This window comes from Phyllobacterium sp. 01N428, from assembly GCF_056399405.1.
This window is the reverse complement of record NZ_JBFTRH010000002.1, coordinates 57672-169769: the sequence shown is the minus strand read 5'-3', so window position 1 is coordinate 169769 and position 112098 is coordinate 57672. Positions and strand designations below refer to the sequence as shown.

Here is a 112098-nt window from a genome sequence, read left to right as displayed (position 1 = left end):
CCGTAGCCGACGAGCACCGCATGATCCGTCAGCGTAGTGGGTTGCACTTCCTCCACGGCCTCTGCCTCGACAGCGGAAGGTTCTGTCGCATCCGCAACAGGCTCGGTTGCCGCCGCGCGCTTTTCCAGCCTGGGTTTGAGATATGTCACGGCGGCAAATGCCAGCGGATTGACGAGGATCGAGAGGATGGCGCCGCCAAGGATGAGGTCGCGTCCCTCCTGCGGCAGCATGCCAAGATCGACGCCAAGCTCGGCGAGAATGAAGGAGAATTCGCCGATCTGCGCCAGACTTGCCGAAATGATGAGCGCCGTGCCGGACGGATAGCCGAAGGCGCGCACGATGAAGAAAGCAGCGAGCGACTTGCCGATGACGATGATCGCCAGCGTCGCCAGTAGCGGCAGCGGATCCTGGACGATCGTCATCGGATCGAAAAGCATGCCGACCGAAACGAAGAACAGTACCGCGAAAGCATCGCGCAGCGGCAGCGATTCTTCGGCGGCACGGTGGCTGAGCTCGGATTCGCTCATGATCATGCCGGCAAAGAAGGCGCCGAGCGCCAGCGATACGCCGAAGAGCTTTGCCGCACCGAAGGCGACGCCGAGCGCGATGGCGAGTACGGCGAGGCGAAACAGTTCGCGGGACCCCGTATGCGCAATGGCGTGCAGCGTCCAGGGAATGACGCGTCGACCGACGATGAGCATGACGGCCACAAAGGCGGCCACCTTGCCGAGGGTCAAAAGAATGACGCCGAGGACGCCGAGGTTGAAATAGTTGACGATCGGATCACTAAGAGCCCGCATGGCTTGCTCGCCGTCACCACCGCTGTTGAGCGCGCCGGCAATTGCCGGCAGCAGGACGAGCGCGAGGACCATGGCAAGGTCTTCGACGATCAGCCAGCCGACGGCGATGCGTCCGCGCTCGGTCTCGATAAGGCGGCGCTCCTGCATGGCGCGAAGCAACACGACCGTACTTGCTACGGACAGGGCCAGACCGAAGACAAGGCCTGCCTGCAGACCCCAGCCAAGGATCCAGGCGAGACCGGCGCCGAGGATCGTGGCCGCGACGATCTGTACGACGGCGCCAGGAATGGCGATCGCGCGGACGGAGAGAAGGTCCTTCAGGGAAAAATGCAGGCCAACGCCAAACATCAGCAGGATCACACCGATTTCGGCAAGCTCCGCCGCGAGCTTCTGGTCGGCGACGAAACCGGGGGTATGGGAGCCGGCGAGCACGCCGGCGAGGAGATATCCGACAAGGGGAGGAACTCGCAACCGATTGGCAATCGCACCAAAGATAAAGGCCAGAACCAGACCAATGACGATTGTCGCAATCAGCGGCGTTTCATGAGGCATATGTCGGCATCTCCTCCGTGAGATCGTTGAAAAATGAAATTGATGAACCTGCGAACAGGGTCCTGTCGCAGCAGTATTGCGTACCGGGGAAGTCTTGCAAACCGCTTTCGTCAATTCTGCGGCACATAGAAGGCATTTTTTCCATGTGCCGCAAATATTTAGGCTTTGTGCTGGTCGCGCGGCATCAACTTTGCGCGACCGGCTTTTCACCGATGCGGTGCTGGTGGTTCTTCTCCCACCACGTTCCAAGCAAGAGCAGGATGGGTGCCGCGATAAAGAGCGAGGAACTTGTCGCGATAATCACGCCGAAAAGCATCGGCAGCGCAAAGTTCTCGACCGCCTTGCCGCCCCAGATCGCCATCGGAAGCATGGCGAGGAAGACGGTCAATGAGGTGTAGATACAGCGCGCCAGCGTCTGGTTGATGCTGAGATCGATGATCTGGCGCAGCGGCATCTTCTTGTGGATGCGCAGGTTCTCGCGCATGCGGTCATAGACCACGACCTTGTCGTTGACCGAGTAGCCGATGATCGTCAGCAATGCGGCAATGGCGGTCAGGTTGAAGTCGAGGCCCATCAGTGCAAAGAATCCGACGGTCTTTGTGGTATCGAGAATGAGCGTCGCAATGGCGCCCAGCGCGAAGTGCCACTCGAACCGCCACCAGATGTAGAACAGCATGGCAAGGCTGGCGAGGACGACGGCAAGAATGCCGGACCGCGCAAGCTCGCCGCTGACCTTGGGCCCGACGACTTCCGAGCTTTCGAACTTGACGGCGGGGTCAAGCTTTTGCACGGCATCCTTGACCTTGGTGACAGCCACGGTCTGCGCCTCTTCGCCGCCTTCCTGACGCTGGACGCGGATGAGGACGCGATTGTCGCCGCCGCCCTGCTGCAGGGCGACTTCGCCAAGGCCGAGACCTTCGAGCGTCGAGCGCATGGTGGCCAGATCCGCCGGCTGCGATGTCGTCACGTCGACCTGGATACCACCCTTGAAATCGATGCCGTAGTTGAGGCCCGGATGGATGAACAGGATCACCGATGCGATCGACAGGAAGATCGACACGCCGATACCGAAGAAGCGGGCATTCATGAACGAGATGTTCGTGTTCTCCGGAACGAGCTTGAACAGGTGCTCGATGCGGATGGTCTTCATCTTACGGCGACGCACGATCGCCATCATGATGATGCGAACGACGGTCACGGCGGTGAACATCGAGACGAGGGCGCCGATGATCATGGTGATCGCGAAGCCGCGTACCGGGCCTGTGCCGAAAAGGAACAGCAGGAACGTCGCGATCAGGTGCGTGGCGTTGGCGTCGACAATGGTCGAATAGGCAAGCCTGAAACCACGATCGACCGCGGCCATCGCGCCGATACCCTTGCGCGCTTCTTCCCGGATACGCTCGTTGATGAGAATGTTCGCGTCGACCGCAAAGCCGATGCCGAGAATGATGGCGGCGATGCCCGGCAGTGTCAGCGTCGCCCCGAGCAAACTCAATATGCCGAAGGTCAGGGCAACGTTGAGAGCAAGGGCAAGGTTCGCAATGAGACCCCAGCCGCTATAGAGGATAAAGATAAAGGCAACGACGAGGGCGAAGCCGATGAAGCCGGTCAACAGGCCCATCTTGATGACGTCGCCGCCAAGATCAGGACCGACCGTCCGCTCTTCGATGACGGTAAGCGGAGCCGGCAGCGCGCCGGCGCGCAGCAGCGCGGCCGTCGTCACCGTATCCTGTACGGTGAAATTGCCGGTGATCTGGCCTGAGCCGCCGGTGATCGGCACCTGGATGACCGGTGCGGTCAAAACCTTGCCGTCGAGCACGATGGCGAACGGCCGTCCGACATTCTGGCTGGTGATGTCCGCGAACTGACGTGCGCCGACATTATCGAAGCGGAAGGTGATGATCGGCTGGTTGGTCTGCTGGTCGAAGGCGGCGCGGGCGTCGGTCAGCCGTTCGCCGCTGATCGCAACGCGATCCTCGACCGGGAATGTGACGCCGGGAGTCTTGGCGTCGGGAAGGATCGAGACGCCGGGAGGCGGGTTGGTGCCGGCATCATGGTCGGCGACCATATGGAACGTCATTTTTGCCGTGCTGCCGAGCAGGGCACGCAGTTGGCTCGGATCCTGGAGCCCGGGCAGCTGGACCACGATGCGGTCGGAACCGACGCGCTGGATCGATGGTTCGGCGACACCGACCTGGTCGACGCGGCGGCGGACGATTTCAAGACTCTGCTGCAAGGCATTGTCGAGCTTGTCCTTCATGCCTGCCTCGGTCAGCGTCAGCCTGATCTGATTGTCGGTCGACGTAATGTCTATATCGCTGACAGGGGCGGCGAAACCGACCTGAGCGACCTGCGAGGACAATTCGCGCAAGGCAGCCACCGCGGCATCGCGCTGCGACGGATCGGAAAGCGTCACGATAACGGAATCGCCGGCAACACGCACCGACTGCGGCTGGATCTTCGCCGTGCGCAGATGGCCGCGCGCGTCATCGAGAATCGAGCGGATACGGTCCTTCTTCAGGGCCGCGGCATCAACTTCGAGAACGAGATAGGAACCGCCGCGCAGGTCGAGGCCGAGCGCAACCTGCTTCTTGGGGAACCAGCCCGGCATCGCATCAAGCTGTGCCTTGGTGAAAAGATTGGGTAGCGCGAGCGTAATACCCGCCAGAATGATGAAAATATAGGTCCAAAGGACCCACCTCGAAGTACGCATGGTCGTTTTCCGTTATGAGATGGGGGCACTGCCGGGAACTGCTTACGCGTCTGCCTGGCGAGCGCCGAAGTTGTTCGTCATTTCCTGCCGGAAATGGTGATATCAGCCAAGGGCGCGCGGCGGCGCGCGGGCGCTGAAAAGCGGATCGTGGCCGAGAAGCAATGTGGCGCTCGGCGCAAATATTCGGATACCGGTCTGGTCGGCGAGCGTAAGCCGCGATCCGCCCGGAAGCAACGCATCCTGGGGACCGCTGTCGGCGCCGAGCCCGCTCTTGATTTTCAGATGCAGCGCTTCAAGCGCGATGACGCGCATGGGCCGCTCGACGGGAGTCGAGTGGTTGTCGGTTTCGTGGGCGACACGTGTTTCGTGCGACTTGGCCGCGCCGATCGCCCGTTCAGCCAGATTGCGGTCTGGCCCCGACATGTAAGAGGCGCCAAGGGCCGCGCCGATCGTGGAGACAAGCCAGAAAATAGAGATCAGGAGCGGAGCAGCGCTGCGCTTTCCTGTCCTGCTATTTCCATGCTTGTCCATGCCGCTACCCAATATCAATCTCCCGCGGCGCAAAGCGCCTCGTTGGTTCCTGTATTATGAAGTCTTGTCGGCTGAGTCACTTAAAATCGACGTGTTTGGCCGGCTCGGCCAAGAAAAAGCACCGCCGCGCAGGAAACGGGTGGAACCCAGTCAAGCTAAGCGCACTCTAAGCCCGATAGGAAATTGCATGGAGGCCATGACATGACTGACAGCGTTACGCCACTTGCCACCACGCGGTGGAACGACATTGCGGCAAGTCTCGACGATATCGGCTATGCGATCTTGAAAGGGGTGCTGTCGCGACAGGCGTGCGAACAGCTGGCAGCGGGTTATGGGGACGACGACCAGTTCCGCAAGCGGATCGTCATGGCCAAGCATGGCTTCGGGCGCGGCGAATACAAATATTTGAGCTATCCCCTGCCGCCGCTGGTGAACGATCTTCGCCAATCGCTCTACGAGCCGCTCGCCGGCATCGCCAATCGGTTGAATGAGTTGATGGGCATCGATGTGCGCTATCCGGACGAGCACGCAGCGTTCATCGAACGCTGCCATGTGGCCGGCCAGAACCGGCCGACGCCGCTGCTGCTCGAATACAAGGAAGGCGACTACAATTGCCTGCACCAGGATATCTATGGCGAGCATGTTTTCCCGCTGCAGGCCGCCTTTCTCCTGTCGCGTCCGGGCGAGGACTTCAGCGGCGGCGAATTTGTTCTCACCGAGCAGCGGCCCCGCATGCAGTCGCGCGCCGAAGTTGTGCCGCTGAAGCAAGGCGATGCCGTGATCTTTCCGGTAAGCAATCGTCCGGTCAAAGGTTCGCGAGGCCATTACCGGGTCAATATGCGCCACGGTGTCAGCCGCCTGCGCAGCGGCAAGCGTCACACGCTCGGCATTATCTTTCACGATTCGAAATAGTTGCATCGACCCGCGAACGACCGCATTGTAGCAGGGCAATCTCGTGGGGCGTCGATGGATTATCTCATTTTCTGGGAATGGCTGAGCTTCGCCGCACGCTGGCTGCATGTCATCACCGCAATCGCCTGGATCGGATCGTCCTTCTATTTTATCGCGCTCGATCTCGGGCTCCGCCGCCACGCCGCTCTGCCCGCAGGCGTCAACGGCGAGGAGTGGCAGGTGCATGGCGGCGGCTTCTACCACATACAGAAATATATGGTTGCGCCGGCGCACATGCCCGAGCACCTCATCTGGTTCAAGTGGGAATCCTATGCGACCTGGCTCTCCGGCTTTGCGCTGCTTTGCATCGTCTACTATGCTGGCGCCGACCTTTATCTCATCGACCGCAATGTGCTCGATGTCTCGACTTGGGTCGCGATCCTCATTTCACTCGCCTCCATCTCGATCGGCTGGCTGATCTACGACCTCCTGTGCAAATCATCGCTCGCGGCGAATGACACGGCGCTGATGCTCATCCTCTATGGTGTCATCGTCTTCATGGCCTGGGGCTACACGCATCTCTTCACGGGCCGCGCCGCCTTCCTGCATCTCGGTGCATTCACGGCGACCATCATGTCGGCGAATGTGTTTCTGCTGATTATTCCCAACCAGAAGAAAGTCGTCGCCGACCTCATCGCCGGAAAATCGCCCGATCCCAAGCTCGGCAAGCAGGCAAAACAACGCTCAACGCATAATAATTACCTGACTTTGCCTGTCATTTTCCTGATGTTGTCGAACCATTATCCGCTGGCAACGTCCACGGCGTTCAACTGGATCATCGCGTCACTCGTGTTCATCATCGGTGTTTTGATCCGCCACTATTTCAATTCGCGCCACGCTGGAACGGGCAATCCGCACTGGACCTGGCTTGCGAGCGCCATACTGTTCATCGTCATCATTTGGCTCTCGACGGTCCCCAGGGTTTTGACCGGGGAGGCAAAGGTTTCGCGGGCAGCCGAACCATTCCTGACCGCGGCACATTTCGAACAGGTGCGCGACACGGTGTTGGGGCGCTGCTCGATGTGCCATTCTGCCGAGCCGTCGTGGGAGGGTATCATGCTGCCGCCGAAGGGCGTCAGGCTCGACACGGATGGCCTGATCGCCGCGCATGCCAGCGAGATCTATATCCAGGCCGGCGCCAGTCATGCGATGCCGCCGGGCAATGTCACGCAAGTGACCGACGCCGAACGCGCCTTGCTCGTCGCCTGGTATCGCAGCGCTGGAAAGCCGGTGCAATGACCGAAGTTCTGCTGCGCGGCCGCCTTCTGACCTTCCATGATGAGCCGATGGCAGGCGAGGCGAGCGCCGGCGCCTTCACCTACATCGAGGACGGCGGCCTCTTGCTGCGCGACGGCGCGATTGCAGCAGTGGACGAGTTTTCGGCGCTGCGGGCGGGCGAGGGTCGCAACCTTGAGGTCATCGATCATCGCCCGCACCTGATTATGCCTGGGTTCATCGACACCCACATCCATTTTCCGCAGATGCAGGTCGTCGGCTCCTATGCGGGCGCGTTGCTCGAGTGGCTCAACAGATACACCTTCGTTGAGGAACAGAAATTCTCGAACCAGGGCCACCCGGAACGCATCGCCTCGGCATTTTTCGATGAACTGATCCGCCACGGAACCACGACCGCGGCCGCCTATTGTTCAGTGCACAAGGCATCGGTTCAGGCCTTTTTCGCCGAATCGCACCGGCGCAATACGCGGATGGTGGCGGGCAAGGTGATGATGGACCGCAATGCGCCGCCGGGTCTCCTCGATACGGCGCAGTCGGGCTATGACGATAGCAAGGCGCTCATCGCCGAATGGCATGGCAAGGGTCGGCAGCACTACGCCATCACGCCGCGCTTTGCGCCGACATCGACGCCAGAGCAACTGGAGATGAGCGGCGCGCTTGCCCGCGAACATCCGGACCTGCACATTCAGACGCATCTATGCGAAAACACTGCGGAAATCGCCTTCGTCGCCGAACTCTTTCCGTGGAGCCGCGACTATACGCACGTCTACGAACACTATGGGCTGCTGGGGCCGAAAACGCTTCTCGGGCATTGCATTCACCTGACGGACGCCGAAATCCGCTCTATTGCGGAGAGCCGTTCCGTTGCGGTTTTCTGCCCAACGTCAAATCTCTTCATCGGCAGCGGTTTGTTCGATCTTGCCCGGCTGCGCGCTTCGGAGCCCTCCGTCCGCAACGCCATTGCGACGGATATCGGCGGCGGGACATCCTACTCCATGCTACGCACGCTCGATGAAGGCTACAAGATCCTCAATATCCAGGGGCAGCGCTACCATCCGCTGCGCTCCTTCTATCAAGCGACGCTTGGCAATGCCCGGGCGCTGTCGCTGGAAGATCTCATCGGTTCGCTAAAAGTGGGGACAGAGGCGGATTGCATCGTTCTCGATGCGGGCGCCACGCCGGCCATGCGGCTTCGCATGGAAACGGTCGAGACGCTGGTCGAGGAACTCTTCCTTCTGCAGACCATGGGCGACGACCGGTCCATCGTCGAGGTCTATGTCGCGGGCCGTCCGGCCAAATCGACGCTGTAGGGGAACCGCAACAGCAGTCGCACCGTTTGGCAGCAGTCACTTCCTCGCACCTGCGAAAGCCTTATGATCACACAACATCGCGATTTGCGAACCGGCCAGCCGATCTGGCTCGCCCGACGGGCACCCCGTATAGAAACGCAACTTCTGGTCGAGGATATCCGAACGGATGTTGCGATCATCGGGGCGGGCATCAGCGGCGCGCTGATGGCCGAAAGCCTTACGGAGGCTGGTTACAGTGTCTGCGTCTTCGACCGGCGCAAACCGGTTACGGGGTCCACGCCTGCGAGTACGGCCCTTCTGCAATTTGAAGTTGACACGCCTCTGCATCAACTCGCGCGCAAGATCGGCATCAATGATGCCGAGCGTGCGTGGCGCCGATCGAAGCTTGCCGTCGATGCCCTGCGCGAACGGACGCGACGACTGCAGATAAATTGCGAAATGGAAAATCGCGATTCGCTTTATCTCGCGGGCGATCTCCTCGACAAGAATGGCCTGGAAAAGGAGCTTGCCGCGCGACGCCGCGCCGGTTTTGAAACGCAGTTGCTTGGCCGCGAAGAACTGAAGACGGTGTTCAATATCAACCGCGAAGCGGCATTAATGAGCTTCGACAATATAGAAGCAAATCCGCGCAAGCTTGCAGCAGGCTATTTGAAAACGGCGATAGGGCGCGGAGCGAAAGTCTTCGCGCCCGCCGACATCGTGGCTGTCGAACCGGCCGACCGCGGGGTTCGGGCCATGACTGCGACCGGACAGACGATCCGTTGCAAGCACCTGATCTTCGCGACCGGATACGAAATACCAAAGCAGGTGCCGCAAAAAGGGCATTCGATCATCTCGACCTGGGCCGTTGCGACGGTTCCGCAAAAGCAGACGCCGTGGCCGCAACGCTGCCTGATCTGGGAAGCCTCCGACCCTTACCTCTATATGCGCACGACGGCGGACGGGCGCATCATCGTCGGCGGCGAGGATGAGGAGTTCGAGGACGAGGACAAGCGCGACGGCAAGCTGCCGGCGAAAACGAAAGCGATACTCGCCAAGCTCCAGAAGTTGTTCCCCGACGTTAGCGCCGAGGCAGACTATGCATGGACCGGAAGCTTTGGTGCGAGTGTGACCGGTCTGCCGTCAATCGGTCCGGTACCCGGCATGAACCGCTGTTATGCCGTTCTCGGCTATGGCGGCAACGGAATTACGTTCTCGATGGTCGCCGCGCAGATTATTCGCGGACAGATCACCGGCACTGGTGATCCTGACGCGGATGTCTTCGCCTTCAAATAGCGATCATTCGACCTTGTACCCAACCTCTTCCGCCGCATGGCCGAGCGTTTTCCAGAACGACCGCGCAAAGGTGCGGAAGACGTAGAGGTCGAAGGTCTCGTCGTCGATACGCTGGATATTGGCGTGGATGTCGTGATGCAGAGTTGCCCGCCCATAGGCGATAGGGAAGGCGTGTTCCGAAAAATCGATGGCGAAGAGCTTGGACAGTACCCACTCGGCGTCAGGGCCACTGACCCGGATTACCGTGCGCCCGTGTGTGAGGTCGATGATCGTCGCAAGCTCGGCGGAAATGACGGAGCGCAGGCGCAACTCGAGCTCCGGCGTTGCGGCGACGACAAAATAGCGTCCGGGCGCAAAGCCGAACACTGACTTCTCACCGGCAACGCGGCCGAGCCCCGGCTTGTTTTGCAAGACAAGGCCCGTCGCGCTGCCTATGGCGGTCAGCACTTCGGGAATGGTGTCGCTCCAGGCGGTGATCTGGATAATCGAAAGTCCGGTCCGCTCGCGGATCGTCACGCCGACCCCGCCGGCGGCATTGCCATGATCGCCTGTCACGTAGGCGGAGCCGATTGGCGATTGAAGCTCAGCCATGCATGCGGCTCCCTTCTGGATCATACATATGGTGGCTGACGATCTCGACCGGGCAGTGCCTGCCGCGCAAAAGGTCGGTGGCGAAGGCGCGGTTGCCGATCATCGACGTTCCGTGTTTGACCAGCGCCAGCGCGATATATTTGCCGAGCGCCGGCGAATAGCAGGCGGCGGTGACATGGCCAAAGCTGTCGGCGGGCTCGCGCGGCCTTGCATCGGTGACGATGTGGCTGCCGCCCGTGATCGCCTGATTGTCGAGCGAGACTAGGCCGACGAGCGAAAGCCGGTTCTCGTCCTTGAGCCCCTCGCGGCCAAGCATGGCGGAGCCGATGAATGGCTTTTTCTTCGACAGCATCCAGTCGAGGTGAAGATCATGGGCGCTGGCGCGTCCGTCGATCTCGGCGCCGGTTACGTGTCCCTTCTCGATACGCAGCGTTCCAAGCGCCTCAAGGCCGTAGGGCATGACGTCAAACGGTTTACCGGCCGTGAGCAGGGCTTCCCAGACCCTCGTCCCGTAGCCCGAACCGCAATAGACTTCATAGGCGAGTTCGCCCGAGAATGAGAGGCGGCAGACCATCACTGGTACGCCCTCGATCTTGCCATGGACGATGCCCATGAACGGCAGGGTATCATTGTCGACCTTTGTGCCGGTGACGCAGGCTTCCAGCAGCGCGCGTGCCTTTGGTCCGGCAACGGCTGTACCGGCCCATACGTCGGTGACCGAGGTCAGATGGACGCGCAGTTCCGGCCAGATGCAGTCGAGGTAATATTCCAGATGCTGCATCACCGGGCCGGCATTCGCGGTGGTGGTCGTCATCAGGAATTGCGTCTCGCCGAGGCGCCAGGTGGTGCCGTCATCGAAGGCAAGCCCGTCCTCGCGCAACATCAGGCCGTAGCGCGCCTTGCCGACCGGCAGGGTCGAGAACATGTTGGTATAGACGCGGTCGAGAAGCTCCGCCGCATCCGGGCCTTGAATATCGATCTTGCCAAGTGTCGAAACATCGACAATGCCGACGCTCTGGCGCACGGCGCGCGCCTCGCGCACATAGGCCTGCTCGACCGTTTCACCATGGCTGCCATAGATCATCGGACGGTGCCAAAGACCGGCTTCGTACATCGTGGCGCCGTTGGCGAGGTGCCAGTCATGCATCGGCGTCAGCCGATGCGGACGCAGGTCGCCGTAGCGTTCGCCGGCAAGAGCGCCAAACGACACCGGCGTGAAGGGTGGGCGGAAGCGCGTCGTGCCAGCTTCGGGTATCGAGATGCCGCGGGCATCCGCCATGATCGCGAGGCCGGGGACATTCGAGGTTTTGCCCTGATCCGTCGCCATGCCGAGGGTCGTATAGCGCTTGAGATGCTCGACGGAATGGAAGCCTTCCCGATAGGCGAGGCGAACATCGTCGGCGGTCACATCATGCTGGAAATCGACGAATGCCTTTTGCGATTTTACCGAAGGTTCGATCTGGAACACAGGCGCAGGCGATGCGTCGAGCATCGGCGCTTCGACCGGCGGCAAGACCAGCCGGCTCTTGGCCGAACCCTTGGTCGCCGCATCGGAGAGCACGCTGATCGTATCCATGTAGCCGGCGGCAGCACCCGTCACCACCCAGTTCTGGTTCGGTTCGGGCGGCAGGAATGCTTGAAGGTCCTCGTCCCATTCCGGCTTGCCACCGGCCTGGCTCGCAAGGTGGATGGCCGGTGACCAGCCGCCGGAAACGCCAAGACAGTCGGTGCGGATTTCGCGGGGCGCGCCTGAGACCCGGCCGGTTTCGGCATTGAAATGCTGGACGGTGATCGAACTCAGCGTCTTGCCGGCATGCGTTCCGGTCACGGCGTGACCGGTTAGAACCTCGGCGTTTGCCGCAGTGGCGATATCGCGGCAGGCACCCGAGACATCGGCGCGAACATCGACGATGGCGACGATATTGACGCCTGCAAGGGAAAGCGCCCGCGCGGCTTCGTAGGCGCTGTCATTGTTGGTGAAGAGCGTGACGTTGCTGCCGGCGGCGACACCATATTCCACAGCAAAGCGGCGCACTGCGTCGGCGAGCATGACGCCTGGACAGTCATTGCCCGGGAAGACCATGGGCCGCTCGAGGGCGCCGGTTGCAAGAATGGTCTTGCCGGTACGAATGATCCAGTGGCGCTGGCGGGGCTGTCCCTTGGTGCGGTTGGGCTTGAAGTCGGATACGTGTTCGATGGCGGTCAGCACATTGCCGTCGTAATAGCCCCAAACCGACGTCCGGGTCAGAAAGCGCACATTCGGCATGGCTGCCAGAGCCGCCGCCGTTTCACGTGCCCAGACGGACGGGTCGCGGCCGTCGATCGTCTCGGCCGAGGCGAGCAGCGAACCGCCAGGAAGCGGCTTTTCTTCGGCAATGATAACGCGCGCGCCAGTGCCGGCCGCTGCTTCCGCCGCAATGAGGCCAGCAGGACCACTACCGACGACGAGCACGTCGCACCAGGCGTTCATGCGTTCGTAGCGATCCGGATCGGGCGCGGTGCCGGCCTTGCCGAGACCGGCTGCGCGGCGAATGAATTTTTCGCAGAACATCCAGAACCGCGTTCCACGCAGCGGGCCGATGGCCGGGCCCATGAACGTCTTGTAGTAAAATCCGGCGGAAAACAGCGGTCCGGCCAGCTGGTTGATGGCCATGAAATCATGGTCGAGCGAGGGAAAGCGGTTCTGGCTCTGGGTTACCAGCCCGTCATGGATCTCAAGCTCGGTTGCGCGCACGTTCGGTTCGCGGACGTCGCCGGAAAGCACGGTGACAAGCGCATTCGGCTCGTCGCTTCCCGCGGCAAACACGCCGCGCGGCCGGTGATACTTGAACGACCGGCCAAACAGGGTGATGCCGCTCGCAAGCAGCGCCGAAGCGAGCGTGTCGCCGGGATGACCGCTGTAAGCCTTGCCGTCGAAGGTGAAGCGAACCGATTTCGAGCGCTCGACGCGCCCACCCTTGGGAAGCCTTGAACTCGTCATGCCTGTCCACCGCTCGCAATGTCGCGCGCAAAAGCCACGGATGAAATGGCATGGGTGGTCATGTCGCGGGTGACGACCAGATGCTGCCGGCAGCCGCCGCTGTGCAGCCAGAACTCGCGGTGCAATCCCGATGGATTGCTGCGGTCGTAGACATAGGCGTTCCAGACGTCCGGATCATTGGACAAGGGCTCCGGGCGCTTTCGCGTCGCATCGCCCTGATAGGTAAATTCGATGACGTCGCGCGGGCCGCAATAGGGGCATTTGATGATCATGATCTCATTGTCTCGAAGGCGAATCGTTTGGACGTTGATGGCGGCGTTGGTATCGGGAAGCCCAATCCAGCAGAAACTCAAGGGACGGGTCAAGACGAGCCCGGTTGTATTCGGGCAAAATGCACGATCGAATTGTGCTCCGGCTCTTCATGGTATTCCCCAGATTATGCTACTGTCCGAAGCAAAGCTCGATCACCACGATTGCGGCGGGCACTGTCGCTGCGCCGACCATTCAGGCAATGAAATCAACAACAGCCTTGATTGTGCCGAGATCCGTATGCTTATGCGCAACGAAGACAGTTCACAGGTGGATATGAAATCGTGATTTTCCGCATGATCCGGCAGTTCGTATCGATGATTGTCGCGGTAATGCTCCTGGCAGCCGTGGTTCCATATGCAAGCGCGCAGCAGGCGCCGGATGCCGTACCGGACGTCGAGTCGGCAGTCGTCGCCGAACAGCGCCCTGCGATCGATGCCGTGAAGAAGCAAATCTCGAACTACGACCAGCAGAAGCTGAAGGCCGATACGGACGCCACGCTCGCCGACCTTCGCCTCAACCTTGAAGGCACATCGAAGAAACTCCTCGACATCGGCGTGTCGTTTCGCCCGCGCATCACCGAAATCAACGCTCGTCTCGATCAGCTCGGACCACCTCCGCCGCAGGGCCAGCCGCCTGAGGCCCAGATCGTCACCGACGAGCGCATACGGCTGACGACGGAGAAGGCGGAAATCAATGCGGTTCTCGGCGAGACCGAAGACCTGCTGATCCAGGTCAACCGGATGATCGATGCCATTGGCGAGGCGCGGCGCGAGCTCTTCACCAACACATTATCGCAGCGGGTCGATATCAACTATTCGCTCGGCAGCGAGATCGTCACCGCCTATGGCCAGGAACTGCAGACGATGAACCGGCTCGTCTCGTCCTGGTGGCGCTTTGTTGTCACGTTCAAATGGCAATCGATGCTGGCTGCCACCTTCTTTGCCGGTATTGCCGCATTGGTACTGCTGATCGGCGGCCGGCGTACGATCGGCCACCTCTATTTCCGCGATCCGGGCATCGAGGCGCCGTCCTATCTCAGCCGCCTCGCGGTTGCATTCTGGTCGACGCTGATGCGCTCGCTCACCGTGATCGTGTTCCTGGCGACGACTTACCTTTTCCTGGGCTATTTCAATGTGATGCGGCCGGACATTGCGTCGCTGATCTACATGCTCTTCTGCGTGATCGGCATCGTCTTCTTCGTGCATGCGCTGGCGCAGGCGGTGATTTGTCCCGGGGCGCCGAACTGGCGGCTGGTGCGGGTCGCGCCGCGGCCGGGCCGTATTCTCATGGTGCTGATTACGGCGACGGCGACGATCACCGGACTTGATTACATTGCCGATACGATCAACCAGATCGCCGCATCGGCGCTGTCGCTGACTGTGGCCAAGAGCCTCTTTGCCACGGTCCTCGTCGGCTTGCTGATCATTGCCATGGCCTTCCTGAAGCCGCTCGAGGACGCGGAGACAGGGGCGACCAAGCCGTGGCCGCGCGCCATGCGGATATTCCTTTTCACGATTGGCCTCGTTCCGATCATCGCGGCGTTCTTCGGCTATATCGGGCTTGCCCGCTTCGTTTCGCAGCAGATCATCATCAACGGCGCCGTGCTTGTGACGATGTATCTCGGCTTCCTGACGGCGCGGGCGGTGTCGGACGAAAATGCTCTGGCAGGCACCAAGCTCGGCCAGGCGATACAGAAGCGGTTCGGGCTTGACGAGACGACGATGGACCAGCTCGGTCTCGTTGCCAGCATCGTCATCAACGTCTTTGTCGTCATCCTCGGCATCCCTGTCATCCTGCTGCTCTGGGGCTTCCAGTGGAGCGAGATGTCGGCATGGTTCCTGACGATCGCCACCGGCTTCCAGATTGGCTCGTTCAACATTTCGCTGATCGCCATCGCCACTGGCGTCCTTCTGTTCGCTCTGTTCTATTTCTTCACGCGCTGGTTCCAGGGTTGGCTCGACACGCGCGTCATGGCACGCGGCAAGCTCGATTCCGGCGTGCGCAACTCGATCAGGACCGCAGTCGGTTATCTCGGACTTGGCGTTGCCGCTGTCATCGGCGTCTCCGCAGCGGGCATAAATCTCTCCAGCCTTGCGCTTGTTGCCGGTGGTCTCTCGCTCGGTATCGGTTTCGGCATGCAGGCAATCGTATCGAACTTCGTCTCGGGCCTCATTCTTCTCGCCGAACGGCCATTCAAGGTCGGCGACTGGATCGAGACCGGCGGCGTCGGCGGCATCGTCAAGAAGATCAGCGTGCGCGCAACGGAGGTCGAAACCTTCCAGCGACAGTCGCTCATCATTCCGAACTCGTCGTTCATCAACGGCAGCGTCGGCAACTGGACGCATCGCAACAAGCTTGGGCGCGTTGATATTGCCATCGGCGTTTCTCACAAGGTTGATCCTCGTCGCGTTCATGACCTGTTGATGGAGATCGCCCGCAGCCATCCTCTGGTGCTCAAGAACCCCGAACCCTTCGTGGCGTTCTCGGCAATCCTGGATTCGACCATGCAATTCGAAATAAGGGTTCACCTTGCCGACCTGTCCAGTTCCGGCACGGTTCAAAATGATGTCCGATTTGCCATCATCGATCGCTTCTCAGAAGAAGGAATTGAAATTCCCTATCCGCAGCGCGACGTGAACCTGCATTTGGAGGATGCGGATTCGATCGTCGAACTCCTGACCAAACGCGTGCGCGACGAACTTGCGGCAGATGGCAAGAAGTTCAAACAATAGTCGCTTGCGCCCGGGGTCCAGTGTTCAGTTGCCGTTCACGTTGATGCCGTTATAAATGTGGGTGACAAAGGGCCTGGCGGGGCCCTGCAACAGGGGCGGTGGCTGCCACCGGGTATGGAATGAAGAAGTTTGTGATTGCCGTTGCGGCGAGTGCGATTTCGATCGGATCAGCTTATGCGGCGAGCGTAAAGAACAATGATACGAATGCGCAGACGCTTGTCGTGACCGAAGGTTCGACCAAGACCCAATTGCAGGTTGGCGCCGGTGAGACGGTGGAGTTCTGCAGCGGCGGTTGCTTCGTCACCTTTCCGAACGGTGACCGCGAGGCGCTGACTGGTGGCGAGACCGTCGAAATGACCGGCGGCAAGATCTCGATCAAATAGCCTGGCGAAAAGCTTTAAGGAACGGTGGCTGGCTGGATTAATTTTCAGCCGGCCATTGGTTTTTCAGGCACCGGATGACCTAGCAAGTCCTTGACTGTTTGCCACGCGTCGCGGCGTGTTTTCGCCATGTCGCAAACAGGCCTTAGCGATGGACATGCTGGGCGGCATAGTGCAAAAAAACCGGCGCAAGCTTTTCGCCCATCGATCGATATCAAAGGATAAAGTGCAATGAAGACTGAGGCGCGTGTTGTCGTTATCGGCGGTGGTGTGGTGGGTGTCTCGACGCTCTATCATCTTGCCAAGAAAGGCTGGAGCGACGTTGTCCTGATCGAGCGCAAGGAACTCACTTCGGGCTCAACCTGGCATGCGGCCGGATTGCTGCCGCTGTTCAACATGAGCTACTCGGTCGGCCAGATCCATAAGTACTCGGTGAAGTTCTATCAGGAACTGCAGAAGGAAACCGGCATGAATGTCGGCTTCACCAACTGCTCCAATATTCGTCTCGCCCGCACCAAGGACCGCTGGGACGAGTACATGTATTATGCAGGCGTCGCTGAGACGATCGGCGTCCCGGTCAAGGTTCTGACGCCGCAGCAGGTCAAGGAGATTTGGCCGCTCGCCGAAATCGACGGCATTCTCGGCGCAATCCAGCATCCGGACGATGGCTATATCCAGCCGGCGGACCTCACTCAGGCGCTCGCCAAGGGCGCTCGCGATCGCGGCGCAACCATCTATCGCTACACGACCGTGCTCGGCATCGAGCAACTGCCCTCCGGCCAGTGGCTGGTGAAGACCGACAAGGGTGATATCACCGCTGAACACGTCGTATCGGCAACCGGCAACTTCGCCCGCAAGACCGGCAAGATGGTCGGCCTCGATGTTCCCGTCATTCCGGTGGAACACCAGTACATCGTCACCGAGCCGCATCCGGCGATCCTTGAGCGCAAGGCCAAGGGCCTGCCGGAAATGGGCGTGCTGCGCGAGAGCGATTCGTCCTGGTATATGCGCGAGGAAAATGGCGGCCTGCTGCTCGGACCTTACGAGAAAGGCGCGCCGGTCTGTTATGTCGATGGCCCGTCGGACGAGAGCGAGTACGAACTCTTCCAGGAGGATCTCGACCGGCTCGAACCGCACATCGAAACCGCGATTGCCCGCGTACCTGCCTTTGCGGAGGTCGGCATCAAGAAGGTTTATAACGGCGCGATCGCCTATACGCCTGACGGCTCGCCAATCATTGGACCTGCGCCGCGCCTGAAGAATTTCTGGCTCAACGAAGGTCACTCCTTCGGCGTGACAGCCGCCGGTGGCGCCGGCTGGCAGTTGGCCGAATGGATCGTCGAGGGCGAACCCTCAATCGATATGATGGGCGTCGATCCGCGCCGCTTCGGTCCCTATGCGACCGAAGGCTATCTCAAGGAGAAGAACGAGGAAGCCTACGCCGAGGTCTTTTCGGTCCACTACCCGGACGAAGAACGCGGCGCAGCGCGGCCGCTCAAGCGTTCGCCTTCCTATGACCGCCAGAAGAAGCTCGGCGCCGTGTTCGGAACCGTCTATGGCTGGGAGCGGGCCAACTGGTTTGCGCCCGAAGGTTATGGGCTCGACGTCGCCAAGCTGGAAAAGCCCGATGTTCTCATGAACCAGAACCATCCGAAGCCGGATGCCGAAGGCAAGGTGAAGGAACTCTGGTCGTTCCGCCGCTCCAACTATTTCGAGCATGTCGGCAACGAGATCAAGAATGTCACCAACAATGTCGGCCTGCTCGACATGTCGGCCTTCGCCAAAATGGAAGTTACCGGACCTGGCGCGCGCGCCTGGCTTGACTCGATCCTTGCCAATCGCATCCCGAAGAAGCAGGGCCGGATCGCCCTTTGCCATCTTCTGACGACGCGCGGCGGCGTGCGTTCGGAGTTCACCGTTTATGAATGGGCGCCCGGCAAGTTCTACCTTGTCTCGGCCGGCGCCTATGAAAACCACGACCACGATTATCTGCACAAGCTGCTGCCCGACGATGGCTCGGTGACGCTGCGCCCGATTACCCAGATGTATGGGGTCCTCGTACTTGCGGGTCCGAAGAGCCGGCAGGTTCTGGAAAAGCTCACCCGCGCCGATCTTTCCAACGAAGCTTTCCCCTGGCTTTCGGGCAAGGAGATCAGCGTCGGAACGGCAACAGCACATGCGCTGCGCGTCAACTTCGTTGGCGAGCTTGGCTGGGAACTGCACCATCCGATCGAGCAGCAGAATACGCTCTACGATCTCCTGCTCGAGGCCGGTGCCGAATTCGGTATCAAGCCGTTCGGCATTCGCGCGATGACGGCTATGGCCGTCGAGAAGTCGTATCGTCTGATCCCGCGCGAATTGTCGATCGAATACAATGCGTTCGAAAGCGGTCTTGATCGTTTCGTACACCCGAACAAGGGCGAGTTCATTGGCCGCGACGCGGTGGTGAAGGCTCGCGAAGACGGCTTGAAATGGAATTTTGTCACGCTTGAAGTGCATGTACCGGGTGTCTCCGACGTCGATGCCCGCGGCAGCGAACCGATCTATGTGAAAGGCGAGCTCGTCGGCCGCGCCACCCATGGCGGCTATGGCTGGCGCCTCGGCAAAAGCATTGCACTCGCCATGGTCAAGCCGGAATATTCGGCGCTTGGCACACAGCTCGAGATCAAGATCCTCGACAAGATGCACAAGGTTACCGTCATTCCGGAATCGCCGTTCGACACCGAGAACGAACGGCTAAAGGCGTAGCGCCTTCGCAACAGCGAACATGAAATGCTGGACGGCGCCGTGGAGGCGCCGTTTCTGCGTTTGAACCTGTGGTTGTTCAACAGAATGTGAACGCACTGGAAGTTGCTTTGCGTTGCATCGTTTTGCGCTACACTTTGCTTCATGTCATCGCGAAGGAAAGCTCTCTGCAGTTTTCTGTCACTGGCGGCACTGATCGCCAGCTTTGAAACGCGCGCGCTTGCCGCCGATCTCGATGTGGACGTCGAACTTGTTCTGGCCGTCGATGCTTCGCGCTCCATGGAGCCTTTCGAGCAGAAGATTCAGCGCGAAGGCTATATCGCCGCGTTTCGGCGCAAGGAAGTTATTGATGCCATTCGCGAAGGGGTGAACGGGCGCGTCGCGATCACCTATGTCGAATGGGCCGGCTCGACCGTGCAGCGGATCATCATTCCCTGGACACTGGTCGACAGTGCGGAAGCATCGCAGAAACTGGCGGATGCGTTGGATCAGCCGATACCTTCGACCCAAAGCCGCACATCAATTTCCGGCGCCATCGATTTTGGCAGTTCGCTGTTCGACAACAACGGCTTCAAGGGCATGCGCAAGGTGATCGATATTTCCGGCGACGGCGCCAACAATAATGGCCGTCCGGTAGCCGATGCACGCAATGAGGCGGTGGCCAAGGGCATCGTCGTCAATGGGTTGCCGCTGATGACGCGGGGCGATTTCTATTCAGACTGGGCCGTTGCCGATCTCGACATCTATTACAGCAACTGCGTGATCGGCGGTCCCGGCGCCTTCATGATCCCCGTCAATTCATGGGACCAGTTCCCCGAGGCGGTCCGCCGCAAGCTGGTGCTCGAACTCGCTGGCAAGACGCCGGCAGTTCAGAAGGCCGATTGGCGGGATGCAGGGAAACTGCCCGTTATCCTCGCTGAGGACAAGCCGATGTATGATTGCCTTTCCGGCGAGCGCATATGGCAGCGTCGCATGCAGGACTGGGAATCCCGGTAACTTAAGCCGCCATCAATTGCTTGCGGTCCGCGCGCTCCTGTTGCGGCGAGCGGCCGTAGAGTTCGCGGTAGCATTTGGAGAAATGCGAAGCCGAGACGAAACCGCAGGCAACGGCGACCTCGACAATCGGCATTGACGACTGGATCAGCAGGTGGCGCGCGCGGTCGAGGCGGATTTCAAGATAGTAGCGGGCAGGGGATCGACCCATTTCCTGGCGGAAGAGGCGCTCGATCTGCCGGCGCGACAGGCCGACATGATCGGCGATCTCGATCAGCGACAAGGGTTCGGAGAGGCGCGCTTCCATGAGTTCAATAATCGTCAGCACTTTTGAGTTCTGAACGCCGAGGCGCGCCCGCAGCGGCAGGCGCTGGCGGTCGTGCGGGCTGCGAACACGGTCGGTGAGGGCCTGCTCGCAGACGCGATTGACGATATTGTCGCCGAAATCGTCGCCGATGAGCTTGAGCATCATGTCGAGCGCCGCGGTGCCGCCGGCGCAGGTATAGATGTTGCCGTCAACCTCAAAGAGATCGGCATAGACGTCTGCCTTGGGGAATGCTTCGGCAAAGCCCGGGAGGTTTTCCCAATGGATGGCACAGCGCTTGCCCGAAAGCAGACCGGCCGCCGCCAGGATGTGCGCGCCGGTGCAAAGCCCGCCTACGGCGACGCCGCGGTTGAATTCTTCGCGGAGCCACGCGAACACGGATTTGTTCTGGAATTTCTCGACGTGGACGCCCGAGCAGACAAAGACCATGGACGGACGATCTCCGCCGGTGAGGTAGCGGCGTTCGTCTTCCAGGGATGAGGATGCGGCGCATTCGACGCCGTTGGATGCCGTCACGGGCTTGCCATCCACGGAAGCAAGGCGCCAGCGATAGGCTTCGTATCCAAGCATTCTATTGGCAATGCGCAGCGGCTCGATCGCTGTCGCAAATGCGATCATCGAAAAGTTGGGTACGAGGAAAAATACGAAAGACCGCTTGGTCAGACCAACATGATCCATTTGATTCTGTGTTCCCGCTATTGGCTTCAAGGCCATGTCGCAACTGAAGCAGTGGCTTCAGATTACTGCTGTGGTCTTTTGAGCTTTTTTGCAGATAGAAACATAGAATTATTCTAAATGGAAGGGTCTTGCCCTGTGTCGCAAAAGCGCAGGGATCACATATGATAAAAGGGAGCGGATACGCCGTTATCCGCTCCCTTTACAAGGCTGGTCTCATGATCTTAGCGCCGGGTAGGCCTGACTTCGTTGTAGTCCCTGATCTGTCGTTCATAGAGGTCCGGCCAGCCAATGTCGCAACGGATGCTATCGGGGAGCGAATCAAGGGCCAATTCCGTTTCGCGCAGGCGGCGGCGGCGAGCAATAAGCTGGCGAGCATAGTTCATGCCTTCAGCCCAGCGGTGCAGCTGATCGGTTGCAAATGAGGCGAGACGCTCGGCCACGCTTGCATTGCGATGATAGAGTTCGTCACAGGTAGACATTGTCTTCTCCTCTCTAGGGATACGGTGGCAATTTCAACGCCGTCCGTTTCTATGATCTTGACTATCTGCCCAAGTTGATGTTCAATCAAACGAAATTACGGAACACTATGCTTAAGAAAAATTGATGGAGGATTTGGCGATATGTCAGCACCAATGCATCATCCCATCCCGATCCTGGATCTCGACGTCCTGCGCACGTTCGCGATGATTGCGGAGACGGGTAGTTTTTCGAGTGCGGCGAATGCGGTGTTCCGCACGCCCTCTGCCGTTTCGATGCAGATCAAGAAGCTTGAGGAAACGCTTGGTCACGTATTGCTCGAACGCGATGCGCGTTCAGTAAAATTGACGCCAAGCGGCGAGGTCCTGCTCGGCTATGCGCGGCGCATGCTGGCGCTCAATCGCGAGACGGTGGCAAAGTTCATTGCGCCGACCGTGTCGGGAGTCGTCCGCCTCGGCGCGCCAGACGATATCGGCGAGCGGGTTCTTCCCTTCGTGTTGAAGCGATTCGCCGAAACCCATCCCGATGTCACGGTGGATGTTGTCATCGATCAGAGCAACGGCCTGCGCAAGCGGCTCGATGAGCAGCGCCTCGACGTAACGCTGGTCAATGTCAACGAAACGCTGGCCAAGGTCGAGGAGATCGAAATCCTCATGACCGAGGAGATTATCTGGGCCGGTGCCAAATGCGGCACCGCGCATGAGCGCAATCCGCTGCCGCTTTCCATGTGGGAAGAGGGGTGCATCTGGCGCGCCAACGCGATCAGTGCGCTCGAAAGCGCGGGCCGCGACTATCGCGTGGCCTATATGAGTGCGCATACGATGGGCCAGCGCGCCGCCATTCTCGCCGATCTGGCCGTTGCCCCGTTCTCGAAGTTCCTGCTGGACGACAATATGGTGCAGCTCGGATCCGAGCATGGCCTGCCGAGGCTCGGCGAATCGAAGCTTGGAATGCTGGTCGCCAAGAATGCGGGCGCACATGTGAAGGCTGTCGCCCAGCATCTCAGGGTTTATTTCGAAGGGTACGAGCGGACCGGCAGGCTCTGAGTCCTGGGCTTTTACGCCCGCAGGCAGAATTCCTTCAAGGCGCGCACGCGCTCGGCGCTCGTCATTTTCTGCGTCGGCGTCTCGAAACCGAGGCGCCGCGCGCCTTCGCTCAATGGCGGCGCATCTACAGACCCGGACGAGTGAACCTCAGTGAACGGGATACGCTTGAGCAACGTCTCGACATTGCCGATGTTGACACCCGAGCCGGGCATGACCTTGATCCGGCCGCCGGCGCGAGCAAACGTTCGTTCCAGATCGTCGATGCCCTCAATCCCGGTCAGGGCGCGGCCGGACGTCAATATGCGCTCGAAGCCGAGTTCGACCGCTGTTTCCACCGCTTCATCAAGGTCAGGGACAAGGTCGAAGGCGCGGTGCAAGGTGACGCCGAAACCATCGCATTGACGGATGAGGCGTTCGAGCGTCGCATGGTCCAGTGTCCCATCCGCATGGTTGGCGCCGAAGACGACGCCTGCCAGACCAACGCTGCGCATGGCATCGATCTCGCGCAACATGGCGTCGATGTCGGCTTCCCCATAGACGAAGTGTCCGGGCCGTGGGCGGATCATCGCATAGATCGGTATGGGTGCAACCGCGGCCTGCCCGATCAACCCCGGGGTTGGCGTAAGGCCGCCGACTTCGAGCGCCGAACAAAGTTCGATACGGTCCGCGCCTCCAGCGATAGCCGCCGCAAGTCCCTCGGGGCAGTCGACGCATATTTCGAGAAGAACACTCATTTGGCAGCTTCCATCAATCCCAGGACCCCAGCACCGATCAGGCCGGGCTCAATTTTCAATTCGCCCGGGATTACCAGCGGCTTGTCAGTCTTCCGCAGGATTCGCGCGCGCACCGCTTCATCGAGCCGGCGGATCAGATTTACCGAATTGGCGAGTCCGCCGCCGACCGGGACGATCGAAGCGCCGACGACATTGAGGGTCATCGCCAGAGGACCGCTGACAATATCGATATAGCAATCGATTGTGCGCTCCGCTGCCGCATCGCCTAAATCCCAGGCCGCGATGATATCGGTGCTCGGCAGGTTCACGCCATGAAGATGCGCATGGAGCTTTTCCATGCCCCGCGCCGCGCCGATGGCATCGACGCAGCCGATCTGGCCGCAGCCGCAGGCAAAACGCGGTATGGCGACCGGCGGATTGCCGGCAAGGGTCGCCGCGACGGGGCCGTGGCCCCATTCTCCGGCAAAACCGCCCGCGCCCTCATGGATCTTGCCGTCGATGACGATGCCGCCGCCGACGCCGGTGCCGAGGATGATGCCGAAGACGACGCGGTGACCGCGCCCGGCGCCGACGACAGCCTCCGACAGCGCGAAACAGTCGGCATCATTGGCAATGAGCACGCGCCGCTGCAGTTTCTCGCTCAGGTCGGCTTCGAGCCTGCGCTGGTGAACGCAAGGAATATTGGCGCAGGTGATCCGGCCCGTATCCGCATCGACTACCCCGGCAATGGAAATGGCGATGAGGCTTTGCGGATCCGCACCGCCATCCGTGGCGATCTTTTGGATTACGCCCGCAAACGCGTCGAAATCATGGAGCGGCGTCGCCACCTTGGGCACCGGTCTTATATCCTCGGGCGAATAGGCGATCGCACCCTTGATCGCAGATCCGCCAATATCGAAGCAGGCTATCATGGAAAATCATATCCGGAATCAAACATCATCGATGCTTGATAGCGGAAAACCGCGAGAAGGACAAAGCGGCTGAAGCCTATTCCCGGTTGCGCCTCGCCGCGCGATCCTCGCGCGAGCGGCGGCGCGGCGTGGCATCTCCGGCAACCCCGTCCTCACTGACATTCTTGCGAGGAGGCAAGGTCACGGCGTGGGAAAGTTTAGGGAAGGGATCGATCTTGTTCGGCATCGCCATGGCGTGGACGAAATGCTCCTGGAACTTCGGCTCGAGAGCGGTCTCGATCTTTTCGATCCGCGTCACTGTATCCTCGATCTCGCGCCGATAATTGCGGTTGAGGAGCGCCATGCGCGCGCCGGTGCCTGCGGCATTGCCGACCGCCTTGACCTTGTCGAGATCGCAATCGGGGATAAGGCCGAGTACCATCGCATATTTCGGATCGATGAAGGAGCCGAAGGCGCCGGCAAAGCTGATCTGGTCGACGTGGTCGATGCCAAGCTTGTCCATCAGGAGCTTGACGCCGGCATAGAGCGCGGCCTTGGCAAGCTGGATGGCGCGCACATCGTTCTGCGTGATCGTAATCGTCGGCGAGCCTTCGTGCAGGAGATATGAGAATGTCCGGCCATTGGCCCTGACACGCGGCGAACGGGCAGCGAGGCCGCCGTCAACGACGCCATCCTCGGAAATAATGCCCGAAAGGTACATTTCGGCAATGACCTCGATAATCGCCGAGCCGCAAATTCCGGTAATGCCGCTTGTCTGCACCGCTTCGTCGAAGCCCGGTTCGTCGGACCATTGTTCGGTGCCGATGACGCGGAAGCGCGGCTCGAGTGTCAACGGATCGATGCGCACGCGTTCGATAGCGCCCGGCGCCGCACGCTGACCACCGGAAATTTCCGCGCCTTCGAAGGCTGGCCCGGTGGGCGATGAGGCCGCGACCGTGCGATGCCTGTTGCCGAGCACGATTTCGGCGTTGGTGCCGACATCGACGAGCAGCATCATTTCGTCCTGGCGGTGTGGACCTTCAGCAAGCGTTGCGGCCGCAGCGTCAGCGCCGACGTGGCCGGCAATGCAAGGCAGCATATAGACGCGGGTTCCGGCATTCATCGGCAGGCCGATATCCGACGCCTTCAGATGCACGGCGCCGGAGACGGCGAGCGCGAACGGCGCGCCGCCAAGTTCCGTCGGGTCGATGCCGAGAAAGAGGTGGTGCATGATCGGATTTCCGACGAACACCGCATCGAGAATATCCTCGCGCGCGACCTCGCCCTCGGCGCAAACCTTGTCGATCAGCCCGTTGATCGCCTCGCGCACGGCCGCGGTCATCGCTTCACGCCCGTCGGGGTTCATCATGACGTAGGATACGCGGCTCATCAGATCTTCGCCGAATCTGATCTGCGGATTGGACGCGCCTGCCGAAGCAATGGTGCGCACCGAAAGCAGCGACGAAAGATGCATGGCGATCGTCGTCGAGCCGATATCGCAGGCGATGCCGTAGGCCTCGTTCTTGAGACCCGGCCAGAGACCGACCATGGCGGGACGCGAGGTTTCCTCGTCGTGATAGATGGCGGCGGTGACGCCCCAATTGCCCTTGCGCAGGATCTTCTGCACGTTCGGCAGGATGTGCGTATCAACCTCGAGGTTGCGAAGGCCCCATTCCTTTTCCAGCGCAGCCTTCAGGCGATCGAGATCGCCAAGCGGCTTGTGCATGTCCGGCTCTTCGACCTCGACATAGCACATGTGGATCGCAGGGTTGCGCTCGATGATGCGCGTATCGGCGGCCTTGCGCACGACCTGCGCATTGACCTGCACGTCCTGGGGGACATCGACGACGAGATCGCCGAGGATCGTGGCGGAGCAGGAAAGGCGGCGGCCTTCCTTGAGATCGCGCTTTTCGGCATAGCGCTGCTCCTTGGGGCCGAATTCCGAGATGTGGTCATTGGATGACGTAATGCCGTGCTTGGCGAAACGGCCTTCCTGAACTTCGACCTGGCAACGTCCGCAAATGCCACGGCCGCCGCAAACGCTCTCGACATATACGCCGAGCGTGCGGGCCGCTTCGAGTATTGGGGTTCCAACGGCAAATCGTCCGCGCTTTCCCGACGGCATGAAGAGAACCAGCGCTTCCTTTGCCGATGTCTCAGGTGCTTTGACGGGTGCGTTCAAGATCGATGCTCCAAAACTTGCGGGGCGAGGGGCAGCATCTGCCACCCACCGCCTTGTTAGACCGGGCTGTCTGGCTGAGGCAAATGCTCAGCCTGTGGCGCCGCGCCGCGCCTCGCGGCCGCCACGGCGGCGACCGCCACCGGCGCCATCGGCAGGAACCGAGGGCGTGGCTGCGGGCGCAGCTCCGGCCGCTGCCGGCTGATGGTCGCGATACTTCTTGATCCAGTAGGTGCAGTTCGGATCGGTGCCGTTGAGGACGTTGGCGGCGTGCACTGCCTCCATTTCCTGCGGGCGGCATGGGTTCATGATCGCGGAGGTCATGCCTGCACCGATCACCATCGGGATGAAGCCGGCATTGATGCCATGGCGATGCGGCAGGCCGAAGGAAATGTTGGAAAGGCCGCAGGTCGTGTTGACCTTGAGCTCCTCGCGCAGGCGGCGCAACAGCGCAAATACCTGGCGTCCCGCATCGCCGAGCGCACCGATCGGCATCACCAGCGGATCAACAACGATATCATGCGCCGGAATGCCGAAATCGGCAGCGCGTTCGACAATCTTCTTGGCGACGGCGAAGCGCACGTCCGGATCCATCGAGATGCCGGTCTCGTCATTCGAGATGGCGACAACAGGCACGTTGTACTTCTTGATGAGGGGGAGGATCGCCTCAAGCTTTTCTTCTTCGCCTGTCACCGAATTGACGAGCGGACGGCCCTTGGCGACCTTCAGAGCCGCCTCGATGGCGGCCGTTACGGAGCTGTCGATGGAGAGCGGCACGTCGACGAGGCCCTGGACGATCTCCAGCGTCTGCACAAGCAGGCCAGGCTCCGTGGCGTTAGGATCGACGGCAGTTACGCCGGCATTGACGTCGAGCATCGTGGCACCGGCCGCAACCTGCTCCAGTGCGTCCTTGATCACCGTGTCGAAGTTGCCTGCGACCATTTCGGCAGCGAGTTTCTTGCGGCCGGTCGGATTGATGCGCTCGCCGATCACGCAGAAAGGCTGGTCAAATCCGATGATGATTTCTTTGGTCGCCGAGGCAACGATCGTACGGGTCATGCAGGGAACCTCAGTTTGCGGCTGCGTTTGCGGAAGAGTACTGCGCGTTGTTTACGTTCCAGGAGCCACGTTCGACAAGCCACTCGGAGGTCTTTTTCAAGCCGCCAAACGGGAAGAGGTGGATCTGCTTGATCGCCGACATCGGATTGGCAATGACATGCTGCTCGATCGGGCCGACAACGCCTTCCGGCGAATGGCTGGTGGCGAGAGCGGTCAAGGAAAGCGCGTTCTTCTTCAGGAAGCTGATCGAATTGCCGACGCCGCACATGGCCGCATATTTAATGAGCGTCGTGATCTTGGCGGGACCGGCAACACCGAGATGGACCGGAAGGTCGATGCCATGCTCGCGCAGCGATTCTGCGTAGCGGATGAAGCGCTCGGCATCGAACCCGAACTGGGTAACGACGCGCAGCTTTGCGCCCGTGCGCTCGCCGAAGTTCTTCTTGAGGCGAAGCGCCTGGAGGGCGACCGCTTCGGAAAATTCTGGGCTGCCTTCGGGATGGCCGGCAACGCCCATTTCGTTGATGCCGTATTTGTCGAAGAAGCCGGTTTCGAGCACCTGCATGGTCGAGGAGAATTCGCCCGCCTGGCGCTCCAGCCCGCCGCCGATAACCAATATGTCAGTCACGCCTGCCTCTTCGGCAGCGCGGCGGATGCGCGTTTCAAGCGCAGCCTTCGTTGACAAGCGCCGCGAGGCGAAGTGCGGTACCGGCTTGTAGCCGAGATCATGAACGCGCTTGGCCGCGGCCGTCAGCGTATCGACGCTGTCGGTGCCCATGTCGGTAATGTAGACGCGGGTACCGGCTGGAAACAGACCAGGCAGGTCCTGCGATTCGATAGCCTGGCGTGCCGCCACTTCGATGGATGCTGCGATCTTTATCATTGGCTTCGCTTTCAATTCATGAATTGTCATGTCCACCTGCCTTTACAAGCGCCACAAGGCGTTCCCGATCATAATCATTTTCAATGCGGGCAAGGGCTGCGTCAGCCTCGCCGTCAAGATCATCACTTACCGGCACCGGAGTGCCGCGACGCCACTCCGCGAGATAGGCGTCGGAATCCCTCGCGCCTATGCGCATCGCGCACATGTCGATAGCCTCGGTAAATCGAAGGGAAAGCTCGCGCTTGGCTGCCTGGCGGCCCTTCTTGACGGTCACTTGAGCGGGAATGTCCCGCCAATAAACGACAATAAGATCAGCCATGCAATTCAACCTCCGATAACGACCCTTTTGCCGGAATATCAGGGGTTAAGCTTGCTATCTCACGACGCGGGACCACTCAAATGCGACGTCACTCATTTGCGCTTTTGCGACAGGCAAATCAGAAGGGCCAGAACGTCGCGGCGTAGCTGACTGCGCTTGCCGCAGCAAAGGCGACACCGAAGACAATGCTCATCGAGATAAGGCCAAGGGCGAGGCCGGCAACCATCAGCCTGCCGTCGCGCTCACACAGCGCAATGCCGATGATGACGGTGGCCAGCGCCGGCAGCCAGTTCGACAACGGCATGGGAATAACGACCGACATGCCGAGAATGGTGGTGAAGACGCCAAGCCAGCGGTCGCCCTGACGGCGGCCGAACGGCCAGTTGCGTGGCCGGATAAAGCGCTCCAGCCACTGCAACCAGGGAACGACCTTGTCGGAAACAAGCCGGAAACGCTCGGGCGAAATGGTCTTGTCGCGCATGAATGAAGGAAGCCACACGGATTCGCGGCCCATGACCATCTGCACCGAAAGAAGCACGAGCGGTATACCGGTAATGACGCCTGTTCCAGGTGGCAGCGGCAACAGGTTCAAGATGGCGAAGAAGGTGAGGAGCGCGGCGAAGCTGCGATCGGTGAAGGCGTCTTCCAGCTCGGCGAACGATACTGGCTCCGTTGCCGACCGCGCCAGGTCCTCGAAGACCTGGGACAGGGAGCGGGGATCGTTGTCGGCCGCATGCAAATCAGGCTTGTGCGGCTTTATTTCGTTGTTAGCGTCGATGGCGGCCATCTTATCGTCGAAGGTTCAAGTTTCGACGCATATGGCGCGGCAATGGTGACATTGCAATGACGAAAGTGTCTCAGCGCCTGAGTTCAATGATGTCCATGAGGGATTCGAGCGCGGGGGCTGGAAACTCGATGCGGAACTCGTTTTTGCCGGTACGATAGGCGTAGCCGACCTGATCGGTATCGGGCCCGGCGCCATAGCGTTTAGGCTTTTCGCCTGCAACATAGCCGACGCCGAGATAGGTCAGGCGCTTGTCGCTCTCTGTGTAGAAGCGGCCCTTGGTGCGCTGCGAACCGCTGGTTTTCTCAAGCATCCAGCCGGATCCGTCGTCCGTAACGCGGCATTTGAACCAACCATAGACGGTTAGCGGCGGTTGCTTGCCAAGCTTGATGGTGCGGCATTGCCAATTGCCCACCATATCGAAGCCTTCATTGAAGGCGAGCGTCGGCTTGACGAGAACCCCATCAAGTTGCGCCACATCGCCTGAAGTGCCGCCCTTCCTCGCCGCATCGACAGCAGCGGTTCGCGTCGCTTCATATTTATCGAGCCGCGCCTGGTCCGATTTGGTGATCAGCCGTGTGATCTCGCCATCTGCAAGCGCACTGGCAGGCAACAACAGGCAGAAGATCGTGGCGAGGGCGGCGCGACAGGTCATGAGGGCTCCTTGGAAGGCGTGGGGTTTGCGGTGCGCGTCTAAAGGGTTGCGGCTGCGGTCAGGGCCGGGATCAGATCGCCATAGCCGGTGAGGCGGCGCTCATAGGCAAGACCCAGAAAAGCTGCGGCGGCCTCGGCCTTGCGGCTGAGCGCCGGATCATCGGTTTGCGCCATGTAGATCATCTTGGTGTAATTGCTGAAATACATGTCGCGCAGTTCGGGGTGACGGTCGAGGCCAAGCGGCTTCACCATGAAGGCCTCGAAATGCCTTGCGAGGAAATCGGTCATGAAGAACGATGTCATGTCATCCTCCCACTGCGCACCGAAGGCTGCATTGCCGGCGTAGAAGGAAAAACAGTGCGGACCTTCGATCCGCTCGACACCATGCTTCTCACACACTCGGTCGAGAAGGCCTCCGGTGCCGCAATCCGCATAGCCAACGAAAATACGGTAAATGCCCGCCGCCTTCGCCTTGACTATGGCGCGATCCACAGCAGGAGCAATCTTGTCCGGGTAATGGTGATAGATCGCCGGCAGGCATTTCAAATCGATATGGTGAAGGCCGAATTGCTCCTGGATGGCAAGAATTTCGCGCGCAATCATGCCGCAGGCGATGACGCGCACGGTCTGTGTTGATTTCGTTGACTTTTGTTGAAGAGTCATGGAACCGATGATGCTCTATCGCGTTATCCGACCGTTGAATTTCATTTTAGCAGAACGGGAGACACAATCCATGAAACTATCACATATCGTTCCGATTGCCGCTGTACTTGCTGTTGTTGCACTTGCAGGTTGCGCAAATACCATACGCGGCGTGGGCGCCGATGCAGCCAACACCGTTAATGCCACACAGAACGCCGGCCATCGCGTCGCCAAGGCTGCCAACTAATCTGTTGATTCAGATTAATTTTATTACTTAGTAGTCTATTCTTTATAGATGTTCTGAAAACGGCCGCGCCTGTCGCGGCCGTTTTCATATTCGTCAAGCGGAAAGCTGGTTGTGCTTGCGCTTCATGTAGGATTTGGCTGTTTCAACCGCGACGGCCGCATCGCGGCAATAGGCGTCAGCGCCGACAGCCTTGCCGAATTCCTCATTGAGCGGCGCGCCGCCGACGAGAACGACATAGTCGTCGCGAATGCCTTTTTCCTTCATCGTGTCGATGACGACCTTCATATAGGGCATGGTCGTCGTCAGCAGGGCCGACATGCCGAGAATGTCTGGCTGATGCTCTTCGATGGCGGCGAGGTAGTTCTCGACGGGATTGTTGATGCCGAGGTCGATCACGTCAAAGCCGGCGCCTTCCATCATCATGCCGACGAGGTTCTTACCGATGTCGTGAATGTCGCCCTTGACGGTACCGATGACGAGCTTGCCCTGTTTCGGCGCTCCGGTCGCTGCAAGCAGCGGGCGCAGAATGAACATGCCGGCCTTCATCGCATTGGCCGAGAGCAGGACTTCGGGGACGAACAGGATGCCGTCGCGGAAATCCTCGCCGACGATGCGCATGCCTTCGACGAGCGCCTCCGTGAGGACCCTGTAGGGTACCCAGCCGCGCTCAAGCAGAATGTTGGTGCCTTCCTCGATCTCTTCCTTCAACCCGTCATACAGATCGTCATGCATTTGCTCGACGAGTTCATCGTCCGAAAGCTCCGAAAGAATGATTTCATCATCGGCCATGGGTCTGCTTCCTTTCAAGCGTTATGCACAGGTCCGTAGCACAGAGCGACACTGGATAATATGGGTGCTTTGTCGCCCGCTGGCATTCGTTTAACATATCGGGCAAGTTGCTGAAAACGCATTGCTTAAAAGCGACCTTGTAAATGACGAAAACGACCGGATGTTTGTCTCCGATGCGCCATCACGTGCCGCACACGGAAACGCCCCCGCAGGCATGACGGTTAGGATTTGGTCTGATTGATTGGAAGTCTGCGCTTCGTGCGCCTGGAGAAAGACAATGATTGAGGAAACACCCGTCGATGCACCCGCGGAAACCGACACCGGCGGCGGACGCCGCAGTCGTGGCGCCAGTGGTGGCGCTGCCGCTCGTCGTGCGGCACGTTCCGGCGGTGGTCCCGGCAAGTCGCTGACTTATATCACGCGCAAGATTCGCACCTACGAAGTGCTCGATGAAGAAGGACTGGCGCTGATCGAGGCCAATGCCGACACGGTGCTCGAAGAGACCGGCATCGAATTTCGCGACGACGCGGAAGCACTCGCGCTGTGGAAGGAAGCCGGCGCCGATATCAAGGGCGAGCGCGTCCATTTTCCCAAAGGGCTGCCGCGGTCGCTTTTGAAGACTGCGCCCTCTATCTACACGCAGCACGCGCGCAATCCCGAGCGTTCGGTCCAGATCGGCGGCGACGCGACGGTATTTGCGCCCGTCTACGGTCCGCCTTTCGTGCGCGACCTCGACGGCAATCGCCGCTACGCGACGATCGAGGATTTCAATAATTTCGTCAAACTCGCCTATATGGCGCCGTCGATCCATCATTCGGGCGGTACGGTGTGCGAACCGGTCGACGTGCCGGTCAACAAGCGCCATCTCGATATGATCTATGCCCATATCAAATATTCCGACAAGCCGTTCATGGGCTCGGTGACTGCGCCCGAGCGCGCCGAAGATACGATCGCCATGTGCAAGCTCGTATTCGGCGAGAACTATCTCGACGAAAATACGGTTTTGACCAGCCTGATCAATGCGAACTCGCCGATGGTGTTCGACGAGACGATGCTCGGTGCCCTGAAGGTCTATGCCCGCAACAACCAGGCGTGCATCGTTACGCCGTTCATCCTTGCCGGCGCGATGAGCCCGGTGACTGTTGCCGGCACGCTCACCCAGATCCTGGCCGAAGTGCTGGCCGGAGCGGCCCTGACGCAGCTCATCCGGCCGGGCGCGCCGGTCATTTTCGGCACGTTCGCTTCGTCGATTTCCATGCAGTCGGGCGCGCCGACCTTCGGCACTCCGGAGCCGTCGCTGGTCTCCTATGGTGCCGCACAGCTCGCTCGCCGCCTTGGCCTGCCATTCCGCACCGGCGGCTCGCTTTGCGCTTCCAAGGTTTCGGACGCGCAGGCCGCCTATGAAAGCGCCAATACGCTGAATTCGACCCTGCTCGCCGGCACGAACTTCGTCCTCCATTCGGCCGGCTGGCTCGAAGGCGGCCTGGTATCGTCCTATGAGAAGTTCATGATGGATATCGACCAGCTCGGCATGGCGCAGAAGTTTGCGGCCGGCGTCGATCTTTCGGAGAACGGCCAGGCGATGGACGCCATCCGCCAGGTCGGACCCGGAAGCCACTATCTCGGTTGCGACCATACGCAGGCGAATTTCCAGACGGCCTTCTACCGCTCGAACATTGCCGACAACAACTCTTACGAGCAGTGGCTGGCCGAGGGCGAAAAGCGCGCCGACCAGCGCGCCAACGAACTCGCACGGCGCTGGCTCGATTCCTATGAGGCCCCGTATCTCGATCCGGCAATCGATGAATCTCTGAACGAGTACATCGCCAAGAAGAAGGCCTCGATGCCCGACGCTTTCACTTGAAAGAAGCCCGAGGACGGCCGGGCTAAAGTGGCCAATCTGATCCATAAGGAAGTCTGGGCCTCCGCAATCAAGGGTTCGGGCGAGGGATGAGCTTACATTCATGGCAACGGGCGGTGACGCCGATGCTTGATACGATCGCCGCCGCGCTGGAACCCCACGGGCTTGTTCCACGCGGCGGCTTCGTATTCGGCGCAGCAGATGACACCCCGGTCCTGCCTGATGGCAGGCGAGCCCGAAGCGTCGTTCTTGTCGGTCATTTCGGCTCGTCGATCTGGCCAGCTTTCACTGCCTGGCGTCGGGACAATCCAGGGGCAGCCAATCCGCTCGATACGTGGTCGAAGCAGGTCCTCAACGCGATTGCCAGCGAATTTGGCGGGTATGCCGTCTTCCCCTCGGACCGACCTTATCTGCCGTTCCAGCAATGGGCGATGCGCGCGGAAGGGTTGCGGCCGTCACCGCTGGGCCTGTTGATCCACCCGCAATATGGTCTCTGGCAGGCATTTCGCGGTGCACTCCTGTTTCGGCAATCCATCGCTTTTGCACCGCTCCATGAGAACGGGCATCCATGCGACGTCTGTGCGTCAAAACCGTGTCTCAGCGCATGCCCCGTCGATGCTTTTGACGGCGAAACTTATGCCGTGAAGCGCTGCCGCGATTATCTCGCAACGGAGCCCGGCCAGACCTGCAGGGAAGGCGGCTGTCTTGCCCGGCTCGCGTGCCCGGTCGGACGGCAATACGCCTACCTTGGCGATCAGCAGCGCTTCCATATGACCGCCTTCGCGCGTTCGTAAGCATTATCTCAAACAGAAATTTCGTCCTAGCTTCAATATGTTGACTACGCTTACTGTCAAAAGATATATCTTTGACTTGAATAAAGATATATCGTTTGTTAGATATAACGCATTGAAGTACTAACTAGGAGAAATTCCCATGCATAATCATTGCAGACACAATCACGGCCATGACGGCGATCACTGGTCGCGGATGGACAGGATGGCAGGCTCTCACGAAGGCGGCGGACGTTTCGGCGGTCGTGGTCGCCGCGGGCCTTTCGGCCGGCATCGTGGCGGCCCCTTTGGCGGACGCGGTCCGCGCATGTTCGATCCGGGCGCACTGCGTCTCGTCGTTCTTGGCCTGATCGCGGAGGAGCCGCGTCACGGCTATGACGTCATCAAGGCTCTCGAGGCGCGGTTCGAGGGCGCCTATAGCCCAAGCCCGGGTGCGATCTATCCGATGCTGCAGATGATGGAGGAGGCGGATCTCGTTACCTCCAGCACCAACGGCAACAAGCGACTCTATACGATTACCGAGCAGGGCCTGGCTTATCTCGAAGAGAACCGCCCCGAACTCGACAAGATTAACGCGCAGCTCGACGACGCTTCCGGCGAAATACGCGGAGCGGCACTCGGAGAGGAGATGCACGCCTTACGCTTTGCGCTCCATTCAAAGCTGCGCAGTGGTTCGCTTAACGCGGAAAAGGCCGAGCAGCTACGCGAAATCCTCAAGAGGGTCCGTCGCGAGATCGAAGATCTCTGACACCTGTGAAAGCCAACAAAAAACCGGCAGCCTGCGCTGCCGGTTTTTTTTCTTCAAAGTGCGTTGACTATCCGCGGCGCCCGCGACGCTCACGCTTCGGCGTATCGTCCGCATGGGCAGCGAGCTTGTTGCGCATCGGTCCGATGGTCTCGATGATCGTCTCGACAGTCGGGCGCGGACCGCTGGTGTGGCTGTCGAGCGCCTTGCGCATGGCGGCGAGATGCTCGAACGAGGTTCCGCAGCAGCCGCCGACGATCTTGGCGCCGCCGTCAATTGCGAGGCGAGCATAGTTTGCCATCAGATCGGGCGTGCCCGAATAGAAGATTTCCGAGCCGCGGAATTCAGGGATGCCGCAATTGCCCTTGATGACGATCGTCGCTTCGGGATTTGCTTCGCTCATATCGAGAAGCGAGGCAAGGATATCGGATGCGCCGACGCCGCAATTGGCGCCGACCGCGACGGGCTTTGCTTCCAGGCCTTCGGCAACGCCGTGGATTTCCTTGGGCGGCAGGCCCATCATCGTCTTGCCGGCCGTGTCGAAAGAGCCGGTATAGACGTAAGGCAAGCCGACCTTGACCGCAGCTTCGGCAGCGGCGCGAATTTCGCCCGGCGCCGACATTGTTTCGATCCAGGCGACATCGACGCCGCCGGCCTTGAGGCCTTCCAGTTGCTCGGTAAAGGCTGCGACGGCATCTTCCTCGGTGAGCGCGCCAAGCGGGACAAGCAGTTCACCGGTCGGACCGACCGAGCCCGCGACAATGACCTTGCGGCCGGCATTGTCTGCGACTTCGCGCGCCAGTTCGGCCGCCTTCTTGTTGAGCTCGAAGACGCGGTCCTGGGCATGATGCAATTTCAGGCGATGCCGTGTCCCGCCGAAGGAATTGGTAAGGATGATATCGGCGCCGGCATCGACGAAGCCCTGGTGCAGGGCAGTGATCTTTTCAGGCTTGGCTTCGTTCCAGAGCTCCGGAGCTTCACCCGCTTCCAGGCCCGATGCAAACAGGTTCGTGCCTGTCGCGCCATCGGCAAGGAGAACACCCTTTTCGGCAATAAGGTCGGCAAGCGGATTGTGAATGGTCATGGGAACGTCCCTTAAAACAAGTTAGATAACCATATAAGGAAGTCTTTATATGTGGTCAATGCTTCTTTGCGACATCGGCGCTCGCGAGCGGTCGCAAACCGCAAAGCGCTAGGTGACCTTGAGCGACGAGATATAGGCCGCCACCTCATGGGCATTGACCTTGGCGACGCGGATCAGCCCATCAAAGTGTCGCTGCATGGTGAGCACGGCCTCGGTCGTATAGAGCACGAGGTACATCTCGCCGACGAAGATGGCGGCGCGGTAGGGGCCGAATACCGTATAGGGCACCGAATAGCGCTCGCGCCCATCGTACAGATAGAGGCGAAACGAGGGATAGAGTTCATCCACCAGCGACGCCATATGTTCGAGTTGCTCGACACGGACCTTGCGCGGCAGGTCACTCCAGAGACTGCAGCCCGCGGCGAAATCGTGCAAGGTCTGGAACGGCATGCATACTTCCATGTCCGTACCGGGTTGGCGGTTATAGTCGAGGCGGAACGCCGTTTCGCTCATCTGTATGGCGGGATCGCGATGGACCATCAGGGTTTCATAGGCGATCACCGCTTGCGTGCGCAGAAGATCGGGGATGCGGGCAGGCACATAACGTATCTTCGTGCCTGTGGCTTCGGCATGCCATTTGACCAGCAAGGTCTGGTTGTCGAACCCTTCCTCGATTTCAAGGCTTGGTCGCAGTTCGCCGGTAATACCCTCGTCCTGGCTGAGGCCAAGCAGCCAGTCAAGCGATACGGAATGCCGTTCGGCGATGTTGAGCAGCGTTTCCACGCGGGGCAGGCGGGTCGATTGCCCGGAGAGCAACTGGGAGAGCGCAGAGCGGTCTATGCCAACGGAAGCCGCGAACGCGGACTGGTTTTCACCGCTGCGGGCAAGAAGACTCTTGATCCGCTCCTGAAAAAGCCGTGCAAGGTCGCGCTTGTCCATGAAAACACCCGGTCGTTGATAATATACAACAAGTGCGCCATTTGGTGACCAAAATCAACACTTTCTCACAATAATCGCATTGCTGACAGTTCCTGACAATGAGACCATGAAAATCATGGAATCAGAAAGACATACCGAAATACCCGCCTCCCGATCTCAACACCCGCGAAAACACCCCGGCATTGAGTGGCCAACCATTGCGCTTCTCACAGCATGCTATGGAATGTGGTTCATAGGGGGATATTATCTCTATCCGAGCCTGCCAATCGTCGCGCTGGCGCTCATGGGGCTTGCCGTCGCGTTCCATTCTTCCTTGCAGCATGAAGCCCTTCATGGTCATCCGACGCGCAGTGGCATGATCAATGAACTCCTCGTTTCGCTGCCGCTCGGCCTTGTCTTTCCCTATCGCCGCTACAAGCATCTGCATCTCAAGCACCATGCGGACGAGCGCTTGACCGATCCCTACGATGATCCCGAAAGCTATTACCGTGCGCTCGGTGACTGGGAAAAACTGCCGGGCTTTGTCAAAGCATTGCTCAATTTCAACAATTCGCTGGTCGGCCGCGTTGTCATCGGCCCGTTTCTCATGGTTGTCGGTTTCGTCATCACCGAGATCAAGCTCATAAGGGGCGGCGACAAGAAAACGCAGACGGCATGGGTGCTACATGGCCTTGGCCTTGTGCCGATGCTCGCGATCGTATGGTTTGTCTTCGGAATTCCCGTTTGGCTCTACGCGTTGACGTCGGTCTATCTGGGCCTGGCGATCATCTCGATCCGCAGCTACTGCGAACATCAGTGGTCGGAACGCCCGGACGGGCGGACGGTTATCGTCGAAAAATCGCCCTTGGCATTGATCTTCCTTAACAACAATCTTCACTTCGTCCATCATAAGCGTCCGACTGTACCTTGGTACGATTTGCCGGGGCTCTACAGCGAACAGCGTGATGAATGGCTGAGGATGAATGGCGGCTATGTCTTCCGCAATTACTTCGAGATCTTACGTGCCTATGCATTCAGACAGAAGCAGGATGTTGTTCACCCGGTGCTGCGCCGCGAACCGGCTCCCGGCCGCGCTTTCCGGCCTCGGGCACATGGCATCAGCTTGCAGGGCGGTTCGACCGTTCCCATTCCAGCCGAGCCTCCCAAAGAGTAGCTGCGCATGACGTTGATTGCGGCCTTGCCGATGTATGACTGGCCGGAGATGCAATCGGAGCTTCATGCGCAATGGCAAAGAATGCGCGGCGTGCTGCTTGAAAATGGATATGACGCGCCGGAAAAGCTCGTTTCCCGCAATGGCGACCTTCCGGCGGTTCCAGGCGGAATTAGAGACCGGTCAGGCAATTTGATTGCGCCTGACCCAGCTACGCTGCCTCCCGACGAACTCGACCTGCCGACCTTGTGGCTCCACCCGGCATTGCTGATTACACAAACATGCTGGGGGCCGATGGAACTCGGGATCCAATCCCATGTTCATCTTGCAGGTCAGGATGACTATTCGGGCATTGAGGGCGGGGACGGCGCGCTTTACTCGAGTGCGCTCGTCATGCGGCGCGCCGAGGGGCGGGCGGCAGTCGCTGCCCCGGAAGATGGCAAGCCCCTACTGCCGCTGGAACTGCTTCGCGGCAAACGCTTCGCCTTCAACAGCCACGATTCGATGTCGGGCTACCTGGCGCTGCAACGCGACCTGGTGGCGTCCGGTGAATCACTTGCGATATTTGGCGGCGAACTCCAGACCGGCGGACACCGCGCCTCGGTGGCTGCTGTGGCGTCCGGCAAGGCGGACATAGCCGCCATCGACTGCAAATCCTGGGCAAGAAGCCAGCGCTTCGACGCGGCAGCAGCCACACTTGCCGTTGTCGGCTGGACCGGCAGGCGCAAGGGCCTGCCGTTTATTTCCGCACTTCCGCTACCCGCGCATCTTTTCGCCTGAGGGATCGAACGGTGGCTCGAGATTAATGCGGGCGGGGCGCCGAACACCGAGAATCTCTACCTCGAACAGGCCATTGGATTCGTTTGATGCGAGTTCCGCCGGCACGTAACCCTGCGCCATCGAATGCTGGACGAAATGGGCGTAGCCACCGGACGTGACCCAGCCGACAACGCGCCAGTCACCCTGCACGGCGCCCTTGTCACTGGCATCCGAGACGACAGCACCGGACGCGTCGAAGCGGGGAGCGCCGACGCCATGGCCCGCCTGGACCGTACCGTAATCCTTGGAGACCTTGGCCCAGATCGGCTCGTCGCCCATCACGTCGGCGGCGCCTTCGCCGTGCGGAACATCAATGAGGAAGGAAACCCGGCGTAGCTTCGTGCTGGTGCCGGCGTCAAACTCAGCCTTTTCCCTGGCGGCATGTTCGCGGCCGATGAATTCGTTCTTCGACAGCTTGATGAAGCGATCCATCGATCCCTCATAACCGCCATAGATGGGGCGAAGCTCGCGGAACCACGTGGGGAAGTTCTTTTCGAGCCGCATGGAGAGCAGGGCGCGCATGCCGAAATCGACAATGCCGAACGCCGCGCCCTCGTCCTTGATCGCCTTGTAGACGAGGCGCTGATAGGCGGGTTCCATCCAGATTTCGTAGCCTAGGTCACCCGTATAGGAAATGCGGTTGACCTTGCACGGCGCGCCGCCAACGGCCATTTCGCGGAAATCCATGAACCGGAAGGCGGCATTCGACACGTCTTCATCGACGAGTTTGGCAAGGAGGTCGCGCGACTTCGGCCCGGCAATCGCAAGACCGACGAGTGTCTGGTCGAAGCGATGGATATGCACTGAGCCATCCTTCGGCTGCTGCTTCTGGAACCAGCGCATGTGATAGCGCTGGGCGGCAGACGAACCCCAGATCAGGAAGCGGTCATCGGCCGCCTTGGCGATGGTGAAGTCGCCGATGAGCTTGCCCTCTTCGTTGAGCATGGGCGTCAGGACGAGCCGTCCAACTTTCGGCATCGTATTCGTCATCAGGCGCGACAGGAATGCTTCGGCGCCGCTGCCGGTTACTTCATACTTGGCAAAGTTGGCAATCTCGGTGACGCCGACGCCGGCGCGTGTCGCCCTTACCTCGTTACCGATATGCTCGAAATCGTTGGAGCGATGATAGGAGACGATGTCGCGTGCTTCAGTGCCCTTAGGCGCGAACCAGAGCGGGGTTTCAAGGCCCCAGGAATCGCCCATGATGGCATTCTGCGCCAGCATCGTGTCGTAGAGCGGCGTGGTTTGCTGCGGCCGTGCTGCGGGCAGTTCCTCGTTGGGGAAACGGATCGAGAAGCGCCGCGAATAGTTCTCGCGCACCTTGGCGTTGGTGTAGCGCAGCGTCGCCCATTCGCCGAAACGCGCCACGTCCATGCCCCAGACGTCGAAGCCTGGTTCGCCATGAACCATCCAGTTGGAGAGCGCGAGCCCGACGCCGCCGCCCTGGCTGAAGCCGGCCATGACGGCGCATGCCGTCCAGTAATTGGTAAGGCCGGGTACTGGGCCGACCAGAGGATTGCCATCCGGCGCAAAGGTGAAGGGGCCGTTGATGATCTGCTTGATACCTGCCTTCTCGATACCGGGGAAATGCTTGAAGCCGACTTCGAGGGAAGGGGCGATGCGGTCGAGATCGGGCGCCAGAAGCTCATGGCCGAAATCCCATGGCGTGTTGACCGGAGACCAAGGCTTTGCTGCCTTCTCATAGGTGCCGAGCAAGATGCCGTTCCGCTCCTGACGGGTATAGATCTCGCCCTTGAAATCCATGACGCCGATGAGTTCGCGGCCCGTGGATTTATTGAATTCCATAACCTCCGGAACGTCTTCGGTGAGAAGGTACATGTGCTCCATGGCAAGGACCGGCAGTTCCAGCCCGACCATGCGCCCGACTTCGCGGGCCCAGAGACCACCGCAGTTGACGACGTGCTCCGCCTTCACGGTGCCCTGTTCGGTGACGACGTTCCACGTGCCGTCGCTATCCTGCGTAAGTTCGACGACGCGGTTGCGCAGGGTGATTTCAGCACCGAGCTTGCGCGCGGCCTTGGCATAGGCATGGGTTGTACCGGAAGGGTCGAGATGGCCCTCGACCGGGTCCCACATGGCGCCGACGAAATTCGTCTCGTCCATCAGAGGGAACATGGCCTTGGCTTCCGATGGCGTGATCAGCTCCGTATCCATGCCGAGATAGCGGCCGCGCGCGTGGGCGAGCCGCAAGAAATCCATGCGCTCCGGCGAATCCGCCATCATGACGCCGCCCGTCAAATGCAGGCCGCAGGACTGTCCGGAAAGCTCCTCGATTTCCTTGTAGAGACTGACCGTATAGGCCTGAAGCTTGGCGACGTTGGGATCGCCGTTGAGCGTATGGAAACCGCCGGCGGCGTGCCAGGAGGAGCCGGACGTCAGTTCCGAGCGTTCGATCAGCATCACATCGGTCCAGCCGGCGCGCGCAAGGTGGTAAAGCACCGAACACCCAACGACGCCACCGCCGATGACAACTGCTTTAACGTGCGATTTCATACTCTTATGCCTCGTATGTGGAAAAGTGATTCAATGCGTTGAGACTTCGATTCAAGCGATCAGAAATCCGTTGGGGCGCCGCCTTCTGATTTGCGGCGGGCCACGAAGGCGTTGATGGCCTCTTCGACGGCAGGGTCGATTTCCGGCTTCTGGTAGGTTGCAAGGCGCTCCTTCCAGATGCGGTTGGCCTTCTCGATCGCAATCGGCGAGCCAGCCTCCTGCCAGGTTTCATAATTGCGCCAGTCGGAGATGATCGGTGCGTAGAAGGCGGTCTTGTAGCGCGACTGTGTATGGGCGGTGCCGAAGAAATGGCCGCCAGGGCCGACGTCGCGCATGGCATCGATGCCGAGCGCGTCTTCGGAAAGATCGAGCGGCGTCAAGAACTCGGCCACCATCTGCAGGAGGTCGAAATCGAGGATCATCTTCTCATAGGAGCAGCTAAGGCCGCCTTCGAGCCAGCCGGCGGAATGCAGCATGAAGTTGCCACCGCCCTGGATGGCGCCCCAGAGGGAGAAGACAGATTCGTAGGCGGCTTGCGCGTCCACGGTATTGGCGGCGCAGACATTGGAGGTGCGATAGGGAATACCGTAGCGGCGGGCAAGCTGGCCGCCGACCAATTGCGCCTTCATATATTCGGGCGTGCCGAAGGCCGGCGCGCCGGACTTCATGTCGACATTGGACGTAAAGCCGCCATAGCCGACGGGCGCGCCTTTCCTGACCATCTGCGTGAACGAAATGCCGGCAAGCGCTTCCGCGTTCTGCTGCACGAGGGCACCGGCAATCGTCACCGGAGCCATGGCGCCGGCGAGGGTAAAGGGCGTTACGATGACGATCTGGCCATTGCCCGACATCTGGATGATGCCTTCCATCATCGGTATGTCGAGCTTGAGCGGCGAATTGGTATTGATGATCGTATAGCAGGAAGGCTCCTGCAGAAGCTGTTCGTGGCTGACGCCGCGCGCGAGGCGGGCGATCTCGATGCCGTCCTGATTGCGCTCCTTGCCGAGCGAATAGATGTGGAACGCCTTGTCGCTGAGCGTCGCAAGGTCGCGGATGCATTCGAGATGCCGCACGGACGGGTGAATATCGATCGGTTCGACCGGATAGCCGCCGGTCGTGTTGATGATATTGTGCATCTGGGCGAGCTTGATGAAACTACGGAAGTCGGCCTGGTTGCCGGAGCGCCGGCCATTGTCGGTATCCGAGCAGTTCGGCGCCGAACCCATCTGCGCGAAGATGAGATTATTGCCGCCGAAGCGGACATTGTGGGCCGGGTTGCGGGCATGCAGCGTAAATTCGGATGGCGCATGGCCGACATATTCGAGAATCATGTCCTTGTCGAAGCGAACCCGCATCGAGCCGGGGCGAACGTCAGCGCCGGCGCTCTTCATGATTTCGCGCGCGCCGTCATGCAGAACCTCGACGCCGATTTCCTGCAGGACCCGCAGCGAAGCGTCGTGGATCGATTCGAGTTCGTCGTCCGAGACGATCTTGGTCGGGGTGAACGGAATTTTCAGCTGGCGAAACGGCGGCTGGTCGAAGGCTCCGCTTTCGGTGCTGCGCGGCCGCGCTCGTCCGCCCCGTCGTCCGTGATCCCGCGCTGACGTGTTGGTTTCGATCTCGATTGCCGGTTCGCTCATTGCCCATGCCCTTCGCTTGCACGTCTTGCGTGCGCTGTTGCCACTATCGCCAGAGCGGCATTGTGCGTGCGCGGCGTGAGCGACGCTGAGCGCAAAGGAAGCGACATGGTGTGGGGTGGGTCGCTGGGGCCAGAGTTGGGCCAATCAAGGGCGGTTCTTGGAGTTCGTCCACACCCCCTCTGTCCTGCCGGGCAAAGGGGGGTGAAACGACCCCACATATAGGAACTACAGTATGCCTACTCCGCAGCCGCCTTCGACGTCAGGTGGCTGATTGGCGTAACCATCGCCTGGATCAGATTGTTCATGCTGATGACGCCGGTCGGCTTGCCATTGTCATCGATGATCGTCGCATATTGCTGGTTGGCGTCGGTCATCGTCTTGGCGGCTTCCTCGAGGATCGTGCCGGTGCGCACGGTGACGCCGCCACTCGTGGCCGGAGCGCCCGCTGGCGTTGCGATCGTATCGACCATGATGACGCGGCCGCGATTCACTTCCTTGACGAAGTTGGAAATGTATTCGTCCGCGGGCTGCAACACGATGTCCTGGCCGGTGCCCTGCTGCACTACCTCGCCGTCGCGCAGGATGGCGATGCGATCGCCGAGGCGTAGCGCCTCATCGAGATCGTGAGTGATGAAGACGATCGTCTTGCGGATTTCCTTCTGGAGGTCGAGAAGCACCGACTGCATGTCCATGCGAATGAGCGGATCGAGCGCCGAGAAGGCTTCGTCCATCAGGAGGATCGGTGCGTCGTTGGTCAGCGCACGGGCAAGACCAACACGCTGCTGCATGCCGCCCGACAACTGGTTGGGGTAGTGGCCCTCAAATCCCTTGAGGCCGACACGCTCGATCCAGCGACGCGCCTGTGCTTCCTGCTTGTCGCGGGGAAGCCCCTGGATCTCGAGGCCGTAGACCGTGTTGTCGAGGACGGTGCGGTGGGGAAGCAGCGCGAACTTCTGGAACACCATCGCGGTCTTGTGGCGACGAAATTCGCGCAGATCGTTCTGGTTCATCTTGCAGACATCGGCGCCGTCGATGATCACCTCGCCGGAAGTCGGATCGATAAGGCGGTTGATGTGGCGGATAAGGGTCGATTTACCGGACCCTGAAAGCCCCATGACAACCTGTATGCAGCCCGCCGGCATGTCGATGTTGATGTCCCTGAGGCCGAGTACGTGCCCATGCTGTTCGTTAAGCTCGGTCTTGGACATGCCCTTCTTGACGGCTTCGACGTAACTGACGGGTCTCTGGCCAAAAATCTTGTAGAGATTCTTGATCTTGATGCCTGCACCCTGGACCGAACGATCAGCCATGGACCACCTCCTGATGCTTCTGAAGACGCTTGCCATAGGCCTGACTAACGCGGTCGAAAATGATGGCGATGCCGACAATGGCAAGACCGTTGAAAAGCCCGAGTGAGAAGAACTGCCCGTTGACTGAGCGCAGCACCGGCTGACCAAGGCCCTGGACGCCGATCATCGAAGCGATGACAACCATCGCCAGAGCCATCATGATGGTCTGGTTGATACCGGCCATGATTGTCGGGAGGGCAAGGGGGATCTGCACGTTCTTGAGGCGTTGCCAACTTGACGAACCGAACGCATCCGCGGCTTCGAGGACGTCCTTGTCGACGAGCCGGATACCGAGATTGGTGAGGCGGATCATTGGCGGGATGGCGTAGATCACCACCGCTATGAGGCCGGGGACCTTGCCGATGCCGAGAAGCATGACGACGGGGATAAGGTAGACGAAGCTCGGCATCGTCTGCATCACGTCGAGAATGGGATTGACCACGCGCTGGAAGCTGTCCGACCGGGCCATGATGATGCCGATCGGAATGCCGACGAAGATCGAAACGACGGTGCCGACGAAGATCATGGCGATGGTCTTCATCGCATCGCTCCACATGTCGAAATAGCCGATGAGGAGGAGCGTGATGATGGTGCCGGCAACGATCTTCCAGTTACGGCTGGCGATCCAGGCGATGCCTCCGATCAACAGCAGCATGATCGGCCACGGCGTCGTCGTCATGAAGCGCTCGGCTTCAATGAGGAAATACTGCAGCGGCTGAAAGAACGATTCGATGATGTCGCCATATTCGCGGGTGAAGGCCTTGAAGCCTTCATCCATGGCCTTCTTGAGGTTGCGCAGCGTGTCATCATTCATGTTCGGGAATGAATAGAACCAATCCATGTTGGTATCCCCTTCATTGGGCCATCGAGGCTCGTTCTCTCTAATGACCGAAGCGCTGGACGATTATACGTTCAGCCTGTTCCAGCGAGGTAATGGATTGCGGCAGGACCGGTGCCCTGCCGCAAAACATTATTATTGTACGGCAGCCTTGATCTTCTCGGCGGCTTCCGGAGAGACCCACTTGGACCAGGTCGCCTCGTTGTTTTTCAGATAGTACTTGGCGCCATCTTCGCCTGTCGCCTGATTGTCGACCATCCATGCAAGAAGCTTGTTGGCTTCCTCGGTCGAGATCTGGCGCTTCTTCAGATATTCGAAGGCATCGCCGGCGCTATCGGCAAACTTCTTGGTGACGATGGTATAGATATCAGCCTTTGGCCAGCCATTCGGCTTTGGATCCGGGCAATCGGCGATGGCGTTGCAGCGGTTCCATTCCTTTTCATCCCACGCCACGCCATTGTCGAGCTTGACCATCGGATACTTGCCGAGAATGGCAGTCGGACCCCAATAATAGCCGAGCCAGGGTTCCTTGCGCTCATAGGCCTTGGCGATCGAGCCATCGAGGCCCGCAGCCGAACCCGTATCGACAAGGGTGAAGCCGTGCTTGTCGCCCTCAAAAGCCTTGTAGAAGTTCGTCGTCGTGATCTGGCAAGCCCAGCCCGACGGGCAGTTGAAGACGGCGCCCTTCTTCGGATCTTCCGGAGCAGGGAACAGTTCTGGATGCTTCATGGCATCGGCAATGGTCTTGATATCGGGGTGGGCATCCGCGAAATATTTGGGGATCCACCAGCTTTCCGTGCCGCCTTCGGTGATCGCCGGTGCAGCGTAGACGAGCTTGTTTTCCTTGACCGCCTTTTCAAGCGGCTCGCGGACGGCATTGAGCCAGCCCTCGGGGGCGATGTCCGGTTGACCCTTTTCGATCATGGATGTGAAGGTTGGGACAGTATCGCCGGCTACGAGCTCGGCGTCGCATCCATAGCCTTCGCTCAGGATGATCTTATCGAGATTGGCAAGTGCCTCGGCCGATTGCCAGTTCATGTTGGCAATAGTAACGGTGCCGCATTCCGCAGCCGAAGCCGACGCGGAGTAGCCGAAAAACCCAGCGGCAATCAGAAAAGTTGAAGCAAGCAGCTTCTTCATGTTCTTTATCTCCCACTCTTTGACAGTTCACCCGGTAACGAATTCTAACTTGGTACTGCCTTACCTAGTCGTTCGCTTATGTGCCATTTGGCATTCTTATCCCGTCAGAATGCAATGGAATCATCGAATTAATGCGGTGTATCGCGACAAGCCCTGTCGATATAGCGACGCCGGGATAAAGGACGCGACACCAAACGGCACATGGCTCCATCAGGTATCGTAACAAGGGTTTAAACGAAAGATCAACGCTTTAGACGATCTGCCTGCACGATCGGCGGATTTGACTGCCTCGATCCGACCCCTACCGATATTTTCCGCACGGCATGAAACCATTTTGCCCGCCGAAGGTTTGCAATGGGCCTGCCAAAGAAAAGGAACTCCCGATAAAATCTGCGCTCAAGACCGGACGCCAAACCCGTGACCTGCAATTGGCATCGATGGTAATTGCCATGCGCGTGCCGATGATGATGCTGGAGGCGATGAGCGAGAAGGGTGGCGGCGCAGAAACGCACCGCGCCGTTTCAGAAAAAGTCGCGGCGTCCGTAGATGGAGTCGTTTCCGCGCAGATTTCTCTCATGAACTCCGCAGCGACGTTCTGGTTTGACGTCATGCGCGGCAGGTCGCCCGCAAGCCTCGTTTCCGAAGCCGCCAATAAGGCTGCCGCAGCGGCATTGCGGCCGGGTAGAAAGACGTTGCAGGCAAACTACAAACGACTTGTTCGCGGGAGCTGAACAGCTTCTCCGTTAGCGTCACGCTTGGTTTTCGACGGTGATTTTTTAAAACTTACCTTTCTGTAAGGGCGAGGTATGCGCTTCCGGCATGGTGACCATGCAAAAATGCAAGGGTTCCTGCTGTAAATGCGACATGCCATGGCGAAATTTCGTGATCAAACTTTGAGCAAAAAGCGCATTTGAGCGGCAACAACTCATTTCCTTTCGAGGTCGCCAAAATGCTCTACATTTTCAATCGCAATAACCGCGTGCACATTTCGTGGAATGCAACCGAAAAGCGCAACGCTCCGTCCAGCAATGCGAAGAGCGGTATCGGCTCGGCATTGTCCTTCATCTGGACCCGTTCGGCCGGCTAATCGATCGACGAGACGGCATGTGAACCGCTGCCTTTTAGGTGGCGGTTTTTCTTTGCTCGGAATTTCGAAGGGATGCAAAAAAACCGCCCCGTTCACGAGGAACAGCGCGGTTTTTGCCAATTTACGCATGGCAGTTCTGCCGAACTCAACGCGGGCAGAAAATTACAGCTCCGGTACGCGGTACCTGATCCGGAGCGGGGAACAGGTTTGACCCTGCTCGCCCGTAAAGTTTTAGCCGGACATCGTTACCGCGAGGTTATCGAGAGCTTAAGCAAATCTAAATTTGCGACTTTTCCGCCAGGATTGTGGTCAGGCTTCGCGCTTGGCGGCGCGCAGATAATTGATAATGCCGGAGAAATCCGATCCTTCATTGCCCGCTGCCCCAAACTCGGCATAAAGCGCCTCGGCATGGGCGCCGAGCGGCGTCGCTGCACCAACACTTGTCGCCGCCTCCTGCGACAATTTAAGGTCCTTGAGCATGAGCGCGGCAGCAAAGCCCGGCTTATAGCCATTGTTGGCCGGAGAGGTCGGCACCGGTCCCGGTACCGGACAATAGGTCGTCAGCGACCAGCATTGGCCGGAAGATGTGGAGGCAACGTCGAACAGCGCCTTGTGTGACAGCCCAAGCTTCTCGGCCAGCGTGAAAGCTTCGCTGACACCGATCATCGAAATGCCGAGGATCATGTTGTTGCAGATCTTGGCCGCCTGGCCGTTGCCCGCTTCGCCGCAATGAACGATCCGTCCGGCCATCGGTTTCAGGATCGGTTCGGCTTTAACGAAGGCTTCATCGGAACCGCCCACCATGAAGGTGAGGGTGCCCGCCGCCGCGCCGCCAATGCCGCCTGAGACCGGTGCATCGACGGACAGCAGTCCGTTCTCCGCGGCGATTGCATGCGCCTTGCGGGCGGAGTCGACGTCGATCGTCGATGAATCGATGAACAGCGCGCCGCTTCGTCCTCCCTTGGCAACCGCCTCGTAGACCGAAAGCACGTGCTTGCCGGCCGGGAGCATCGTGATGACGACATCGGCTCCGGCGACGGCGGCCTCGGCATTATCTGCAATCGTTACGCCGTTGCCCCGCGCGGTATCGAGATTTTCGGGCATGAGATCGAACCCAAGTACCTTATGGCCCGCCTTGACGAGATTGGCGGCCATCGGATTGCCCATATGTCCAAGGCCGATAAAAGCGACAGTCGTCATCGCACTTCTCCCTCAATTTGAAATTTCAACGGCCCGTCATGTGCCGCGCGATGATTATTCGCATGATTTCATTCGTGCCTTCCAGGATCTGGTGCACCCGCAAGTCACGCACCAGTTTCTCCACGCCATAGTCGTGCAGGTAGCCATAGCCGCCATGGATCTGCAGAGCGTCGTTGGCGATATCGAACCCCTTGTCGGTGACGAAGCGCTTGGCCATGGCGGACCATTTGGAAGCGTCATGGGCTTTGCGGTCAAGCTTCGATGCCGCCGTGTAGAGCAGCATGCGGGCAGCCGAAAGCTCTGTCTCCATATCGGCAAGCTTGAACTGAAGCGCCTGGAACTGATTGATCGCCTTGCCGAACGCCTTGCGCTCACTCGCATAGACCAGCGCCTTGTCGAGGGCCGATTGCGCGCCGCCAAGCGAGCATGCCGCAATGTTGAGCCGCCCGCCGTCGAGCCCGCCCATGGCAATGCGGAAGCCGTCACCTTCCTCGCCGAGCCGGTTGGCAACTGGGATACGGCAGTTCTCGAAGATGACCTGGCGGGTGGATTGGGCGTTCCAGCCCATCTTGTATTCATTGGCGCCAAATGAAAGGCCAGGCGCATCTTTAGGCACGACCAGCGCAGAGATGCCTTTCGGTCCATCCTCGCCGGTGCGCACCATCGTCACGTACAGGTCGGAATCGCCGGCGCCCGAAATGAACTGCTTGGCGCCGTTGAGGATATAGTGATCGCCCTCACGCAGCGCGCGGGTCTTCAGGGCGGCGGCATCGGAGCCGGAGTTCGGCTCGGTCAGGCAATAGCTCGCAAGCCACTCCATCGAGGTCAGGCGCGGCACGAAGCGTTGACGTTGCTCCTCGCTGCCGAACGTGTCGATCATCCACGCGCCCATGTTGTGGATGGAGATGAATGCCGAGAACGCCGGACAGGCGGCGGCGAGCGCCTCGAAGATCAGCACGGCATCGAGCCGTTTCAGGCCTGAACCACCGACATCCTCGCGCACGTAGATGCCGCCCATGCCGAGCGGTCCGGTCTCGCGGATGACATCGGCGGGGAAATGCTTGTCGCGATCCCACGCCAGCGCGTTCGGCGCGACGCGGTCGGCGGCGAAGGCGCGCGCCATGTCCTGGATCGCCAGTTGATCCTCATTGAGTTCGAACTGGCCAGCGGTCGAATCAACGCTACTGTCCATGGCACCCTCCCTGCATTTCTTATTGCCTGCCACTCTATCCCAAGCTTCCCGGGGCGCAACGTCCAAGGCAGGACTAGGAAGAGAAAGACATATCCGCTACTCAAAGCCCATGACGCGCGCAATCATGTTGCAGGGAACAGGTTCAGATGTTGGGAAATCCGTCCTGGTGGCGGGTCTGTGCCGGCTTGCGCACAAGCGCGGGCTAGTCGTCCGGCCGTTCAAGCCGCAGAACATGTCGAACAATGCGGCGGTCAGCGATGACGGCGGCGAGATAGGCCGGGCGCAATGGTTGCAGGCGCTGGCCTGTGGTGTGCCGTCCTCCGTCCACATGAATCCCGTGCTCCTGAAGCCGCAGTCGGAAACCGGCAGCCAGATCATCGTGCAAGGCAAGGTCTGGGGCCAGGCGAAGGGCAGGGACTACCAGAAGCTCAAGGGGCAACTGCTCGATGCCGTGATGCAGTCCTTCGACATCGTTTGTGATGGCGCCGATCTTGTCATCGTCGAGGGCGCGGGGTCGCCCGCCGAAATCAATCTGCGGGCAGGCGATATCGCCAATATGGGCTTTGCAACCCGCGCCAATGTGCCGGTCGTTCTCGTCGGCGATATCGACCGCGGCGGCGTCATCGCATCGATTGTCGGCACCCATGCGATCCTGCCGCCGGAGGAGCGCACCGCGATCATCGGCTATATCATCAACAAGTTTCGCGGCGACGTCTCGCTCTTCGACGAAGGCTTGAAGGCAATCACCCGGTTCACGGGCTGGCCCTCATTTGGAGTCGTGCCATGGCTGAAGGATGCTTCCCGGCTTCCCGCAGAAGATTCCGTCGTGCTGGAGCGATTGGTAAAGGGGAACGGCCGCGCGCTGAAAGTCGCTGTGCCGGTGCTTGACCGCATTGCCAATTTCGACGACCTCGATCCGCTGATGGCCGAGGCGGATGTCGATGTCGTGTTTGTTCGAAGCGGCGAGCAATTGCCCGCCGATGCCGGTCTCGTCATCATCCCTGGGTCGAAATCGACGATCGGCGATCTTCTACGCTTCCGGGAAAACGGCTGGGACAAGGACCTTGACCTTCACCGGCGTCGCGGCGGCTCGATCATGGGCATATGCGGTGGCTATCAGATGCTCGGACGCAAGGTGCGCGACCCTGAGGGCATCGAAGGTGCAGTGACGCAAATCGAGGGTCTCGGCCATCTCGATATCGAAACGGTGATGGAGCCGGAAAAGACCGTTCGCAATGTTGCGGCTCATTCGCTGCAGTACGGCGTGCCGCTGAGCGGCTATGAAATCCATCTCGGCAAGACGACCGGCCCGGATTGCGGCCGCCCGACGGCGATGATCAACGGCGTCGAGGATGGCGCGATTTCTGCCGACGGTAAGGTCTTTGGGACCTATATGCACGGGCTGTTCGGCACCGATGCCTATCGCTCCGCATTGCTGCGTTCGCTGGGAATCAACGCAAATGCCTTCGACTACAGGGCGGGCGTCGATGCCGCGCTCGATTCGATAGCCGACCAACTGGCTGAAGTCCTCGATGTCCATGCGTTGATCGCACGTTGAGTATGTAGACAAGATCATGTAGATTAACCTCGGTGGTTTATCTACATGTTCAAGGGCTGGAATGACAATCAATGTCACCAATGAAGAGGCGGACGAACTGACGCGCAGGTTTGCGAAAATCGAGGACGTCAGCATTACCGAGGCAATCGTCATCGCCATGCGCGAAGCGATTGAAAACCGTATGAATGCGGAGACGCCGCGAGAAACCGCAGCGCGTCTGCGCGCGCGCCACAAAATCAAACTCGATGACAAAGCGCGAAGGCCGTTGCCGAAATCGGCGTTCGACGCAATGTGGGATGATTGATCGTGTACGTCGATGCTTGCGCGCTCGTGGCGATACTTGCTGATGAGGCAGAGGCCGCGCGTATCTCGGATGCACTGGTTGGCGCGACAAAGCGGTTCACGTCGCCAGTCGCGGTGCTCGAAGCGGTCCTCGCCCTGTCGCGTCCGGACAAGTTCAATCTTCCGGTTTCCGAGGTCGAAAGCCTGGTCACCGAGTTTCTCGAGGTTAGAGGCATCGAACTGGTTGACCTGCCCCCAGCCAAACAAGCCACGCGTCTCGCTCTCGTTGCTGCGCATTTGTACCGGCAGGGCCGGCGCGGATTAAATCTTGGCGATTGCCTGCACTACGCCTGTGCGAAACATTATCGGGTGCCAATCCTGGCGACGGATGACGAATACAGGAACACCGATCTCGAAGTGGTTCCTTGACTTTAGTAAAGCAAAAAACGTGTCGCGTATTCGTTTGACATTCTCGGCGCTTGGTGAATAACGTTCAACCCATGATTGGTTCCCGTTCGGCCAAAGGCCATGGGATCAAAAGGGAATGCGACGGCCGTACCCATCAGGGCGGCCCTACCGCAGCCGACCCCGCGACTGTAGAGCGGCGAGGATTCATGCCAAGGCCTGAGGCGCAAGCCGAGGGCAGCCACTGGGAAACCGGGAAGGCGGCATTGATCCTGCGACCCGCGAGCCAGGAGACCTGCCAGTCATAGGGCAATGGTGCCCAAGACCGAAGGGGAATGTCCCTTCTGGCCCTGCACGGAGGTTGTTATGGCTGCACGTACTTCGACTACGATATCTCTCCCGCTCGCATCGCGTCTGACGACGGCGGTGGTTTCAATGCTGCTCGGCGTGTTCATCGTTTATGGCGTGGGACTTTCCCATTCCGAAACGCTGCACGATACGGCGCACGATACCCGCCATTCCTACGGATTCCCCTGCCACTGAGGTTGGAGCCCGGCTGGATGTAATGATTCTGCCGCCACCGCTTAAGCATTGAAAACTGAGGGTTTATCTGGTCCGGGTGTCGTTTCGGCAGCCCGGTGTCTTGATATGGGAATTCGGAGAGATATCGATGTTGGTTAAATATCTTCTGGCTACGATCGTGGCCGGTCTGTTTGCTGGTATTCTGTTGACGCCAGCCATGTATGTGCGCAGCGTGCCACTTATCCTGCACGCGGAAGAATATGAGAACGCCGCAGGCGGCCACGAGCACGAGCATGCCGCAGCGCCTGCCGCCGCCGGCGAGACAGCACCTGCCGTGGCGCCGCACACTCACGAAGAGGAAGAGGTAAGCCCGGCCCTGCCGTTCGGCCGCTTTGGTAATACCTTGCTGATCAATCTTGTCGCCGGAGCGGGTTTCGCCCTGATCACTGGCGCGGCCGCCCTGTTTCTTGGACGCAAGATCACCGTGCAGAACGGCATTTATTGGGGCCTCGCCGGGTTCTTCATCTTCAACCTCGCGCCATCGTTCAGTCTTGCCCCGGAACTGCCGGCCATGCCCGCCGCCGACCTCGCGACCCGGCAAGCCTGGTGGCTCATCACGGTGCTGCTGACGGCGGGCGGCGTCTACTTCATCGTTCTGCGTGAGGAAATCTGGGCGAGGGTACTCGGCCTCGTGCTGATTGTTGCGCCGCATATCTATGGCGCTCCGGAAGCGGACGATCTTACTTCCGCCGTGCCGCCGACATTGGCATCCGAGTTCGCGGTATCGACGCTCGCGACCAACCTCTTCTTCTGGGTGGTGCTCGGCACTGCGCTCGGCTTTGCCATCCAGAGCTATGCGGCTTCGGAGCTTGAAGCCTGATGGCCGTGCTGGAGCGCGGGGTCACTTTTGTGCTCGGCGGCGCGCGCTCCGGCAAATCCTCCTTTGCCGAGGGACTGATCGAGTCATCCGGCAAGGAAGCAATCTATCTTGCGACGGGCAGGGCGTGGGACGATGAGATGTCTGCTCGCATCGACCAGCACAAGGCGCGGCGCGGCGGCTTGTGGACGACGGTCGAAGAACCGCTCGATCTGGTTTCCGCGCTGGAAGTGCATGCGGCCGAGGGCACAGCGGTTCTTGTCGACTGCCTGACACTTTGGGTCACCAACCTCATGATGGCCGAGCGCGATGTGATGGCGGAAACGGCAAGGCTTGCCGCATCTCTGCCGCATCTCAAAGGTGCGGTCGTTTGCGTCTCCAACGAGGTTGGCCTCGGCATCGTTCCGGAGAACCGCATGGCCCGCGACTTTCGCGATCATGCCGGTCGTCTTCATCAAGTCGTGGCTGGCGCCGCGGCAACAGTCTATTTCGTGGCAGCAGGTCTGCCGCTCAAAATGAAGGGATAACAACATGCAGGGTCAGAAGATTCCGGCAACGGTCATCACCGGCTTCCTTGGTTCGGGCAAGACGACGATGATCCGCAATCTGCTCGAGAATGCCGATGGCAAGCGTATCGCGCTGATCATCAATGAATTCGGCGATCTCGGTGTCGATGGCGGGTTGCTCAAGGGCTGCGGTATTGAGGCTTGTCGCGACGAGGATGTGATCGAACTCAACAATGGCTGCATCTGCTGCACCGTGGCTGATGATTTCATCCCGACCATGACGAAACTGCTCGATCGTCCTGATCGTCCTGATCATATCGTCATCGAAACTTCGGGCCTTGCGCTGCCGCAGCCGCTGGTGGCGGCCTTCAACTGGCCTGAGATCAAGACGCAGGTGACTGTCGATGGCGTCGTGACCGTGATCGATGCCGCGGCAGTTTCGGAAGGTCGCTTCGCTGACGATCAGGACAAGGTCGACGCGCAGCGGTCGCAGGACGAATCGCTCGACCATGAGAGCCCGCTCGAAGAACTCTTCGAGGACCAGATCCGCGCGGCGGACATCATCATTCTCAACAAGACCGATCTCATCAGCGGCGATGAACTCGACGGGGTGAAGGGCGACGTACAAAGCCGTTCGGTGCGTGCCCTCAACATGATCCCCGCTAGTTTCGGCAGGATCAGCAACCAACTGCTGCTTGGGCTTGGCGTCGGCACCGAGCAGGACATTGCCAACCGCAAATCGCACCATGAGATGGAGCATGAAGCCGGCGAAGAACACAGCCATGACGAATTCGAGAGCTTCGTCGTTGGTCTCGGGCCGGTTTCCGAGCCGAAGTCTTTTGTCGAGAAGCTGAAACGCGTGATCGCCGATCATGACGTTCTGCGCCTCAAGGGCTTCGTCGATGTTCCGGGCAAGCCGATGCGCCTCGTTGTCCAGGCGGTAGGCTCGCGCATTGAGCATTATTTCGATCGCAGCTGGCATCCGGGCGAGGAGCGGCAGACACGGCTCGTCGTCATCGGTCTTCACGATATAGACGCGGTCGCCATTGAATCGGCGATGAACGCGGCGGCCGCCGCCTGATAAGGAAGATTGATGCATCTCCTGCTTGCCCAGAAAGGCACGATAGCCGAAGGCACCGAGGCAATCGATCTCGGCCAGACGCCGGGAGATGTGCTTTTTCTTTCGGCGGCCGACACCGAACTGGCCAGCCTTGCCTCGGCCCATCGCCACAATGGCGAAGGGCACTCCTTGCGCCTCGCCAACATGATGGCGCTGGCGCATCCGATGTCGGTGGACGCCTATGTCGAACGCACCGCACGTCACGCCAAACTGATTGTCGTGCGCATCATCGGCGGCGAGAGCTACTGGCCTTATGGTCTCGAAGCGCTCCACGCCTGCGCGATCAATCACAAGGTGCAACTGGCGGTTCTTCCGGGCGACGACAAACCCGATCCCGGCCTTGATCGCTTTTCGACCGTGCCGCGTCAGGATCGCGACGCACTCTGGCACTATCTGCTGGAGGGCGGCGCGCAGAACGCGAGCCGTTTTCTCGACTATTGCGGCGCGATTGTCGAGGGAGCCGAGAAACCGCAGGAGGCAGCGCCTCTGCTGAAGGCAGGCCTGTGGTGGCCCGGCGAGCCCGCGCCATCGCTCGACCTGTTGCGGTCGCACTGGCAGGCGGACGCATCGATCGTTGCCATCTGCTTTTACCGCGCACTGGTGCAGAGCGGACAGACCCAACCGGTCGAGGCGCTGGTCGATGCCTTGAGGCTCAAGGGTCTCAATCCCTTGCCGGTGTTTGTATCGAGCCTGAAAGACCCGGTTTCCGGGGCGACGCTTGAAAGCATATTCGGCGAGGCGGCACCCATTCTCGTCCTCAACGCCACGGGATTTGCCGTTTCGGCGCCGGGCGCTGCGCGCAAGCCCACCGTGCTCGAACATGATGGCGCGGTCGTTCTGCAGGTAATTTTTTCAGGATCGAGCGCCGAGCAGTGGCGCGCTTCCGATCAAGGTTTGTCTGCCCGTGATCTTGCCATGAATGTCGCGCTGCCGGAGGTGGACGGGCGGGTTCTCACCCGCGCCGTCTCGTTCAAGTCGGCACGGGCGTTCGATGAGGCTGTCGAAGCTAATATCGTTACGCATGAGCCCATGCCGGACCGCATCGGATTCGTAGCCGAACTTGCGGCGAACTGGTCAGCGCTCAGGCGCACGTCGGCGGGGGAGAGGCGTGTCGCGCTGGTGATGGCCAACTATCCCAATCGCGATGGGCGGCTCGGCAATGGCGTCGGCCTCGATACGCCGGCCGGGACCTGGCATGTGCTTACCGAGATGATGAAGCAAGGCTATGCGGTCGCGGACATTCCGGCGGATGGCGATGCACTTATTAAGCACCTGATGGCCGGGCCGACCAATGCGGCGAGCGACGGCCGCGAGATTCGCGAAACCATTTCTCTGAATCATTACAATCGTTTCCTGGCATCCCTTTCGATCCCGATTCAGCGAGCCGTCACCGAACGCTGGGGCAACCCTGAAGCCGATCCGTTTTTCCTTGAGGGAAGAGAAGCATTCGCGCTGCCGCTTGCCCGCTTTGGCGAAACCCTCGTCGGGATCCAGCCGGCGCGCGGCTACAATATCGATCCGAAGGATAGCTATCACTCGCCTGATCTCGTGCCGCCGCACGGCTATCTCGCTTTCTATGCCTATCTGCGCGAAGTCTATGGAGCCCATGCGATCGTCCATGTCGGCAAGCACGGCAACCTCGAATGGCTGCCCGGCAAATCGCTGGCGCTTTCCGAAACCTGTTACCCGGAAGCGGTGCTTGGGCCGATCCCGCACATCTACCCGTTCATCGTCAACGACCCGGGCGAGGGCACGCAGGCGAAGCGCCGTTCCTCGGCCGTCATCATCGACCATTTGACGCCGCCGCTGACCCGCGCCGAGAGTTATGGGCCGCTCAAGGATCTGGAAGCGCTCGTCGATGAATATTATGAAGCCTCCGGCGTCGATCCGCGCCGGCTGGTGCGGCTCAAGGTGCAGATCCTCGATCTGGTGCGCGATATCGGGCTCGACCACGATGCCGGTATCCATGACCACGATGCCGACGATCTCGCGCTGCAGAAGCTCGACGCCTATCTCTGCGATCTCAAGGAAATGCAGATTCGCGACGGCCTCCATATATTCGGGCAATCGCCGCAAGGGCGGCTTTTGACGGATCTCGTAGTCGCGCTTGCCCGCGTGCCGCGCGGCTCCGGCATCGGCGCAGACCAAAGCCTGCAGCGCGCGATCGCTCGCGATCTCGGGCTCGACGGCTTTGACCCGCTGGATTGCGATATGGCTGCGGTCTGGAATGGACCGCGACCGGAATGTCTGGCGCTTCAATCGGACGCCAACTGGCGTATCGCCGGCGATACGGTGGAACGCATCGAGTTACTCGCCGCACGGCTTGTTGCCGAGGAGACGCCGTGTCCACCCGATTGGGCTGCGACGAGCGCCGTGCTTGAGGGCATACGGACGACACTCGGGCCGGCTGTTGCGGACTGCGGCGAAGCTGAAATGAACGGCCTTTTCCAGGCCCTGGATGGCCGGTTTGTCGCGCCGGGACCGTCAGGCGCGCCGACGCGGGGCCGACCGGACGTATTGCCAACGGGCCGCAATTTCTTTTCGATCGACAGCCGCGCCGTGCCGACACCGGCCGCGTGGGAACTTGGGCAGAAGTCCGCCGATCTCCTGATCCGCCGTTATACGCAGGACCATGGCGAGTGGCCGACATCCTTTGGTCTGACAGCCTGGGGCACGTCGAACATGCGCACCGGCGGCGACGATATTGCGCAGGCCCTTGCCCTGATCGGGGTCAAGCCGGTCTGGGACATGGCATCGCGCCGGGTCACCGGCTACGAAATAGTGCCTATTGCAACGCTGGGCCGCCCGCGCGTCGATGTCACCTTGCGCATTTCGGGTTTCTTCCGCGATGCGTTTCCCGATCAGATCGCGCTGTTCGATACCGCAGTGCGGGCGGTTGGCGGACTTGACGAGGACGCTGCTGACAACCCGATCGCGGCTCGCATGCGCAGCGAACGCGAACGGATGCTCGGCGAGGGAATCGATGAGAAGACGGCCCGGCAGCGTGCCGGCTTTCGCGTCTTCGGTTCGAAGCCCGGCGCCTATGGGGCGGGTTTGCAAACCCCGATCGACGAAAAGCACTGGGACAGGCGCGATGACCTCGCCGAGGCGTGGCTCGTCTGGGGCGGGTATGCCTACGGCGCGGGCGAGGAGGGACGCGCCGAACGCGGATTGCTCGAAGAACGCTTGCGTTCGGTCGAGGCCGTCGTGCAGAATCAGGACAACCGCGAGCACGACCTTCTCGATTCTGACGACTATTACCAGTTCGAGGGCGGCATGTCGGCGGCGGTCGAGCGCCTTTCGGGCGCGCAGCCCACGATCTACCATAATGACCATTCGCGTCCTGAAAAGCCGATCATCCGCACGCTGGACGAGGAAATCGCCCGGACAGTGCGCGGCCGTGTCACCAATCCGAAATGGATCAGCGGCGTAATGCGCCATGGCTACAAGGGCGCATTCGAGATGGCGGCGACGGTAGACTATCTTTTCGCTTTTGCCGCCACGACCGGCGCTGTTGGCAATCACCACTTCGAGGCCGTGTACCAGGCATTCCTGGTCGATGACAATGTGCGCGCCTTCCTCAATGAAAAGAACCCGCATGCCTTGCGCGAGATGGCCGAGAAACTCGAAGAAGCGGTCGAACGCGGTTTCTGGACGCCGCGTTCCAACTCGGCACGCTTTGAGCTGAGCCGGCTCGCCGCCTGATAAAAAGAATCTGAAGGAAACGCCAAATGTCTGAAAAATCACAGAAACTTCTGAATATGACCGAAGAGGAAATCAACGAGCGCCACGCGGACAAGATGCGCAAGAAGAAAGCGGTACGCGACAAGATTCTCGCCACCAAGACAGACGAGAAGGGCCTCGTCATCGTCAATACGGGGAAGGGCAAAGGCAAATCGACCGCAGGGTTCGGCGTCGTCTTTCGCGCACTCGGTCATGGCATGAAGATCGGCGTCGTCCAGTTCGTCAAAGGCTCCTGGGACACGGGGGAGCGCTGGGTCCTGGAGAAATTTCCAGAACAGGTGACGATCTCGGCCATGGGTGAAGGCTTTACCTGGGAAACTCAGGATCGCGCCCGCGACATCGCCATGGCACGCAATGCCTGGGAGCAGGCCAAGACAATGATCCTCGATGACGAGACCGAACTCGTCCTGTGCGACGAACTCAACATCGCGCTGCGCTACGACTATCTTCCAGTCGAAGAGATCATCGACGTCCTGAAGCAGAAGCCCCACATGAAACACGTGATCATCACCGGGCGGAACGCCAAGGACGAGCTTATCGAGTTCGCCGATCTCGTTACCGAGATGGAGATGATCAAGCATCCTTTCCGCTCCGGCATCAAGGCGCAGAAGGGCATCGAGTTCTAGGCCGTAGCTGCTGGCTCAATTCCATGCGTTAGTATGTCAGGCCGATGGTGCGTTGATCGCATATTGCGCGGCAAAAGCGCGTCTATAGGCGGGCCGGGCTTCCCCGCGAGCCACATAGGCGGCGAGGTTTTCATATTCGTCCAGAATGCCTGACATTCTCAGTCGCAGCAGAACTGAAACCATCAACAGATCCCCCGCGCTGAACCTGTCATCAAGCCACTCGTCGGCGCCCAAGTGAGCCGAGAGCTTGTGCAGTGGAGCGCGGACACGGTCCTTTACCAACGGCAGGCGCTCGGCGCTCCAGGGTCTGTCACTTTCGAATATTCTTGCCGTCGTCAATTCGAGGATCGGCGGCTCGACGGTGTTAAGTGCGGCGAACATCCACGTGATGGCACGCGCGCGGGCATTCTTTTCCTTCGGCAGCAGTCCCTCATGCTGCTCAGCAAGATGCAAGATGATCGAGCCCGTCTCGAACAGCGACAGTGGACCCTCCTCATAGGTTGGGATCTGGCCGAAGGGATGGAGGGCCAGATGGGCTGGCTCCTTCATCTCGGCGAAGGAAACGAGACGAACCTCATAGAGTTGCCCCACCTCTTCGAGCGCCCAACGAACGCGCGTATCGCGCGCCAATCCCTTGCCGCCATCGGGCGATCGTTCAAATGCTGTGATAGTGATTGTCATCGCATTCGTTTCCTTGCCTGGGAGAATTCTTTCGCTCCCTTCGTGACGAATGAGTTTGCCGGAAATCGACACCGGTCCTGAACTATTTTCATTCGTTACAAGAAGGCCGCGAACTCCCGAGGAACGTCCGCCCAATTTTAGCTGTGCGCGAGCCAGACGCGCAGCGGATTGTCAGCGTCGAGCAAGAGTTTTGCGGCGAGCGCCAGGCACACGATGATAAGCAAGGGCTTGATGATCCTTGCGCCGATCTGCATGGCGAGGCCCGCGCCGACGCGGGCACCTGCAAACTGGGCAATGCCCATCAGCAATCCGACTTTCCAGTTGATCACCCCAAGAAAGGCGAAGGTGACGAAGCCGCCGAGATTGGAGGCGAAGTTGAGAAGCTTGGTGTTGGCCGTCGCCTTCAAAATCCCAAAGCCGGCCAGCGAGACAAAGCTCAACATGAAGAACGATCCGGTCCCCGGGCCGAACAGGCCGTCATAGAAGCCGATGAGCGGCACGACGGCTATGCCGAACATGAACGGCGTGATGCGCTGGGCACGATCGACGTCGCCCATGTTCGGCTTTACGGCGAAATAGATGGCGATGGCGATCAGCAGGATAGGCAGGAAAGCGCGCAATACGTCGCCCGGCAGGAACCCGGCGAGAAGTGCGCCCGCCACGCCGCCGATCGCCGACATCAATGCCGAGGGGAGTTGCTTGCTCGGATGCACAAAACCCTTCTGCGCATAGGCAATCGTTGCCGATGCCGATCCGAACAGCGATTGCAGCTTGTTGGTGCCGAGCGATTCAACCGGCGAAAACCCTGCAAGGAGCAGCGCAGGCACCGTGATCAAACCGCCGCCGCCGGCGATGGAGTCGATGAAGCCTGCGGCAAAGGCGGCAATGATCAGAAGGATGGGTATGTTTTCGAAGAAGGCGGACATCTGGATTCTCGCTGCGACGGGGCGGGACCATAGACGGATCTGCTTCGTTGGCGAGCAATTTTCACGCCGGGTCGCGCAAGCGTGTTCGAATCGGCCGACAGTGTGTTGTTTCGGCACTTGAATTCGGCGCGCTGCACTGCAATCGTTTTGCGACAGAACGCGGGGATACGATGAGCGAAAGTATTTTTGACCGGATCAGTGAATTTTTTGGGGCGAAAAGCGCGGTACAGAAGGTCGCCGACGACCCGGTGCTGACCGCCGAATTGTTGCTGCTGTTGCATGTCGCGCTGGCCGACGGCAAGACGGACAAAACCGAATATGCGGCGATCCTCGGCATTGCCGAGACGGATTTCGGCATTCCGCGCGATGAATTCGCCGAGGTCGCGGAGTATCTCAAGGATTTTGGCTACGAGACGACGAGCAAGCAGGCGGTGCTGGCATTTTCGGACGTGCCGTTCGAGCGCAAGGTCCAACTTTTGCGCCATCTTCTTACGATCGCGAACGCCGACAACGATCTCGACCCGAAGGAAGCAAACCTGATCCGCACGACGGCGGGGCTGCTTGGTGTTACCCCGGAAGAATTGCACAAGAACCGCGGATGACGCCGACGGGCTACGCGCTTGGCCTCGGGTGCGAACGGGGCTGTGCACCCGAGGAAGTTTCGGCACTGGCGAGGAAGGTGCTGGAGCAGGCAGGGATTGCCGCAAAGGATCTGAAGGGTGTTTACTCGATCGACCAGCGCGCAGGCGAGCCGGCCATCGTCTTGGCGGCACAAGGACTAGGCCTCCGGCTCGAATGTTTCGGCGCCGAATTGCTAGAGGAGCAGACGCCGCGCCTCCTCAACCCGTCCGAAAGGGTGTTTGCGCTCATGGGCTGTCATGGAGTGGCGGAGGCAGCGGCGCTTGTCGGCGCCGGTCCTGATAGCATATTGCTGATCCGCAAGACCAAATCGGCGCATGCCACCGCGGCGCTTGCGGCGAAGAATTAGGCGACAGGTTCATCATGACAGTTCATTTCATCGGCGCCGGACCAGGAGCGCCAGACCTTATCACCGTTCGCGGGCTGAAACTCATCCAGTCCTGCCCGGTCTGTCTATATGCGGGATCGCTCGTGCCGCCGGAAATGGTGGCGGAGGCGCCATCCGGGGCGCGGGTGGTCGACACGTCTTCGCTCACGCTCGATGAGATCGTCGCCGAGTTCGAGAAAGCCCATGCGGATGGCAAGGATGTTGCGCGCGTCCACTCCGGCGATCCGTCGATTTACGGGGCGGTTGCCGAGCAGATGCGCCGGCTCGATGCGCTCGGTATCGATTATGATGTCACGCCGGGCGTGCCGGCATTTGCCGCAGCCGCCGCCGCGCTCAAGAAAGAGCTGACCGTACCAGAGGTTTGCCAGACGATCATCCTCACGCGCACGTCGATGAAATCTTCGGCCATGCCGGAGGGGGAGGATCTGCAGACGCTTGGCAAATCCGGCGCGACGCTCGTGATCCATCTGTCGATCCGCAACCTTCAGCGTATCGAGACCGAATTGACGCCGCTTTATGGCGTGGATTGCCCGGTCATTGTTGCTTATCGGGTGGGCTGGCCGGACGAGCAGTTCATTCACGGAACCCTTGACGATATCGGCGGCAAGATCGCTGCCTCCGGCCTTACCCGTTCCGCGATGATCTTTGTCGGTCGCGGCCTCGCGGCCGATGCATTTCGCGACTCAGCCCTCTACAACAAGGGCCACAGCCACAGCTTGCGCCAGCGCTCAGAATGAGAGATTTGCATCGACGAACTTGATAACGTCATCGATGTCCGGGACCGTATTGGCGCCCGGGCGATGCGGCCGCTCGATCATGATCACGGGCAAGCCGAGTTCGCGTGCGGCCCTTATCTTCGCGTAGGATGCCGTGCCTCCGGAATTGCGGCACACGATGTGCGACAGCCGTTTTGCTCTAAGGAAGGCTGTTTCTTCCTCAAGGCTGCCGGGTTTGGACAACTCCAGTTCGTAGTCGATGAGGCCGAGGGGCACTTCCGGCGGATCGATCATCCTGACGACGAAATGCACGTCACCGCGGCGCGCAAACGGCGCGATGTGCTGCCGGCCGAGCGCAAGCAGCACGCGTGCCCGGGTTGGGATCGCCGCTACCGCCTCTTCGAGCGTCATGGCGGTCGTCCACGCGTCGCCCGGCCGTTGCAGCCAGGCCGGCCTCTCCAATCGCACGAAAGGCACATCCGTCGCAGCGGCGGCTACGATCGCATTGTCCGAAATCTGCGTCGCAAAGGGATGCGTGGCGTCGATGAGGAGGGCCACGTGCTGGCGGGCGATATAATCGCAAAGGCCGGCTACACCGCCAAAGCCGCCGATCCGCACTTCGCCCTCGAGCCTCGCCGGGTCCTTCGTGCGTCCGGCGAGCGAAGATATGACGCGGTAGCCGCTCTCCATGAGGCGGGCTGCAAGTTTGGAGGCTTCAGCCGTTCCCCCAAGAATGAGGATCGGCCGATCAGACGCGGGCAAGGATTGCTCCCTTGCGGTCGGTCACGATGACTTCGACATCTACCGGGGCCCCCTTGAGGGTGGCGAGGGCAGTCTCCCTGGCCTTCACCGCGATGGGGGCAGCGAGGTCGATACCAAGTTCTTGAGTCAATTCAAGCACTTCCTGCGCTGTATTTGCATCGAGAATCCGCTGCCTCATGTCAGGATTCAAGCCGAGCCTGGTCGCCTCATCGGCGAGGAATTCCATGCTGACCTGACTGCGGGCGGAGTGAAGATCAAGCGCCCCTTGCGCAAGTTTCGTAAGCTTGGCAAAACCGCCGGCAATCGTCAGCCGGTCGATGGGGTGGACGCGCAGATATTTGAGCAAGCCGCCGGCAAAATCCCCCATGTCGAGCAGCGCGATTTCGGGCAGGTGGTAAATTGCCTGCGCCGCATCTTCGGAGGTGGAACCAGTTGCCGCGAGCACATGGGTAAGGCCAGCCGCACGCGAGACGTCGATGCCGCGATGGATCGAGTGGATCCATGACGAGCACGAGAAGGGGTGAACGACCCCCGTGGTGCCGAGGATCGAAATGCCGCCGACGATGCCAAGGCGAGGATTCCATGTCTTCTTGGCGAGGTCCTCGCCCTCCGGCACCGAAATGGTAATCACAAGGTCTGTAGGCAATTCGTATTGAGCACAAATCTCCTCGCAGATTTTCGTCATCATCTCCCGCGGAACCGGATTGATCGCGGCCTCGCCGGGCGGAATCGGAAGGCCGGGCAGGGTGACCGTGCCCACGCCTTCGCCGGCGACAAACTGGATGCCGCTTCCGGGCGGAGCCGGGAAGACGGTGGAGATTATCGTCGCACCATGCGTGACATCAGGATCATCACCCGCGTCCTTTACAATGCCGGCCATGGCGTAGCCGTCGCCGATCGATTCGATCGCGAGTTGGAAGTGCGGCACCTCGCCCTTCGGAAGAATGATGGCGACTGGATCGGGGAACTCGCCGGTGATCAAGGCGATCAGCGCTGCCTTCGTGGCCGCCGTGGCGCAGGCGCCCGTGGTCCATCCGCGCCGCAATGGCCGTTCCTTGGTCTCGTCGGGTTTGCGCAGCCCGGCATCGGGTTCGTCGTTCATGGGCTCCTTATAGCGGGCTCCATCGCCCGTTGCATGATTTTTCCGATAAGTTCATGCTTGCTCTCGGAAAAATTGTGCTATGCGCAAAAGACTGGAGTAAGCGATGGGCACAATGAAATCTAGGCTGCCGAAATTCGAGCCCGGGCACGTGTGGCTCGTCGGAGCGGGCCCTGGCGATCCGGGTCTCTTGACCCTGCACGCGGTCAATGCGCTCGAGCAGGCAGACGTGATCGTCTATGACGCCCTCGTCAATGAAGACTGCCTTTCCTATGCCGATGCCGGCGCGACGCTCGAATATGCCGGCAAGCGCGGCGGCAAGCCGTCACCGCAACAGCGCGATATTTCGCTCCGCCTCGTTGAGCTCGCCAAAGCGGGCAAGAGGGTGTTGCGGCTGAAGGGAGGAGACCCTTTCGTCTTCGGGCGCGGCGGTGAAGAGGCGCTGACCCTCGTCGAACATGGGGTGCCGTTCCGCGTTGTCCCCGGCATAACCGCCGGGATTGGCGGCCTAGCCTATGCGGGCATTCCGGTCACCCACCGCGAGACCAACCAGAGCGTCACATTCCTCACCGGTCATGACGCGACCGGGCTCGTGCCTGATTCGATGGATTGGACCAGCATTTCAAAGGGTTCCTCTGTCATCGTCATGTACATGGCGATGAAACATATCGCTCTGATTGCGTCACGCCTGATAGCCGCCGGACGCAAGAAGAGCGAGCCGATCGCCTTCGTCTGCAACGCGACGACAGGCGAACAGCAGGTTCTGGAAACGACGCTCGAATATGCGCAGATCGAAGTCGAACGCGCCGGCCTTCGTCCCCCGGCAATCGTCGTCGTGGGTGAAGTGGTGCGCCTTCGTGCGGCGCTCGACTGGCTCGGCGCCATCGAGGGCCGGGTGCTGACCCAGGATCCGCTTGGGACCCGCCGGGAAAAGGATGCGGGATGAAAGGCTTGCTTATTGCCGCGCCGGCGTCCGGGAGCGGCAAGACCACGGTTACGCTCGGTCTCCTGAGTGCACTTCGCGATCTCGGTGTCGGGATCGCTCCGGCAAAAGCGGGGCCGGACTATATCGATCCTGCCTATCATGCGGTGGCAAGCGGCGCGCCTTGCCTCAATCTCGATCCCTGGGCCATGCGGCCCGATCTGATCAGCGCCTTGGCCGCGCGCCATACGGAAGGCGCCAAATTGCTTGTCGTCGAGGGCATGATGGGCCTATTCGACGGGGCGATCGACGGGCGCGGTTCTGCCGCCGACCTTGCAACGCATTTATCGCTGCCGGTGATCCTCGTTGTCGATTGCGCGCGGCAGTCACACTCGATTGCGGCGCTTGTCAGCGGCTTTCGTGATTTCCGCCGCAACGTGATGATAGCGGGGCTGATCCTCAACCGCGTCGGCAGTGCGCGTCACGAGGCGATGTTGCGGTCGGCGCTCGAACCGGTCGGCATTCCCGTAATCGGCGTCCTGCCGCGTGACCCGCGCCTGCAGCTTCCGGAACGGCATCTCGGACTGGTGCAGGCAGGCGAACATGCTGACCTTGACGCCTTTATCGCCTATGCCGCTGCGCTTATCGGCAAGAGCGTCGACCTTAAGCGTCTCGAGCAGATCGCGGGAAGCTATGGTCCGAGCGCCTCCATGGCCAATGTCGCGCGCGTTCCGCCGCTCGGCCAGCGCATCGCGGTCGCCTACGACAACGCCTTTGCTTTCTCCTACCTGCATCTGCTCGACGGCTGGCGACGTCGCGGCGCCGAAATCCACTTCTTTTCCCCACTTGCCGACGAAGCGCCGCCAACTGGGTGTGATGCGGTCTATCTGCCCGGCGGCTATCCCGAATTGCACGCCGGCAAACTTGCTTCGGCGTCCGCTTTCACCGCGGGAATGCGCGAGGCGGCGTTGAGCGGGATCCCGATCTATGGCGAGTGCGGCGGCTATATGGCGCTTGGGACCAGCATTGAGGACGCCGAGGGCGTCGCCCACCGGATGCTTGGCCTTTTGCCGGTCGAGACGAGCTTCGCCAGACGCAAGCTCCACCTCGGTTATCGCCGCCTGACGCCTCTGGCGGCATCGCCTTTTGCTGCGTCCTTGACTGCGCATGAATTCCACTATGCGAGCATCGTGCACGAAGGCGATGCGCCGCGGCTTTTCCGCGTCAGCGATGCGCTAGGCGAAGACCTTGGCGAAGCTGGCTTGCGCGTTGGTTCGGTGAGCGGTTCTTATATGCATATCATTGATTTGGCAGGGTAGGTCGATGCGGATCGAACATGGAGGCGCACTCGACCGCGCCATCGAGCGTTTTGGCGGCGCGCGTGAAGACTGGATCGACCTGTCGACCGGGATCAATCCAGAGATCTTCCCGTTGCCTGCCTTTGCGCCTGAGATCTGGAACAGGCTTCCCGACGAGAAGCTGCTCGCGGCCACGCTTGGCGCAGCAAGGGAGTATTACGGCGCGGGAACGGCAGCGCAGATCGTCGCGGCGCCCGGTACGCAGGCGCTTATACAACTGCTCCCCGATATTGCCGGCAAAGGCGAGGTTGCGATTCTCGGCCCGACCTATCAGGAACATCAGGTTTCGTTTCTCGATGCAGGCTGGATGATTTCGGATTGCCGCAATATCGAGGACGTTCCGCAATCGGCAAGTGTCGCCGTGATCGTCAACCCCAACAATCCCGACGGCCGGGTGATCGCCGCCGACGTCCTGCTCGAACTCGCACGTCGCCTGGCTTCAAAGGGCGGGTTTCTGATCGTCGATGAAGCCTTTGCCGATCCACATCCCGAGACGAGCGTTGCCCGGCATGCTGGCATGGCCGGTTTGGTGGTGCTCAAATCCTTCGGCAAATTCTTCGGCCTCGGTGGCTTGCGGCTCGGGTTTGCGCTGACCAATGGTGACGTCGCCCGCGCTTTGACGCGGCGCCTAGGTCCCTGGGCGGCATCGGGGCCGGCGCTTGCGATAGCAGCCCACGCCTTTTCAAATCGCCAATTGCTCGGTGCCTATACGGATCGGCTGCGCCTGCGCCGGCGGTTGCTTTCCGACGTGCTTGGCGATGCGGGCCTTGCGGAATTTGGTGGAACGATGTTGTTCTCGCTGGTCGAGTTCAGACAGGCGCAGCGGCTGCACGAAGCGATGTGCCATGAACATGTCCTCACAAGAAAATTTGCCTATGCGCCACAATGGTTGCGTTTTGGTCTGCCATTGGATGACAAAGCGGCGTACAAGCTGCGGCAGCGTCTTGATGCGGCGCTCGCGCGAGTCGGCGGCTGACATTTTGATTCAACAGGATCGATTCACTTATGGAAATCAATCTTTTGATCTTGTTTCTTGCACTCCTTGCCGACCGCTATTTCGGCGATCCAGAATGGCTCTGGGAGCGCGTGCCGCACCCGATCGTGCTCTTCGGCAAGGCCATCGAATTTGCCGACAAGCGATTCAACACGTCTTCGAAATCCGATGAGGAGCGCCGGCGCGACGGTTTTGTCGTCACGCTCGGTCTGCTGGTAATTGCCGCTGTCGCGGGTCTGGTGATCCACCTTGCACTGCGGACAATTCCGCCCTTTGGCGAACTGATCGAAGCACTTATCGTCGCCGTGTTCCTTGCCCAGAAGAGCCTTGCCGATCATGTTAGCCGCGTTGCCGTCGCGCTGCGTGAGGAAGGCATCGTCGGCGCCCGGCGCGCCGTATCCATGATCGTCGGCCGCGATCCTGAAACGCTTGACGATGCCGCCGTCAGCCGCGCGGCGATCGAAAGTCTCGCCGAGAATACGTCGGATGGCATCGTCGCGCCGGCTTTCTGGTTCGCGCTGCTCGGGCTCCCCGGCCTGCTGGTTTACAAAATGCTCAATACAGCCGATTCCATGATCGGCCATCTCAATGACCGCCATCGCGATTTTGGGCGGTTTGCCGCAAAGCTCGACGATGTTGCCAACTGGATTCCGGCAAGGCTGACGGGCCTGCTGATTTCGGGGGCGGCGTGGATCGTCCATGGTTACGACGCGGCACTGCGCTCCTTCAACGTCATGATGCGGGATGCGCGCCTCCACCGCTCGCCCAATGCCGGGTGGCCCGAGGCGGCGATGGCCGGGGCGATCGAGGTCGCACTGGCGGGGCCGCGGGTCTATGGCGGCGAAGTCGCCAACGAACCCATGCTCAATGGTGCCGGCCGCCGCGATGCCGGCGCCGACAATATCGAAGATGCGCTGGATATTTTCGGCGTCGCGACCGCGGCGTTGACCGGCGTCGTCCTGGTGCTTTTCCTTTTCGGTTTGCTGCTTTAGCGGCTCCATGGCGGAACGTCGACCCGGCCTGCCGGCGTTATCCCTGTTCGCCAATGCGGCGGGCGAGCGACCTGTGCAAGTCTGGCGAGGCTTGAACCAATGCGCGCCCGGCGTCGGACTGCGGATGGCGCAGCACCTCGTCCGTCCCACCTCGTTCCACGATCCTGCCATCAGCCATCACCATGACACTATCCGTTATCGCGCGTGCCACGGCGAGATCATGGGTAATGAACAGATAGGCGATGCCGAGGCGGCCGTTCAAATCGGCGAAAAGGTCGAGGATCTGGGCGCGGATCGAAACGTCGAGGGCCGAAACCGGTTCGTCCGCCACCACCAGCTTCGGCTCGGTGATGATGGCGCGGGCGATGGCGAGGCGCTGCCGCTGGCCGCCAGAGAATTCATGTGGGTACTTGTCGCGATCTTTCGGCGCGATCCCGACGCGTTCGAGTGCGGTGTCGATCCGTTCACGTGTCTCGCCCTGCGAGAGTGGTGTATCGAAGAGAAACAGGGGTTCGGCCACAAGACGCCCGGCTTTGTGACGTGGGTTAAACGACCCGTAAGGGTCCTGAAACACGACCTGCATGTGCCGCCGCGCCGGGCGCAGCGCTGCTTCGCCGAGATTGTCGATCCGCCGTCCGGACAGGGCGATGTCCCCGTGCGTCGGCTTGTCCAAGGCCAGGATCATGCGTGCCAGCGTGGACTTGCCGCAACCGGAGCGCCCAACAAGGGCCATGGATTGGCCGGGCTCGAGTTCGAAACTTACATCGTCGACCGCAATCGTCGGCTCGCTTCTTGCGAGCAACCCCGTGCGCGTGCCGGGGTAGATGCGCGCGACATTACGGACTGAAAGCAGCGGTCCGTCGTCTTGCGCGATGCGGGGACGCGACCGATCCGGCACGTGCATCGAGGCTTGCGCCAGTTGGCGCGTATAGGGATGGGCCTGTTCCGTCAGGATTTGCGTGGTCTCGCCGCGATCCATGACTTCGCCGTGCCGGAGAATGGTGACGCTATCGGCGACATCGGCGACGACCGCCAGGTCGTGGCTGATGAGGAGCAGGCCCATTTTCTCGTCCTCGACGAGGTTCTGCAACAGCTCGAGAATCTGTGCCTGCAGCACGACGTCCAGGGCAGTTGTCGGTTCGTCGGCGATCAGCAGCTTCGGCTTCAGCGCGCAGGCGATGGCAATGACCACGCGTTGGCGCTGGCCGCCCGAAAGCTCGTGCGGATAACGGCCGAGCGGAAACTTCGCGGCCGGCAGGCCGACGCGGTCAAGGATGGCGCGCGTTCGCTCTTCCGCCACGGCACGGCTCGCGCCTGTATGCAATCTGATGCCTTCGGCGACCTGCTCCCCGATCGTCTTCATCGGATTGAGCGCCGTCATCGGTTCCTGGAAAACCATGCCGATGTCGTCACCGCGCAGGTGGCACATTTCGGCCTCGCTCGCTGCGAGAATGTCGGTGCCGTTGAAGCGGATCTGGCCCCCGGCGCGGGCGCCATTGGGCAGAAGCTTCATGACGCTAAGTGCGGTCATTGACTTGCCGGAGCCGGATTCGCCGACCAGCGCGCGGATTTCTCCAGGTTCGATGGCAAGGTCGATGCCGTTTAGAACAGGCACGCCACCAATCGTCAGCCGCAGATCCTTGATGTCAAGGAGGGGAGCCATCAGCGCTCCCGCCGCAATCGCGGATCGAGTACATCGCGCAGCCCGTCACCAAGGAGGTTGAGGCCTAGCACCGTAATGACAATGGCAAGACCCGGAAACAGCGCCATGTGCGGCGCAAGACCGATCATGGTCTGGGCCTCGAACAGCATGCGGCCCCAGCTTGGCATCGGCGGCTGCGAGCCGAGGCCGACATAGGAGAGCCCGGCCTCGGCGAGAATGCCCAGCGAGAACTGTATCGTCGCCTGGACCACAAGGAGATTGGCGATGTTAGGCAAGACATGCTCGATCGTAATGCGCGCCGCGCCCTTGCCGGAAGCACGCGCGCCGAGAATAAATTCACGCGGCCAAAGCGAAAGCGCCGCGCCACGGGCGACGCGGGCGAAGACCGGGATGTTGAATATGCCGATGGCGATAATGGCGTTGATCGCGCCGGGTCCGAAGACCGCGGTTATCATCACCGCTGAAAGCAGTGCGGGAAAAGCAAACACCAGGTCGTTGAACCGCATGAGCAGTTCATCGATCCAGCCGCCTCGCGCTGCGGCCCAAAGCCCAAGCGGCACGCCGATCGCGAGGCCGATCGCAACCGAGACGAAGGCGACCGCAATCGAGTTGCGGCTGCCGACCATGATCATAGACAGGATGTCTCGGCCATAATGGTCGGTCCCGAGCCAGTGGCTCCAGGAGGGCGGCTTCAACTTGCCGGCAATGTCGAGCGTCCCCACGGCGTAGGGAGTCCATACGAAGGAGAGGACGGCCATGACGGCGACGATGCCGGTGATTATCAGGCCGACGAGAAACGACCGGTTGCCGATCGCCTTGGACATTCCTTCCTGCCATGCGGAGGCGGTCATGGGCGGCTCCGCAGACGCGGATCGACGATGGCATAGGAAAGATCGACGACGAGGTTGATGAGCATGACCGTCGCGACCAGCAACATCACAACGCCTTCAACGACGATGAGGTCGCGCTGGGTAATGGCCTGAAACACCAGCCGCCCTAATCCGGGAAGGTAGAAGACGTTCTCGATGATGATTGTTCCGGCGAGCAGAAAGGCGAATTGCAGCCCGACAATGGTCAGGATCGGGATGAGTGCATTGCGGAGCGCATGGCGGTAGAGAACGCCGCGTCTGCTGAGGCCCTTGGCCCGCGCCGTGCGGATGTAGTCTTCGCCAAGCACATCGAGGAGGGAGGAGCGGGCAACGCGCGCGAGGATCGCCGCCTGCGGCAATGCGAGTGCGATCGATGGCAATATGAGCGCCTTCAACGCCGGCCAGATGCCGGCACTCCAGCCGGGAAAACCGCCCGCGGGCAAAAGCCGCAATGTCACGGCAAAAACATAAACGAGGAGGAGGGCAAACCAGAAGTTCGGGATGGCCACGCCAATCTGGGCGACGCCCATGCTGGCGGTATCGGCAACTGTCCCGCGCCGCGAAGCGGAATAAAGGGCGACAGGCAATGCGATTGCCGTCGAGAGCGCGAGCGAGATGAGGGCGAGCGGCAGGGATACTGCGACGCGCTCGACAATGAGATCGACCACGGGGACCGAATAGGTATAGGACCTGCCGAGATCGCCGGTCAGGAGGCCGCCCAGCCAATGGAAGTAGCGCGCGAGTAGCGGCTGGTTGAGACCGATCTGCTCCTGCAGGGCGCGAACCGCATCCTCTGTCGCATTCATGCCCAGCATGAGCCGCGCGGGGTCGCCCGGAACGATTTCCAGCATGGCGAAGACGACGATCGACGCGGCGAATACTGTCGCAAGGCCAATCAGAATGCGCTTTACGGCGTAGTTCAGCATAAGGAGCGCGCGTGGAAATCGATCACACCCCCCTCCGTCAGGTGCAAACTCAATCCGCCCATTTCACAGCGGTCAGGTCGTTGGCCTGGATCGGGCCGTTTTCCCAAAGGCCCTCGATCTTGGCATCCCAGACGCCGGTCTTGGGGAGTTGAAACAGGAAAGCCGCGGGAACATCGGTCGCGAGTATCTTCTGCGCCTCTTGGTAAAGCTCCGTTCGCTTGGCGGTGTCGGACGTCGCCTCGATCTGCTTGATGAGATCCTTGAAAGCCGGATTGTCGTAGTTGAAGTAATAGTCGTCGCGGGCAAAAATATTGAGATCGTTCGGCTCGGTGTGCGACACGATGGTCATGTCGTAATCCTTGTTCTTGAACACCTGATCGAGCCATTGCGCCCATTCGAGCGGCACGATTTCAGCCTGGATTCCGACGTCGCGCAGTTCAGCCGCGATTATCTCGCCGCCGCGCCGCGCATAGGTCGGCGGCGGCAGCTTCAGCGTGGTCTTGAACCCATTGGGGTGACCGGCCTCCGCAAGAAGCTTCTTCGACAATTCAGGGTCGAAAGCGGTTTGCGATGTCAGGTCGATATAGGCAGGGTGGTGCGGCGGAAAGAACGAGCCGATGGGGGTTCCGAGCCCGAACATCGCGCCGTCGATGAGCGCCTTGCGGTCGATCGCATGGGCGATGGCCTGACGCACTTTCAAATTGTCGAAAGGCGGCTTCTTGTTGTTCATGCCGAGGATGGTTTCGCCCTCGGTGGTGCCGATGACGACCTTGAAACGCGGATCGGCCTCGAACTGCGCGATGGTTTCATAGCTCGGGAACACCGGAAAGGCCTGGACATCGCCCGCCAGCAGCGCCGCTGTCGCGGCGGCAGGATCGGGAATGATGCGGAATGTCGCCTTGTCGAGCAGGGCTGGCTTGCCCCAATAGGCCGCATTTTTTTTTATGACGATCTGCGATCCCTTGGCCCAGCTGTCGAATTTGAAGGGCCCGGTTCCGATCGGCTTTTCCTTATTGGTTTGGGCGCTTTCCGGCGCGACGATGGCGGCATCGCCCCAGCCCATATTATAGAGGAAATCGCCGCTCGGCTGCTTCAGCGTGACCTTGACCGTCAACGGATCGACAACCTCGACGGTATCGATTGCTGCAAACAGGCCCTTTTGCGCATTGGTGGAGTCGCCGCCGCGTGCCCTGTCCAGCGAGAATTTCACGTCTTCGGCGTTGAAGCTGGTGCCGTCGTGGAATTTCACGTCCTTGTGCAGCTTGAACGTATATGTCTTGCCGTCGTCGGAAAGCGTCCAGCTTTCCGCCAGTGCCGGCAGGACTTCGCCCTTCGGCCCGATACGGGTCAACCCTTCGAAGATATTGGCGTAGACGATTTCGTCGATGGCAGCAGCGGCGCCTGCTGTCGGATCGAGATGCGGCGGCTCGAGGACGATGCCGAGCACGAGATCGGCGCGCGCGGCAAAGGCTGCGCTCGAGGTGAGCAGCGCCAGGGCCGCGCCCACCAGTGCCGATTTTGCAAAATTGTTCATTCAACCACTCCCAACAGGTCAAACCGATCCGGACAAGAGAATCTTGAGCCCAAGCGCCATGACATTAGCGGATTCGAGCATGTCGTCGATGCCCACATATTCGTCCGGCCGGTGTGCAAGATCGAGAATGCCGGGCCCATAGGCGATGCAATCGTGCAGGAGCCCGATGCGGGCTATATGCTTCTGGTCATAGGTGCCGGGCGAAATCACATAGGCGGGCTCGCGTCCGAATACGGTCCGGATGCCCTCCGCCACCGCTGTCACCACCGGCGCGTCGCGCTCGGTCATGATGGGCTGCACCTCCATGATGTCCCGAATCTCATAGTGAAATTTCGGCCGTTCCCATCGCAACCGGTCGAGGATCGAGGTGACCTCGCGTTTCACCTCGGCAATATCTTCCTCAAGCAGGAAGCGGCGGTCGATCGTCAGCCGGCAGGAATCCGGCACGTTGGGCGAGGGCAGGCCGGAATAGTCGTCGGTTTGGCCGCCATGGATGGCGTTGATGTTCATCGTCGAGCGTCGCGCGCCTTCCGGTACGACCGGCATCCTGGTCTGTTTCCTGTCGAGCGCCGGGAACAACTCGTTCTCAAAGGCATCGAGAACCGCGCTCATATGCCGGATCGCGCAATCGCCGAGGAACGGCATCGAACCGTGGGCGATCTCGCCCTTGGTCTCGATTTCGGCCCACCACACCCCGCGATGTCCGAGACAAATGCGGTCCTTGTTCAGCGGTTCGGGAATGATGACGTGGTCGACACGCGGCTTCGAGAAAAAGCCCTTGCTTGCAAGAAAAGCGACGCCGCCAAATCCGCCCGACTCTTCGTCGACGGTGCCGGAAATCTCGATTGCGCCGGCGAAATCGGGATAGACCTCGAGAAAGGCTTCGGCGGCAATGACCGATGCCGCCAGCCCGCCTTTCATGTCGCAGGCGCCGCGCCCATAAATCTTGCCGTCCTTGACCACGCCCTCGAACGGGTCGACCGTCCAGCCCTCACCGGTATCCACGACGTCGATGTGCGAGTTGAAATGCACGGTCTGGCCATGGGTTCGACCGTCGAAGCGGGCGACAACATTGGTGCGCGGATAGCGGTCAGTATCCCCCGGTGTGCCGACGCCCCGAATCAATTGCGTTTCGAATCCGGATTTTTGCAGTCGCTTCGCCAGATATTCGGCGCAGGGCGCGTAGGCCTCCCCGGGCGGATTGATCGTCGGAAAGCGGATGAGATCACGCGTCAGCGCGACCAGGTCGTCACGGCGTTTATCAATGGCCTGGCGCAGCTTTTCGTCCATGCGCGCATCAAATCAGGGGACCCGCTGATTTGGCAAGAGGCAAGTGCCGGGGCAAGGCGCCATTGCAACAGGTTCATGAATGCATTGCACTACTTTGCACTTTCTTTGATGGATGCACGGAAAACGTAAGTAAGCGTTACAAAGTGCCCCTTCGCAGCAAGTAAATTGCGCATTTGTACAGTTTTGTCGCACCCGATTGAACTTGAACTCGACAAGGGCCATCTGGTCAATCGCCGCAATGTAACGGCAACTTTTTCACCAAACAGGACCACGACGATGCTCCGCGAAGAACGAGTAGCAGAGACTGAATATGCACGCATGGAACAAGAGCACGAAGGCAGCTCCGACGAGCGCCGCGGCTCCTGTGCTATTGGTGTCCTCTGCGTTATCGGCCTTATCCTTGCGCTGGCGCTGCTTGCGCCGTCCCATGCTGACGTGCCGTTGCCCCATTCGGCTGTAGAACTCGTAAAATGACACGCTGGACCCTGGCGGAATATCGCCGCCAACGACGTATCGACGAGGCTTTCGATCCCGAGGCCGCGGGTTATGACCCCTGTGCCGTCATGTTTGAAGGTGTCGTCATGACCAGGCACGAAAAGGCTGAACTGATGCGCGAGCGCCGGCTCAAGGCCGACCGCGACGCCGTCGTCGAAACCTGGTTTCGCCGCCTCATCCCGGTTCTCGTCATCCTTATAGCCGTCGGTATCTCGATGGTCTGGAACGTTGGCGCCGGCCTTTTGATCGCGGCGCTGGCAGCACTGCTTTTCCTCAAGGCGAGGCGCCGCATGGTTCGCCAGGGCGCCTGGACCGCCGACACGATGGGGCTTTGGGAATGACGCCGCTTTTCGATCGGCGCGAACGGCTCATCGATTTGATATGCGTGGAGCGGCCCAAGGCTGGGTCGCTCGCGGAGATCGTGCCGCTGGCCAGGATCGTTGACCCCCAGATGCCGTTGCGGGAGATCCGCGACGCCTGGACCATGTACAAGCGGCGGCGTGCCGATCGGTCCTGATTCGCGCCCCGGTTGCGATTTGTCTGCACAAATAAAGCCATGTGCCGCTTTCCCTACAATACACCGCTGCAAAACCGCTAAGATGCTTCCGAGTCGGGCAGGCTCTCGCAGTCGAGGCTGAAGCGCTTCGCCAAACTGCAACTGATCGACTGTTACAGGATTGTTTTCACTACGCATTGTGAAACAATCGGGTATGCAAACAGCGGGGCGACTCAAGAGATGAATTCAGAACCAGACCTTGCCCTGTCGGAGCCGGTTGGTGATGAAGTTCGCAAGACCACCTGCTACATGTGTGCTTGCCGCTGCGGCATCGATGTCCATCTGAAGGATGGCAAGGTCCGCTATATCGAGGGCAATCGCGATCATCCCATCAACAAGGGTGTGCTCTGTGCCAAGGGCTCTGCCGGCATCATGCAGCACTATTCGCCCGCGCGCCTGCGGGCGCCGCTCCTGCGCACCGGGCCACGCGGCTCCGGCCAATTCAGGGAAATCAGCTGGGACGAGGCGCTGTCGCTCGCCGTGGATTGGCTGAAACCGGTACGAGAAACCGCGCCGCAAAAGCTGGCTTTCTTTACCGGACGCGACCAGTCGCAGGCCTTGACCAGCTACTGGGCGCAGAATTTCGGCACGCCGAACTATGCTGCCCATGGCGGCTTCTGCTCGGTCAACATGGCCGCCGCCGGTATCTATACGATAGGCGGTGCGTTCTGGGAGTTCGGTGCACCGGATTGGGACAAGACCAAGCTGTTCGTGCTTTTCGGCGTTGCCGAGGATCACGATTCCAACCCGATCAAGATCGGCATTTCCAAGCTGAAAAAGCGGGGCGCGCGCTTTGTTTCGGTCAATCCCGTCCGCACCGGCTATTCCGCCATCGCCGACAACTGGATCGGCATCCGGCCTGGCACCGATGGCCTGCTGATCCTGTCCATTATCCATGAACTCTTTCGCACCGGCCGCATCGATCTCGACTATCTGCGCCGCTACACCAACGCCCCCTGGCTGGTGATCGACGATCCGGGTCATGAGGATCATGGGCTCTTCCTGCGTGATGATCTCGGCAAGGCGCTGGTGCGCGACCGCGCCACCGGGGCACTCGTTCGATTTGACGAGCCCGGACATGTCGCCGATCTCAACGCGGATTTCATGACTGCCGACAATCGCAACGTGCGCAGTGTCCTTCGCCTGATGGCTGAAAAATATCTCGATCCGAAATATGCGCCGGAGGCAGTGGCGGCCGAAACCGGGATCGACGCAAAGACCATTCGCGGCCTTGCCTCCGAGATCGCGCGGGTCGCCTTCGAGGAAGAGATCGTCATTGCGCAGCCGTGGACGGACATGAAGGGCGAGCAGCACGAGGTGATGATCGGGCGCCCGGTCAGCTTTCACGCCATGCGCGGAATCTCCGCCCATTCCAACGGGTTCCAGTCTGCCCGTGCGCTGCACGTGCTGCAGACCATCATCGGCTCGATCGACTGCCCCGGCGGTTATCGCTACAAGCCGCCATACCCGAAGCCCGCCACCGCTCATCCCCGCCCGCACGGCAAGCCTGAGCATGTGAAGCCCGGCCAGCAGCTGGCAGGACCCCATCTCGGCTATCCGCTGGGGCCCGAAGACCTACTGGTCGACCCAGACGGCAAGCCGCAACGGATCGACAAGGCCTTTTCCTGGGAGGCGCCGCTCTCGGCCCATGGCATGATGCATATGGTGATCGCCAATGCCTCGGCCGGCGACCCTTATCCCGTGGACGTGCTCTTTCTCTACATGGCCAACATGGCCTGGAACTCGTCGATGAACACGCGCGGCACGATCAGGATGCTCGAGGAGCGCGATCCTGCGACAGGCGAGTACAGGATACCCAAGATCATCTATTCCGACGCCTACTCGTCGGAAATGGTGGCTTATGCCGATCTTGTTCTGCCGGATACGACCTATCTCGAACGCCATGACTGCATTTCACTGCTCGATCGTCCTATCTCGGAGCCGGAAGCGGCTTGCGACGCAATCAGGTGGCCGGTGCTGAAACCCGACCGTGACGTGCGCGGTTTCCAGTCGGTGCTGATCGATCTTGGTGCGCGCCTGAAATTGCCGGGCTTCGTCGATGCGGATGGCAAAGCGCTCTACAAGGATTACGCTGATTACATCGTCAATCACCAGCGCAAGCCCGGCATCGGACCGCTTTCGGGCTTTCGCGGCGAGGCTGGCGAGGATGAGGGCAGGGGCGCGCCAAACAAGGACCAGCTCAAGCAATATATCGAACACGGCGCCTTCTGGGTGAAGCACATTCCGGAGGACGCGCTCTACTTCAAGCATCATAACGCGGCCTACCAGCAATTTGCCATCGACATGGGCTTCTTCGACGCCCCGCAGCCGGTCACGATCCAGCTTTATGTCGAGACACTGCAGAAGTTCCGTCTGTCCGCCGAGGGCCTGCGCCAGCCGGTTGCGCCGCAAGCGTACAAGCAGCGCCTCATCGATTGCTTCGATCCGCTGCCTGACTGGTACCGGCCGTTCGAGGAACAGGGCATCGACACGAACGCCTTTCCCTATCACGCGCTGACGCAGCGACCGATGGCGATGTACCATTCCTGGGGGTCGCAAAATGCTTGGCTCCGGCAAATCCATACGCGCAACCCGCTCTATGTTCCGGGCGGGATTTGCGACGAGCTTGGGCTCAAGGACGGCGACTGGGCGTGGGTAATCTCGCACCATGGCCGCATCAAATGCGAGATCGCGCGGACGGAGGCGGTAAACGGGCGCACCATGTGGACATGGAACGCCATTGGCAAGCGCAAGGGCGCCTGGGCTCTCGCGCCCGATGCGCCGGAGGCGACGAAGGGATTCCTGCTCAACCACCTCATCCATGAACTCCTGCCGCCCAAGGCCGACGGCATGCGCTGGTCGAATTCCGACCCGATTACCGGACAGGCGGCCTGGTATGATTTGCGCGTCCGCATCGAAAAGACCGAGGAAGGCAATGCGATGAGCGAGCCACAATTTGGTGCGATTGAACGGCCCGGCAGCCAGAAGCCTGGCGCCGACGAAATTCGCTACGGTCAGGAGTGGGCGCGCAAATGACCAGCCTGCCGCAAAACCGCACCTCCAGGAAGCTCGGCCTCGTCATCGATCTCGATGTCTGCGTCGGCTGCCATGCCTGTGTCATCAGCTGCAAGGAATGGAACACGGGCGGCTACGGCAATGCGCTCTCGGACCAGCACCCTTATGGCGGCGACGTGTCGGGCACGTTTCTCAACCGCATTCACAGTTTCGAAGTGGTGCCGGAGGGTGGTGAAGTCATCGGCGAGGCAGGCGATGCGCGCATCGTTCATTTTCCGAAGTCCTGCCTGCATTGCGAGGATGCGCCCTGCGTCACAGTCTGCCCGACCGGCGCTTCCTACAAGCGCGCCGAAGATGGGATCGTGCTTGTCGACGAGGACAAGTGCATCGGCTGCGGGCTCTGCGCCTGGGCCTGCGCCTATGGCGCGCGCGAAATGGATCTCGCCGCCGGCGTCATGAAGAAATGCACGCTGTGCGTCGACCGCATTTACAATGAGGCGTTGCAGCAGGAGGACCGGATACCATCCTGCGTTCGCACATGTCCCGCCAATGCGCGCCATTTCGGCGATCTCGGCGATCCGGCATCCGAGGTGTCGATCATGGTGGCGGAGCGCGGTGGTTTCGATCTGATGCCGGAGCAGGGGACCCGGCCGACCAACAAATACTTGCCGCCGCGCCCGCGAAAGGCACTGAGCGAGAGTGCGCCATTGGTGCCGCTTGCGGAGAACAGCGAAGGTGCGACCGGTTTCTTTGCCTGGCTCGACAGAGCGCTCGATCGGATGTGAGTTAGCATGTCAGGCCCGCTTTCCTACGATATCCCCCTCTGTCCTGCCGGACATCTCCCCCGCAAGGGGGGAGAGCGATTGGCAGCGGACTGTTTCACAAGTCAAATTCTTGGGCTCTGCGGGTTCCGTGCTTCCCACCCCCTTGTGGGGAGGGTCGGACCGAAGGTCCGGGTCGGGGTCCTTTCGACAGCGAAGCTATTCGTTTCCTATCAAGAACGCCCCTCCCGGCTGCTGCGCAGCCACCCTCCCCACAAGGGGGAGGGAAAGGTGGCGCCCTGCATTCGAAAGTCATTGACCGATGATCCACTCACCCCCCTCTGTCCTGCCGGACATCTCCCCCACAAGGGGGGAGATCAGCCTGCTTCACGGGTTGGGCTAACTACCGCCGTGCTTATTGGAAAAGAGGCTTGCGGCCATCCGATCTCCCCCCTTGTGGGGGAGATGTCCGGCAGGACAGAGGGGGGTGAACCTCACCACCTCCGCGTCCCCGCAATGTCGAGGCCGCAATAAATGCATCCAGCCTATTCGATCATCGTCTTCACGACCCTGTCCGGCCTTGGCTATGGTCTTGCCGTCGTCCTCGGGCTTGGCTTTCTCGATCCGGCCTCGCTCTCGACCAAGATCGCCTATGTCGTTTCGATTGGGCTGATCGGCATCGGGCTGTCCTCGTCGCTTCTCCATCTCGGCAATCCGCAGCGCGCGTGGAGGGCGGTCAGCCAATGGCGATCGAGCTGGCTGTCGCGCGAAGGGGTGATGGCGATAGCAACCTTCGTGCCGCTGACCTTGAGCGCCGCGCTGGCTGTCTTCGATGATCGCCACGATGTGCTGCTTGGCCTGATCACCGTCGCCGGCGCGCTGATCACCGTCTATTGCACATCGATGATCTACGCGTCGCTCAAGACCGTCGGCAACTGGAATACCCCGCTGACGCCGCTTTGCTTCCTGCTGTTTTCGCTGGCCGGCGGATTTCTGCTTGCGGCGAGTTTTGCCGGAGGCGCGCTCGGTCTCGAGCTTCTGGCGCTGTTATTCATTCTGCTTGCCCTTGTCGCCAAGATGATCTGGCGCAAGCGGGCAATGACACTCGTACCCCTGTCGACGCCGGAGACGGCAACCGGGCTCGGACATATCGGCAAGGTGCGGTTGTTCGAGCGTCCGCACGCGCTGGAGAATTACTTGACACGCGAAATGGGCTTTCGCGTTGCCCGCAAGCATGCGGCCAAGCTCTGGATGATAGCGTTTCTGAGCGGCATCGTGCTGCCGGTCGTTGCCTTGCTTGCTGCCATGGCGATCGGCGCCGGCTCCTTGGCGCAATTCGTCCTTGCCGTGGGCGTCCTCACGCACCTTCTCGGCCTCTTTACCGAGCGCTGGCTCTTCTTCGCCGAGGCCCGGCATGCGGTGATGAACTATTACTAGGTGATCAGTTCCAGCGCTTGTGGAACCACATCCACTGGCCGGGATATTCGCGCACCCAGCTTTCAACTTTGTCGTTCAAAGCTTGCACGGTGGCGGAAAGGTCTACCGCACCCTTTTCATCGCGCGGCAGTTCCATCTTTTCCTCGAGCTCGAGGCGGAAGCGACCGCCGGGCAGGCGGATGCAGCGGGCCGGATAGACATCGCAATCATATTGACGCGCGAGCTTGGCCAGAAGCGGGTTGGTCTTGCAGGGGCGATTGAAGAAGGTCGAGGGGATGCCGCGGCGGAATTTCTGGTCGACCAGCATGCCGACATTGCCGTTGGCATTAAGAACAGTCGCGAGCGACCATGCCGCTCCGGCCTTCGATGGAACGAGATGCCCCATATTGGTGCGGCGGGCGCCCAGGATGCGCTTGGCGACATAGGGATTGTTCGGCGGGCGAAACAGCGCTGTGACATTCAAATCGAATGTCGCAGCGCAGATCGGCAAGAGTTCGAAATTGCCTGTATGCCCGGTGAAGAATATGTGCGGCCGGTCTTTTTCCCCGAGCAGGCGCTCAAAGATTTCCCGGCCATGCACCTCGACAATCCCGGTCTTGTCGCTGTGAGGATCATAGTCGAAGATGGCGTCGAGGAAGACATATTCGGCAGTGAGCCGCGCCATGTTGCCCCACATGTCGCGCGCGATGTCTTGCAGTTCTTGCTCGGACTTTTCCGGATAGGCCTTGCGCAGGTTGTTCATGGCGACGCGATGGCGTCCCATCAGCGGACCGATCTTACGAGCCGCGGCGTCCATGAAATCCATCGCTGCCCGTGCGGGCAGGCGGCGCAACAGCCACAAAATGCCGAAGACGACATTCGCCGTCAGCCAGTAGTTGAACGACTTGAGCCTCTGGCTCCACCGGAACAGAGCAAGTTTCGTATTGAGCTTCATCGGAAATCAGTTGATGCGCAGGATGATCTTGCCGAAAACGTCCCGGCCTTCCATCCGTTTCAGCGCCGTGTCGATTTCATCGAAACCGACTTGCGTATCGATGACCGGATGAACGAGGCCGCGCGCCATCTTCTGCATCGCATCCGCCATGTTTTCCATGCGGCAGCCGAAGGAGCCAAGCAGCTTCAACTGCTGCTGGAACAGCATCATCAGGTTCATGTTCGTCGATACGCCGGATGTCGAGCCGCACGTGACGAGACGCCCGCCGCGCCGCAGCGACAGCATGGAGCCCGCCCAGGTGTCCGCGCCGACATGTTCAAAGACAACGTCCACGCCCTTCTTCTTCGTCAGCTTGCGCACGACGCCTTCGAAACGATCTTCGCGGTAGTTGATGACATGGTCGGCGCCAAGCGCCTTCGCCTTCTCGATCTTGTTGTCGGAACCGACAGTCGTGATGACCGTGCAGCCGATCTTCTTGGCAAGCTGGATCGCGGCCGAGCCAATGCCGGACCCTCCGGCGTGCACGAGGATCGTCTCGCCCGGCTCAAGCTTGGCGTTGTCAAAGAGCATGTGCTCGACCGTACCGAAGGTAACGGGCGCCACCGCAGCGCCGATTTCGTCGACGCCGGGGGGCGCCGGGACGAGGAGGCGAGCCGGCAGGTTGACTTTTTCCTGGGCAAAGCCGTCGAGGTGAAAGCCATGGACTCCGGATACGTGCTCGCAGAGATTGTCGCGACCTTCGCGGCAGGGCCGGCAAAGGCCGCAGGTCTGCGCGCCGTAAATCGAAACAAGCTGGCCGGGCAGCACCGAACTGACACCTGGGCCGATCGCATCGACAACGCCGGATGCTTCCGCGCCGATCGTCAGTGGCATCTTGCGCTTGGCGAAGGCCATGCCGCGCCAGCCCCAGACGTCAATGTGATTGAGCGCAACGGCCCTGATATTCACCGTGACCTCGCCGACGCCAGGCGGGGGCGGAGGGGCAATATCGACCAATTCGAGCTTGCGGTCGTCGATCAGCTGTAGTGCACGCATATCCGTTTCCTTGTTCAGGCCACGGATTAGTTCGGTTCTGCGGTCATGACAAGACAGGTATTTTGTCCACCGAAGCCGAATGAGCTGGAAAGCACCGATGAAACGCTCGCCTCTCGCTTCACATTGGGCACAACGTCGAGATCGATGGCTGGATCGGGATTGTCGTAGTTGATCGTCGGCGGGATGGTGCCGGTCTGGATCGTCAGCATCGAGAATACCGCCTCGATGGCGCCGGCCGCCGTCAATGTGTGGCCGATCATCGACTTGTTGGACGACGTCGGCAGCTTCGAGATGCGCTCCCCGAACACGGTCGACAGAGCGAGATATTCCATCTTGTCATTCTCGGGCGTGGAGGTGCCGTGGGCGTTGATGTAGTCGATCGCATCCTCTGCGATGCCGGCATCGTCAAGCGCTGCACGGACCGCTCCGATGGCGGGCGAGCCATCCGGCTTCGAACGGGTGCGGTGGAAGTCGTCGGCCTTTTCGCCGCAGCCGCGCATGATTCCAAGGACATTGGCGCCGCGGGCGACGGCTGCTTCCAGCGATTCCATCACCATCGCCCCGGAACCCTCGGCCATGACGAAGCCGTCGCGATCCTTGGAGAAGGGTTTTGCCGCCTTGTGGGCTGGCTCGTTCTGGGTGGAAAGGGCAGAGAGCAGCGAGAAGCGGATCAGGGCCTCGGCTGAAACCGAACCGTCGGTGCCGATCGACAGCACCTTGTCGCTTTCGCCGCGGCGGATCGCCTCGACGCCGAGCTGGATCGCAGTCGCGCCAGACGCGCAGGCCGTCGACAGCGTCACCGGCAGGCCGCGCGTTCCGAACTTCTCGGCGAGCTGTTCGGCGATGTAGCCGAACTCCACAGTATTGAACATGTCGACCTGCGGCGCGCGGCGGCAGGCTGCGAGAAGGAGGTCGTAGCCGGGCTCGCCTTCATTGCGGACCAGCGCATCGAGCGCGAAGCGGTTGCGCCAGTCGAGTTCGACCGGCGGCGCCGCCAGAAACAGCGGGCCGCCGAAATCATCGACGGAGAGGCCGGCCTGCGTGATTGCTTCCTCGCCGGCGAGAGAACCGAGCTTCTGCGACAGCGCGACAGCGCCCTTGTTGCTTTCTTCGAGGAAATCAACGGTGCCGGCGATCTGCGTGCGAAGTCCATCGACGGGAAAACGGGTGATCCTGTGGATACCGGACGTCCCGGATGTCAGCGCGGCCCAGTTTTCCTCCTTGCCCTGACCGAGCGAGGAAACAACGCCGAGGCCGGTAATCGCAACAAGCGGGCGGCCCAGATGATCAGTGTATTTGGACATGCGGCATATCCTTAAACTTTGACGAGACGGGCAACGCCTTCGCCGCGCGAGCCGCCGATCGAGGTAGCCAGCGCCGTGTTGACGCGCTCAGGGCCGGCCTTTTCATTGTCGGGATCGATGGGCGGAAAAGCCGTACCGTGATAGATGCTGAGCGCGGCAAGGCCAACGACCAGCGGGAACTGCGCCTCGCGGAAATGACCGAGCTTGCCGGCGATACCGCGTATGGACGAACTCGAGAATGCGTCGAGCGCTGCCTTCTCGGCGGCAGTGATGTGCTTGGCGCCTGATGCCCCGGAAATGATGACGTCATCCGGCGAGTCGGCCGTTGCAGCCCCGAGAAGCTTGGCGATCGTTTCCTTCAGGTCGTCGCGGCTGCGGCGGATCTGCGTGCTGTAGACGCCGTCGATCGCCGCATATGCGCGAGCGCCGCGCTTCTTCGCGTGTTCCTCGCTTTCGAGGACCAGGAACGCGCCGCCCGAACCGGTGACGATGCCGCCGCCGGCAGCCTCTTCACGTTGCCACAGCGGCGCCCAGCCATTCTGCAGCAGCATGTTGTTCAGCTCATAACCGAGCAGCATGTCCGGGTGTTCGGCGTTATATGCGCCGCCGACGAGAGCGTGGGTGCTCTGGCCCGAACGGATGCGCGCAACAGTTGTATCGATCGCAGAAATGCCGGAACCTTCTTCACCCATGAAAGTGCGCGAGGAACCGGTGACCTTGTGAACGATCGAAATATTGCCGGCAAGGAGATTGGAAAGCTGGGCGAGGAACAATGTCGGGCGAAGTTCCGTCGACAGTTTCTCGTTGAGCATCGTGCCGAGGTCATTGCGCACGCGCGCTTCGGCAAGGATCTGCAGGTCAACCGCAACATCGCGTTCGCCGCCGCCGGCACCAACGACCATATCCATGGTAGCGCAAAGTGCCTCGTCATCCTTGATGCCCGCATCCTGCAGCGCAAGGCCGGCGGTATAGGTACCGATGCGTTGCCAGGTTTCCATCTGCCGCTGATCGCCGCGCTTCGGTATCTGGTTGTTCCAGTCAACCTCGCCGAGCGGGTGGACCGTGTAGGGCTTGAAGGTTTCACTGTCGGTGCGCGGTTCAGCCTTGCCGCTGAAGGCCTGCCAATGGGCGTCGGCGCCTTCGCCCAGTGATGAGATCAGTCCAATCCCAGTGATGACGACGGTGTTGTTCTGCATTGTCTCGCAACACCGTCCACGCGGTGCACCCCGTTAGGTGGAAGTTGACCCGGTCCGAATCGTTGCTCGGAAATCAGGCCTTTTTGGCGGCGACGAGTTCGTCGATCTTGGCGCACAGGTTCTTCAACACGAAGTATTCTTCGGTCGGGACCTTGCCGTCATTGACTTCCTGCGTCCACTGTTCGAGCGGGATCTTGATACCGAAGGCCTTGTCGATTGCAAAAACAATATCAAGGAAATCAAGGCTATCGATGCCGAGATCGTCAATCGTATGGCTTTCCGGCGTAATGGAGTCGCGATCGATCTCACTGGTTTCGGCAATGATATCGGCAACCTTGTCGAATGTTTCGGACAATTGATTTTCCTTTTTTCTTCCGGTGCCCGTCGAAGGCACTGATGTCTGATGAGCCGGTATCTAACGTTTTTCAAGGTCTATGGAAAGACCCAAGGTTGTGCGCCGTCTAGTCGAATATAATTCGTCCAGCCACATGAATAGCTTCACCCTCTTCATTGGGGATAACCACCACGGCTTCCGTCGGCCGCGGAGTTACGCCCGTCAGAGCCGTTATATTGGCGCGATCGGTCAGCATTACCAGATTGCCGGACCCCTTGAAGCCTGTGATCAGAACGCGAATCTTTTCGAGTTCAGCGGCCTTGGCCGCGTCATCGGCGGGGAGGGGATCGAGCGGCTTGAAAATCTCGGCGGAAATGGAGCCGAACGACAGGCGCGCCGTCTCACGCGCATTGCAGGTGGAACTGGTCAGGATGCGATCGATCCGCACGCCGCGCGCCGCAAACCGTGCTCCCAATTTCTGCGCAAGCTGGCGGCCGCGATCAGAAAGCGTCTGCGTCGCCGAGCAGTCGACGGAGTGATCGACGGTTGGACTTAGCGTTCCCGAGACATCGGCGCCCTGCATGAGGATCGTATATCCACCCCGCTGGACGCGCGCCCAGGCCGCATCCGTCGCTTCAGCGGTAGAAAGAAATGCGAGCGCGCTCAACGCCAACGCGAGCATATGGACACGTAAGGGATGGATAAGCAGCCTCGACATCTGGCCTCCTTATCAGGCGAAATGGTGATTTGGCGAAGAAAAATAAAGTGAAGTCCTGGAACTGCTTGCGCGGCATGGCCCGCCCGCATATTGCGGAATGTGATGGGTCTCGTTGAAACAATCCTTGTCGTCTTCGGTGTGATTGCCATCGCCTACGCTGCAGCCCAGTTCAAGCTGCTTGATGAGCGGGTGGGCGACGGATTGTCGGACTTCGTCTTTGTCGTCGCTGCGCCGCTTCTCTTGTTCCGGACCATGGTGACGGCCGATTTCCATGGGGCTGCCCCTTGGCAATTGTGGATCAGCTACTTCATTGGTGTGGTCGTTGCCTGGATTGCATCCGATCTGGCAATCAAGGTGCTGTTCGGCCGCGACAATCGCGCCGGCGTCGTCGCCGGGGTTTCGGGTGCCTTTTCCAACCTCGTGTTCCTGGGCATGCCGCTGATGATCGGTGTCTTTGGGCAGGAGGGGTTCGCCATCCTGTCGCTGATTGTCGCCGTGCACATGCCGATCATGATGGCCGCGTCCATAACGCTGCACGAGTTTGCCCTGCGCCGCGACGGTGTGTTCGATGGCGAGAGTCATTTATCCGCGGTGGTCGCCTCATTCTTCAAAAGCCTGCTGCGCAACCCCTTCGTCATCGGTATCCTCGCTGGCTGGCTATGGCGGCTGACTGGCCTGCGGATGCCCGTCGTTGCCGATTCGCTCATTCAGACGTTGGGAAGCGTCGCCGGTCCGGTCGCCCTTTTCGCTATGGGCATGGGCCTCAAGAAATTCGGTGTGTCAGGCCATATCGCCGCTTCGCTTGTCATGTCGGCAATCAAGCTCCTCTTGATGCCGGCTGTTGTCCTTGCAGCGGCTTTGCTGATCGGCCTGCCGCCCTTTACCGCCAAGATTGCCGTCACCGCTGCCGCACTCCCTGCCGGCGTCAACTCCTATCTGATTGCGACGCGCTTCGGCACCGGGCAGGCGCTCGCCTCGAATTCCATGGTCATGGCAACGGCGCTATCGGCCCTCACGCTCGCGTTCTGGGTTTCCGTCGTCACACATATTTTCGGCTAGGCAAGGCAGTTGCAGCTTTTGGCAAAAAGGAGCAGGGTAGCCGCATCGTCTTCACGAGACGCACATTGCCAATGGCGATGCAGGGTTATCCTTCACGGAACTCACGGACAACAATAACCCTTCGAACACAGGGAGAAATATGATGTTGCAGAAATCCAGCCCGTTCATGAAGCAGGCAAACCTGATCAATGGTGAGTGGGTGGGCGCCGATTCCGGCAAGACGATCGACGTCATCAACCCTGCAACCGGCCTTAAGATCGGCACGGTTCCGAATTCCGGCAAGGCCGAAACGCGGCGCGCCATCGACGCTGCCGCCGAGGCCTTCAAGACTTGGCGCAAGACATCGGTGCTCGAGCGCGCCAAGATGATGCGCAAGTTGCACGACGCGATCCTCGACAACCAGGACGCCCTGGCCGAACTCCTCACACTGGAGCAGGGGAAGTCGCTGTTCGAGTCCAGGGGCGAGGTCGGCATGTCGGCGGCCTATATTCTCTGGTACGCCGAAGAGGCGCGGCGTACCTATGGCGATATCGTTCCATCGCCTTGGGCCGATCGCCGCATCCTCGTGACGAAAGAGCCGGTTGGCGTCATCGGGGCCATCACGCCCTGGAATTTCCCGTCCTCGATGCTGGCACGCAAGATCGGTCCCGCGCTGGCTGCGGGTTGCACGGCGGTCGTCAAGCCGGCCACCCAGACACCCTATTCCGGGCTTGTATGGGGTGCGCTTTGCGAGGAGGCCGGCATTCCGAAGGGCGTCGTCAACATCCTCACCGGTTCGGCCTCTGAGATCGGCGGCGAAATAACCAGCAATCCCCTCGTGCGAAAGATCACCTTCACCGGCTCGACCGAGATCGGCAAGATCCTGATCAAGCAGGCGGCGGACACCGTAAAGAAGGTGTCCATGGAGCTTGGCGGCAACGCTCCCTTCATCGTGTTCGACGATGCGGATGTCGACCGCGCCGTCCAGGGTGCGATGATCGCCAAATTCCGCAATTCCGGCCAGACCTGCGTGTGTACAAACCGCTTCCTGGTTCAATCGGGTATCTACGACACCTTCATCGAGAAGTTTGCTGCGGCGACCCGAAAACTCAAGGTCGGCGACGGTCTTGAAACCGGGACAGAACAGGGTCCGCTGATCGACGAGAAGGCAGTCGCCAAGGTCGAGGAATTCGTCGCCGATGCCAAGCAGAAGGGCGGCAAGGTCGTGACCGGCGGCATGCGCCATGCGCTCGGCGGCAGTTTCTACGAGCCGACGATCATCAGCGACGCCAAGGAAGACATGCTCTTCACCAAGGAAGAAATTTTCGGTCCCGTCGCGCCCGTCTACAAATTCGAGACCGAGCAGGAAGCCATCGACCTTGCCAACAACACTGAGTTCGGCCTTGCGAGCTATTTCTATACGCAGGACCTTGGCCGCGTGTTCCGCGTTTCCGAGGGGCTCAAATACGGCATGGTGGGCGTCAACGAAGGCATGATCACCACGGTCGAGGCACCGTTTGGCGGTGTAAAGGAATCGGGCCTCGGCAAGGAGGGCGGACATCAGGGCATCGAAGACTATCTCGATACGAAATATGTCTGCGTCGGAGGTCTCGGCCTCTAAATGAACACTGAGTTATTCGGCCATACGCCCGAGGGCGAAGCAGTCCACCGCATCACGATCTCCGGCGGGGGACTGACCGCCAAAGTTCTGACCTGGGGCGCAGTCATCCAGGACCTGCGCCTCAAGGGCCACGAACCGCCGCTGGTCCTGGGCTATCAGGACTTCGCCGACTATCCGGCACACTCGCCCTATCTCGGCGCGACGGTCGGCCGTTCGATCAACCGTATTCGTGGCGGCGAACTCACGATCGACGGCGAGACCTATGCGCTGGAGCGGAATTTTCACGATCGGCACAATATTCACGGTGGGAGCCGGGGTGCCGGCAAGCGCAGCTGGGACGTCGTCGCCGTCGGCTCGGATTATGTGACGCTCACCATCCAGCTTGGTGATGGCGAGATGGGCTTTCCCGGCAATCTCAACATCACTTGCACCTATATGCTGGAATCGAAGGGCACACTCGCAATCCGAATGGATGCGGTGACCGACAAGCCCACCATCTGCAATCTTGCCCACCACAGCTACTTCAATCTCGATGATGGCGGCGCGACCGATGCGCTTGACCATCAGGTGCGCATCGATGCGGCGGCCTATCTGCCGGTCGATGCCGATCTCATTCCCGACGGGCGGGTTCTCCCGGTGGCGGGCACGACGCATGATTTTCGGGATTACCGGTCGATCCGCCGCGAAGAAGGTGGCGCCCAGGTGGTCTATGACAATAATTTCTGCCTGTCGAGCCAGCGCCAGCCCCTGAGGCGGGTCGCATCTGCCAAGGGCGCGAAGTCGGGCGTCGAGATGAACGTTCTTACCACGGAACCCGGCGTGCAGTTCTATGCCGGCAATACGCTGGGCGGGCGTTCACCGATCGGGCTGACAGGAAACACCTACGATAATTATGCCGGCTTCTGTTTCGAGGCGCAGGTCTGGCCGGACTCAACCCATTTCCCGTATTTCCCGCAGGCAATACTTCGGCCGCAGGAGACCTACAGCCAGATGACCAAGTACAGCTTCAACAAGGCAAAGCAGGCTTAAGCATCAAAGGCCTTGCGCGCTTCCCTCATCGGGGCAAGCGCGCCGTGAAATTCGACGACGCGCGCCGCCACCTTGTGCGCCCGTTTTGCGGCCGCAACCGGATCGAGATCGGCGAGCCGGGCGGCGATATAGCCGCCATTGAAGCTGTCGCCAGCGCCGGTCGTGTCGACCGCATTGGCTTTGGCGGCCTGTACGTTGGTACTCACGCCTCCCGAAACGACCAGCGCTGGCTCCGTTCCATCCTTGACGACGATTTCCTTGACGCCATAGCTCGCAAGGCGGGCCGCCGTATCGGCGGGCGTGACGTCGCCGAAGAGCGCGTTTTCATCCGGGAATGTCGGCAAGGCGATATCGCTGACATGGAACGCGTTGCTCAATACCTGTCTCGCCGTCTCGGCATTTTCCCACAGACGCGGACGATAGTTGGCATCGAATACGATGAGCGAACCGTGACGCCGCGCATTGCTGACGGCGTTGAGCACAGTCTGGCGGCTCTTTGGGCTCAAAATGCCCATGGTGATGCCGGAGAAATAGATGATACGGCGGCCTTCAAGGCTCCTGGCGAGCGCATCGGCGTCATCCGCCAACTGACGCGCAGCGGCGTCATTGCGCCAATAGGTGAAGGACCGCTCGGCACCAGTCAAGGTAATTGCGTAAAGGCCGGGCCGGGCGCCGACAATCGTCGGGCTGTGGGCCGTGTCTATCCCATTGTCGCGCAAGAATGCCTTTTGCTTGACGGAAAAGGGATCGTCGCCAAATGCGGTCACGTAGTCGACGGCGAGGTCTGGATCGGCGAGGGCCCGAACATACCAGGTGGTGTTCAGCGTATCGCCGGCAAAGCCCATGCGCCACTGGTCGCCATTGGCGCCCGAGAGTTCGATCATGCACTCGCCGATAGCCGCAAATCCGTTCATGAAGTCCTCCGCAATCCGGTCGGTTGCGACTGATATACGAGTGGGCGGCTGCTGTCATGGGAAAGTTCCGGGGGCGGGGGCTGTCATATCCGCTTAATAATGCAATGTTAGTCGCGCCATATTTGCACGGAGAATCGAATGTCGCGCATCACGTCGATCGAACAACTCGAGGCGATCTACAGCGGTGTTGCCGAGGCCTCGACGGCGAAGGTCACCGACCGAATCACGCCGGAATATCGCCGCCTCATCGAAGGCTCGCCGTTCGTGGCCCTGGCGACATCCGGCCCGGAGGGGCTCGATTGCTCGCCGCGCGGCGATCTGGCGGGATTTGTCCGCATCCATGACGATCGTACCTTGATGATCCCCGACCGCCGAGGCAACAACCGGGTCGACTCGCTGCGCAATATCGTCCGCGACCCGCGCGTCGCGCTGCTCTTCCTGATCCCGGGCGTCAACACGACGTTCCGCGTCAATGGCCGCGCCTTCCTCGATACGGACAGGGCATTGCTCGACAGTTTCGCCGTCGAAGAGAAAGCGCCGCGATCGGTGATGGTCGTCGAGGTGGAGGAGGCCTATTTCCAGTGCGCCCGCGCCTTGATCCGCTCCGAACTTTGGAATCCGAAGAATCATCGCTCGCCGAAAGAGTTTCCGACCCCCGGCCAGGTTCTCGCCGCTCTCAGCGAAGACCGTGTCGGCGGCGAGGCCTATGACCGCGAATGGCCGCAGCGTGCAGCCAAGACCATGTGGTAGATCAAAGCGCCTTGTTGTCGATCGCAATTTCCATGCGGTCGGCGGCGAAGCGGGTCTTGGCATATTCGACCGGACGGCCATCCATATCGACATTGATCGCAGTCGCAACGAGCACGATCGCCCCCGGCGACAGTTGCAGGTGGCGCAGGTCGTCGGCATCGGCATGTCTTGCCGCGATGATCGTCGACTTGCGCAGATAATCGTCAATTCCCGCGGCCTTGAGCGCGAATGTTATCGAACCGGATGAACGATAATCCTCGGCGGCGTTGGGCACGCGCGCGGCATCGAACCAGGCCGTCGAGCAGGTGACAGGGTTGCCATCCGCCGTGTGCAGCGTGTCGATGCGAACGACGTCTCCTGCCGGCATGCCAAGCGCCGCGGCAATTTCGGGCGTCGCCGCTTCGGTGCGGTAAGAGAGCAATACGCCCTTGGTCTCGCGCACCTGCGTTGCGAGGATCTGCGAGAACCGCGTGCGCTCGCCGATGCGGTAGATCAGCTTGCGGCTGTTGGCGACAAATGTGCCTCGCCCCTGCTCGGCGCGCAGCACGCCTTCCTTCGTAAGCGCGGCAATTGCGCTTCGGATGGTGTGGCGATTGACGGAAAATCGCGCGGCCAGTTCGATTTCGGGCGGCATGCGTGCGCCACTCGCCATTCTCCCCGCCGTGATGTCGCCGCGGATCTGGTCGGCAATCTGCCGCCAGATGGCGACACCGCTGTTTCGCGTAATGAATCGCGCTGAAGTCACGCTTTGTCATGCTCCTGTCATTGACCATCCCTATAGATGGACTTATTGTCTAGTTGTATAGATGAATAGACAAGTTTGAGCGAGGTGTCAATGACCAAAGATTTTCAGGAAATGCCGGCGACCGTCGATGCCGGGCGCAAGGCCGCCATGGCATTGCTCGCCCAGGCGACCGCCGATGAGATGACCCGCTTCTGGTCCGTCTGGACCGACAAGCCGGAAGTCGAGACCTTGCGCGGGCCCGAAACGGGCCTCGTCATGGTTCGCGGACGCATCGGCGGGTCGGGGGCACCGTTCAATCTCGGGGAAGCGACTGTGACCCGCGCGACCGTGCGACTCGGCAGCGGCGCCGTAGGCCACGCTTATGCGCTCGGTCGCCAGGGCGAAAAAGTCCGCCTTGCCGCCGTCTTTGATGCGCTTTGGCAAGACGATGCCAAGCGCGACGTCGTCGAAACGTCCGTCCTTGCGCCGATCGCGCAGCGGCTCGACGAGGAACTGAGGACCAAGCGCGCCGAGACGGCAGCAACCAAGGTCGATTTCTTCACAATGGTGCGAGGGGAAGACTGATGAGCACGAATACTCAGGTTTTTGAGGGCGGCTTCACCAATCCGGTCATGGGATCGCAGCAGATTTTCCGGGCGCTGATGGATGCCATGGCCAATCCCGGCCGCGTATTTGACGTGCCGGAACTCGTCGCAGCGCCGGCCCCGTTGACGCCAGTAATGGCGGCGATCGCCGCCACGCTGTTCGACCACGATGCCACAGTCTGGTGCGACAAGTCGATCAGCGCCTCGAAGGACGCCATCGGCTGGCTGAAATTTCATACGGGCCTCGAACTCGTCTCCGATCCGGCGGCTGCGCAATTCGCCCTGGTGAAAGACGTCGCCGCAATGCCGTCCTTCGAAGCCTTTGCCAAGGGGACGTCGGAATATCCCGACCGCTCGACGACGGTCATCCTGCAGCTCGACGGATTTGAGGGCGACAACGTTCTGACCCTGCGCGGACCCGGCATCAAGGACACACAAGACTTCGCGCCGAGCCAGCTGCCGAAAATGTTCATCGATCAATGGACGGGTAATCGTGCCGCCTTTCCGCGCGGCATCGATCTGATCTTTGCCGGACGGGACGCGCTCGCCGCCCTGCCGCGCACGACGCGCGTTGCGAAGAAGGAGGCTTAAGGCCATGTATGTTGCAGTCAAGGGCGGCGAAACCGCCATCCGCAGTGCCCACAGGCTTCTTGCCGACAAGCGCAGGGGCGATCGCTCCGTGCCCTCGATCCGGCTCGACCAGATCGTCGAACAACTGGCACTCGGCGTCGACCGCGTCATGGCCGAGGGATCGCTTTACGACCTCGAGCTTGCGGCACTCGCCATCAAGCAGGCGCGGGGCGACATGATAGAGGCGATCTTCCTTGTCCGCGCATATCGCACGACGCTGCCGCGTTTTGGCTATACGCTTCCCATCGAAACGGCGGCAATGGCGATAGAACGGCGCATCTCCGCAACGTTCAAGGATCTGCCGGGTGGACAATTGCTCGGGCCGACATTCGATTATACGCACCGCCTGCTCGATCCCGAGCTCGCCGCCGATGCCGCGGTCGAAGCGCCGGAGGAGCGGGTGGAGGAAACGCACGAGCCTGCGCCGCGCGTCACCGACATTCTCGGCCATCACGGCATGATCGAGACGGACGGCGAGTTGCCGGAAGGGACAGCGCCTGGCGATCTGACCCGCGAGCCGCTCGCCTTTCCGCTTGAGCGCGATCTGCGCCTACAAGCGCTTGCCCGCGGCGACGAGGGTTTTCTGCTCGGTCTCGCCTATTCCACACAGCGGGGCTATGCCCGCAGCCATCCCTTCGTTGGCGAAATCCGCATCGGCGAAGTCGAGGTCGAACTTGAAGTCGCGGAACTCGATTTCCCGCTGACGCTCGGGCGCATCCGCCTGACCGAATGCCAGATGGTCAACCAGTTCAAGGGTTCGGCGAAGCAGCCGCCGCAGTTCACCCGTGGCTATGGCCTGGTGTTCGGCCAGAGCGAGCGCAAGGCGATGTCGATGTCGCTCTGCGATCGCGCATTGCGGGCGAGGGAACTCGGCGAGGATATTACCGCCGCCGCCCAGGACGAGGAATTCGTCATTTCCCACAGCGATAATGTCCAGTCGACCGGCTTTGTCGAGCATTTGAAGCTGCCGCATTACGTGGATTTCCAGGCCGAGCTCGACCTGGTGCGCCGGATGCGGGCCGAACACGAACGCCGCGACGTCCAGGAGGCAGCAGAATGACCGAACTCGCAACATACAACTTTGCCTATCTCGACGAGCAAACGAAGCGGATGATCCGCCGCGCCATCCTGAAAGCCATTGCCATTCCGGGCTACCAGGTGCCTTTCGCCTCGCGCGAAATGCCGATGCCCTATGGCTGGGGCACGGGCGGCGTGCAGGTGACGGCGGCAGTCATCGGACCCGATGACAGGCTGAAGGTTATTGACCAGGGCGCCGACGACACCACCAACGCCGTATCAATCCGCGCCTTTTTCCAGAAGACCGCAAATGTCCGTGTCACGACCAGCACAACGGAAGCAACGATCATCCAGACGCGGCACCGCATCCCGGAAACACCGCTCACCGCCAGCCAAATCCTCGTCTATCAGGTGCCCATCCCCGAACCCCTGCGCTTCCTCGAGCCCCGCGAGACGGAAACGCGGAAAATGCACGCGCTCGAAGAATACGGCCTGATGCATGTGAAGCTCTACGAGGACATCGCCCGCCACGGCCACATCGCGACGACCTATGCCTACCCGGTAAAGGTCGAAGGGCGTTATGTCATGGACCCGTCGCCGACGCCGAAGTTCGACAATCCGAAGATGCATCGCTCGCCGGCGCTGCAACTATTCGGTGCAGGACGCGAAAAGCGCATCTACGCGGTTCCGCCCTACACGGAAGTCGTCAGCCTCGACTTTGAAGATCATCCATTTGAAATCCAGAGCTTTTCCGAGCCCTGCGCGCTGTGCGGCGCCAGGGGTACCTACCTCGACGAGGTGATCCTCGACGACAAGGGCGGCAGCATGTTCGTGTGCTCGGATACGGATTTTTGTGAAGACCGGCAGGCGCATGGCCATCGCGGCCATCTTTCGGCCAATCCGGCGGAGGCAGCAGAATGAGCGATACACCACTTCTCAAAGTCAATGCAGTTTCGAAATTCTATGGAAGCCGGATCGGCTGTCAGAATGTCTCGTTCGAACTGTGGCCGGGCGAAGTGCTGGCCATCGTCGGCGAATCCGGTTCAGGCAAAACCACGCTTCTGAACTGTCTGGCGACCCGGCTTGCGCCTTCGGCAGGTTCTGTCGAATACCGCATGCGGGACGGCCAGTTCCGCGATCTTTACCGCCTCAGCGAAGCCGAGCGGCGGTTGCTGATGCGCACGGACTGGGGTTTCGTGCACCAGAACCCGGCCGATGGCTTGCGCATGACGGTCTCAGCCGGCGCCAATGTCGGTGAGCGGCTGATGGCGGTCGGCGACCGGCACTATGGCCGCATCCGCTCGACGGCGACCGATTGGCTCGGGCGGGTGGAAATCGCCGCCGACCGCATTGATGACGAGCCACGCGCCTTCTCCGGCGGTATGCGCCAGCGCCTGCAGATTGCACGCAACCTCGTAACCAACCCGCGTCTGATCTTCATGGACGAACCGACCGGTGGGCTCGACGTCTCGGTACAGGCGAGGCTGCTCGACCTTTTGCGGGGCCTCGTCAGCGACCTTGGCCTTGCGGCAATCGTCGTCACCCATGATCTGGCCGTCGCGCGGCTGCTTTCGCACCGCATGATGGTGATGAAGGACGGCCATATCGTCGAAACCGGCCTCACCGACCGCGTCCTCGACGATCCGCAGGCGCCTTACACCCAGCTTCTCGTTTCATCCATCCTGCAGGTCTAGGAGAAGATCATGCCAACGCCTCTCGTTGTCTCCGATGTCGCCAAGAGTTTCACAATGCACCTGCGTGACGGCATCCGCTTGCCGGTGGTCACCAACGTGTCATTCTCGATCAAGGCCGGCGAGTGCGCCGTTCTTGGCGGCCCTTCCGGTGCCGGAAAGAGCTCGATCCTGAAAATGATCTACGGAAATTATGCCGTGGATCAGGGCCAGATCATCGTTCCCTACCGCGACCGCCTTGTTGACATTGCCTCGGCCGATCCGCGAACCATGCTTGGTATCCGCCGCGAAATGGTCGGCTATGTCAGCCAGTTCCTGCGTACCGTGCCACGCGTTTCGGCGCTTGACGTTGTCGCCGAGCCGCTCGTCGCCCGCGGCGTCGATCGCGGCGAAGCCCGCGACAAGGCGGCGGTGCTGCTCTCGGGACTCAACCTCCCCGAACGGCTGTGGGCATTGCCGCCCGCCACCTTCTCCGGCGGCGAGCAGCAACGCGTCAACATTGCGCGCGGCTTCATTACCGATCATCCGGTCCTGCTGCTCGACGAGCCGACAGCATCGCTCGACGCCAGGAACCGCAGCGTCGTTGTGTCTATGATCGAGGCCAAGAAGGTCGCGGGCGTCGCGATGCTCGGCATCTTTCACGACGAGGACGTGCGAGAAGCCGTTGCCGACCGGATCATCGATGTCACGGCGTTTTCGACCGCAGGCGGAGTTGCGGCATGACGAAACTCTCGGAAACGCCACTGATCCATCCGACGGCGAGCGTCGAAGGCTGCGCGTTCGGCCGTTATACGGAAGTTGCAGAGCGCTGCCGCCTCAGTGAATCGAGCTTCGGCGACTATTCCTACATCATGCAGGACGGATCTGCCTGGTGCGCCAAGGTCGGCAAATTCGCCAACATAGCTTCGAACGTTCGCCTTAACGCGCCCAACCATCCGACCTGGCGGCCGACGCTGCACCATTTCACCTATCGTTCGGGCGACTATTGGGACGACGGCACGGTTGACGAGCAATTTTTCGACTGGCGGCGCACCAATACCGTCACGATCGGCCATGATGTCTGGATCGGCCATGGCGCGACGGTGCTGCCGGGCGTCACTGTCGGCGACGGCGCAGTAATCGGGGCAGGGGCGGTGGTCACGAAGAACGTCGATCCCTACACGATCGTTGGGGGCGTTCCGGCGCACAAAATTCGTGATCGCTTCGACCGAAAAACGGCTGAACAACTGCAGGTCGTGGCCTGGTGGGATTGGGACCACGCTAAGTTGCGCTCTGCGCTCGATGATTTTCGCTCGCTCTCCATCGAGGCGTTCCTTGAGAAACACGCGGTCTAAATCGAAGGAGCGATAGGGTTAACGGACTGACATCAAGTTGTCATTCGGCTGCAACAAAAACGACATCGCACGTTCACATCCGTGTCCTAGGACAGTGCAGCGCCAATAGGGACCTGCTTATGCTGAAGATTGAAAACGTGACGCGCCGGTTTGGCAAGTTTACTGCCATCGACGATGTCAGCCTGGAGATTCCCCAGGGTCAGATGGTAGGCATTATCGGCCGTTCCGGTGCCGGCAAGTCGACGTTGCTTCGCATGATCAACCGTCTCGTCGATCCCTCGGAAGGTGCGATACTCTTTGAAGGCACGAATGTGGCGCAGTTGAAGGGCGCCGCCTTGCGCAACTGGCAGCGCGATTGCGCCATGATCTTCCAGCAGTTCAATCTGGTGCCGCGCCTCGACGTTCTGACCAATGTACTGCTCGGTCGCCTCAATCATCGCTCGACGATCAAGAGCCTGCTCGGCATGTTTTCGCGCGAGGAGCGTGCGATGGCGATTGCGGCGCTGGAGCGTCTCGACATCGCGAAGACCGCCCTGCAGCGGGCGGGAACGCTCTCCGGGGGCCAGCAGCAGCGCGTCGCGATAGCCCGCGCTCTAATGCAGAACCCCAAGGTTGTTCTTGCCGACGAGCCGATCGCTTCGCTCGACCCGCGCAATGCCCAGGTGGTGATGGAGTCGCTGCGCGACATCAATGAGCGCGAGGGCCTGACGGTCATCACCAATCTGCACACGCTCGATACCGCCCGCCATTTCTGCCAGCGCATCATCGGCATGCAGGGCGGCAAGGTCGTCTTTGACGGCGGACCCGACGATCTCACCGAACTTGCCGCGCGCCGCATCTACGGTGCAGACGGCATGAAGGACGCCTTTTCGGAGGCAATCACTTCCACAAGTATCAGCCGCGGCACACCCAAGCCGATTTCAGAGCTGGAGGCCGTTCTGGCCGCGCGTTGAGCGCACCGAGATCGGCTCGCCCACGATACGGGCCACTAATGAAACTGATCGCAAACTCATATCGACGTTTGACAGGAGAGAACTATGTTCAAGAAAGCCCTTCTTAGTGCAATCGCAATCGGCGCCATGCTGGCCGGTTCGATGGCACGTGCCGAAAACCTCGAAACATTCCGCATCGGTCTGATCGGCGGCGAAAACGAAGCCGACCGCCTGCGCAACTACCAGTGCGTGGTCGATCAGCTGCCCAAGGTCCTCGGTGTCAAGGAAGTCAAGCTCTTCCCGGCAACCGACTATGACGGCGTCATTCAGGGTCTCCTTGGCGGCACGCTCGATGCTGCTGAACTCGGTGCATCCGGATATGCCAAGATCTATCTGACCAATCCGAAGGCAGTCGAACCGATCCTGACCGACGTCCAGACCGACGGTTCGACCGGCTATTATTCGATCATGATTGCCCGCAAGGACAGTGGCATCAAGACTCTTGCCGACATGAAGGGCAAGAAGCTCGGCTTTGCCGATCCGGATTCCACCTCTGGCTACCTCATCCCCGTTACCTCGCTGCCGAAGGACATCAACGCTTCGGTCAAGGATTACTTCGGTGAAACCGGCTTCGGCGGCGGTCATGAAAACCTCGTTCTCGCCGTCAAGGACGGCAAGTTCGACGCCGGCACGACCTTTGGCTCGGGCGTCGGCAAGTTCGAAGAGGGATATTCTTCCGGCAATCTGCGCAAGATGGTCGACAAGGGCCTGATCGACATGAAGGATTTTGTCGAACTGTGGAAGTCGCCGCTTATTCCGAACGGTCCGACCGTTGTTCGCTCATCGATGAACAAGGAAACGATCGCTAAGTACAAGGAATATCTGATGAACCTTCCGAAGACCGATCCGGCATGCTTCGCCGCGGCCTCTTCGACCGGTGGCGACCGCAAGGGCTACACGGAAGTTAACGCGCAGTTCTACCAGCCGATCATTGACGCCCGCAAGGCGCAGATCGGCGGCTGATTGCCATCCAATGATCACGGCCAGTTCCCTCAAGGTTCTGGCCGTGAATTTTTTGTGCTCACTAAGGATCGGTTGATGAGCCAGGCTACGACCACCACCCTGTCGCCCGACGGTATCGAGATAGAACGCCACTGGCTGGAGCTTGCGACGCGCCGGCGTGCCTATTCATGGCTGATCGGCATTGGTCTGCTCGTGGCGGTCGCCGGGTCCCTGTGGTTCGCCAACGACTCAAACGCCGGCAAGTTCTTCGACCGGCTGCCGCACTTCTTCGAATTTGCGGGCGATCTCGTTCCGCGCGACGGCTGGGAAGTGTGGCGGGCCTTGTTCGATCTGCCGTCACCCTATTACGACGGCAGCCTTAAATACGATTATCCGGAAGGGCGGGTCTATCTGTTCGGCGGGCTCTACTTCCCGGAATATTTCTACAAGATGTTGCAGACCCTCAATATCGCGATCCTGTCGACGCTTGTCGGCTTCATCTTCGGCTTCCTGCTCTGCTTCCTTGCCGCCAAGAACCTCGTCAAGAACCGGCTGATCCGCGGCGTCGTGCGCCGGACCATGGAGATCCTGCGCGCGTTTCCGGAGATCGTCATCGCCGGCTTCTTCGCCGCAATCCTCTCGCTCGGCGCCATACCCGCCATGTTCGCCGTGGCCATCCATACGATCGGCGCGCTCGGCAAGCTCTTCTTCGAAGTCGTCGAGAATGCCGACATGAAGCCGGACGAGGGTTTGCGCGCCGCCGGCGCCAACTGGTTCGAGCGGGTCGGTTTCGGCATCGTGCCGCAAGTCATGCCCAATTTCATGTCCTATGCGCTGCTTCGCCTAGAAATCAATGTGCGTGCCTCGACGATCATCGGCGCGGTCGGCGGCGGCGGCATCGGCGAGGAATTGCGCCTGTCGATCGGCCGCGGCCACCAGGCAAAGACGCTTGCCATCGTCCTTCTGCTGCTGGTGACCATCATCGCCGTCGATCAGTTTTCCGCCTGGCTGCGCCGCCGTCTCGTCGGCAAGCAGGCCTTCGCCTTTGGAGGCAAACAGTCATGAGCGCCCTGTCCGCTGCCGCCATTGCCGATTACGAAAGCCGTCACCCGGAGGTCTTCAACCCGCCCGTGTGGAAGCGCTTCCTGCCGCTGTTCATCGCTGCCGGCATCGTCCTTTACGTCGTCTACTGCTGGTGGTTCTTTTCGATCGGCACCGTGCTCGCGAGCGGCCAGTGGCAGCGCGCCGAAATTTATGCGCGCGACTGGGTCTCCTACGCGGTCAGGGCGACAGTCAAGATGAGCCCGGAGGCGACAACGGTTTCCTATCCGCGTTTTTCCGAGCTTGGCAACAATCCCAATCCGGATTGGGTGATCAAGAACGGCAATGACGTGTCGATCCGCTTCGGCTCCAGCAAGTCGCTCGATATCAACGCCCAGCGCGTGATTGCGACGCGGGGAAGCGAAAGCCTGACGATCCTGATCGAACCGGACGGCGCCAAGCCGCAAGGGGCCTTGCCGAAATGGGCACAGCTGAAGGAGGACCAGGTTACGGTGAATTTCGGCTTTGCCGGGCAGGCGGATATTATTCCCGAGCGTGTCGTGGTGAGCCGGCGCTTCCTCGGATGGGCCAATTTCGTCTTCGATACCGCATCGCCATTCTGGGGCAAGTCGTTCGGCGAAGTGATGTCGATGATCACCAGCGGCGAGCGCATCAAGCCTGAGATGTCGAATGCAGCGCTTGCCTTCGACAATATCTGGTACAATTCATCATGGCAGCATGGCGACGTTTGGACCAAGCTCCTGCAGACAATCGTCATGGCCTTCATCGGCACCTTGCTTGCAACGATCATCGCGTTTCCGCTCGCGTTCGTTGCGGCTCGCAACATCATGCCGAATTTCTTCGCCAACCAGATCACCAAGCGCTTCTTCGATTTCCTGCGCTCGGTGGACATGCTGATCTGGGCGCTGTTCTTCACCCGCGCCTTCGGTCCGGGGCCGCTTGCCGGTATCGCCGCGATCTTCTTCACCGATACGGGCACGCTCGGCAAGGTCTATTCGGAGACGTTGGAAAACATCGATGACAAGCAGCGCGAGGGTGTCAAATCCGTGGGTGCATCGCCGGTGAACGTGCAACGCTATGGCGTCGTGCCGCAGGTCCTGCCGGTATTCGCCAGCCAGGCGCTGTACTTCTGGGAATCGAACACGCGCTCGGCGACGATCATCGGCGCCGTCGGTGCGGGCGGTATCGGCCTCAAGCTGTGGGAGGCGATGCGCACCAACACCAACTGGCATAATGTCGCCTATATGGTCGTGCTCATTCTCATCGTCATCTTCATCTTCGACAATATTTCCAACGCACTGCGCTCGCGCCTGACTGGAAAGCAGCACTAGATTGTCGATCCGCAGATCCCAAGCGATACAAAGCTTGTCATAATTGGAGCGTAACGCGAGACTGTTTTTAGGGAATCACACTGACATGCGCTATGCGATCTACTTCACGCCGCCGGCGAGCGACCCGCTTCTCAAAGTCGCGGCGAATTGGCTCGGCCGCAATGCCTTCAGCGGGCAAGCGGTGAAGGTCCCGCATATTCGCGGGCTCGATCCGGCGGACTTCGCGCAGCTTACCGACTCGCCACGCCGCTACGGTTTCCATGCGACGCTGAAAGCGCCTTTCCGTCTGGCGGAGGGGTTTGAAGAGCGCGAACTGCTTTCCGCCATGATGCATTTTGCGTCCTCGGTCGATCCGGTCGAAATCCCGAAACTTGAAATTCGCTGCCTCGGTGGTTTCTTCGCGCTTGTTCCGAGGGAACCGCTGGACCGCCTCAACCAGTTGGCCAACGATATCGTCGTTGCCTTCGACCGCTTCCGCGCCGCTCCAAGCGAGCAGGAGATCAAGCGGCGCAATCCCGATGCGCTGTCGGTATCCGAGCAACGCAATCTCGAACAGTGGGGCTATCCCTACGTGTTCGAGGATTTCCGTTTTCACATGACCCTGACCGGTCGGGTGCCCGAGGCCGACCAGCCAAGAATTGAGCGTATCCTCACTGAATTCCTCGAGCCGGTTCTCGAAGAGCCGGTCGAGATCAACAATCTTGCTCTATTTACCGAGGCCCATCCCGGATCTCCCTTTGAAATCAACTCACTGCACCCGCTTGCTGGAACGAACCGTAGAAAGTCTGCCTGAAATGTCCGCCGAACTGATCTTGAACAATGCGAAAATCGTCCTCGAAAACGAAGTCATCACCGGCTCCGTCCTGGTGCGTGATGGCAAGATTGCCGATATTGCGGAAGGAACGGCATCCGGCGGCGAGGATTTCGGCGGCGACTATCTCATACCCGGCCTGGTGGAACTCCATACCGATCACCTCGAGGGGCATTATCTCCCGCGCCCGCGGGTACGCTGGAACCCGATCGCGGCTGTCCTTGCCCACGATGCGCAGATCGCCACCTCCGGCATTACGACTGTTCTCGATGCGCTGCGCGTCGGCATGGATGAGGATGCGGACCTTTCGGCGCCGGAAATGCGCAAGCTCGGCGACGCAATCGAGAACAGCGTCCATGAGGGCAGGTTGCGCGCCGATCACTATCTGCATCTGCGCTGTGAAGTCTCGGCGCCGGATTGCCTTGAAAGTTTTCAACTGTTCGAGAATGACAGCCGTGTGCGGCTCGCATCGTTGATGGACCATGCGCCGGGACAGCGCCAGTTCGTCGATCTCGAAACCTACGCCTACTATTACCAGCGCAAGCTGAAGCTCAGCGACCGCGATTTCCAATTGTATTGCGAGAAACGCATGGGCGAGTCCGCGCAGTATTCGGGCCCGCAGCGCGAGGCGCTGGCGGAAAAATGCCGTGCGCGCGGCATCGTTCTCGCCAGCCACGACGATGCGACGCAAGCGCATGTGGACGAGGCCATAGAGCAGGGCATACACGTCGCCGAGTTTCCAACGACGCTCCAGGCTGCGGCTGCGTCCAAGCGCGCCGGCCTTGCCGTCCTGATGGGTGCGCCCAATGTCGTGCGCGGCGGTTCGCATTCCGGCAATGTCTCGGCGCGCGAACTGGTAGAGCACGGTTATCTCGACATTTTGTCGTCCGACTACATTCCGTTCAGCCTGATCCAGTCGACCTTCATGCTGAGCGAGACCGCGGACAGCATATCGCTGCCGGATTCGGTGCGCCTCGTTACCAAGAACCCGGCTGAGGCTGTCGGTTTTGACGACCGCGGCGTCATCGAGATCGGTAAGCGCGCCGACCTCGTGCGCGTTCGCGTCGACGAGCACATTCCCGTGGTCCGCACTGTCTGGCGCGAAGGCCGCCGGGTCGTATGATGGCCGCTGCAATGATCGAACGCGCACTCGAATTGGGGTCCGCGCCGTTGCGCAACGGCGCCTTCGTTGCGGTTGTCGGGCCGAGCGGGGCCGGCAAGGATACGATTATCGACTATGCCCGCGCTGCCCTCGCCAACGAGCCGGGCTTCCATTTCGTCCGCCGCGTGGTCACCCGGCCTTCGGCGGTCGACGCGGAGGACCACGATACACTGAGCGAGGACGCGTTTTTGACGGCCAAGCGCGAAGGGGCGTTCTGCCACGACTGGTTCGCCCATGGGCTTTACTACGGCTTGCCGAAATCAGTCGATCACGAGATCGAACGGGGCGGGGTCGCGATCGCCAATGTATCGCGCGGCATTCTCCCCGATCTGAAATCGGCCTACGCCAATTTCCTGGTGGTCCATATTACGGCTTCGCCTGAGGTTCTGGCGCACCGCCTTGCGGCGCGCGGGCGCGAAAGCGCCGAGGAGATCGAGCGTCGCCTGATGCGGGCCGCGCCCAATCCATGCGATCCGGAAAATGCCGTTATGATCGACAATTCAGGTCCGGTCGCCGACGCGGGCGATGAACTCGTGGCACTGTTGCGAAAATCGGCAGCAGTCGCTGCGGTTTCGGACCAGATTTGATTGCAGCTTTGTCGTAAAGGGATCCGGAGGCGTTTGCCTCCGGATTTTTTGTGTCAGGCGATCAGAAATTCCGCTGGAAGCGGACGATGCCCCCGAGGGCATCGTCATTGACGAGTGTGCCGTCGCCCTGACGGAAGTCCTCGAACTTGGTGTAGTTGATTTCCGGTGTGATCGTGAAACCAGGTACAAGTTCGTAGGCAACATTGAGGGCAAAAGCGTAGGTCCCCTCAGATGCGTACGCACCCTGACCGTTGACGGTCGCCTTGTCGGAGAGCTTAGCAGCAAAACCGGCCCAGGCGGCCCAGTCGCCCTGCCACGGCGTCAGGAAGTTGCGTTCCTCGCGCGTGGAGTCGTAGTCGGACTGATAGGCCCCCATGCCCCAGACCTTGAACGTATCGGTGATGTTCACATCGAGGCGCGCCTTGGCGGCAAAGGCTTCGACGTTGGAATCGTAGCCGACGATACCGGACAGCGTTCCCCAACCCTGCTCGTACTTGGCGCCGGCCATGACATGCGGCATGTAGTTGTCGATGACATAGTCGGGATAATCGTCGTGGACCGAGCCCTGTTCGGCCGCGACGATGGCGGAGAAACCGTCTCCCCCGGTGAACGTGTAGCTCACCTGGTTGCTCTGCCAGCTGTTGTAGTTGATCACGTCGTCATTGATGATATCGCCGGCGTAGCCGTTCCAGGCGCCGAAGATTTCATCGGCAACGCCGACACGGAAGCCGCCGAGCTCGATGAACGCCTGCGGGAGGCTGGCGCCGTCATCCGAACCATCGGTAAAGTCGAAGCGCGACTGGATGTAGGAACGCAAAGTGCCGAGTTCGGTCTCGGAACGGGCGTCGAAGCGAACCTCGGCGCGCGTGTGCTTGGCCCAGGTGCCGAGCGGGCCGCCATTATAGACGTCGTCGCCACCCTGTGCGTCATAGCGGACATAGCCGCTTACCTTGAGGCAGGTTTCCGTTCCCGGAATATAGAAGAAGCCCGTGCCATAAGCATCGCAAACCCGCACATATTCGACGGGTTCGGGTTCCGCCACGACAACCGCGTCGGCGGCGCGTGCTCCTGAAACTGCAACCAGCGCTGCAGCGGAACCAAGGAGGAAGCTCTTTATTCGCATTATCGGTTCTCCGATCAAAGTTGATACCAAAGCTCGTGTCCCCGCAGCAGGGATATTCCTGTTCGTTCGATCGCGCAAAATCGATCTGCAATCGAACCGCCGGTTCGGAAATCGCTGTTGCGCTTTTGACACGCGGGGTAATGACTTGGTTTCGTCAGGGCGCAATTGCCCAAACAATAGGGCTTTGCGTAACACGATAAAGAATTAGGCAAAATTAGACTTTAGTCTCTGAAGCGGGCGTCCCAGGGTGCATTAACGGCTCAATCCGGCTGGTTTTCTTAGATGTTCATTGTATATCGATGTATTAAGACGATCAGTCTTAACCATTTCAGGTTGATTCAACCGAGGGATAAAAACTTTGCTGTTCCATGGTCTGTCCGCATTTCCGATTACGCCTGCAGATGAGCGCGGACACGTTAACGTCGAATCGCTTTGCGGGCTGCTGGAGCGGCTGGAGCGCGCCGGCGTCGATTCGGTCGGCCTTCTCGGCAGCACCGGTTCCTACATGTATCTGTCGCGGGTCGAAAGACACCGGACGATCGAGGCGGCGAGGGAATGTCTCGGCGGGCGGGTGCCCATCATCGTTAGCGCCGGCGCCTTGCGGACGGGCGACGCCCAGGACCTTGCGCGCGACGCCAAGCGTGCGGGTGCAGACGGCCTTCTTCTCGCCCCCGTCTCCTATACGCCGTTGACCGATGACGAAGTGCTCCAGCACTACAGTGCCGTCGCCGGCGCTACCGATCTTCCCATGTGCGTCTACAACAATCCGGGCACCACGCATTTTACGATCAGCAATGCACTGCTCGCACGCATGGCCGCAGTACCGAATATCGTGGCAGTTAAAAATCCCGCCCAGCCTTTGCCGGAGATGCGAGCGGTGCACCAAGCGCTTGAGGCTCAACTCCCTGCAGGATTTGCCATTGGCTATAGTGGCGACTGGAATGCGCCGGGGGCGCTGCTTGCCGGCGGAGCCGCATGGTACAGCGTTGTTGCCGGGCTGCTGCCGGTACCGTCGCTGAAACTGGCGCGCGCCGCAAAGGCCGGTAACACTGCCGAGGTCGAGCGCATCGATAGCCTGTTCGCACCCCTCTTCGCCTTGTTCAAGGAGCTTTCGAGCTATCGGGTTGTTCATGCCGCGGCAAATGCCATGGAGCTTGCGACCACCAAGCCGCCGCTGCCCATCCTGCCGCTATCCACGGCCGATCAGGACCGCATCATGACGGCAATCAGTGCATTGGATGAGGTTTGAGCCTTGTCCAGCGTGGTTCCTGCGCTAAATAGCCGGTGATGGACCTTGCGCTTGAGGGCGTGGTAAAGAGCCGCGAAGGCGCAAGGCCGCAAAAGGCATACACTGAGCTTAACGACCTGGATGAATTTCATGGCAAACCCCTATGCCAGCGGAGAAAATATCTTCGCCGTGGCGCCTATGATCGACTGGACCGATCGGCATTGCAGAATGCTGCATCGGCAGTTCACGCGCCGCGCGCTGCTCTATACAGAAATGGTCGTCGCTGATGCTGCAATCCACGGCAAGCGCGAAAAAATCCTCGGTTTCGACGCCGAGGAGCATCCTGTTGCGCTGCAGCTTGGCGGATCGGACCCGTCGAAGCTGGCGCAGGCGGCGGCCATCGGCGAGGCCATGGGCTACAGGGAAATCAACCTCAATGTCGGTTGCCCGTCGGACCGCGTGCAGTCGGGTGCGTTCGGCGCCTGCCTGATGCAAACGCCCGATATCGTTGCGGCTTGCATCAACGCGATGAAACAGGCCGTGGCGATACCAGTGACCGTCAAGTGCCGAATCGGCGTCGACGACCAGGACACGCAAGCCGCCCTCGACGATCTGACGGGCCGTGTCTTTGCGGCAGGGGCGGACGCTTTGTGGGTACATGCGCGCAAAGCCTGGCTCAAGGGCCTTTCGCCAAAGGAAAATCGCGAGATTCCACCGCTCGACTATGACCGCGTCTATCGCCTGAAGCAGGACAATCCTGCGAAATTCATTGGCATCAATGGCGGTATCCAGTCGCTCGCAGAGGCTGAACGGCACCTGCAGCACGTCGATGCTGTGATGGTCGGGCGCGCGGCCTATCAGGTTCCGCTGCTTCTCCTCGATGTCGACCGCAGGATCTATGGCGAGCCGTTGGTTTCGCCGACAATCGAAGGCATCATCGACCACATGTGCGCCTATTCCGATGCGCATATTGCCCGTGGTGGACGGCTCTCGCATGTCACACGGCACATGGTCGGCATGTTCCATGGCGCTCCTGGCGCGCGTCGCTGGCGTCAAATGCTTTCTACGGAAGCCAATCGCGTTGATGCCGACAGCTCGGTGATCCGCCGCGCCTATGAGGGCATCGGCAACGCTGCCGCCGAGGCGGCGTGACCTGACGGAGGCAGTCGCCGTCTTCCTCGGGCTCTTGTCTCAAGGACCCACTCGTCCTTCAGAATTCAACAGTGTTCTTGCGGACGGCAGTGAGACTAATCCGAAAGCACCAGCCGGTCGCCGCGCATGGAAAAGCCGCTGAGTGAGTTGAGGAAGTTCATCCCGAGCAGGCTGCCGTCCATGCGGCCGTCTTGAATCACCATGGCGCGGACGTTGCGCCGCTCGATAGCGCCGATCTTGACCTCGTCCAGGGTGACGTTGGCGGCCTTCGCCATGCCGTTTGCGGTCAGCACGGACGTGGCATAGGCGAGTTTGTCGGGGTCGAGCCCGGCCCGGCGTGCATCCCCGGCCGAAAGGACGATGGAGGAGGCGCCGGTATCGACCATGAACGGCACCGTCGCGCCATTGACCTCGCCGCGCACCTCGAAATGACCGCTTTCCGATTTCGCCAGCGTCACCGTGATCAATCCATCGGCATCACGGTTGGAGATCGGGCTGCCGGGAATAAGGCCGGCTGTAATGCGGTGGCCGACATCCTGCAATTCATAGCGATATTGGTAACCGGCAACGAGGGCGAGGATGATAACGATCCAGATTGCCATGCTGCGCAGGAAATGGCCGAGCCGGATGCCTGAGCCGAGAAGCGCAGAGGCGAGCACGATGCCCCAGATGCCCATATAGGCAAAGCGGGCAAAATCGTCATTGGCCATGCCGAAGGTCGAGCCGGCGTCACTGTTTGCCATCAAAAGGAGCAAAGCCGCGCCGACCAGTGCAATGATAATCCAGAAAAGCCGGCCCATGCTGGTCAGGCCTCCTCTTCGCGCTCGCGCGCCATGCGGCTGCGGCGGGTTTCGCGGCGGGGACGCCGCTCGACTGTTTCGAGGCGGGAAGGCAGGACCGCCATGATCGCGCGCCGGGCTTCCGGCGAAAAGTTCGACCATGCCCCGATTTCCTCGCGCGTGCGACCGCAACCGAAGCAGTACCCGGTCTTCATGTCGATGGCGCAAACGAGGATGCACGGTGACTCGATGATGCTCATGTTTCAACAATTGGTATGATCAGAGGACAATGACAAGCCCAAGCAGCAGGGAAATAGAGACGAACTGCTGCAGGGCTCCCAGCGTATCGCCCGTCTGCCCGCCGATCTTTGCGCGGCAGAGAGCGGCAAAGCCGAAAAACGCAAGGGTGGCCAGGGCGACGGCGGCGATGACTGCGAGGATGCCGGCGGCAAAGCCATAGCCCACCGCAAGCACGCCGCCACCTATGGCGAGGGCAGAATTGGCGGCATTTGTGGTTGGAACGCCAGCCTCGTCGGCAACGCCGCCAGGACGGGCCGAGGGCAGGATCTGCCAGAACTTTGCAAGGGCGGCGCGGCTCGCGGCCTCGGTTCCAATAAGAACGGCGATCGCCTGCCAAGAACCGACTTCGCCGATGACCGTTGCAAGCAAGGCAGCACGCAGGAGCACACTGAAGATAAGGGCGAGGGTGCCATAGGAGCCGATTGCCGAATCCTTCATGATTTCCAGCCGGCGCTGCGGCGAGCTTCCGCCATAAAAGCCGTCCGCCACGTCGGCGAGGCCGTCTTCATGCAAAGCGCCTGTCGTCACGACCAAGACAGCGGTGACGAGCAGCGCGCTTGCAAAGGCCGGCAGCGACCATGTCACCAACAACACAAGAGCCGCGGGCAGGGCGATGATCATCCCGGCGAGGGGAAAGCCGCGCACCGAACTTGCCAGCGCGCCGTCATAATCGCGGAACCAGCGCGACGAAACCGGCAGCCGCGACAGGAAAGCGAGCGCCCGCATCGTCTCGTTGAGCAAATCCATGCCGCATACCTCTCAATATGGAAGCCGCGACACTCTGTGGCGCGTGTTGACCTTTGCCTTTTTCGATCCAGCGCTTATAGGACGTGGACTTCTAATTTGCCATGAAGACTTGACCGCAAGGGACCATCATGACCACTGGCCTGCCGTTTGACGATTTTCGCACGCTGATCGAGACATTGCCCGGACCCGACGAAGCCGCCGTCGCGGCCGTGCGCAAGCGCGATGCTACGCTGACGAAACCGCCGGGCGCGCTTGGCCGCATGGAAGAGATCGTTGAGTGGCTCGCAGCATGGACCGGCCGTTCGCGCCCGCAGGTCACGCGTCCGCTCGTCGCGGTCTTTGCCGGCAATCACGGCGTGACTGCCAAGGGGGTTTCGCCATATCCGTCGTCGGTCACCGCGCAGATGGTCGAGAATTTTGCCGCGGGCGGCGCTGCAATCAACCAGATTTGCATCGCCTACGACCTCGGCCTGAAGGTCTTCGATCTTGCTCTCGAATATCCAACCGCGGACATTACCGAGGAAGCGGCGATGGACGAGAAGACCTGCGCGGCGACGATGGCCTTCGGCATGGAATCGATTGCCGGCGGCACCGATCTTCTTTGCATCGGTGAGATGGGCATCGGCAATACGACCATTGCCGCCGCGATCTTCCACGGCCTCTATGGCGGCACGGCTGAAGAATGGGTCGGCCCGGGCACGGGCGCCGATGGTGAGGGCCTGCGTCGCAAGATCGAGGCTGTCCGCACGGCAGTTGCCTTGCACGCGTCGCATCTCAAGGATCCGCTCGAACTCCTGCGCCGGCTCGGCGGGCGCGAGATTGCCGCCATGGTCGGCGCCATCCTCGCAGCGCGTGTCGAGAAAATCCCCGTTATCATCGACGGCTATGTCGCGACTGCCGCCGCTGCGATCCTCCACCGCGCCAATCCGCAGGCGATCGATCATTGCCTTTTCGGCCATGTCTCGGCGGAACCGGGTCATCGCAAAGTTCTCGAGCAACTCGGCAAGAAGCCGCTGCTCGACCTTGGGATGCGGCTCGGCGAAGGCACCGGCGCGGCGCTTGCAGCCGGCATCGTCAAGGCCGCAGCGCTTTGCCACTCCGGCATGGCAACCTTCGACCAGGCGGGCGTCAGTAACCGCGATTGACAAAAGGTCCGCGCAAGCGGGCCTTCGTTTTTAGAACTCCTTGC

At 60.5% G+C, this 112098-nt stretch carries 110 protein-coding genes and 1 riboswitch (2 of these 111 running past the window's edge); of the genes, 60 read left to right on the top strand and 50 right to left on the bottom strand.

Annotated features, from left to right (window positions below; all coding sequences use genetic code 11):
• From ybaL to AC1DNI_RS08840, 3 genes are all read right to left on the bottom strand, one after another.
• Window positions 1-1352, bottom strand: partial view of a YbaL family putative K(+) efflux transporter gene (gene ybaL, locus AC1DNI_RS08850; protein ID WP_477691619.1) — the 5' portion only. 406 nt of this gene lie to the left of the window's left edge; 1352 of the gene's 1758 nt are visible here — the first part of the coding sequence; it begins with the start codon at window positions 1350-1352; its stop codon lies off the left edge, out of view.
• Between the two features lie 184 nt (window positions 1353-1536).
• Entirely contained in the window at window positions 1537-4065 is a 2529-nt protein-coding gene (gene secD, locus AC1DNI_RS08845) for a protein translocase subunit SecD (RefSeq protein ID WP_091945179.1), read from the bottom strand.
• Window positions 4066-4167: 102 nt separating this feature from the next.
• Window positions 4168-4596: a hypothetical protein gene (locus tag AC1DNI_RS08840; protein WP_477691618.1), complete on the bottom strand. Its 429-nt coding sequence runs from the start codon at window positions 4594-4596 to the stop codon at window positions 4168-4170.
• A 201-nt stretch (window positions 4597-4797) separates the two neighbouring features.
• Between AC1DNI_RS08840 and AC1DNI_RS08835 the strand changes: the two genes are divergently transcribed.
• From AC1DNI_RS08835 to AC1DNI_RS08820, 4 genes are all read left to right on the top strand, one after another.
• Complete coding sequence (locus tag AC1DNI_RS08835; protein ID WP_477691617.1) at window positions 4798-5508, top strand: 2OG-Fe(II) oxygenase; 711 nt, start codon at window positions 4798-4800, stop codon at window positions 5506-5508.
• 54 nt (window positions 5509-5562) lie between these two features.
• On the top strand, window positions 5563-6786 hold the full coding sequence (locus AC1DNI_RS08830; RefSeq protein WP_477691616.1) for a urate hydroxylase PuuD: 1224 nt from the start codon (window positions 5563-5565) through the stop codon (window positions 6784-6786).
• The gene (guaD, locus tag AC1DNI_RS08825; RefSeq protein ID WP_477691615.1) at window positions 6783-8093 is read left to right on the top strand and encodes a guanine deaminase; all 1311 of its coding nucleotides are present in this window, start codon (window positions 6783-6785) and stop codon (window positions 8091-8093) included. The genes AC1DNI_RS08830 and guaD overlap by 4 nt, the downstream gene beginning before the upstream one ends.
• A 63-nt stretch (window positions 8094-8156) precedes the next feature.
• Window positions 8157-9368: an NAD(P)/FAD-dependent oxidoreductase gene (locus AC1DNI_RS08820; RefSeq protein WP_477691614.1), complete on the top strand. Its 1212-nt coding sequence runs from the start codon at window positions 8157-8159 to the stop codon at window positions 9366-9368.
• A gap of 3 nt (window positions 9369-9371) precedes the next feature.
• On the opposite strand, the gene AC1DNI_RS08815 is transcribed toward AC1DNI_RS08820, so the two are convergent.
• The 3 genes from AC1DNI_RS08815 to AC1DNI_RS08805 are packed head-to-tail and all read right to left on the bottom strand — an operon-like array spanning window position 9372 to window position 13211.
• Window positions 9372-9959, bottom strand: a complete 588-nt coding sequence (locus AC1DNI_RS08815) for a sarcosine oxidase subunit gamma (protein WP_477691613.1) — start codon at window positions 9957-9959, stop codon at window positions 9372-9374.
• On the bottom strand, window positions 9952-12939 hold the full coding sequence (locus tag AC1DNI_RS08810) for a sarcosine oxidase subunit alpha family protein (RefSeq protein WP_477691612.1): 2988 nt from the start codon (window positions 12937-12939) through the stop codon (window positions 9952-9954). Before AC1DNI_RS08810 ends, AC1DNI_RS08815 begins: the two co-directional genes overlap by 8 nt.
• A complete protein-coding gene (locus AC1DNI_RS08805) occupies window positions 12936-13211 on the bottom strand; it encodes a sarcosine oxidase subunit delta (protein WP_091946545.1) in 276 nt (91 codons plus the stop codon). Before AC1DNI_RS08805 ends, AC1DNI_RS08810 begins: the two co-directional genes overlap by 4 nt.
• Here AC1DNI_RS08805 and AC1DNI_RS08800 point away from each other — a divergent pair.
• From AC1DNI_RS08800 to AC1DNI_RS08780, 5 genes are all read left to right on the top strand, one after another.
• On the top strand, window positions 13204-13536 hold the full coding sequence (locus tag AC1DNI_RS08800) for a hypothetical protein (protein ID WP_139217655.1): 333 nt from the start codon (window positions 13204-13206) through the stop codon (window positions 13534-13536). The two genes, AC1DNI_RS08805 and AC1DNI_RS08800, sit on opposite strands and share 8 nt — an antisense overlap.
• Window positions 13533-15983: a mechanosensitive ion channel domain-containing protein gene (locus tag AC1DNI_RS08795; protein ID WP_477691611.1), complete on the top strand. Its 2451-nt coding sequence runs from the start codon at window positions 13533-13535 to the stop codon at window positions 15981-15983. The genes AC1DNI_RS08800 and AC1DNI_RS08795 overlap by 4 nt, the downstream gene beginning before the upstream one ends.
• 119 nt (window positions 15984-16102) lie before the next feature.
• Window positions 16103-16366 (top strand): hypothetical protein, encoded by a 264-nt coding sequence (locus AC1DNI_RS08790; RefSeq protein WP_091922180.1) that lies wholly within the window; start codon window positions 16103-16105, stop codon window positions 16364-16366.
• 228 nt (window positions 16367-16594) lie between these two features.
• Complete coding sequence (locus AC1DNI_RS08785; protein ID WP_477691610.1) at window positions 16595-19111, top strand: GcvT family protein; 2517 nt, start codon at window positions 16595-16597, stop codon at window positions 19109-19111.
• A 141-nt stretch (window positions 19112-19252) separates the two neighbouring features.
• Window positions 19253-20104, top strand: coding sequence for a DUF1194 domain-containing protein (locus AC1DNI_RS08780; protein WP_091922176.1), 852 nt, complete (start codon window positions 19253-19255; stop codon window positions 20102-20104).
• Window position 20105: 1 nt separating this feature from the next.
• On the opposite strand, the gene AC1DNI_RS08775 is transcribed toward AC1DNI_RS08780, so the two are convergent.
• Both AC1DNI_RS08775 and AC1DNI_RS08770 read right to left on the bottom strand, forming a co-directional pair.
• Complete coding sequence (locus AC1DNI_RS08775) at window positions 20106-21104, bottom strand: GlxA family transcriptional regulator (protein ID WP_027231808.1); 999 nt, start codon at window positions 21102-21104, stop codon at window positions 20106-20108.
• A 221-nt stretch (window positions 21105-21325) separates the two neighbouring features.
• The gene (locus AC1DNI_RS08770; RefSeq protein ID WP_477691609.1) at window positions 21326-21583 is read right to left on the bottom strand and encodes a hypothetical protein; all 258 of its coding nucleotides are present in this window, start codon (window positions 21581-21583) and stop codon (window positions 21326-21328) included.
• Window positions 21584-21724: 141 nt separating this feature from the next.
• Here AC1DNI_RS08770 and AC1DNI_RS08765 point away from each other — a divergent pair, with 141 nt between their 5' ends.
• Complete coding sequence (locus AC1DNI_RS08765) at window positions 21725-22627, top strand: LysR family transcriptional regulator (protein WP_027231806.1); 903 nt, start codon at window positions 21725-21727, stop codon at window positions 22625-22627.
• A gap of 11 nt (window positions 22628-22638) precedes the next feature.
• Here the strand turns inward: AC1DNI_RS08765 and AC1DNI_RS08760 are convergent, their stop codons facing one another.
• The 9 genes from AC1DNI_RS08760 to AC1DNI_RS08720 all read right to left on the bottom strand — a co-directional run bounded on the left by AC1DNI_RS08760 (window position 22639) and on the right by AC1DNI_RS08720 (window position 30792).
• Window positions 22639-23361 carry a copper homeostasis protein CutC gene (locus AC1DNI_RS08760; RefSeq protein ID WP_477691608.1) on the bottom strand — a complete coding sequence of 241 codons (723 nt, stop codon included), beginning with the start codon at window positions 23359-23361 and terminating at the stop codon, window positions 22639-22641.
• Window positions 23358-24272 (bottom strand): ROK family protein, encoded by a 915-nt coding sequence (locus AC1DNI_RS08755; RefSeq protein ID WP_477691607.1) that lies wholly within the window; start codon window positions 24270-24272, stop codon window positions 23358-23360. Before AC1DNI_RS08755 ends, AC1DNI_RS08760 begins: the two co-directional genes overlap by 4 nt.
• A 76-nt stretch (window positions 24273-24348) precedes the next feature.
• Window positions 24349-26376, bottom strand: coding sequence for an ASKHA domain-containing protein (locus AC1DNI_RS08750; protein ID WP_477691784.1), 2028 nt, complete (start codon window positions 26374-26376; stop codon window positions 24349-24351).
• Window positions 26377-26520: 144 nt separating this feature from the next.
• Window positions 26521-27489, bottom strand: a complete 969-nt coding sequence (locus AC1DNI_RS08745; RefSeq protein ID WP_477691606.1) for a methyltetrahydrofolate cobalamin methyltransferase — start codon at window positions 27487-27489, stop codon at window positions 26521-26523.
• A 10-nt stretch (window positions 27490-27499) separates the two neighbouring features.
• Window positions 27500-28402, bottom strand: a complete 903-nt coding sequence (locus AC1DNI_RS08740) for a methylenetetrahydrofolate reductase (RefSeq protein WP_477691605.1) — start codon at window positions 28400-28402, stop codon at window positions 27500-27502.
• Window positions 28389-28691, bottom strand: coding sequence for a virulence factor (locus AC1DNI_RS08735; RefSeq protein WP_477691604.1), 303 nt, complete (start codon window positions 28689-28691; stop codon window positions 28389-28391). Before AC1DNI_RS08735 ends, AC1DNI_RS08740 begins: the two co-directional genes overlap by 14 nt.
• A gap of 118 nt (window positions 28692-28809) precedes the next feature.
• Entirely contained in the window at window positions 28810-29478 is a 669-nt protein-coding gene (locus AC1DNI_RS08730; RefSeq protein ID WP_091922164.1) for an exopolysaccharide biosynthesis protein, read from the bottom strand.
• A gap of 70 nt (window positions 29479-29548) precedes the next feature.
• Window positions 29549-30130 carry a DUF4893 domain-containing protein gene (locus AC1DNI_RS08725; protein WP_477691603.1) on the bottom strand — a complete coding sequence of 194 codons (582 nt, stop codon included), beginning with the start codon at window positions 30128-30130 and terminating at the stop codon, window positions 29549-29551.
• 38 nt (window positions 30131-30168) lie between these two features.
• Window positions 30169-30792, bottom strand: a complete 624-nt coding sequence (locus AC1DNI_RS08720) for a DUF1638 domain-containing protein (protein WP_477691602.1) — start codon at window positions 30790-30792, stop codon at window positions 30169-30171.
• Window positions 30793-30862: 70 nt separating this feature from the next.
• Between AC1DNI_RS08720 and AC1DNI_RS08715 the strand changes: the two genes are divergently transcribed.
• Window positions 30863-31018, top strand: coding sequence for an entericidin domain-containing protein (locus tag AC1DNI_RS08715; RefSeq protein ID WP_091922446.1), 156 nt, complete (start codon window positions 30863-30865; stop codon window positions 31016-31018).
• Window positions 31019-31111: 93 nt separating this feature from the next.
• Here the strand turns inward: AC1DNI_RS08715 and AC1DNI_RS08710 are convergent, their stop codons facing one another.
• Entirely contained in the window at window positions 31112-31807 is a 696-nt protein-coding gene (locus AC1DNI_RS08710) for a corrinoid protein (protein WP_153668807.1), read from the bottom strand.
• A 277-nt stretch (window positions 31808-32084) separates the two neighbouring features.
• Here AC1DNI_RS08710 and AC1DNI_RS08705 point away from each other — a divergent pair, with 277 nt between their 5' ends.
• The 3 genes from AC1DNI_RS08705 to AC1DNI_RS08695 all read left to right on the top strand — a co-directional run bounded on the left by AC1DNI_RS08705 (window position 32085) and on the right by AC1DNI_RS08695 (window position 35207).
• Window positions 32085-33671 carry a trimethylamine methyltransferase family protein gene (locus AC1DNI_RS08705; protein ID WP_027231795.1) on the top strand — a complete coding sequence of 529 codons (1587 nt, stop codon included), beginning with the start codon at window positions 32085-32087 and terminating at the stop codon, window positions 33669-33671.
• A 122-nt stretch (window positions 33672-33793) separates the two neighbouring features.
• On the top strand, window positions 33794-34462 hold the full coding sequence (locus tag AC1DNI_RS08700; RefSeq protein WP_477691601.1) for a hypothetical protein: 669 nt from the start codon (window positions 33794-33796) through the stop codon (window positions 34460-34462).
• A 139-nt stretch (window positions 34463-34601) separates the two neighbouring features.
• The gene (locus AC1DNI_RS08695) at window positions 34602-35207 is read left to right on the top strand and encodes a PadR family transcriptional regulator (RefSeq protein ID WP_477691600.1); all 606 of its coding nucleotides are present in this window, start codon (window positions 34602-34604) and stop codon (window positions 35205-35207) included.
• A gap of 67 nt (window positions 35208-35274) precedes the next feature.
• Here the strand turns inward: AC1DNI_RS08695 and bmt are convergent, their stop codons facing one another.
• Complete coding sequence (gene bmt / locus AC1DNI_RS08690) at window positions 35275-36288, bottom strand: betaine--homocysteine S-methyltransferase (protein WP_091922156.1); 1014 nt, start codon at window positions 36286-36288, stop codon at window positions 35275-35277.
• Between the two features lie 108 nt (window positions 36289-36396).
• On the bottom strand, window positions 36397-37227 hold the full coding sequence (locus AC1DNI_RS08685) for a helix-turn-helix domain-containing protein (RefSeq protein WP_477691599.1): 831 nt from the start codon (window positions 37225-37227) through the stop codon (window positions 36397-36399).
• Between the two features lie 223 nt (window positions 37228-37450).
• Here AC1DNI_RS08685 and AC1DNI_RS08680 point away from each other — a divergent pair, with 223 nt between their 5' ends.
• Complete coding sequence (locus AC1DNI_RS08680; protein ID WP_477691598.1) at window positions 37451-38380, top strand: fatty acid desaturase; 930 nt, start codon at window positions 37451-37453, stop codon at window positions 38378-38380.
• A gap of 6 nt (window positions 38381-38386) precedes the next feature.
• Window positions 38387-39157: a phosphate/phosphite/phosphonate ABC transporter substrate-binding protein gene (locus tag AC1DNI_RS08675; protein WP_477691597.1), complete on the top strand. Its 771-nt coding sequence runs from the start codon at window positions 38387-38389 to the stop codon at window positions 39155-39157.
• On the opposite strand, the gene AC1DNI_RS08670 is transcribed toward AC1DNI_RS08675, so the two are convergent.
• The 5 genes from AC1DNI_RS08670 to AC1DNI_RS08650 form a co-directional block, all read right to left on the bottom strand.
• A complete protein-coding gene (locus AC1DNI_RS08670) occupies window positions 39134-41710 on the bottom strand; it encodes a GcvT family protein (protein ID WP_477691596.1) in 2577 nt (858 codons plus the stop codon). The two genes, AC1DNI_RS08675 and AC1DNI_RS08670, sit on opposite strands and share 24 nt — an antisense overlap.
• Before the next feature lie 59 nt (window positions 41711-41769).
• Entirely contained in the window at window positions 41770-43350 is a 1581-nt protein-coding gene (locus AC1DNI_RS08665) for a trimethylamine methyltransferase family protein (protein ID WP_477691595.1), read from the bottom strand.
• A gap of 236 nt (window positions 43351-43586) precedes the next feature.
• A complete protein-coding gene (locus tag AC1DNI_RS08660; RefSeq protein WP_091922145.1) occupies window positions 43587-44660 on the bottom strand; it encodes a quaternary amine ABC transporter ATP-binding protein in 1074 nt (357 codons plus the stop codon).
• Complete coding sequence (locus AC1DNI_RS08655) at window positions 44653-45540, bottom strand: ABC transporter permease (protein ID WP_027231785.1); 888 nt, start codon at window positions 45538-45540, stop codon at window positions 44653-44655. The genes AC1DNI_RS08660 and AC1DNI_RS08655 overlap by 8 nt, the downstream gene beginning before the upstream one ends.
• A 132-nt stretch (window positions 45541-45672) precedes the next feature.
• Window positions 45673-46677, bottom strand: a complete 1005-nt coding sequence (locus AC1DNI_RS08650; protein ID WP_027231784.1) for an ABC transporter substrate-binding protein — start codon at window positions 46675-46677, stop codon at window positions 45673-45675.
• A gap of 428 nt (window positions 46678-47105) precedes the next feature.
• On the opposite strand from AC1DNI_RS08650, the gene AC1DNI_RS08645 reads away from it, so the two are divergent.
• On the top strand, window positions 47106-47408 hold the full coding sequence (locus AC1DNI_RS08645) for a hypothetical protein (RefSeq protein ID WP_477691594.1): 303 nt from the start codon (window positions 47106-47108) through the stop codon (window positions 47406-47408).
• A 194-nt stretch (window positions 47409-47602) separates the two neighbouring features.
• On the opposite strand, the gene AC1DNI_RS08640 is transcribed toward AC1DNI_RS08645, so the two are convergent.
• The 3 genes from AC1DNI_RS08640 to AC1DNI_RS08630 form a co-directional block, all read right to left on the bottom strand.
• Window positions 47603-47893 carry a hypothetical protein gene (locus AC1DNI_RS08640; protein WP_477691593.1) on the bottom strand — a complete coding sequence of 97 codons (291 nt, stop codon included), beginning with the start codon at window positions 47891-47893 and terminating at the stop codon, window positions 47603-47605.
• 180 nt (window positions 47894-48073) lie between these two features.
• A complete protein-coding gene (gene mmsB, locus AC1DNI_RS08635) occupies window positions 48074-48964 on the bottom strand; it encodes a 3-hydroxyisobutyrate dehydrogenase (protein WP_477691592.1) in 891 nt (296 codons plus the stop codon).
• A gap of 25 nt (window positions 48965-48989) precedes the next feature.
• Complete coding sequence (locus AC1DNI_RS08630; protein WP_477691591.1) at window positions 48990-50156, bottom strand: isobutyryl-CoA dehydrogenase; 1167 nt, start codon at window positions 50154-50156, stop codon at window positions 48990-48992.
• A gap of 109 nt (window positions 50157-50265) precedes the next feature.
• Here AC1DNI_RS08630 and AC1DNI_RS08625 point away from each other — a divergent pair, with 109 nt between their 5' ends.
• The 9 genes from AC1DNI_RS08625 (at window position 50266) to cobO (ending at window position 59796) form a co-directional block, all read left to right on the top strand.
• Entirely contained in the window at window positions 50266-51714 is a 1449-nt protein-coding gene (locus tag AC1DNI_RS08625; protein ID WP_477691590.1) for a cobyric acid synthase, read from the top strand.
• Window positions 51715-51775: 61 nt separating this feature from the next.
• Complete coding sequence (locus AC1DNI_RS08620; protein WP_477691589.1) at window positions 51776-52018, top strand: type II toxin-antitoxin system VapB family antitoxin; 243 nt, start codon at window positions 51776-51778, stop codon at window positions 52016-52018.
• A 2-nt stretch (window positions 52019-52020) separates the two neighbouring features.
• Entirely contained in the window at window positions 52021-52425 is a 405-nt protein-coding gene (locus AC1DNI_RS08615; RefSeq protein ID WP_477691588.1) for a type II toxin-antitoxin system VapC family toxin, read from the top strand.
• Between the two features lie 59 nt (window positions 52426-52484).
• Window positions 52485-52718, top strand: a riboswitch (cobalamin riboswitch).
• A 49-nt stretch (window positions 52719-52767) separates the two neighbouring features.
• Complete coding sequence (locus AC1DNI_RS08610) at window positions 52768-52944, top strand: CbtB domain-containing protein (RefSeq protein ID WP_027231779.1); 177 nt, start codon at window positions 52768-52770, stop codon at window positions 52942-52944.
• Between the two features lie 127 nt (window positions 52945-53071).
• Window positions 53072-53803, top strand: coding sequence for a CbtA family protein (locus AC1DNI_RS08605; RefSeq protein ID WP_091922138.1), 732 nt, complete (start codon window positions 53072-53074; stop codon window positions 53801-53803).
• Window positions 53803-54327, top strand: coding sequence for a bifunctional adenosylcobinamide kinase/adenosylcobinamide-phosphate guanylyltransferase (gene cobU / locus AC1DNI_RS08600; protein WP_477691587.1), 525 nt, complete (start codon window positions 53803-53805; stop codon window positions 54325-54327). The genes AC1DNI_RS08605 and cobU overlap by 1 nt, the downstream gene beginning before the upstream one ends.
• A gap of 4 nt (window positions 54328-54331) precedes the next feature.
• Window positions 54332-55387: a cobalamin biosynthesis protein CobW gene (gene cobW, locus AC1DNI_RS08595; RefSeq protein WP_477691586.1), complete on the top strand. Its 1056-nt coding sequence runs from the start codon at window positions 54332-54334 to the stop codon at window positions 55385-55387.
• Between the two features lie 12 nt (window positions 55388-55399).
• Window positions 55400-59131: a cobaltochelatase subunit CobN gene (cobN, locus tag AC1DNI_RS08590; protein WP_477691585.1), complete on the top strand. Its 3732-nt coding sequence runs from the start codon at window positions 55400-55402 to the stop codon at window positions 59129-59131.
• A gap of 26 nt (window positions 59132-59157) precedes the next feature.
• Entirely contained in the window at window positions 59158-59796 is a 639-nt protein-coding gene (gene cobO, locus AC1DNI_RS08585) for a cob(I)yrinic acid a,c-diamide adenosyltransferase (protein WP_477691584.1), read from the top strand.
• Window positions 59797-59832: 36 nt separating this feature from the next.
• Here the strand turns inward: cobO and AC1DNI_RS08580 are convergent, their stop codons facing one another.
• Both AC1DNI_RS08580 and AC1DNI_RS08575 read right to left on the bottom strand, forming a co-directional pair.
• A complete protein-coding gene (locus AC1DNI_RS08580) occupies window positions 59833-60477 on the bottom strand; it encodes a glutathione S-transferase family protein (RefSeq protein WP_477691583.1) in 645 nt (214 codons plus the stop codon).
• 137 nt (window positions 60478-60614) lie between these two features.
• Complete coding sequence (locus AC1DNI_RS08575; RefSeq protein WP_477691582.1) at window positions 60615-61403, bottom strand: TSUP family transporter; 789 nt, start codon at window positions 61401-61403, stop codon at window positions 60615-60617.
• A gap of 170 nt (window positions 61404-61573) precedes the next feature.
• Here AC1DNI_RS08575 and AC1DNI_RS08570 point away from each other — a divergent pair, with 170 nt between their 5' ends.
• The 3 genes from AC1DNI_RS08570 to cobM are packed head-to-tail and all read left to right on the top strand — an operon-like array spanning window position 61574 to window position 63167.
• Window positions 61574-62005 (top strand): tellurite resistance TerB family protein, encoded by a 432-nt coding sequence (locus tag AC1DNI_RS08570; protein ID WP_027231771.1) that lies wholly within the window; start codon window positions 61574-61576, stop codon window positions 62003-62005.
• On the top strand, window positions 62002-62391 hold the full coding sequence (locus AC1DNI_RS08565) for a cobalamin biosynthesis protein (protein WP_477691581.1): 390 nt from the start codon (window positions 62002-62004) through the stop codon (window positions 62389-62391). Before AC1DNI_RS08570 ends, AC1DNI_RS08565 begins: the two co-directional genes overlap by 4 nt.
• 14 nt (window positions 62392-62405) lie before the next feature.
• Window positions 62406-63167 (top strand): precorrin-4 C(11)-methyltransferase, encoded by a 762-nt coding sequence (cobM, locus tag AC1DNI_RS08560; protein WP_477691580.1) that lies wholly within the window; start codon window positions 62406-62408, stop codon window positions 63165-63167.
• Here the strand turns inward: cobM and AC1DNI_RS08555 are convergent.
• Both AC1DNI_RS08555 and AC1DNI_RS08550 read right to left on the bottom strand, forming a co-directional pair.
• The gene (locus AC1DNI_RS08555; protein WP_477691579.1) at window positions 63159-63908 is read right to left on the bottom strand and encodes a cobalt-precorrin-6A reductase; all 750 of its coding nucleotides are present in this window, start codon (window positions 63906-63908) and stop codon (window positions 63159-63161) included. The two genes, cobM and AC1DNI_RS08555, sit on opposite strands and share 9 nt — an antisense overlap.
• A complete protein-coding gene (locus tag AC1DNI_RS08550) occupies window positions 63895-65010 on the bottom strand; it encodes a cobalt-precorrin-5B (C(1))-methyltransferase (RefSeq protein WP_477691578.1) in 1116 nt (371 codons plus the stop codon). Before AC1DNI_RS08550 ends, AC1DNI_RS08555 begins: the two co-directional genes overlap by 14 nt.
• Window positions 65011-65113: 103 nt before the next feature.
• On the opposite strand from AC1DNI_RS08550, the gene cobA reads away from it, so the two are divergent.
• From cobA to cbiB, 4 genes are read left to right on the top strand one after another with little or no spacing between them, the layout of a single operon-like run.
• Window positions 65114-65953 carry a uroporphyrinogen-III C-methyltransferase gene (gene cobA / locus AC1DNI_RS08545; RefSeq protein WP_477691577.1) on the top strand — a complete coding sequence of 280 codons (840 nt, stop codon included), beginning with the start codon at window positions 65114-65116 and terminating at the stop codon, window positions 65951-65953.
• On the top strand, window positions 65950-67248 hold the full coding sequence (locus AC1DNI_RS08540) for a cobyrinate a,c-diamide synthase (RefSeq protein ID WP_477691576.1): 1299 nt from the start codon (window positions 65950-65952) through the stop codon (window positions 67246-67248). The genes cobA and AC1DNI_RS08540 overlap by 4 nt, the downstream gene beginning before the upstream one ends.
• A gap of 4 nt (window positions 67249-67252) precedes the next feature.
• Window positions 67253-68263, top strand: coding sequence for a threonine-phosphate decarboxylase CobD (gene cobD / locus AC1DNI_RS08535; RefSeq protein WP_477691575.1), 1011 nt, complete (start codon window positions 67253-67255; stop codon window positions 68261-68263).
• Between the two features lie 29 nt (window positions 68264-68292).
• Window positions 68293-69273 (top strand): adenosylcobinamide-phosphate synthase CbiB, encoded by a 981-nt coding sequence (gene cbiB / locus AC1DNI_RS08530; RefSeq protein ID WP_477691574.1) that lies wholly within the window; start codon window positions 68293-68295, stop codon window positions 69271-69273.
• Window positions 69274-69310: 37 nt separating this feature from the next.
• Here the strand turns inward: cbiB and AC1DNI_RS08525 are convergent, their stop codons facing one another.
• From AC1DNI_RS08525 to AC1DNI_RS08505, 5 genes are read right to left on the bottom strand one after another with little or no spacing between them, the layout of a single operon-like run.
• On the bottom strand, window positions 69311-70936 hold the full coding sequence (locus AC1DNI_RS08525) for an ABC transporter ATP-binding protein (protein WP_477691573.1): 1626 nt from the start codon (window positions 70934-70936) through the stop codon (window positions 69311-69313).
• Window positions 70936-71787 carry an ABC transporter permease gene (locus AC1DNI_RS08520; RefSeq protein ID WP_477691572.1) on the bottom strand — a complete coding sequence of 284 codons (852 nt, stop codon included), beginning with the start codon at window positions 71785-71787 and terminating at the stop codon, window positions 70936-70938. Before AC1DNI_RS08520 ends, AC1DNI_RS08525 begins: the two co-directional genes overlap by 1 nt.
• The gene (locus AC1DNI_RS08515; protein WP_477691571.1) at window positions 71784-72731 is read right to left on the bottom strand and encodes an ABC transporter permease; all 948 of its coding nucleotides are present in this window, start codon (window positions 72729-72731) and stop codon (window positions 71784-71786) included. The genes AC1DNI_RS08520 and AC1DNI_RS08515 overlap by 4 nt, the downstream gene beginning before the upstream one ends.
• Window positions 72732-72780: 49 nt before the next feature.
• Complete coding sequence (locus AC1DNI_RS08510; RefSeq protein ID WP_477691570.1) at window positions 72781-74265, bottom strand: ABC transporter substrate-binding protein; 1485 nt, start codon at window positions 74263-74265, stop codon at window positions 72781-72783.
• Between the two features lie 18 nt (window positions 74266-74283).
• Entirely contained in the window at window positions 74284-75555 is a 1272-nt protein-coding gene (locus tag AC1DNI_RS08505) for an acetylornithine deacetylase/succinyl-diaminopimelate desuccinylase family protein (protein ID WP_477691569.1), read from the bottom strand.
• A 183-nt stretch (window positions 75556-75738) separates the two neighbouring features.
• On the opposite strand from AC1DNI_RS08505, the gene AC1DNI_RS08500 reads away from it, so the two are divergent.
• The 6 genes from AC1DNI_RS08500 to AC1DNI_RS08475 all read left to right on the top strand — a co-directional run bounded on the left by AC1DNI_RS08500 (window position 75739) and on the right by AC1DNI_RS08475 (window position 81819).
• Window positions 75739-76029, top strand: a complete 291-nt coding sequence (locus tag AC1DNI_RS08500) for a hypothetical protein (RefSeq protein ID WP_477691568.1) — start codon at window positions 75739-75741, stop codon at window positions 76027-76029.
• Entirely contained in the window at window positions 76026-76391 is a 366-nt protein-coding gene (locus AC1DNI_RS08495) for a hypothetical protein (RefSeq protein WP_477691567.1), read from the top strand. Before AC1DNI_RS08500 ends, AC1DNI_RS08495 begins: the two co-directional genes overlap by 4 nt.
• A complete protein-coding gene (locus AC1DNI_RS08490; protein WP_477691566.1) occupies window positions 76388-76567 on the top strand; it encodes a hypothetical protein in 180 nt (59 codons plus the stop codon). The genes AC1DNI_RS08495 and AC1DNI_RS08490 overlap by 4 nt, the downstream gene beginning before the upstream one ends.
• A gap of 219 nt (window positions 76568-76786) precedes the next feature.
• The gene (locus tag AC1DNI_RS08485) at window positions 76787-79642 is read left to right on the top strand and encodes a molybdopterin oxidoreductase family protein (protein ID WP_477691565.1); all 2856 of its coding nucleotides are present in this window, start codon (window positions 76787-76789) and stop codon (window positions 79640-79642) included.
• The gene (locus AC1DNI_RS08480; RefSeq protein ID WP_477691564.1) at window positions 79639-80406 is read left to right on the top strand and encodes a 4Fe-4S dicluster domain-containing protein; all 768 of its coding nucleotides are present in this window, start codon (window positions 79639-79641) and stop codon (window positions 80404-80406) included. Before AC1DNI_RS08485 ends, AC1DNI_RS08480 begins: the two co-directional genes overlap by 4 nt.
• Before the next feature lie 510 nt (window positions 80407-80916).
• Window positions 80917-81819 (top strand): dimethyl sulfoxide reductase anchor subunit family protein, encoded by a 903-nt coding sequence (locus AC1DNI_RS08475; RefSeq protein WP_477691563.1) that lies wholly within the window; start codon window positions 80917-80919, stop codon window positions 81817-81819.
• Window positions 81820-81823: 4 nt separating this feature from the next.
• Here the strand turns inward: AC1DNI_RS08475 and AC1DNI_RS08470 are convergent, their stop codons facing one another.
• The 6 genes from AC1DNI_RS08470 to AC1DNI_RS08445 form a co-directional block, all read right to left on the bottom strand.
• The gene (locus AC1DNI_RS08470) at window positions 81824-82753 is read right to left on the bottom strand and encodes a lipid A biosynthesis lauroyl acyltransferase (protein WP_477691562.1); all 930 of its coding nucleotides are present in this window, start codon (window positions 82751-82753) and stop codon (window positions 81824-81826) included.
• Window positions 82754-82759: 6 nt separating this feature from the next.
• Window positions 82760-83788, bottom strand: a complete 1029-nt coding sequence (locus AC1DNI_RS08465) for a zinc-binding dehydrogenase (protein WP_027231751.1) — start codon at window positions 83786-83788, stop codon at window positions 82760-82762.
• Window positions 83789-83814: 26 nt separating this feature from the next.
• The gene (locus AC1DNI_RS08460; protein WP_477691561.1) at window positions 83815-85092 is read right to left on the bottom strand and encodes a beta-ketoacyl-ACP synthase; all 1278 of its coding nucleotides are present in this window, start codon (window positions 85090-85092) and stop codon (window positions 83815-83817) included.
• A gap of 11 nt (window positions 85093-85103) precedes the next feature.
• The gene (locus AC1DNI_RS08455; protein WP_477691560.1) at window positions 85104-86288 is read right to left on the bottom strand and encodes a beta-ketoacyl-ACP synthase; all 1185 of its coding nucleotides are present in this window, start codon (window positions 86286-86288) and stop codon (window positions 85104-85106) included.
• Window positions 86289-86361: 73 nt separating this feature from the next.
• Window positions 86362-86643 carry an acyl carrier protein gene (locus AC1DNI_RS08450; RefSeq protein WP_027231748.1) on the bottom strand — a complete coding sequence of 94 codons (282 nt, stop codon included), beginning with the start codon at window positions 86641-86643 and terminating at the stop codon, window positions 86362-86364.
• 106 nt (window positions 86644-86749) lie between these two features.
• A complete protein-coding gene (locus AC1DNI_RS08445; protein ID WP_477691559.1) occupies window positions 86750-87340 on the bottom strand; it encodes a histidine phosphatase family protein in 591 nt (196 codons plus the stop codon).
• Between the two features lie 102 nt (window positions 87341-87442).
• Here AC1DNI_RS08445 and AC1DNI_RS08440 point away from each other — a divergent pair, with 102 nt between their 5' ends.
• The 3 genes from AC1DNI_RS08440 to AC1DNI_RS08430 all read left to right on the top strand — a co-directional run bounded on the left by AC1DNI_RS08440 (window position 87443) and on the right by AC1DNI_RS08430 (window position 91028).
• Complete coding sequence (locus AC1DNI_RS08440; protein ID WP_477691558.1) at window positions 87443-88399, top strand: AEC family transporter; 957 nt, start codon at window positions 87443-87445, stop codon at window positions 88397-88399.
• A 142-nt stretch (window positions 88400-88541) separates the two neighbouring features.
• Window positions 88542-89999 carry an NAD-dependent succinate-semialdehyde dehydrogenase gene (locus AC1DNI_RS08435; RefSeq protein ID WP_477691557.1) on the top strand — a complete coding sequence of 486 codons (1458 nt, stop codon included), beginning with the start codon at window positions 88542-88544 and terminating at the stop codon, window positions 89997-89999.
• Complete coding sequence (locus AC1DNI_RS08430) at window positions 90000-91028, top strand: aldose epimerase family protein (protein WP_477691556.1); 1029 nt, start codon at window positions 90000-90002, stop codon at window positions 91026-91028.
• Here the strand turns inward: AC1DNI_RS08430 and AC1DNI_RS08425 are convergent.
• Entirely contained in the window at window positions 91025-91942 is a 918-nt protein-coding gene (locus AC1DNI_RS08425) for a sugar kinase (protein WP_477691555.1), read from the bottom strand. The two genes, AC1DNI_RS08430 and AC1DNI_RS08425, sit on opposite strands and share 4 nt — an antisense overlap.
• 138 nt (window positions 91943-92080) lie before the next feature.
• Here AC1DNI_RS08425 and AC1DNI_RS08420 point away from each other — a divergent pair, with 138 nt between their 5' ends.
• Entirely contained in the window at window positions 92081-92692 is a 612-nt protein-coding gene (locus AC1DNI_RS08420) for a pyridoxamine 5'-phosphate oxidase family protein (protein ID WP_027231742.1), read from the top strand.
• 1 nt (window position 92693) lies between these two features.
• Here the strand turns inward: AC1DNI_RS08420 and phnF are convergent, their stop codons facing one another.
• On the bottom strand, window positions 92694-93437 hold the full coding sequence (phnF, locus tag AC1DNI_RS08415; protein ID WP_027231741.1) for a phosphonate metabolism transcriptional regulator PhnF: 744 nt from the start codon (window positions 93435-93437) through the stop codon (window positions 92694-92696).
• 90 nt (window positions 93438-93527) lie between these two features.
• Between phnF and phnG the strand changes: the two genes are divergently transcribed.
• The 14 genes from phnG (at window position 93528) to phnN (ending at window position 105580) form a co-directional block, all read left to right on the top strand.
• The gene (phnG, locus tag AC1DNI_RS08410) at window positions 93528-94001 is read left to right on the top strand and encodes a phosphonate C-P lyase system protein PhnG (protein ID WP_477691554.1); all 474 of its coding nucleotides are present in this window, start codon (window positions 93528-93530) and stop codon (window positions 93999-94001) included.
• Window positions 94001-94612 carry a phosphonate C-P lyase system protein PhnH gene (gene phnH, locus AC1DNI_RS08405; RefSeq protein WP_477691553.1) on the top strand — a complete coding sequence of 204 codons (612 nt, stop codon included), beginning with the start codon at window positions 94001-94003 and terminating at the stop codon, window positions 94610-94612. Before phnG ends, phnH begins: the two co-directional genes overlap by 1 nt.
• Window positions 94613-94616: 4 nt before the next feature.
• Entirely contained in the window at window positions 94617-95711 is a 1095-nt protein-coding gene (locus AC1DNI_RS08400; protein ID WP_477691552.1) for a carbon-phosphorus lyase complex subunit, read from the top strand.
• Window positions 95708-96589, top strand: coding sequence for an alpha-D-ribose 1-methylphosphonate 5-phosphate C-P-lyase PhnJ (locus AC1DNI_RS08395; protein ID WP_477691551.1), 882 nt, complete (start codon window positions 95708-95710; stop codon window positions 96587-96589). The genes AC1DNI_RS08400 and AC1DNI_RS08395 overlap by 4 nt, the downstream gene beginning before the upstream one ends.
• A complete protein-coding gene (gene phnK / locus AC1DNI_RS08390; RefSeq protein WP_153668908.1) occupies window positions 96586-97362 on the top strand; it encodes a phosphonate C-P lyase system protein PhnK in 777 nt (258 codons plus the stop codon). Before AC1DNI_RS08395 ends, phnK begins: the two co-directional genes overlap by 4 nt.
• A 9-nt stretch (window positions 97363-97371) precedes the next feature.
• Window positions 97372-98082, top strand: coding sequence for a phosphonate C-P lyase system protein PhnL (phnL, locus tag AC1DNI_RS08385; RefSeq protein WP_477691550.1), 711 nt, complete (start codon window positions 97372-97374; stop codon window positions 98080-98082).
• Window positions 98079-98693: a DapH/DapD/GlmU-related protein gene (locus AC1DNI_RS08380; protein ID WP_477691549.1), complete on the top strand. Its 615-nt coding sequence runs from the start codon at window positions 98079-98081 to the stop codon at window positions 98691-98693. Before phnL ends, AC1DNI_RS08380 begins: the two co-directional genes overlap by 4 nt.
• 119 nt (window positions 98694-98812) lie before the next feature.
• Window positions 98813-99646: a phosphonate ABC transporter ATP-binding protein gene (phnC, locus tag AC1DNI_RS08375; RefSeq protein WP_091945371.1), complete on the top strand. Its 834-nt coding sequence runs from the start codon at window positions 98813-98815 to the stop codon at window positions 99644-99646.
• An 84-nt stretch (window positions 99647-99730) separates the two neighbouring features.
• Window positions 99731-100648, top strand: coding sequence for a phosphonate ABC transporter substrate-binding protein (gene phnD / locus AC1DNI_RS08370; RefSeq protein ID WP_477691548.1), 918 nt, complete (start codon window positions 99731-99733; stop codon window positions 100646-100648).
• Between the two features lie 75 nt (window positions 100649-100723).
• Entirely contained in the window at window positions 100724-101692 is a 969-nt protein-coding gene (gene phnE, locus AC1DNI_RS08365; protein ID WP_477691547.1) for a phosphonate ABC transporter, permease protein PhnE, read from the top strand.
• The gene (gene phnE / locus AC1DNI_RS08360) at window positions 101689-103020 is read left to right on the top strand and encodes a phosphonate ABC transporter, permease protein PhnE (RefSeq protein WP_477691546.1); all 1332 of its coding nucleotides are present in this window, start codon (window positions 101689-101691) and stop codon (window positions 103018-103020) included. Before phnE (AC1DNI_RS08365) ends, phnE (AC1DNI_RS08360) begins: the two co-directional genes overlap by 4 nt.
• An 85-nt stretch (window positions 103021-103105) precedes the next feature.
• Window positions 103106-103813 carry a DUF1045 domain-containing protein gene (locus AC1DNI_RS08355; protein ID WP_477691545.1) on the top strand — a complete coding sequence of 236 codons (708 nt, stop codon included), beginning with the start codon at window positions 103106-103108 and terminating at the stop codon, window positions 103811-103813.
• Window position 103814: 1 nt separating this feature from the next.
• A complete protein-coding gene (locus tag AC1DNI_RS08350; RefSeq protein WP_477691544.1) occupies window positions 103815-104954 on the top strand; it encodes an alpha-D-ribose 1-methylphosphonate 5-triphosphate diphosphatase in 1140 nt (379 codons plus the stop codon).
• Between the two features lie 11 nt (window positions 104955-104965).
• Window positions 104966-105580: a phosphonate metabolism protein/1,5-bisphosphokinase (PRPP-forming) PhnN gene (phnN, locus tag AC1DNI_RS08345; RefSeq protein WP_348271658.1), complete on the top strand. Its 615-nt coding sequence runs from the start codon at window positions 104966-104968 to the stop codon at window positions 105578-105580.
• A 61-nt stretch (window positions 105581-105641) separates the two neighbouring features.
• Here phnN and AC1DNI_RS08340 read toward each other — a convergent pair whose 3' ends face one another.
• Window positions 105642-106703, bottom strand: a complete 1062-nt coding sequence (locus tag AC1DNI_RS08340; RefSeq protein WP_477691543.1) for a porin — start codon at window positions 106701-106703, stop codon at window positions 105642-105644.
• Between the two features lie 358 nt (window positions 106704-107061).
• On the opposite strand from AC1DNI_RS08340, the gene AC1DNI_RS08335 reads away from it, so the two are divergent.
• Entirely contained in the window at window positions 107062-107952 is an 891-nt protein-coding gene (locus AC1DNI_RS08335; RefSeq protein ID WP_477691542.1) for a dihydrodipicolinate synthase family protein, read from the top strand.
• A 120-nt stretch (window positions 107953-108072) separates the two neighbouring features.
• The gene (gene dusA / locus AC1DNI_RS08330; RefSeq protein WP_477691541.1) at window positions 108073-109083 is read left to right on the top strand and encodes a tRNA dihydrouridine(20/20a) synthase DusA; all 1011 of its coding nucleotides are present in this window, start codon (window positions 108073-108075) and stop codon (window positions 109081-109083) included.
• Between the two features lie 95 nt (window positions 109084-109178).
• Here dusA and AC1DNI_RS08325 read toward each other — a convergent pair whose 3' ends face one another.
• Genes AC1DNI_RS08325 through AC1DNI_RS08315 form a run of 3 tightly spaced genes read right to left on the bottom strand, consistent with a single transcriptional unit; the run spans window position 109179 to window position 110909 of the window.
• Window positions 109179-109883, bottom strand: coding sequence for a TIGR02281 family clan AA aspartic protease (locus AC1DNI_RS08325; RefSeq protein WP_027231723.1), 705 nt, complete (start codon window positions 109881-109883; stop codon window positions 109179-109181).
• Between the two features lie 5 nt (window positions 109884-109888).
• Window positions 109889-110122: a DUF1289 domain-containing protein gene (locus AC1DNI_RS08320; protein WP_228018071.1), complete on the bottom strand. Its 234-nt coding sequence runs from the start codon at window positions 110120-110122 to the stop codon at window positions 109889-109891.
• Window positions 110123-110141: 19 nt separating this feature from the next.
• Entirely contained in the window at window positions 110142-110909 is a 768-nt protein-coding gene (locus AC1DNI_RS08315) for an adenosylcobinamide-GDP ribazoletransferase (protein WP_477691540.1), read from the bottom strand.
• Between the two features lie 125 nt (window positions 110910-111034).
• Here AC1DNI_RS08315 and cobT point away from each other — a divergent pair, with 125 nt between their 5' ends.
• Window positions 111035-112054 carry a nicotinate-nucleotide--dimethylbenzimidazole phosphoribosyltransferase gene (cobT, locus tag AC1DNI_RS08310; RefSeq protein ID WP_027231720.1) on the top strand — a complete coding sequence of 340 codons (1020 nt, stop codon included), beginning with the start codon at window positions 111035-111037 and terminating at the stop codon, window positions 112052-112054.
• Between the two features lie 30 nt (window positions 112055-112084).
• On the opposite strand, the gene AC1DNI_RS08305 is transcribed toward cobT, so the two are convergent.
• On the bottom strand, window positions 112085-112098 hold the final stretch of the coding sequence (locus AC1DNI_RS08305; protein WP_027231719.1) for a DoxX family protein. The gene runs 433 nt beyond the window's last position; 14 of the gene's 447 nt are visible here — the last part of the coding sequence; its start codon lies off the right edge, out of view — the gene reads right to left on this strand; the stop codon is at window positions 112085-112087.

Coding starts and splice junctions, on each gene's coding strand:
- secD (WP_091945179.1), bottom strand. CDS start 4,065: ATGCGTACTTCGAGGTGGGTCCTTTGGACCTATATTTTCATCATTCTG.
- AC1DNI_RS08840 (WP_477691618.1), bottom strand. CDS start 4,596: ATGGACAAGCATGGAAATAGCAGGACAGGAAAGCGCAGCGCTGCTCCG.
- AC1DNI_RS08835 (WP_477691617.1), top strand. CDS start 4,798: ATGACTGACAGCGTTACGCCACTTGCCACCACGCGGTGGAACGACATT.
- AC1DNI_RS08830 (WP_477691616.1), top strand. CDS start 5,563: ATGGATTATCTCATTTTCTGGGAATGGCTGAGCTTCGCCGCACGCTGG.
- guaD (WP_477691615.1), top strand. CDS start 6,783: ATGACCGAAGTTCTGCTGCGCGGCCGCCTTCTGACCTTCCATGATGAG.
- AC1DNI_RS08820 (WP_477691614.1), top strand. CDS start 8,157: ATGATCACACAACATCGCGATTTGCGAACCGGCCAGCCGATCTGGCTC.
- AC1DNI_RS08815 (WP_477691613.1), bottom strand. CDS start 9,959: ATGGCTGAGCTTCAATCGCCAATCGGCTCCGCCTACGTGACAGGCGAT.
- AC1DNI_RS08810 (WP_477691612.1), bottom strand. CDS start 12,939: ATGACGAGTTCAAGGCTTCCCAAGGGTGGGCGCGTCGAGCGCTCGAAA.
- AC1DNI_RS08800 (WP_139217655.1), top strand. CDS start 13,204: ATGATCATGATCTCATTGTCTCGAAGGCGAATCGTTTGGACGTTGATG.
- AC1DNI_RS08805 (WP_091946545.1), bottom strand. CDS start 13,211: ATGATCATCAAATGCCCCTATTGCGGCCCGCGCGACGTCATCGAATTT.
- AC1DNI_RS08790 (WP_091922180.1), top strand. CDS start 16,103: ATGAAGAAGTTTGTGATTGCCGTTGCGGCGAGTGCGATTTCGATCGGA.
- AC1DNI_RS08785 (WP_477691610.1), top strand. CDS start 16,595: ATGAAGACTGAGGCGCGTGTTGTCGTTATCGGCGGTGGTGTGGTGGGT.
- AC1DNI_RS08780 (WP_091922176.1), top strand. CDS start 19,253: ATGTCATCGCGAAGGAAAGCTCTCTGCAGTTTTCTGTCACTGGCGGCA.
- AC1DNI_RS08775 (WP_027231808.1), bottom strand. CDS start 21,104: ATGGATCATGTTGGTCTGACCAAGCGGTCTTTCGTATTTTTCCTCGTA.
- AC1DNI_RS08770 (WP_477691609.1), bottom strand. CDS start 21,583: ATGTCTACCTGTGACGAACTCTATCATCGCAATGCAAGCGTGGCCGAG.
- AC1DNI_RS08765 (WP_027231806.1), top strand. CDS start 21,725: ATGTCAGCACCAATGCATCATCCCATCCCGATCCTGGATCTCGACGTC.
- AC1DNI_RS08760 (WP_477691608.1), bottom strand. CDS start 23,361: ATGAGTGTTCTTCTCGAAATATGCGTCGACTGCCCCGAGGGACTTGCG.
- AC1DNI_RS08755 (WP_477691607.1), bottom strand. CDS start 24,272: ATGATAGCCTGCTTCGATATTGGCGGATCTGCGATCAAGGGTGCGATC.
- AC1DNI_RS08750 (WP_477691784.1), bottom strand. CDS start 26,376: ATGCCGTCGGGAAAGCGCGGACGATTTGCCGTTGGAACCCCAATACTC.
- AC1DNI_RS08745 (WP_477691606.1), bottom strand. CDS start 27,489: ATGACCCGTACGATCGTTGCCTCGGCGACCAAAGAAATCATCATCGGA.
- AC1DNI_RS08740 (WP_477691605.1), bottom strand. CDS start 28,402: ATGACAATTCATGAATTGAAAGCGAAGCCAATGATAAAGATCGCAGCA.
- AC1DNI_RS08735 (WP_477691604.1), bottom strand. CDS start 28,691: ATGGCTGATCTTATTGTCGTTTATTGGCGGGACATTCCCGCTCAAGTG.
- AC1DNI_RS08730 (WP_091922164.1), bottom strand. CDS start 29,478: ATGGCCGCCATCGACGCTAACAACGAAATAAAGCCGCACAAGCCTGAT.
- AC1DNI_RS08725 (WP_477691603.1), bottom strand. CDS start 30,130: ATGACCTGTCGCGCCGCCCTCGCCACGATCTTCTGCCTGTTGTTGCCT.
- AC1DNI_RS08720 (WP_477691602.1), bottom strand. CDS start 30,792: ATGACTCTTCAACAAAAGTCAACGAAATCAACACAGACCGTGCGCGTC.
- AC1DNI_RS08715 (WP_091922446.1), top strand. CDS start 30,863: ATGAAACTATCACATATCGTTCCGATTGCCGCTGTACTTGCTGTTGTT.
- AC1DNI_RS08710 (WP_153668807.1), bottom strand. CDS start 31,807: ATGGCCGATGATGAAATCATTCTTTCGGAGCTTTCGGACGATGAACTC.
- AC1DNI_RS08705 (WP_027231795.1), top strand. CDS start 32,085: ATGATTGAGGAAACACCCGTCGATGCACCCGCGGAAACCGACACCGGC.
- AC1DNI_RS08700 (WP_477691601.1), top strand. CDS start 33,794: ATGCTTGATACGATCGCCGCCGCGCTGGAACCCCACGGGCTTGTTCCA.
- AC1DNI_RS08695 (WP_477691600.1), top strand. CDS start 34,602: ATGCATAATCATTGCAGACACAATCACGGCCATGACGGCGATCACTGG.
- bmt (WP_091922156.1), bottom strand. CDS start 36,288: ATGACCATTCACAATCCGCTTGCCGACCTTATTGCCGAAAAGGGTGTT.
- AC1DNI_RS08685 (WP_477691599.1), bottom strand. CDS start 37,227: ATGGACAAGCGCGACCTTGCACGGCTTTTTCAGGAGCGGATCAAGAGT.
- AC1DNI_RS08680 (WP_477691598.1), top strand. CDS start 37,451: ATGTGGTTCATAGGGGGATATTATCTCTATCCGAGCCTGCCAATCGTC.
- AC1DNI_RS08675 (WP_477691597.1), top strand. CDS start 38,387: ATGACGTTGATTGCGGCCTTGCCGATGTATGACTGGCCGGAGATGCAA.
- AC1DNI_RS08670 (WP_477691596.1), bottom strand. CDS start 41,710: ATGAAATCGCACGTTAAAGCAGTTGTCATCGGCGGTGGCGTCGTTGGG.
- AC1DNI_RS08665 (WP_477691595.1), bottom strand. CDS start 43,350: ATGAGCGAACCGGCAATCGAGATCGAAACCAACACGTCAGCGCGGGAT.
- AC1DNI_RS08660 (WP_091922145.1), bottom strand. CDS start 44,660: ATGGCTGATCGTTCGGTCCAGGGTGCAGGCATCAAGATCAAGAATCTC.
- AC1DNI_RS08655 (WP_027231785.1), bottom strand. CDS start 45,540: ATGGATTGGTTCTATTCATTCCCGAACATGAATGATGACACGCTGCGC.
- AC1DNI_RS08650 (WP_027231784.1), bottom strand. CDS start 46,677: ATGAAGAAGCTGCTTGCTTCAACTTTTCTGATTGCCGCTGGGTTTTTC.
- AC1DNI_RS08640 (WP_477691593.1), bottom strand. CDS start 47,893: ATGCGTAAATTGGCAAAAACCGCGCTGTTCCTCGTGAACGGGGCGGTT.
- mmsB (WP_477691592.1), bottom strand. CDS start 48,964: ATGACGACTGTCGCTTTTATCGGCCTTGGACATATGGGCAATCCGATG.
- AC1DNI_RS08630 (WP_477691591.1), bottom strand. CDS start 50,156: ATGGACAGTAGCGTTGATTCGACCGCTGGCCAGTTCGAACTCAATGAG.
- AC1DNI_RS08625 (WP_477691590.1), top strand. CDS start 50,266: ATGACGCGCGCAATCATGTTGCAGGGAACAGGTTCAGATGTTGGGAAA.
- AC1DNI_RS08620 (WP_477691589.1), top strand. CDS start 51,776: ATGACAATCAATGTCACCAATGAAGAGGCGGACGAACTGACGCGCAGG.
- AC1DNI_RS08610 (WP_027231779.1), top strand. CDS start 52,768: ATGGCTGCACGTACTTCGACTACGATATCTCTCCCGCTCGCATCGCGT.
- AC1DNI_RS08605 (WP_091922138.1), top strand. CDS start 53,072: ATGTTGGTTAAATATCTTCTGGCTACGATCGTGGCCGGTCTGTTTGCT.
- cobU (WP_477691587.1), top strand. CDS start 53,803: ATGGCCGTGCTGGAGCGCGGGGTCACTTTTGTGCTCGGCGGCGCGCGC.
- cobW (WP_477691586.1), top strand. CDS start 54,332: ATGCAGGGTCAGAAGATTCCGGCAACGGTCATCACCGGCTTCCTTGGT.
- cobN (WP_477691585.1), top strand. CDS start 55,400: ATGCATCTCCTGCTTGCCCAGAAAGGCACGATAGCCGAAGGCACCGAG.
- cobO (WP_477691584.1), top strand. CDS start 59,158: ATGTCTGAAAAATCACAGAAACTTCTGAATATGACCGAAGAGGAAATC.
- AC1DNI_RS08580 (WP_477691583.1), bottom strand. CDS start 60,477: ATGACAATCACTATCACAGCATTTGAACGATCGCCCGATGGCGGCAAG.
- AC1DNI_RS08575 (WP_477691582.1), bottom strand. CDS start 61,403: ATGTCCGCCTTCTTCGAAAACATACCCATCCTTCTGATCATTGCCGCC.
- AC1DNI_RS08570 (WP_027231771.1), top strand. CDS start 61,574: ATGAGCGAAAGTATTTTTGACCGGATCAGTGAATTTTTTGGGGCGAAA.
- AC1DNI_RS08565 (WP_477691581.1), top strand. CDS start 62,002: ATGACGCCGACGGGCTACGCGCTTGGCCTCGGGTGCGAACGGGGCTGT.
- cobM (WP_477691580.1), top strand. CDS start 62,406: ATGACAGTTCATTTCATCGGCGCCGGACCAGGAGCGCCAGACCTTATC.
- AC1DNI_RS08550 (WP_477691578.1), bottom strand. CDS start 65,010: ATGAACGACGAACCCGATGCCGGGCTGCGCAAACCCGACGAGACCAAG.
- cobA (WP_477691577.1), top strand. CDS start 65,114: ATGGGCACAATGAAATCTAGGCTGCCGAAATTCGAGCCCGGGCACGTG.
- AC1DNI_RS08540 (WP_477691576.1), top strand. CDS start 65,950: ATGAAAGGCTTGCTTATTGCCGCGCCGGCGTCCGGGAGCGGCAAGACC.
- cobD (WP_477691575.1), top strand. CDS start 67,253: ATGCGGATCGAACATGGAGGCGCACTCGACCGCGCCATCGAGCGTTTT.
- cbiB (WP_477691574.1), top strand. CDS start 68,293: ATGGAAATCAATCTTTTGATCTTGTTTCTTGCACTCCTTGCCGACCGC.
- AC1DNI_RS08525 (WP_477691573.1), bottom strand. CDS start 70,936: ATGGCTCCCCTCCTTGACATCAAGGATCTGCGGCTGACGATTGGTGGC.
- AC1DNI_RS08520 (WP_477691572.1), bottom strand. CDS start 71,787: ATGACCGCCTCCGCATGGCAGGAAGGAATGTCCAAGGCGATCGGCAAC.
- AC1DNI_RS08515 (WP_477691571.1), bottom strand. CDS start 72,731: ATGCTGAACTACGCCGTAAAGCGCATTCTGATTGGCCTTGCGACAGTA.
- AC1DNI_RS08510 (WP_477691570.1), bottom strand. CDS start 74,265: ATGAACAATTTTGCAAAATCGGCACTGGTGGGCGCGGCCCTGGCGCTG.
- AC1DNI_RS08505 (WP_477691569.1), bottom strand. CDS start 75,555: ATGGACGAAAAGCTGCGCCAGGCCATTGATAAACGCCGTGACGACCTG.
- AC1DNI_RS08495 (WP_477691567.1), top strand. CDS start 76,026: ATGACACGCTGGACCCTGGCGGAATATCGCCGCCAACGACGTATCGAC.
- AC1DNI_RS08490 (WP_477691566.1), top strand. CDS start 76,388: ATGACGCCGCTTTTCGATCGGCGCGAACGGCTCATCGATTTGATATGC.
- AC1DNI_RS08485 (WP_477691565.1), top strand. CDS start 76,787: ATGAATTCAGAACCAGACCTTGCCCTGTCGGAGCCGGTTGGTGATGAA.
- AC1DNI_RS08480 (WP_477691564.1), top strand. CDS start 79,639: ATGACCAGCCTGCCGCAAAACCGCACCTCCAGGAAGCTCGGCCTCGTC.
- AC1DNI_RS08475 (WP_477691563.1), top strand. CDS start 80,917: ATGCATCCAGCCTATTCGATCATCGTCTTCACGACCCTGTCCGGCCTT.
- AC1DNI_RS08470 (WP_477691562.1), bottom strand. CDS start 82,753: ATGAAGCTCAATACGAAACTTGCTCTGTTCCGGTGGAGCCAGAGGCTC.
- AC1DNI_RS08465 (WP_027231751.1), bottom strand. CDS start 83,788: ATGCGTGCACTACAGCTGATCGACGACCGCAAGCTCGAATTGGTCGAT.
- AC1DNI_RS08460 (WP_477691561.1), bottom strand. CDS start 85,092: ATGTCCAAATACACTGATCATCTGGGCCGCCCGCTTGTTGCGATTACC.
- AC1DNI_RS08455 (WP_477691560.1), bottom strand. CDS start 86,288: ATGCAGAACAACACCGTCGTCATCACTGGGATTGGACTGATCTCATCA.
- AC1DNI_RS08445 (WP_477691559.1), bottom strand. CDS start 87,340: ATGTCGAGGCTGCTTATCCATCCCTTACGTGTCCATATGCTCGCGTTG.
- AC1DNI_RS08440 (WP_477691558.1), top strand. CDS start 87,443: ATGGGTCTCGTTGAAACAATCCTTGTCGTCTTCGGTGTGATTGCCATC.
- AC1DNI_RS08435 (WP_477691557.1), top strand. CDS start 88,542: ATGTTGCAGAAATCCAGCCCGTTCATGAAGCAGGCAAACCTGATCAAT.
- AC1DNI_RS08430 (WP_477691556.1), top strand. CDS start 90,000: ATGAACACTGAGTTATTCGGCCATACGCCCGAGGGCGAAGCAGTCCAC.
- AC1DNI_RS08425 (WP_477691555.1), bottom strand. CDS start 91,942: ATGAACGGATTTGCGGCTATCGGCGAGTGCATGATCGAACTCTCGGGC.
- AC1DNI_RS08420 (WP_027231742.1), top strand. CDS start 92,081: ATGTCGCGCATCACGTCGATCGAACAACTCGAGGCGATCTACAGCGGT.
- phnG (WP_477691554.1), top strand. CDS start 93,528: ATGACCAAAGATTTTCAGGAAATGCCGGCGACCGTCGATGCCGGGCGC.
- phnH (WP_477691553.1), top strand. CDS start 94,001: ATGAGCACGAATACTCAGGTTTTTGAGGGCGGCTTCACCAATCCGGTC.
- AC1DNI_RS08400 (WP_477691552.1), top strand. CDS start 94,617: ATGTATGTTGCAGTCAAGGGCGGCGAAACCGCCATCCGCAGTGCCCAC.
- AC1DNI_RS08395 (WP_477691551.1), top strand. CDS start 95,708: ATGACCGAACTCGCAACATACAACTTTGCCTATCTCGACGAGCAAACG.
- phnK (WP_153668908.1), top strand. CDS start 96,586: ATGAGCGATACACCACTTCTCAAAGTCAATGCAGTTTCGAAATTCTAT.
- phnL (WP_477691550.1), top strand. CDS start 97,372: ATGCCAACGCCTCTCGTTGTCTCCGATGTCGCCAAGAGTTTCACAATG.
- AC1DNI_RS08380 (WP_477691549.1), top strand. CDS start 98,079: ATGACGAAACTCTCGGAAACGCCACTGATCCATCCGACGGCGAGCGTC.
- phnC (WP_091945371.1), top strand. CDS start 98,813: ATGCTGAAGATTGAAAACGTGACGCGCCGGTTTGGCAAGTTTACTGCC.
- phnD (WP_477691548.1), top strand. CDS start 99,731: ATGTTCAAGAAAGCCCTTCTTAGTGCAATCGCAATCGGCGCCATGCTG.
- phnE (WP_477691547.1), top strand. CDS start 100,724: ATGAGCCAGGCTACGACCACCACCCTGTCGCCCGACGGTATCGAGATA.
- phnE (WP_477691546.1), top strand. CDS start 101,689: ATGAGCGCCCTGTCCGCTGCCGCCATTGCCGATTACGAAAGCCGTCAC.
- AC1DNI_RS08355 (WP_477691545.1), top strand. CDS start 103,106: ATGCGCTATGCGATCTACTTCACGCCGCCGGCGAGCGACCCGCTTCTC.
- AC1DNI_RS08350 (WP_477691544.1), top strand. CDS start 103,815: ATGTCCGCCGAACTGATCTTGAACAATGCGAAAATCGTCCTCGAAAAC.
- phnN (WP_348271658.1), top strand. CDS start 104,966: ATGATCGAACGCGCACTCGAATTGGGGTCCGCGCCGTTGCGCAACGGC.
- AC1DNI_RS08340 (WP_477691543.1), bottom strand. CDS start 106,703: ATGCGAATAAAGAGCTTCCTCCTTGGTTCCGCTGCAGCGCTGGTTGCA.
- dusA (WP_477691541.1), top strand. CDS start 108,073: ATGAATTTCATGGCAAACCCCTATGCCAGCGGAGAAAATATCTTCGCC.
- AC1DNI_RS08325 (WP_027231723.1), bottom strand. CDS start 109,883: ATGGGCCGGCTTTTCTGGATTATCATTGCACTGGTCGGCGCGGCTTTG.
- AC1DNI_RS08320 (WP_228018071.1), bottom strand. CDS start 110,122: ATGAGCATCATCGAGTCACCGTGCATCCTCGTTTGCGCCATCGACATG.
- AC1DNI_RS08315 (WP_477691540.1), bottom strand. CDS start 110,909: ATGGATTTGCTCAACGAGACGATGCGGGCGCTCGCTTTCCTGTCGCGG.